This window comes from Paenibacillus sp. FSL K6-1558, from assembly GCF_038002565.1.
GTDB lineage: Bacteria > Bacillota > Bacilli > Paenibacillales > Paenibacillaceae > Paenibacillus > Paenibacillus polysaccharolyticus.
Genome location: NZ_JBBOCV010000001.1, coordinates 1 through 115,343, shown reverse-complemented (window position 1 = coordinate 115,343; position 115,343 = coordinate 1). Strand labels below are relative to the sequence as shown.

Below are 115,343 nucleotides of genomic sequence, written 5' to 3'. Positions count from 1 at the left end.
CTGTACAATCAACCTCTCTCCATCATGTTGGGTATAGACAGGCTCGGTTGTCCAGCTTCCTCGTTCAAGGTTTGTAAAGTTGACGGACATCTTCATTCCCATCCTTTCTGCTTCGTCTATACATGTAGGAATTCGACGTATCCTGTACATTTACCTTGTAAACTACCTCATAATCTACCTTATATGCTTCACTTATGCTCTTACCTCTTGTAATAATAGATTATGCAATGATCTGATACTCACCAAGATTTTCTCATGAAATTTCTCCACTATGCTACTCCATCATCTGTTTTGAAAACAAGCGCTCAATGGATCGTGGTTGATTACCCGTTACGCGAATAACAGTATCCGTTACCTGATCTTCTCTTCCTTCCTCTCTAATATGAGTGTCCAAACCTGCAAGCATTATCGCATAATTCTCAGGCATCCCTACTTGAATCATCTGGTTTCTTAAAGTCTCTTCCGATAACGATTCATGCTGGATTGGCTGATTTAATATTTCACTGGCTTTCTGCGCCACCTCTGCATAGGATAACGATTCCGGTCCCGTTATGATGTGCTCTCTATTATGAGGCACAGTATCGGTTAGGGCATGAAAGGCAACAGCTGCTATATCGTCCGCACTTACAAAACCGATTCTCCCCTCACCCGTTGCACTATATATTTTGCGAAACTGGGCAATCGACTGTCGATGAGGACCCTCCGTGAAATTTTCCATAAAATAAGAAGGACGTAACACAGCCCACTCTGGCGCAAGCTTTTTCAAGGCTTGATGTACTTTGCCAAAAACGGGCCCTTCTTCATCGACAGATGCACTTCCCAGCAACACAAAACGCTTCACTCCACTCCATATCGCTTCCTGAATGAAAGGAAACATCACTTTCTCTGGATTCATATCCATCTGTGGCACAACAAGATAAATTTGATTAATACCCTTTAGTGCTGCGCCATATGTCGCAGGATCATACCAGTCAAAGTAGACATGATTCCCACGAGAATCTGTGGACGACGGAAGCTTTCTTCCAGCCAAACGTACCGGATAACCTTGTTTCTGTAGCTGTGCAGCCACTCGACTTCCTGTCTTGCCACTCGCTCCGGTAATGAGTGTAAGAGGTTTCTCATTGCTCATCTACAACACCTCCCATTTCCGATTCCATTACGACAAGAGGATTCCAATAGTCTCTGTAATGCGTAATTTTGTCACCATCATAGCTGACGACAGAAATATATGTTTGATTGTATGGCTTCCCTGTACTCAGAAATACGCCTTCACAAGTGAATTCTGCTACAAATCGTTGTTGGTCTGAATCGATTAAAATGGTCGGTTCGCTAAATTGATGAATTTTGAGAAATTTAAACAACGCATTCACATGATTGAAAATGGCTGATTTCCCTTCCAGCCGCTGCGGATAACCCGGAGGTGAATAAGGAAATTCAAAAATGGCATCCGTGGTAAACAGCTCTGCCCACTCATCAAGTTTCCCCTCAAGCAAAAGCCCTGTGAAGTGTTGCATGATTTGCTTGGGCACATTTTGCTCATTGTCCACCTCTTGTTGTTCTTTCATTTTAAACCCTCTCCTTTTCGGACTAATCAGTCTAGAATAGTTAAAAAAATAAACGCTTAAGGCGTTCATTTATTAATCGTTTAATCCAAAACCTTCAAAGTCGTTTGCACAAGTTCCCGCATTTCTTCCTCACTAGCACCACTCTTCGCCGTATATGTGAACGAAAGCCTTGAATAGTTAAGAAACCGTGCGATACGATGCAGTTCTTCTTCTTGTAACTGTAACTCTCCCGTATTGCACCCTCGTAAAAGTGCTGTGTAAAATACGTTCTCCATCCAGCGATTATTCGCCTGTATAAACGCAGCGATCTCATGTTGCTGAGGTGCCTGTTCTATCGCGCTGTTAATGATAAAACATTCGTTGCGCCGATCCGGATCGGCTAACACGTTCACCACCTCTTCAAACAATTGTTGCATACCCTCACGTACACTGCCGCTTTGTTCTAACAGTTGTGTCGATGCTTCTGTTTTCTGCTGCACATAAAATTTCAGAGCAGAGACAAACAAATCATGTTTTGTTCCGTAGGTGTCATAGAGGCTTTGCCGGGCAATGCCGAGTTCATTAAGTAATACCGTTAACGAGGTCCCTTCATAACCATAAGCGCCAAAAACAGAAGTCGCTTTTCGTAATACTTGTTCTGTGTCAAACTCTTTCGCTCTTCCCAACTGGTGTCCCCACCTCCTCTTCGTTAAACACATCTTACACTTTCCAGACTGATCAGTCAAGAAAATGAATGATTTAATTTTCGACAAAGTGGTATAATGGCATTACAGGCTGAATGTTCCTTAACCATTTATGACGAGGTCAATATATAGAGGAGTGAAGCGATATGCATATGCAAATTACTGATCTGGCGGCACAACGTTTAACAACAAGTTTGAATGATCAACCGGGTTATTTCAAAGTATTTTACGATATGGAAGGCTGTGGATGTAACGGTGTTGTCGTACTGCTGATTGTTGATGAACTGGCTGCGCTGGATGAGCAGATTGAAACCAACTTTGTTCCATTCTACGTGGACCCCAAACACCAGCTTAACCTGGAATCAAACATGAAGCTGGATGCACAAGAAAACTTTCCTGCCTTTACTTTGAGCAGTGATTCGGGTGTAATCAGCAGTAATCTCAGACTCCGGGATACACGTGCTGCCGCAGTAGGTACACCTAGTGCGGAAAATGCATGTACACTATCCTAAACAGCAGGTAAGCAGAGTATTGTCACCCTTGTAGGAAAGCCTGCAAAGATGATTTTTCCAGCTTTCTCAAGCACCAGATGCTTGGAGCAACTTCTAATGATCATGAGGAACCTTATTTAGCTCCAAAATAGTAAATTGAAAATCTAACGATCACCAGTAACGTTATTTAACCTGAAAGCAGTATTTGATTATAAAAATGGGCTTTTTTCGTAGAATAAGCACTGTGGTGATCGTTAGATTTTTTACAGTTTACTGGGTAAAAGCCTCGAGTTACTCGCTTAAATTGTTTTACTTGCTTGTGCCTTGAATTTGCTGATGAATAACTTGGCCCTCCCTGTTTATTCCCTTTATACTCTATATTTTGTGCTCTTTATGTCTTTACTCACTTTCATCTTTTTCCTTTCTCCCCCACCGTTTACATTTCTCCTTCCAGCATCTTTTGCCCGGTAGCAACCGATTTTCTAGGACCTTCATCCTGAAATATGCGATATTCGAACTTTCATCTAATTTCCCAATAAAATAGATTCTAGCAAACTTTGTTTACAAGTCGGAAACATTTGGAGAACCTATGGACATAATCCTCCAGTATACTTGGTTTATAGATTAATATATTCCAAGGAGGAATTCCCATCATGTCATCACTTACTCGCAAATCCATCATATCGACACTTCTGGTTGGCTCAGTGCTTGCAAGCACAGCGTTTACTACACTTCCAATCAACCAAATCTTTAACCCGGTTGCCTCTGCGGCAAGCTCAAGCTTCTCTCAATTTCTGAGAGATAACGCACCAAGCCGTACCGTTACGACCTCTAGCAAAGGCGTTGCTACCGTGACGAACCTATCCAGCACTGTTGTGCTTGTGAATAAAAAAAGAAACCTACCATCCACTTACGAGCCGAAAGATCTGGTCGTTCCTAACATCCCATTCAGCTTCTCCGGCTCAAGTCCCAAGAAACAGATGCGTAAAGTCGCAGCAACAGCAATGGAGAAATTGTTTGCCGCCGCGAAAAAGGATGGTATCGATATCAAAGCTGTATCCGGCTACCGTTCATATGCTACGCAGAAAGCAATCTTTGACCGTAATGCCAGCATCAAAGGCGAAGCTGTTGCTAACAAAACAAGTGCTCGTCCAGGACAGAGCGAACATCAAACCGGACTCGCCATGGACATTTCCAGCGCTTCGGCAGGTTATGATCTTCAGCAAAGTTTTGGCAACACCAAAGAAGGCAAATGGCTGAAAGCCAATGCCCACAAATACGGTTTTATTATCCGTTATGGCAAAGATCAAGAGAAGTTAACCGGATATTCATATGAGCCTTGGCATGTCCGTTATGTTGGTGTCTACATTGCTGGCGAGATTACTAGCCAAAAATTAACTTTGGAGCAATATTTGGAACGTGCAAAATAAGCTCTCGGTCGGCAAGCAGCTTAGTAACTCAACCTCTTCATTTGCAGATCGATACCTGGAGAACGGGGCACACTCGCCCCTTCTCCATATAAATTACAAGATAGCTATAGTTCCAGGAAAGCATCTGTGCACCAATGTATTCTGAGAAAGTGTTCTTGATTGCAGTCACGTATCCCACACGGTTACAGATCAACTATTCAACATTTTTTAGACTCCAGCAATACGCCGAATCAAAACAGGCAACCGTTTTACACCTTCGGTACCCGCCCAGGAACTTGCCCCTGCCAGTAAATCGTTGTGGCTCAGATAAAAGGCTGTTTTGTATACAATGTAACCCAGTATGATCTCCACCACCACAAACTTTTTAAGGGCAGAGGATTCAAAGACATAAACCTGGAACTCACGATGCCGCCAAGCTGATTTTAATCTGAGGATGAATGATCTCATGACTCACCTCTGCTGTTTTCTACTAGCGTATGGCGAGCATATCTTGTCTTATTCAAAAATAATACTTACATAAAGTAATTAAATATGTTATATTCACTTTATAAGCAAGCAAACTATACATAAGTGAGGTAAACAACATGAGCGAACTGGACCAATTGATTAAAAACCGAAGATCTGCTGTTATTTTTGAAGAGGGAATTGAAATTTCAGAGTCCGAACTGGAAGAAATGTTTGCTTTGAACAAATTTGCGCCATCCGCGTTTAACCTGCAACACACTCATTATCTTGTATTGACCGATGAAGCTCAGAAAGAGAAAGTATATCAGGCTTCTCAGCAGTACAAGGTGAAAACAGCTTCTGCGGTCATTATCGTGTTAGGGGATGTCAATGCACATCATCATATTCGCACGATTAACGAAGGACTGCTTAACTTAGGCGCACTCACGCCTTTTCAATACGAGCAGGAATCACAAAGTGTTATCGAATTCTACGAAACTCGCGGCAGATTTTTCCAACGTGAGGATGCCATCCGTAACGCCAGCTTATCAGCGATGCAATTCATGTTGATCGCTCAAGATCGTGGCTGGGACACTTGTCCGATGATTGGATTTAACGCTGAGGAACTGCAGCAAAGTCTTAACATTCCGGATCATTATGTAACTGCGATGATGATTACCATTGGCAAAAAATCAGAATCCAAACAGCGTCCACGCGGGTATCGCAAACCGATTCATGAATATGTTAGCTTTAATAAAATGAATGCCGAATAACTGTTATCCGATCTTTTTCCTAAAATAAAAGTGCTTTAAAAGCCACGACTTCGACTTCGTGGCTTTTTCGTGTGTAGAACTTAATCAAGTTACTGACTGCCTTAATAGCCTTCTTAACATTCCGTTGTTTCAATACGTTTCATATATTAACTCATCCGAGATCTGGAGATCGCTATCGAATTCCGCATAGATATAGAGCTGCCCGGCTGGCGTATCGCCAGCATCAAATCCCAACTTTAAAATGCCATCTGCTTGAAATTCTACATCTGCCAGCGCCAAAGTATTTACATCCTCGTCTGGATGAGCGTTACCAATCATATGAAGCGCCCGTTCTCGCAGGACATGCCATTGTTCCCAAGCAGCTTCGAAAGAAGCGGACAATGCATCCATACCGGCCTTCGTTGAAATTTGTGCCGTAACTCGCAGTTCTCTTCCTTCCTCCTGCAAATTCATATGATATATCGTCGTTTCGTTATCATATTGAAATGTACCCATGCCTGGGACTTCATGATCCGGTTCAATGATGAGATTATCACCGTACTGCATGCGCTCCATCTTGGAATTACAGCTCACGTCAAGTGATTTTAACTTATTTTCAGAACAATATAGTTCCGCAAGTTCGGTATTATTACGTAAATCCAGTTCACGAATATGATTATTGAAACAACGCACACTTTCCAGACGGTGATTGGAACGGAGATCCAGACTTTTAAGTTGATTGTGGTGACAGCGAAGCTCTAGTAAAGCGGGACAGCCAGTGACATCAAGCTCAATAAGATCATTGCTCGAACAATCCAAATAAGTTAGATGCTCATTACTTACCATATCCAGTGAGAAAAGTGTGTTGTAGCTGCATGCAAGTCTTTGCAATTGCTTTAGATGCCCTACTTTCAGTTCAGAGAGCAAATTCCAGTTACATTCAATCGCTATAAGCTTATGATTCTGCGAAAGTTCCAGTTTACGCAAACAATTAAAGCTACAATCTAATGTTTCAAGCTCTGTATTGGAGTTCAACTTCAGCTCAACAATTTGATTTTCTCTGCATAATAACGTTTTCAACTTCAGATTATGTTCAACATTCAGACTGATCAACGCATTATACGTGCAATCGAGCACCTTAAGTTCGGTGAAATATTCATTGCCTTGAAGATTTTTCATACCAACTTTGGGAAGCTCCAGGGTCTCCACTTCACTCACATCTTGTGCCCGAATATAACCCCGTTGATCACAATAATTTGCTAATATGTATTGCTTGAAAAGTTCATCTGTAAAGGCGTTTGTAATATCCATTCCATCCATATTCATCATCTATTCTCCTCCCTAACCACTTTTACGTACGGCTCACTGTACATATCATATTATGCCTATTTTATGAGTTCTTCGAGTGGTTTACAATGCTACCAGACTATCATTTTCACGATTCCTCATACGGCTGAGGGTATTCAGAAAACCTGGAATGAGATGATTCCACAGTTGCTTACACTTCACATGTTTTATCCCAGACTTAGTCTTATATGCTCCCTAATGACTGAATATAAACAGAAAAGTGACTTCCATTGAAGTCACTTTTCTACGTTGCATCTGTTATTGATTTGACTACACTAGAATTGCACTTATACTTTCATCGTAAACAGACTATGCATTTCATATTAAAATGCCCAGTTTCCTTTGCGGAATACCGGCTCAATCGTACCGTCCTGTAACTCCCCGTCGATGTCCAGTTCCGCAGAACCAATCATGAAATCGACATGTGTCAGGCTTACATTGCATTCATGTTTCAACAGTTCTTCATTCGACATCGATGTGCCACCCTTCATGTTGAACGGATACGCACTTCCGACAGCCAGATGACAGGATGCATTCTCATCAATGCCCGTATTATAGAAAATACGATTCAGATTCGAGATTGGCGAATCATGCGGCACGAGCGCCACTTCTCCCAAGTAACGAGCCCCCTCGTCTGTCGCAAACAGGTTCTTCAGATGCTCTTCGCCAGAAGCCGCTGTATACGCAACAACCTGACCATCTTTAAATGTAATTCGCATCTGATCTACCAGCTGTCCGTTCAGATTCAGCGGCATCGTACTACTAACATAACCGTTCACACCGCTACGCTTCGGCATCGTAAATACCTCTTCTGTCGGCATATTCGCGACGGTGTAGACCCCTTGTTTGTTTTCACTGCCGCCACCGCCCCAGATGTGGTTGTCTACCAGTTCAATTTTCAGATCCGTACCTGGTGCACGATAGTGCAAACTCTTATAATTTTTCTGATTGAGTAACTCACTCATTTTGTTCAACGTCTCAATATGCTCTTTCCAGTTCTGTACAGCATCTCCGCCGTCCACACGATTCATCTTGAAGATGGTATCCCACATCACGTTGATGCGATCTTCCTCAGGAATGTCGGCAAACACTTTATTGGCCCAAGCTTTGGTTGGCGCTTTGATCAGACACCAGCTGATGTCATGGTTACGTGTATATTTGGAATATCCTTTGCGTGCCTCTGCTGCCGCTTTGGTTGCACGGGATACTTTGGTCGCTTCGATTCCGTTGTACAAGTCTGGGTCAGGAACTTTAATTGTCAGTGTTGCTCCTCCAGCTTCGGCGAAACGTTCCATCATGTCGCCTTTCCACTTCGGATAATAGTCAAAGCTATCATCCGAACCATGCTCAAACCGGCTACGTGTAATATTATCGTCCTCGAAATCGACTTGTACATAGTTAGCTCCGGCCGCGTAAGCTTTTTGGGCGATTAGACGTGTAAACTCCAATGTTTCAATCGGTGCTGTTACCAGTAGGTCTTGTCCCTTCTGGATATTCACACCAACCTTGACGACCAGTTCAGCGTATTGTTCCAATGATGTTGCAAAAGATTGTTCAAACGAGCTCATGTTAGGTTCACTCCTGCTTCGGTAAGATTTCAAATTGCTGTATTCTCAAACTTCATCAATCAAAAATGTTATTTCATCTTTAGCCTCTATATCACTCTATACACAGTCCGCAAACTAACCGTTGCGTTTTTCCTGTTCACGGAGTTCAATGCGGCGAATTTTACCTGAGTTGGTCTTGGGTAGATCCGTTACAAATTCAATTTTGCGTGGATATTTGTAAGGTGCTGTCCATTCCTTCACATGTCTTTGCAGTTCATGCGCGAGTTCCGATGAAGCCTGGGAAGGGTCTCGGAGCACAACAAAAGCTTTGACAATGTTGCCCCGAATTTCATCCGGACTTGCAACGACAGCACACTCTTTCACACTCGCATGTTTCATGAGCGCTTCTTCCACCTCAAACGGCCCAATGGTATATCCCGAACTGATGATAATATCATCACTGCGGCCTTCAAACCAGAAGTACCCTTCTTCGTCTTTGCTTGCCCGGTCACCTGTGACAAAATACTCCCCGCGCTGGTTCGCTTCCTTGCGACCCTCGTCCTGATAATAAGCACGGAACAGCGCTGGCATGTCTTGATGCACAGCAATATCTCCAACCTCCCCAGCAGGTAGAGGTTGTCCATCTTCACCGATAATCTCGATCAATCCCGGGGTAATGGACTGACCCATCGAACCTATGCGCACAGGCGCATCCTTCAAACTGCCAATTAACAGCGTGCTTTCCGTCTGTCCGTAACCATCACGGATGGTGAGATCGAAATGGCGCTGGAAGATTTCAATCACTTCCTGATTCAGCGGTTCTCCCGCCGATACAGCGCTACGAAGATGGGATAAATCATAATGTCCGAGATCATCCGTTTTTGCCATCAGGCGGTATTCCGTCGGTGTACAGCAGAGCACGTTAATCTGATGCGCCTGCATCAACTCCAGGTAACGCTTCGGCTGGAATGAGCCGTTGTATACCAAACCTGTTGCCCCTCTTCCGAGTACCGACAGGAACGGGCTCCAGATCCATTTTTGCCATCCAGGTGCTGCTGTTGCCCACACCGTATCTGTCGGCTGAATATCCAGCCATAACGTGGATGCTATCCGCAGATGTGCATAACCCCAGCCGTGGCTATGTACGACGCCCTTTGGATTGCCCGTCGTGCCAGAGGTATACGCCAGAATAGCCATATCATCACGGTGCGTCTGAACAGCAGCCATTTCATCCGGCTGATTCTGCATCAATTGATGTACGTTAACCCAGCCTTCTCCAGGAACACCATGGTCTTCGTTAGGTGATGCAACGATACGATGGGCAAGTGCTGGCAGGTCGGAATCCATTTTCTCCACTTCTGATGTGGTCTCAGACCATACAATGACTGCCTTCGCCGATGAATGCCGCAGACGGTATTCCAAATCTTTCGCACGTAGCATCTCCGAAGATGGAATCACAGCAATGCCAAGTTTCAGACATGCAATATATATCACATAAGCGATAATCCGGCGTGGTACCATGACCAGCACCCGATCTCCTTTCGCCAAACCAAGTTCACGCAGTCCTCCAGCCAGACGGTTCGCCTGTTTTAACAAATCACCGTACGTAATCTCTTCTACTTCTTTCTGATCGCTGAGCCATCTAAGTGCAATCCGGTCTGACGGGTGATTCTCCATCTCGGATGTCAGGTTATAGTTTTCAGGCGCAATCCACTGTTCAAAATTCAAATGGAGCCTCTCCTTTATCATTCAAATATATATAAATTGAATAGGTTTACACATCCACTACGATGACAGAATAACCTTCCCATCGCTGTTATCCCCAGATTTTTTTGATTCCCTTTTCTAAAGGGAAAATCCGGTGATAAAGGCGAATCTTATGCTTACGATGTAGCTTTCTTACAGAAAGCTTTTAACTTCGCTTCTCCAGGTTTTTTCTGTCCTCTCCGTTTACGTGTAAAAAAGTTCATTTATATAGCTTCTTTATATTATACATCAAATCCTATGACCAGGTACTATGAACAACAACCTTTTTATCATAAGAACGCGACTTTCTCATTCTATTCGTGATATCTAGAGGTCACTTTCTTTGGGAGTCATGTATGCTGAGGGGTTCAATGCTTCACTCTCGATGACAATAGCTGTTAGACCGATCTCTGATATGGTTTCATGCCATTCTCCGTTTTCCCAAAAAACAGCTTCTCCCGCTTTTATTTCGATAAAATCATCGTTCCCGCTTCGGACCCGTCCTGCTCCTGTCATAATGAGCATTAGTTGCGGTGAATTCGCCTGGTGGTATCCGACCACACCATTAGCGGGGATATGCATACAGCCTATATGCGCGTTCCCACTCGTTTGAATGATTCGCGACATCACAAAGTCGGAATCAAATTTCGTGATCTGTTTGCCGCTCTCTTGATCAAATCGATAAAACTCCATGATGCATCTCCCTTTCTTGCTCATCTGATAACCTAATAACGAATCATTCCAGTATAAACCTTATGCTACTCGATACGCCAGTTCTTCCCTTCTGAACATAAAAAGTACCCCTTCTCTATAAAGAGAAAAGGTACTCAATATAAACATTACCTATATAAGACGTTTACCAAGGAATATTTCCGATGCCGTCCAAAATCGTATCGATCTCACTCAGGTCTGCGGCTGTTAATTCAGGAGCCTTGAGTGCAGCAACATTTTCTTCAATCTGCGATACTCGGCTGGCTCCGATCAATGCGGACGTTACACGGTTACCACGTAATACCCAGTTGAGTGCAAGTTGTGAAATCGTCTGTCCTCGTCGTTCTGCCACGGCTTGTAGCGCTTCGAATTTCGCGATACGTTCGTCTGTATAAGATTCTTTCTTTAGATTACCTGTAGGATTGGCCCGTTCCGCTTTGATTTTGTCCACGTATTTGTTCGTCAACTGACCTCGACCGAGTGGGCAAAACGCAATAGAACCTACACCTTGCTCGTCCAACACATCTTGCAAACCCTCTTCAATCCAGCGATTCAGCATGGAATAATTCGGCTGGTGAACAAGACAAGGTGTTCCGAGCCCGCGCAGAATCGTCACCGCTTCCTGCGTCTGTTGTGCATTGTAGTTGGACAAGCCCACATATAACGCCTTACCTTGCCTTACGATGTGATCCAGCGCTGTCATCGTTTCTTCCAGTGGCGTGTCTGGATCTGGACGATGATGATAGAAAATGTCTACATAGTCCAGTCCCATTCGGCTCAAGCTCTGGTCGAGACTGGCAATCAAATTTTTACGGGAACCCCACTCGCCGTAAGGGCCGCTCCACATATGGTACCCTGCCTTAGAAGAGATCAGTAGCTCATCCCGGTAAGGACGCAGATGTTTGTGGTAGATCACGCCAAAGTTCTCTTCTGCTGACCCTGGAGGTGGCCCATAGTTATTCGCCAGATCAAAATGATTAATACCGAGATCGAACGCGCGTAAAATCATTTGTTCCTGAATATCCAGCGTGCGATTGCCGCCAAAATTCTGCCATAATCCCAGCGCAATCTGTGGAAGCTTAATTCCCGATTTGCCTGAGCGAGAATAGCTCATATCATCATAACGTTGTTCATTTGCAATATAAGGCATCGTGAATTCACTCTTTTCTGTAAAGTAGGTTAAGCCCAGCCGTTAATACTCTTTTATCTTAGTCATTTTTCTGCATAAACGATATGGTTTATCACTACATTGATATGTAAAAATGATCGTTATAGCTAAACTTATACTTCAATTTAAGTACCAATTACAATTATATATATGTTAAAATGCAAGAATCAATTGATTCTCACAGGAGTGGACGTAATGATTACGTATATGTTCAAAAACACGCATTTTCAGGAGTTGCAGCTCCTTCATTATGGTACTGAAGCCTGCACGCCCGGGCACCACTTCGGCCCAGCAATGAGGGATTACTATAAAATCCATTATGTCCTGAACGGCAAAGGCACGTTTGAAGTTGCAGGGAAGACTTATCAACTACGTAAGGGGCAAGGCTTCCTGATCGTGCCACATTTCGTGGTACATTATAAAGCTGATCAAGATGATCCATGGGAGTATAGCTGGGTTGCATTTCAGGGCACGCATAGTGCTTCCTTTTTACAACAAGCCTCTTTATCGGAACAACAACCCATCTTTGATCTCGGTGACGAAGACGATGAGATGCGCTCATGTCTGCACCGCATCATCCATTCTCGCACGGCTTATAAAGGCTGGGAGATTAGTATGACCGGATGGCTCTATCAGTTTTTTGCCATTCTGATTGATCATTCGCATGACGAGAACGTTCAGCCCACTGCAGAATACGGCAAAGAAACATATGTAACCCAAGTGATTGATTTTATCGAGATGAACTATGCCAACGCCATTACAGTGCAGTCCATCGCCTCTCACATCGGCTTGCAGCGAAGTTATCTGTGTTCACTCTTCAAAGATCAGATCGGAAGCAGCATTCAATCTTATCTCGTCCATTATCGTATGCGCAGAGCAGCCGAGCTGACGCTCGATCTTAGCCTGAGTATCGGGGATATTGCCCGTTCCGTCGGATATACAGACCAACTTCTTTTCTCCAAAATGTTTAAAAAAGTGCTGGGTGAAGCTCCCACCTACTATCGAAAACACAAAACAGCACCTTCCCCATGAACCCATGTTAGGAAGGTGCTTACCTATTATAAGATTATAAGATCTAGACGTTTTCAGGCATGGCAATGCCGACAACCTGCACTTTAACTTCTTTCACGATTACGCCTGCCATCTGCTCCACCGCTTGCTGTACGTTATGTTGCAGTTCCTGGCAGACCTCGTGCATCTTGCGGCCATATTGCACATTAATGCGCAATTGAATGGACGCTTCATCATTTTGAATATGAACGTCAATTCCTTTTTGCAGACTTTTACCGCTGATGCTCTTGGCGAGACCTTCCGTCAGCCCAACAGACATGGAAGACACTCCTGGAGTGGTTTGCGCGGCCATGCCCACAATTTTGGACACGACATCGTTAGAAATATGAATGGTTCCAAGCTGAATCGCTGGAGGTGCAATATATTCCGCTTCGGTTACAGTTTTTTCAATGATTTCAGACATAAGTTCCTCTCCTTATGATCTTTTTTTGTTGTTCTAAGTATGGATGTTATCCCTTCTATTCTACCACGGTTTACGCACAGTTACATTTCTGCCCTCTAGGCGTGCTCACACAGGATAATAAATAGATATTAACCAAAATCAGGGCCAGTGCAATGCTGAACCGGACAAATGCATTACCTTTAAACAATAGATTTATCGCCGTTCTTCAGCTTTGAATTATTCTTTTCTCTATATATTAATATTTACTATATATCAAATCCCTTCATTCCTGCTAATTCCTCTATCTTAAATCTTTCTTAACTAAAAAAGAAAACCCTGACCTACAGGCCAAGGCTGATAAAACGCAGTGAAATGTATAAGGTGCACTGCTAATTTACACGAGCTTCGAATACATATGACGCAGATAGCGCCAGCGTACTATGGCAAAGAAGATAAGTTGCATCGTGACAAACACCATAAATACGCCAAGGCTATGATCTAGAATCGAAAACTGAACCATCTGATACAGCGCCGTAAATGCAACTGTACTGTGAATCAAAGCCACGAGAAGCGGCAGGAAAAACATCAGCACGAGCTGTCTTGTTACAATTTTGCGTAGCTCCGGGTGGCTAAGCCCCATTTTACCAATCATGCGATACTGTGCCTCATCTCGCTCCAGATCTGCATACAGCCTGAAATAGGTGAAGCTCGCCGCGAAGGTGAAAAACACAATACCGATCAATCCACTTACGATGAGAATGATGCCATTGGTTTGTTTGTTATTCAGCCAGTCTACGACAAGAGAAGTGAACTGAACATATCCCTTCTCCGGACGGTCTTTTTCAATAGTATCCAGCAATTCCGAAGCAAAACTGCGTGTCGACATCCAGTCTTTTACCACAAAAAATGTCGTCTGATCGGAGTAAAAATCAACATCCATCTTAATCTCTGCAATGTATGCTTCTCGAATCTTGGAATACAGGTCATCAGAAACAACGTAGACGCCCGCCTCACCCTCCATCGGAATCACGATATCGGTTGCCGGTGGCAACATCTGCATTTGTAAATGCTGCTGTTCACCAACATACAAGTCAGCGGAGTATGGGTAACTGTCCTTTTTCGTATCTAACAGTTTATTGCGTGCAGTAATATTGGGTGCTGTATTAAACGCCAGATCATTGCGATCCAGCACCCGTTCTTCATAACCAAGTGCTTTGGCAAGACGGTTATATGAACTCAGTTTGATGATGTAGTTGTTATTGTTCTCATAGAGAGGCTGGTAACTACCTTTTACATATGGAACTTCGCGATTAACCAGCGTCTCTTCAATTTTTTGGATCTGACGATCAACGACTGCAGAATCCGTAAAGCCTGAATTTGTATACGTAAAAGCATATGGATTCGTCATGGAAGACAGCCTTGGGTCACCTATAGTCAGCATGCTGCCAATGCCCGTAAACGCAGAAGCCGAGATAACACTGACCATAAAAAACATCACGGCGTTATCTTTCATGCGATAGGTAAGCTCGGACAGAAAGAGCAGATTGGTCTTGCGGTAAAACAATCCTTCTTTCTTTTTCAATGCCCGAATGACATATACACTCAGCTGCGTGAACAGAAGATACGTACCTGCAATTACGCTGAGCACACTGCCAAACAATAAAGGGAAAATATATGATCCCCACGCGAAAATAAATACACCTGTATACCCTCCACCAATCAGCACAACCGAGAGCAGCGAGAGCAGCGGGGATGCCTTAGGTTCAGGTTTTGGTTTTTCCTCTGACTTCACGAGGTCAATTAACGTTCCCTTACGAATCAGCAATGAGGATGACAGAGCAATGACTACAAAAAGCACCAGAAACGCTCCGGCTGTCAGCAGAATTCCTTTGAGTGGAAAGTAAAATCTCAGACTGTTCTCCACCGCAAGCATGGAACCACAAATAAGCAAAACCAATTTACCAAATATGAGTCCAAGTCCGATACCTGCCACGATGGAGGCTAAGCCGATACACATATTTTCCATAAATAAAAGTCGGTTCATCTGTTTTCGAGTCATGCCGATGATCAGGAAGATACCAAACTCCTTCTTCCGAGTCTTCAGAAATGAACCGACCGAATACAGCAGAAACAGGAAAGAGAATATGAAAATGATGATTTCAGCAATCATCAGGCCTTGGTTCGCAAGCACCGTCACCGTCTGGGAAGAACCTTTCAAACCATCTTGTAAATCCGGGTGGAACAGCAGCAACGCATAGATAAAAAAGATCATAACCGAGAACGTACTGCTTAGAAAATGAGCTAAATAAATTCGTTTGTTTCGAACAACGTTATTAATGGCGAACTGGCGAAAATTCATGTCCAGAGCCTCCCATCAGGGATAATACGTTTATAATCTTTTGATAGAAGGCCGCGCGGTTATCACCGTAATGAATTTCGTTATATAATTGACCATCCTTAATGAAGACCACTCGGCTACAGTAACTAGCTGCCACAGCATCGTGGGTTACGAGCAACATCGTCGCCTGATCCTCTCGATTGCGCTGTTCAAGAATCTCCATCACATCCTTGGCAGCCTTGGAATCCAGATTTCCCGTCGGCTCATCCGCCAGAATCAGCTTGGGAGAATGGATTAACGCTCGAGCGATCGCTGTCCGCTGTGCCTGTCCGCCCGATATTTCATACGTGCGTTTGTTTAAAATTCCTTCAATCCCCAATTTGTTAGCAAGCTCCACTACTCGCGCATTCATCTCCCGAACGGAAATACCGTCTAATGTTAATGGGAGCACGATATTTTCCTTCACCGTCAGTGTGTTAAGCAGGTTGAAGGATTGAAAGACAAAGCCTAGTTCTCTGCGCCGGAACAAAGCCAGCTGATCCGACCCCAGATCAAATGGATTCTGACCCGCAATTCGCAATTCCCCTGACGTCGGATGATCAATGGTTGAAATCATGTTCAGTAATGTTGTTTTGCCACTACCGGACGGCCCCATAATGCCCACAAACTCTCCCTCTTGGATACTAAGATCAATCCCTGACAAGGCTTCATAGGATACAATCCCTTTATAAATTTTGCTGATCTGTTTGACGGAACATATCTCCATACGTACAACTCCTTTAACGATTAACGTCTAATTTTAATTTCTAAGTACTTATCTTCTTCGCTAACCTTCTGACTACAGTCTACCCGAAACTTCACTCATTCTCCTATGGGTTAACCTTTCACCAACATGACAATATTGTAAGATTCCGTACCCGTCCCCCTCAGAAATCGCAAGAAAAAGACGCCTTCCTCCCAGCACGGCAAAAGGCGTCGTTATTTCACTTGTAATTCATATTCAACTTCATATATAAAATCAGGTCTAATTATTCATTATCTTGCGTTCAAACCGAAAAGGTAATTCGGACTGTCGTTCCTTCCCCATATACCGATTCAAGCTCAATCTGATGATTCATACGTGTCAGCACTTCTTTTGCGATGTACAGCCCCATACCAGTAGATTCCTTAAAATGCCTTCCGTTCTCCCCAGTGAAAAAGGGTCTAAACACCCGGTTTAGGTCTGATTTGGGTATGCCAATCCCATGATCCTGAACTTCCAGTATGACGTTCTGCTCCGCTTCGTAGGCGCGAAGATGCACTTTCTGTCCACTGCCTGCAGCATACTTGATGGCATTGGATAACAGCTGTACTAGCACAAATCGAACCCACTTTGCATCAGATTGCACCACCAGCGAAGCATCAATCTGCATCTCGGGATACACATGGTTACGAATGAAAAATCGTTTCAACTCATGAATCGCTTCTTCACCTACCACTCGCAGTTCAACCGGTTCCACGCTGAAGTCCTGCTCGAAGGTATCCAGCCTTGCGACATATAGGACCGTTTCCAATCCACGTCGCATCTGATCTGCTTCCTCACGAATACTGCGAAAACGAGCATCATCGTCCTCTTCTTCTTCCACGGTCAGCTCAATGACCGATAACGGTGTTTTCATCTGATGTACCCATTGGTTCATAAACGTAAGATATTCCTGTTGCTTTTGTTCGAGCCGGCTCAGATGTGCGTGATATTGGCCGTACTGGGAATCCAGCAGTTTTTCCAAAGAGGCTGATAACGGCGCCGTTTCATGTAATGCTACCAATTCATTCAGCGAATTCACGGGCTGTGTCATACGGGTGTAAAAGGCTCGATGTGACATGTAACGATACACCAGATAACCGACATACAAAAACAAGCCCAGCCCTACGGCATATAGCGCCGTCTTCCAATGATCGTATCCATCGTACCAAAATACAGCAACCACGGTGAACATCATCGCAAACACCCAGCACGTCAGAGCGATATGTTCTCGAATAAACAACTTCATAACGATGATGTCGCTTTCCAGTTATTAATCAGCCTGTATCCGGAGCCTCTCACCGTTTCCAGCGCATCGGTAATGCCTAGTTCGGCAAGACGTTTCCGTACCCGGGTAATATTAACGCTAAGGGTATTATCATCCACAAACGAGTCATCCCATAACTTCTCCAAAATGGTTTCCCGACTGACCAGCTTTGGACTGCGACGCATCAGCGTTTCCAGTAGAATCGTTTCCTTTTTGGTGAGTTGCACTTTCTGATCGCCGAGTTCAATCTCAAGCCTTTCCAAGTACACCACGAGTCCGTTCAGTTCGACCTTACGTTCTTCATCTCGGGCAGCATAATCTCCATACACCCGGCGCAACTGACTACGTATTTTAGCCATAACAATCTCATGTTCAAACGGCTTGGTAATATAATCATCAGCCCCGTTCTCCAGCGCCATAACCTGATCCATCTTGCCACTTCTCGCGGAAATAAACAGGATCGGACATGTCGATATCGTTCGGATCTGCCTGCACCAGTAAAACCCGTCATAGCTCGGCAAGTTGATATCCAGTAATACAACATGAGGCTGAAGCTGTTTGAATTGTTCCGTCACATTCTCAAAATCCTCAACGGATACAGCTCGGTCCCCATAACGCTCGATATGTGATTTCAGCAGTCCCGCAATCTTGGGATCATCTTCAATAATCATAATGGTATACATGAAAAGCTCTCTCCTCTAACCTGTTATGATGGCAAACGTCTCTTTATTTATAGCCAAATCATAACACAGGATAGATCAGCGGGCATCGACTTGCTTGCGCCAGCTTCGAATATCTGCGTTTAACTGCTTCACATCTCCAGTAGCCTTTTGGTCGTCAGACAACTTGAAATGCTGTTTCAATGCCAGAATACGATACACACTCTCGTCAATACGAGACTCCTTGATTTTGCCTGACTTCACTGCGCTAATTAAAGTATCAAAGATCGTTTTCGCACTTTCATAACTATGAGCCACCAGCAAAATATCACTTCCGGCCTGAACCGTTGCGATTGCAGCCTTGTTCAATGGGTAGTTTTTCGAGATCGCCCCCATGCTCAGATCATCAGTGATCACTACACCGTCATACTTGAACTTTCCGCGCAGATGATTCCCTATGATCACTTTTGATAGGGATGCCGGGTAATTCGGGTCCAGCTTGGGAAACAAAATATGGGCAACCATTACCGCCTCGGCCTGTTGTTTCACCGCCGCCTGAAACGGAATCCACTCCAGCTCTGCAAGCTGTTTCTCCGATTTGTTCACCACAGGCAAGTCCAGATGAGAATCGACGGAAGTATCACCGTGGCCTGGAAAATGTTTCACCACCGGGATGACCCCTTCACTACGAAGTCCTTTCATCTCGGCGATCCCCATACGTGTAACCAGGTCAGCAGTAGTGCCGAAGGAACGATCTCCAATGACTGGATTTTTGGGATTACTGTTAATATCCAGCACGGGTGCAAAATCAACATTAAAACCGGCAAGCTTGATCTGTCTCGCCAGCAATGCGCCCATCTTCTCAGCAAGCTTGGTATCATTGGTTTTGCCTACTTTTCGATTGGACGGGATCGACTCAACCGCCTCTGGCATGCGGCTTACCTTACCGCCCTCTTGATCCACACTCATTAGAATGGGAACCGGGTTTTGCTGATTCGCCTCTTTAATCGATTGCACAAATGCGGCCGTTCCCTGAAGCGTTGTTACGTTGTTGGCATAAAAAATAATGCCGCCGATCTTCTGGTCAGCAATCATTCGTTTCGCCTGTTCATCCAACGCTGTTCCTTGCACACCAGCAAGAATCATCTGGCCTACTTTTTCCTCCAGCGTTAGTTGCTGAAGCTGTTCCTTTACCGGATCAATCTCTTCCTGTGTTTCATCCTGAGGTTCTTCATGTACTTCATCTTGAGGTGCAGCGGCGTTATTCCCAGACGGTGATTGATTTTGGCTCGCTGCTGTTCCATTATTGTTACCTGTTGCAGTTGAAGGCTTTGGAGCTTGTCCGCATGCGGCCAGTACAAGGCTCAGAGTTGCAATCACAGACAGCACCAGCACAAATCTGAAATTCCGCTTCAAACGCAGGTTTCTATTCATGTTCAAGGATGTTCTTCCTCCTTATGTCTTATCGGTTCTGAAAATTTTGGAATTCGTTCAGGCTAACCTTACCATAAGGTAAATGATTTTCAAAATAGGTCTTAGATGTGAAAAGTATTCTTGCTTCTTGTACTTGGATATGGCATGAATAGCTGCTTTAACATTGGGCGGGAGTATACGTTGTGGATGTGTTCTGGGTATATGCGGATTTCCGCTTTCTATTGTGAATTTTTCATATGATGAAATATTTATTTTTTGAGAATGGTGGGTATTAAGTTCTTTGTTTAAGAGGATGGTTATTGGAAAAATAAAATCGGGAATAAAAAAACCGCCTTGCGGCGGCTCTGCTGTTGATTTTAAACACCTTTTTATCCCGTTGTTATGGATGTAATCACATGTTAAGTATTACTATTTTGAATTTTTCATATAATGAAATTCTCAGTGCAATTTGGATAATACTTCACTTGTAAAAGGAATGATATCGGCATTATGTCCCTCTTGCACTTTAAGCGGCCATTCGGGATCACTTAGTAGCACACGTCCAAGTGCAATTAGATCGAATTCCCCATTCTTCATCTTATCATCCAGCAAGTCAAGATGAGCATCTCCCGTTTCTTGCTTTTCACTGCCACGTTCAACAAACTCTGCCTCTAGACCTACTGAACCAACCGAAATCGCGGGTTTACCCGTTATTTTCTGGGTCCAGCCGGCAAGATTGAGATCAGAACCTTCAAACTCCGGAAGCCAGAAACGACGTGTGGAACAATGGAAAATATCTACCCCCGCTGCACTGAGCGGTTCCAAAAACTGTTTCAGCTCCTCTGGCGATTCGACCAGTTTTGCCTCGTAACTGCCCATTTTCCATTGCGAGAAGCGAAGAACAATTGGAAAATCAGGTCCTACTGCAGCACGGCAAGCTTCGATCACTTCGACTGCAAACTGTGTCCGGCGTACTAAATCTCCGCCATACTTGTCAGATCTGCGATTCGTCTGCGCCCAGAAAAATTGATCAATTAAATATCCATGCGCACCATGTAACTCAATTCCATCAAAACCGATACGTTTCGCATCAGCCGCTGCTTCTGCATAGGCTTGTATAAGCTCTTGGATCTCCTCTTCCGTTAATGGTTCGTAAGCCGCTTCACCAGCCATGCTTATTCCGGACGGACTAACCGGGTGAGCCTCTGCATTAGGTAAATCTCCAGAGCGCCGTGCAGTGCCAACATGCCAGAGCTGAGGCATTATTTTCCCGCCGGCATCGTGAACAGCCTTGACCACATTCGCCCATCCTTGCAGCGCTTCTTCTCCATAAAAAAGTGGAATGTTCTCACCACTTACTGAGGATGGATGGTTGATCCCTGTGCCTTCTGTAATAATAAGTCCCACGCCGCCAGCCGCTCTAAGGCGGTAATAGTCAGCCACATCGGGCCCTGGCACACCGCTCGGTGAAAATCCCCGCGTCATCGGTGCCATAACAATTCGATTGGGCAAGGTAAGTTTGTCAGATGTGAACGGTTTAAACAATGATGAAGGTACGTTCATGATTTAGTCTCCTTTGCAATGGAAAGTTTACATTTCGCACTTACCTTGAGATGTGACATGCTTTGGATACATCAAGCAGTGGTCATACGCCTGTGGACTGTCATGAATATTTCTCTTTATCCATTTTATAGATTCTTATTTTTATTTTCAAACAAATTTCTCACACGAAACTGAACCACAAAAAAAAGAACAGCTTCGGAAGAGCCGCTGTCCGTTGACTCGGGTGCTGCAGATTGTTCTGCACGATGAATATCATCAGCACATCGCCGGGTCACCAACAATGTGGATGCAGCATAGTATATAATCCATAATCTTCCTTATATTTTAATTTGAATTCACAGGAATATCCACTCGATTCACTCGTAATATTTTTCCAGATGAGGGCGATAGGACGTCCGGGTCTGTACCCAATCCAAAATAAAAATCACCATCAAGCTCCTCAAATGACTTGGCATAAGTGTCCTGTGTAAAGCGCAAAATTTCATTCCATGTTGTCAGATCATTGGTTTGATAGACCCTGCTCACGTAGACATTGGCCTGCTTGCGCGTATACGTTAACACATAAACTTTATCATCACGCACAAGCAAGTCTGTTGGTAACGCATTCGCATCTGCCAGACTGACACGTCTCGCCTGATTGATATCCGTCATCACATTCAATGACTTAGGCAACAGTTGACTATCATTGAAGACACCACCAGCAATATACACCAGCTTATTGTTAAAATTAATATTTTTACCGATTTTATTGTACGGAACTGTACCTTGTTGATAGGTCAACCCGGGTAACATTTTGTTACCGTAGATAGCTACGTCTCTCTTTTCCAAACGTTCATTAATCTCCAGTATATTCGTTTTGTCATTCCATATTTTATTGGCGGGGTACATCATTCCGGAGGCATACAATTTCCCCTGGATTTCGAATAGCGTATATGCTCTAAAGCCAAATGTGTTGATTGTTGCAAACTGCTGCCAACTTTGCCCATCATTATGTGAGATTAAGACGGTTGGTTTGGTTTCTGTGCCAAGTGCAGCAAACAGCTTGCCTTGATAATATGCGAGATCATAGACATGAACGCCCTTGGGCAGATTGCGATATTTGGTCCACGTCCCTTCGTCCAAGCGGTAAAAGTTTCCAAAGTCCCAGCTTTCACCATCGGAATCATGACCAGGGATATACAGTTTTCCATTTAACACCTTATAGAGATCAATCTGCTCTTCATCCACGTACATTTTTGTTGAGGGTATAATGCTCGGATTACTGTTTGTCACCGCCTGTGTCTGAAACTCGGCATTCGTTGCATCATAGTACACGACAGGGATCGGCCCCGCATTTTGTGCAGGCCCCGTATTGCTGCTATTTCCATGACCCAGATAGATTTTACCGTTGTATTGTTGCATGTCCCATACGTTGTTGGCATAAGGCGATTTGTTAAAAGCCCTCCCTAACAATTCCAGTTTGCTTGTCACATCAACGGATTGAATCGGGGCATTTGACACTTGCACACCCCCACGCTCTGTAGCCACAGGTCTTATGGCCGGAGTGTTCGTCTTGGGTTTGGCGTTTCCCATCAGCATCCAGCCTGCTCCGGCGACAAGAGCCAGCCCAATTGCTGCCCAGGTTACTTTCCTTTGCATATCCGCATCCTCCTTCAACATAATCACTTTTCATACGTTCAAAAAAGATACAAATTGTATCTTTTTATAGTATGTAAAAGGTGCGTACACTGCAACAAATTTCGCCCTTTTCAGCAAAAAAAGTAGACGCTCGTATCCGTGGATAAGAGGTCTACTATAAGAATTCAAGAACTATTCTGCTTTAACCAAAATTTTCACCTGATTTTTTTCTTTAAGCAACGCTTCAAAACCGTGTTCTACAACCTCATCCAGCACAATTCGTTTGGTCACCAGCTTGTCGGCCGGGAAAAATCCTTTCTCCATCAAACGGATGACAGCCGGGAACACATCGCGATAACCGATGATTCCGTTTACTGTGCGCTCTTTCATCACAATGGAGTTCGGCTGCATTGGCGCTTCTTGTTCAAAAATGCTTACAATCATCAGTTCGCCACCAATACGCGTTGAGTCAATCGCTTGTTGCAGCACACGAGGCACACCTGTTACTTCGTAGGCTACATCGACTCCCCCTTGCGTACGCTGGTGAATCTCTTCAACCACTTGAACCTCGGTCGGATCAATCACAATTGCACCCAGTTCTTTCGCTTTTGCTTTACGCTCCGGCGACAGTTCCACAACATAAATATCCGATGCTCCGGATGCCTTGAGCGCTTCAATCACCAGTAGTCCAATCGGCCCTGCACCAAATACCGCTGCCGTATCCCCGACGTTCAGTTTACTCTGGCGTACAGCGTGCAGAGCTACTGCAGAAGGTTCAACCAGAGCACCTTGCTCATAGGAGATGGAATCAGGAATGGCATGAACCATCTTCTCATCTGCTGTTACATACTCGGAGAATCCCCCTCCGCCCCCGGCCAGACCTAGAAATCCCATCTTGTCACATAAATTGTATCTGCCCTGTTTACAAGCTTCGCAATGACCGCATGCATAAATGGGCTCTACAACCACACGATCACCTGCCTGAAAACGAGTCACCCCTTCGCCCACTTCAACCACTTGTCCAGAAAACTCATGTCCCATAACCACAGGTGCTTTTTCCCCTGTTAGCGGATGTGGAGCCTGAGCTGGTATAAAAATCGGTCCAGCTGTGTATTCATGTAGATCGCTACCACAAATCCCGCACCATTCCACTTTTATTTTCACTTTACCCTGTTCAATCTGAGGTTCAGAAATATGTTCCAGACGAAGATCTTTGACACCATGCCAACGCAATGCTTTCATTTCATTCATCTCCCAAATGATTAATTCATATAATATCGGAAACGTTTCCGTAAATTAAATATGTCACATTAGAGATAACCTGTCAAACCTCTTTCTCCATAAATATGTCGATCTCGTGAGTAAATTCGTCGATTAATCTGTAATTTTATGCTGATAAAGAAAATAAACGCGATGATCAGTCTAAGATTTCGTTTGTTTTTAATCATAAATTAGAAAATTAAACATAAAGATGCATAAATTTACATCCATTTCTGTTTGTTTACGGGATACTATAATGTTGCAATGGTATAATCAAGTTATATGCATACTTTGCAATACATACATAAGCCTAAAATACGGAATCGTTTCCGATGAAGTGAGGTCAATGATAAAGTGAGTAAAGAGCAGAAAATCACGATTAAGGATGTCGCTGAGCGCGCTGGTGTAGGGATTGCTACCGTATCGCGGGCTATTAACAATTCGGATGGAATCAGTAGTGCAACACGAGAAAAGGTTATGCGTGCCATAGAAGATTTAGGATTTGTGCCCAACACTTCTGCACAGAGTCTCAAAATCAGGCAAACGCATCAGATTGCACTTGTTGTTCCGGATATCCGCAACGCCATCATTCCCGAAATCTCCTGGTCCGTTGAGCAGACCGCGAAGCAGCACGGGTACCATGTTGTGCAGATTAACACAGCTGGCAATGCCAGAACAGAACTTGAAACGATACGTAATGTGAAGAAATTACACGTTGATGGTCTTATTTTCATGCCACTTGCCTATCCAAAAACACTGCCCGGACTCATTGACAAAGCGCCTCTTCCCATCTCGATTATTAACTACGGAAAAAAATTGGAACCTGGCATTCAAGCAGACATCGTCTCCTTATCGCAACCTGAGGGAAAACTGGTTATGGAGCATCTGTTTAAGATCGGAAGAACCCGGATTGCTTATGCCGGAGCCCCCAAAGATATTATCGAGGAGCGTTATCGTGCTTACGAGCAGGCTGTCGGACATGTGGATATTTCCCTCGTTTACTTCGGTGAGGACTTCTCACTTGCTACGGGAGCAAGTGCAGCGGATTACTTCTATGGTTTGACCCATATGCCGGATGCAGTCTATGCAATCAATGATATGGTTGCCATCGGACTTGTGAACCGCTTTAAAGAGCTCGGCGTACGGGTACCCGAGGATGTTGCTGTGGTGGGCGTGGATAATAATCAATGGACAACGGTGTCGTCGCCCCAGATCAGTTCCGTCTCCATCATGGGTGAGGAGGTCGCTCGGCTCGCAACGGAGTTGTTGCTTAAACGGATACGTGAGATGAGTACTTCGGATTACGAACATATCCAGTTCGAACCGCGGTTGATTGTCCGCGAGTCCAGTGTAGCTATGATTCGCTCGTCAAACCCGATAAACAATGCCCATTCCTAAAAATGAGGATAAACGGATCTGTACACAATTATCGCCGTATCCATTCAAAAAACGAGCTTCTTATTTTAAAATAAGAGGCTCGTTTCTATGATCGCTGTTATTCAATACAGATAGCGTTGCCTCAATGCTTTGCTCGATGAACGAACGATCCGGTGCCGCCTTCATTAGCACAGTTAACCCAATCATCGAAACAACTAAACTTTGTGCCACAAGTCCGGCGTTTAACTCCTCTGGTAACTCTCCATTCTGTTGACCTTTTTCGAGTGTTTCTCTGAAAATAACCGCCAGATACATCTGATGCTCACGTGTTAACACAGCAAATTTGGGATCATGGGGAGCCAGTTCAACCATGGTGTTGATACAAAAACAACCGTGACTGGCATTAACTTTCTTCTTCCCAGATGTAATCCAGTCAAAAACAGCGCGAAAAGCTTCTCTGACGGACTCCCCATGCCCTAGCATAGCTCTGATCTGCGCGGCATGTGAATTGGTGTATCTACGAAGCACATGTTCAAACAGCTCCATTTTATCTCCGAAAGCTGCATACAAACTGGGACGCTGAATCCCCATTGCCGTTGTTAAATCCGTTAGTGAGGTTGCCTCGAACCCTTTAAGCCAAAATACATGCATAGCAGCATCCAGTGCTTCTTCTGTGTTAAACTCTCGTTTTCTAACCACAATACCCCTCCATTATTTATCGAACAGTATAGTTATATACTAACGCAGTGATTCGAAATGTCAAAATGTATTTAAATCATCAATCCTCCCTCCCCCACAATAAACATAGCATCTCAGTCAATTAATAACCATTTCCTCTTTTTCTAATCAGGAGCCCTATTGACATTCAGAAAGATAAAATATATGGTTAATCCCATCAATAATATACCAAACAGTACAAAATAGAAAACAAGAAAGGAATGCGACACAAATGCAACATTCTATTCAAAAAGTAAACAAGGAATCTTCTACAAAACAGAGCATGACAGGAGCATTAGCATGGGTATTTGCTGTGTGTAGCGGTCTATCCGTAGCGAATATTTACTATGCGCAACCCTTATTGGATTCCATCGCACTCGAATTTCATCTATCTACTGCAACCATTGGTCTCGTGATTACCATTACTCAGATTTGTTACGCGCTTGGCCTCTTACTGCTTGTTCCACTGGGAGACCTCGTCAACCGCCGAAAACTGATCCTGATCCAGATGATTTTATCCGCATCCGCTCTAATCGTTGTAGGAACTTCTGCTTCATCATCCATTTTATTCTCAGCTATTGCAATGGTTGGGTTATTAGCCGTTATCACACAAACCTTTGTTGCTTATGCGGCTCATTTGTCAGCCGACTCCCAGCGAGGGAGCATCGTAGGCCGGGTAACCAGCGGAATTGTCATCGGCATCTTGCTTGCGCGATCTGTGGCCGGTTTGATGAACGACTGGTTGGGCTGGAGATCTGTATATTTATTTTCAGCCAGTCTCACTCTGATTAGTGTATTTGTGCTGGGGCGTATGCTCCCTCAAGGATCGTTCAAACAATCCAAGCTTGGCTACTTGCAACTGCTTGCTTCCACCCTGCGACTATATAAAGAGTTACATGTACTTCGTATCCGAGGGTTACTAGCCATGTTGATTTTTATGGCCTTCAGCATATTGTGGACTGCCATTGTGTTACCACTCAGTGCATCCCCAATATCGTTATCCCACGCTGCTATAGGCGCTTTTGGCTTTGCAGGCCTTGCTGGAGCACTTGCTGCCGCCAAAGCAGGCAAACTGGCCGATCATGGTTCTGGACAGAAAACAACCGGCATTTCTCTCATCATTTTAGTGTTGTCCTGGATTCCTACCAGCCTGTTACATACTTCATTATGGTTTCTGGTTGTGGGTGTGATCCTGCTTGATCTTGCCGTGCAAGCTGTACATGTGACCAATCAAAGTCTGATTTATCAAGTCCGTCCGGAAGCTCAGAGCCGATTAACTGCATCGTATATGATCTTCTATTCTATCGGCAGCGCTGTTGGTTCCATTATTTCTACACAAGTGTACGCCTGGTCAGGCTGGAGGGGAGTATGTTTGTTAGGTGCGGGCGTCAGTATCACGGCTTTGGTGGTATGGATCGTGGATCGTCTTTCGGAACGGTTCGTTTCAGCGAGGCGTGATTGATAGCAATGGTTGAGATTGTTTCATTAATAAAACGAGCTTCTCATCCAATGATAAGAAGCTCGTTTTGCCTGTTTTCTTTTTTACCGCTTAAATCAGCAATTCGTTAATGGAAAGAGTGCGCTCTTTGGACAGATCACGATACTGTTCGGATTCCACTTTAATCAGCGGTTTGAAAATATCGGACGCATTGTTCATAACAATAACACCTTTCTCACCATTGCTGAGAAGTACTTGTTTACCGATAAAGTTAGGCAGCAAATGCTGCATTAGCGCTTGAACCGCCTTTTCATTCAATTTACCGAATCCCATGCCATAGATATCCCTGAGATTGTTGATCAGGTTCGGATTACTTGCTCCATGTTTACCGGTCCGCATACCAATGTAAATATCAGCTACGGACACAATTTGGGTATACGGATGTATCTCACCTTTTCCGAGTTGCATTGGATAGCCGGAGCCGTCTTCTCGTTCATGATGCTGCAAAGCTACAAGGGCCGTAACTTCGTCTGTCATCGAGTTTTTAATAATTTCGTGTCCGTAGATGGTATGGCGCTGTAATTCAAGCTGCTCGTCCGCCGTCAATGGCTCTGTTTTATTCCGGATTCGAAGTGGGACTTTACATTTGCCGATATCGTGCAAATATCCTCCGCGACTGATCTTGTAACATTCTTCCTGAGAATATCCAAGCCAGCTAGCAATATAGAAGGATAATAGACCTACCTGAATCGAATGGGTGTAGTTGTTAACGTCATCACGTTCCAGCATCATCAGGAGATGTACAACGTCCTTTTGCTCATCAAGTCCCTCCACCATCGGTTGCAGAGCATCATCCACCATCGTTGCATTAAACTTGCCTACCGTCAGCGCTTCCAGAAACGCATTCTGATAATTATGTACAGTTTGAAGGAATTGAGACTTCATCTCTTCCTCAGGAGGTTGTTCACCCGTGCTTGTGCTGCTTGTTGTACTGTTACTTTTTGATTCCGCTGCATGTTTCATAGAAGCTGCAAAAAACTCCGCTTCGGTAATTCCTTCATCACGCAATTCAATGTCTACGTAATCCACACGATGCTGCATGAGCAAGGTAATATCCTCACTTCGAATGACAGTCCCCTTTCCGAGAATGTGCAATCCTGCATCACTAAACGTATCCGCTGTCAGACGGTCCCCGTCTTGCAGGTTCATAATATGGATTCTCAATCGGAACTCCCCCTGAACAAATGATTATAGTTAACAACCCCGAATGATCGGGGCCGAGACATACTTATACATCTTATATCGTTTGAATCCAACATTTTCAACATAGTCCAAACGACCTTAATCATATGGACAAAAATGAACGTCTAAGACTTTATCCTCATAGGCAATAAGGTATTATCCCGGTTTTTAATTTCGTGTATGCGAGATTTAATAACTTTTTCAAGTGTTTCCAAGCGAATGAAACGAAACCAACGTAATGAAAAAGAGCCCTAACACATGGTTTGGACTCCTGATTCATGAGCAATTCATTACAATGCGACTTAAAGTTTAATGGATTCCAGACTTGCACCTTTTACGAAAAAACGTTCAATGCTCTTCTCCACCGATGCATCAGGAATAAGCGGCGGCGCCTGATGTGGTTTCACCCGCGCATCAATAATCAGCTGGTCACAGCCCCAGTGCTTGTGATTATAACTGCTGTTCACTCCGTACATGTCATGTGAAGGGTTGCTGCGCGTAAACGTAGCCCATAAGAAGTTACTGAGGTTTGCACTCGTGAACGAGCTGTCATCACACACGATAATCAACGGGCATGATTCCAGTCCCCCACGCTCTTGCAGCAGATCCGTAAACTCTCTCATCTCCCGCGCAGTATCTTCATACGTAGTGAAGGCAGATGTCTGGATGGAAACCATGCCCGGCATGATCAGTTGCGGATTGTCGTAACCGTGAATGTTCTTCAACGATTCCGGCACTTCTTTGCACAATTCACGAATCTTGTCGCCGTATGCCGCCATAACCACCTTGCTACCGCTGTTGAGCCCCGTACCTGAGTAGTCGAGTGTATCAATCGTAGTATGCGTATGAAAATGAATATCCCTTTGCAGATCCATCCGTTCCAGAATATAGGTGAGGAACTCAACTTCTTGATGCGTATCCAGCCGTTGCTGATCCTCCGCCGTAATAAACAGATACTTCGCCAAGCTGAGTTGGCCTGTTCCTAAAATTCGATTGGCAATCGTCAACAATTCGGTTGGTTGCTTCACATCCGTATAAGGCGTATAACGCTCACTACCGATGGCAAATAACAAAGGATGGACTCCAGCAGCATCCACAGCATGCACTTCTTTCACACCCGGAATTTCCTGTTTGATGGCATCTCCCGTAATTTCATGAATAAGATCGCCAAATGCCGTATCTTCTTGCGGCGGACGCCCTACAACCGTAAATGGCCAGATCGCGTTTGGTTTAGCATATACTTTATGAACACGCATAAGCGGGAATTCGTGAGTCAGGCTATAGTAACCCAAATGGTCCCCAAAAGGACCTTCCGGCTTGGTCTCGCCAGGATAAATCTCCCCCGTAATGACAAAATCTGCGTCATTGCTAATGCAGTACCCATCCTTGTAGCTATATCTGAAGCGACGTCCGGCAAGCAGGCCCGCAAAGGTCATCTCACTTAATCCTTCTGGCAGCGGCATGACTGCTGATAACGTATGTGCTGGCGGGCCGCCGATGAAAATGCTAACTTTCAGCGGTTCGCCTTTTTTCACCGCTTTGGATTGATGGATTCCGATTCCACGGTGAATTTGATAATGTAATCCAATCTCTTTATTCATCTCATAGTCGTTGCCACTCAGCTGCACACGATACATGCCCAGATTGGAATTCATAATGCCCGGTTTGTCCGGGTCTTCCGAATACACTTGAGGCAATGTGACAAACGCGCCTCCATCCATCGGCCAGTGTTTGATGAGCGGCAGATCGGAAATCTGAATCTCCTGCGCCGATACCGGAAGGCTGATGGATTTTTGCTTCGGCAATGCCTGCCAGGCAGCAAGTCCTGTGCGAACATGTTTGAGTGGTGTCTTGAGTGCCTTCATAGGGTCGTCCCGCACATCCATAACGCGCTGTACACCTTCCAGTGTCTCGCGAAACATGAACTTACTGCGTTCAACGGTGCCGAACAGATTCGACACGGCTTTGAACTTGGAACCTTTTACATTTTCAAATAACAGCGCCGGGCCCTTAGCCTCATGCACCTTCATGTGAATCGCAGCCATCTCCAGATTCGGATCAACCTCTTCCTTAACCCTGATCAGATGACCATGCTGTTCCAGATCGTTAATACAATCTTCCATATTGCGATATTTCATCGGATGGCTCCATTCTGTGTATAATAAAATCGCTAGATTATGTTCATATATTCACATAGACGCACGACAAGGCTCACAGTAAAGGATCTAAAAATGTGCCAATATACTTTTTCTATTAAAAGTGTGCTGAGGCGTCCCTTCTATTTTATCAAATGATCCGCCGCTAAACAAAGCTTTCGTTTGAAATAAAAAACACCTGTCTTTCATTCAACGATAACGTTAAACGAGAGGCAGGTGTTCTATTGTTGTTAGGATTACATTTTAATGAACAATCATTTGAAAATAAATTAGATCAATCCGGCTTTTGCCAGCAAACGTTTCACAATAGCTGCTGTCTGAGCACGGCTAATGTCTGCGTCTGCCATCAATTTCCCGTCAGCCCCTTGGACCAGACCTTGCTTAATTGCTGAAGCTACAGGCTCTGCGGCCCATGCTTGGACTTGGCTACCGTCACTATATCCACCAAGTAGATTCGCCGTCTCGGAAGCATCCGCTTTAGCCAAGTCTACGAGTTTCATCGCACGTGCAACGATGGTCATCGCTTCGGCACGGGATATTTCGTCGTTCGGACGGAAGCTGTTATCCGTGTAACCGGAGATCAATCCGTAGGAAATGGCGGTTTGCACTTCATTTTCATACCAGCTGTCTGACTTCACATCTGTAAATGTTGTCGTAACTGCACTTTCAGGAGTATGCAGACCAAGACCTCTGAGTAATACGGCTGTGAACTCTGCACGCGTAATGCTGCGATCCGGTGCAAATGTGTTATCTCCTGCACCTTCTACAACGAGACGAGAAGCCAAATCCTCAACATCCGTACGACTCCAGTGATTGGAAATATCCGTGAATGTTTCCGGGTGGTAGATAAGCGCATACGTGCTGTTCGTCAAGCTGTTAATTACCGCGGAATCATTTGTTGTTCCTTTGATCACTTTCGTTGGCACATGCAACATCGTACCATCCGCTTGAAGCACAACACCTGTGGTGATTTTGGAGCCGTCGGTGTCTTTAGGCAAGGTGATCGTGCGCTCTACATAAGCATTGAAGCGATTCACATCCACCTGCTGACCTTTGTAAACAGCTTTCACTTCAAAATCAACCGGAGCCGCGATCACCGTTGTATTATTCATTTTGCTTGCTGCCGCTGCAATCGCTGCTTTCTTTGCATCATTACTTGGTGTAATCGCAATCTGGAACTTAACATCTTCCAAAGGTGCTGAACCGCCAAGCTGTTTAACCACCTGATCTATCTTGATTTGACTGGCTGGAAGGGTATACGTTCCTGTATCCGTTTGAATAACAACTTGTGCATTACTGCCTTCCATCGTCTTCACGAGTCTGCCGTTCAGTTCACCGACAACCGAATTAGTACCCGTGCCTGTAACCGGAAGTAACAGTGTACGAAGTCCGTTCCCCACCTGATTGATCACTTTGTTGTTATCCACTTGAATCGTTGTAGTCACTTTATTATCAATCGTTGAGGTTGATGCCGTTGCAGACTGCTCCTGCTTCTGTCCATTCACGTAAATGTCTACACCTTTAGTTGGCGCTGGAGTGGAAGATGTGGTAGGCACAGATGGTGCAGGAGATGTTGCCGCTGAGCCACCACCACCTGATGAACCCGTTGAAGGAGAACTGGAGTTACCACCTGAACTAGCTGCTGTAATGGTAATGGTTCCACCTGACAATTGGGCATTAGTACCATAGTCTACATTTTCGAAGTGGAAGTGTTCTGAGTCATCCTGATTCACTTTGAGCTGTTTTTGTCCTGGAGTAGCAGTGGATTTAGCTTTAAATTCGATATCGAACATTTGGTCACCTGTATCAATCCAATGCTCAACTTCACTAAGATCCATCCAGATAATCCGCACCCATCCTTCCTCGTTATTAATAACGTACTGGAAATCGGATGGAGTATTTAGTTCTGGGGATGAAGTGATTGTATTGATCGTTCTTGGAGTGATTCGTACAATCTCCAACGCTGTTGTATCATAATCAACTTGCATATTATAAGCTCTGATCGGAAGTTCCGTCGCTTTCATAACAACAGGCACATGAACGGTTTGACCTGCCTGTACACTCACATTCGCCAATTCGACTTGTGATGATTGAGGAGGTGTAGCTCCTGCGGAGCCCGGCAAAACAAGTGACGAAAATAATGTCAACATAATCAGACCTGACATTGTTTTTCTCATTTTAATACGTTTCTTTTTCAGTTGAAGCATGGTATAACCTCCATGTCTGAATCAATAATGGGTAGATATCATTTTTGAGCAAGCTAGAATTTTAAATTATTGTGGTATCCGTGTTGTAAATGTCCATTGAACACCATTTTGTTCTACGACAGTCCCTTGCATATATGCATTATCATCCGGATCCGCAGCTTTGAAAGCATCATTTGAGATTTCAACAGAATAATTAGCACCGTATTTCAAACCCGGGTTGTTAATATAGATCTTATTCCCATCTATTAAGAAATCATTTCCCATTAAAACCATATAAGAAGCTTCAACTTGATTAGATGTCAGGTTCCTAATGATAATGCTGGAGTAACTGTTCATATTTATTTTTACAGGCCGATTATACGTAATTACTAATGGCGCATTAGTCTTAACTTCCGTAGAACCATTGGATGGAGAAAGACTTACGATATCCTCCTGTTTTACCGCAACAGTTGACTCACTACGAAGGACTACCGGTTTTCCTTGAGGACGATCAGATGAATAAGATTCAGGTGTAATCTGTAAAAAGAGATATTTCTCTTGCTCGGCATCAGTAATCTTATATACTGCATCAGTAGCTCCTATGATTTCTGTTTTACCTTCTCCACTCGCTTCGGAGCCCCGATACCATTGATAGTGCATCGTTCTAAGTGTATCGCCGTCAGGGTCAAAGAATTCGGTGTTACTTGTTAACGTAGCGCCCACTTTCAAATCCCCATTTAACTTGCCATTCAACACATATGGAGCGTCATCGACTTGCTTGAAAGTTAATACATAGCTATTATCTTTAGCCCCAAGAGATTGGTTAGCGTAACCACTTAGCAAAGCATTCATATCTGCCAATTCAGGTTCACCGTTTCGATCTACATCTGCTTGGTTCATCTCTACAAAAGAGAAGCCACGACGGGTTACCATGTTACGAAGGTAATTGTATAGCTGAACTGCATCCGCAGAATCAACTTTGTCGTCACCGTTTAGATCTCCTTTTTTGCTGATGTAGAGCTCTATATTGTCTCTAATCATTTCCCCTTCTGGAGATAGTGCATTTTTAGCCTGCAATTGAATGTTGATCTTGCCGCTACGATAAGGAACAACAATAAGTTTATTGTCGTTAGTTACATAAGTGCGAGCTACATTCGTATTCTCTGAAATCGCACCGAGTTGAATGAACTTCTCAGAAGGAAAATGAGTACTCAAATCAATAATGATTGTATTATTATCAACTCCGATTGGGGTAGAAGGCATAATAGGTAGTGCATCCACTTGCTCGGACGAATGGCTTAGCCAATAAATATCATCATTAAGTACTGGGCGTGAAATGTTAATGTTGGTCGGCTCAAGTGCTCCCGCCAGAGCGTGAGGAAGTGAACCGGCTACAGGCAAGGCAATACCAAGACTAAGTGCGGCCAACATGCTTTTTTTCATGATCGGCTTTAATTTATTGTGTTTATTTTTCCCCTTCAATTCATGTTCCTCCTCGTGTTTATCTGATTTTTAATATAGATACATAGCAAGTATAACGACCTATTCTGAACGGATTCTGAACAGGTCAATAGAACTATTACCAGTTAATATTCGACAAAAAACGCCATGGGGTAAGCTCCCATAGCGTTTTAATCATCAAAAAATTTCCATTTCCGATTGAATTTTCGAAAAAAATATTTTCAAATATCCGCAAGTTTCTATTTTGAGTTTATCATAAACGCGAATAACCCCACTTATATATACTGATAAATGATTTATTTTCCAGTATATTACATGTTATAATTTGTATCAGCATACCAAATTACAGTGCCCACAGTTATTTTTATTTTGGATATTTCAATGACTATGAACATGTAAACAGATTTGTTCTTAGGATAGGTCATCTACGTTACTCACTCATAGAAAGGCGGTCATATTATCAAGAAATTAATTGCTGTAATTGTTGGTGTTGTCAGTCTTTTTTTTATATTGCTATTAATCTATAAATTACCTTATGACATTGAGCAAAAATACACTGCTAGTACATTAGATGGAGAAACAATCGAGATTCAAATAACTACGAACGGTTATCGGGATTTTTTCAGACCTACTACCTTTAAAGGAAAAATGCTTATTGATGACAAAGTATATGATGTTTTTGAACCTGAAAGGTCAGATCGTTTCATAGCTAGAATGAAGAAAAAAATGAATGGTGATCGATTTTTCCCCATTATTGCAAATGAAAACCGAACTGATCTCGACGATTATTATACGATTCAGTGGGCTGACGATAAATTCAATACATTATATTTCATTCATGCAAAAAATAACTCCCGGTATGTCGCACCAGCACAAAACGCTGTGGAAGCCCATAAAATATGGGGAGAAATACAGCACTTTCTAAGATGAAATTAGAGATTGCCTTTTGAATTAATCGATTAAACGAAAACATAATATTTTTAAACGCCTTCCACAATTCGCTTCGCGCGAGTGTTTACTTCCCGATATAACTCATCCTCATCTATGGTAAGCAACTTTCTGTCCTGCATCAGGATCTGCCCATCTACAATGGTGGTGTGCACATCCGCCCCATTCACGCTATAGGCCAACAGCGACTCTACATTATGAATGGGCTGCAGGTGAGGTTTGGCAAGGTCAATCAGAATGAGATCCGCTTTGTATCCAGGTGCAAGCATCCCCACTTCATTTTGCAATGATAACAATTTTGCACTCCCACGGGTTGCCATATCAAGTACTTGACGTGCTGGAAGCCGGGTTGGATCACCGTAGTCCAGCTTTTGCAGCCAGCATGCAGCCTTGATTTCTTCGAACATATCCAGTGTTGTTGCGCTCCCTGCTCCATCTGTCCCGATTCCTACCGTGATCCCCTCGAATATCATCGCCTCTACTGGAGCAATGCCACAACCGAGTTTCAGGTTGCTCACCGGATTATGGGCGACACCGCCGCGCATGCCCTTCAGCCTGCTGATGTCTTGAGGGTTCAGATGTACTCCGTGAGCCAGTAGCACATGCGCCCGCTCGAACATACCTGATTTCTCCAAATATTCCGTGGGTGTCATATCATAGCGGCTACGAATCTTCTCTACTTCTTCCTTCGTTTCCGCCAGATGAATGTGCAGTGGAATCTCGTCCTGAACAGCCATTGCAACGACTTCACGTAACGGTTCCATCGGACAAGTATAAGGAGAATGCGGTCCATACATCGTTGTGATTCGACCATTTGCTTTCCCTGACCAGCGTTGCACCAGATCGATCGCTTCCTGCAGCCTGCGTCCTCCATCATCCTCCATAAAAACCATACCACGAGTCAGCGATGCACGTATGCCTGTTTCCGTGACTGCTTCAGCGATCTCATTCATATGAATGTACATATCGGCAAAAGCCGTTGTTCCTGAACGAATCATCTCTGCAATGCCCAATTTAGCTCCCCAATAAATATCTTCAGGTGTCATTCGTGCTTCGGCAGGCAACATCTTGCGCTCCAGCCAGTCCATCAACTTCAGATCGTCGGAAAAACCTCGAAGCAGACTCATTGGCGAATGCTGGTGGGCATTCACAAGACCGGGCATCGCCAGTTTATTTCGACCATCAATCACCTCATCCTCAGGTTGAGGCATGATATGACTCGCGATCTGCACAATCTGATTTCCTTCAATCCGTATATCCCCCGTGAAAGGTGCTTCGGCTTCTTGCATCGTTAGAATAGTTACTTGTTGAATCAAAATACTCATGAGATACACTCCTCTGGATTGGATATAATTACTACCCATCCATCGTAAGGCTTCACGTGGCGGCAAGGTCAATCATTTGATTCGAGCAATCGCCACTTGGTGGAATGTCTGGATAAACGGCCTAGGATCTATCTCTACCATATAGGGATATACTCCTGTGCTCGTATGCAGATAGAAAAAACCACCTGCGTCCCCCATCCGGCGAAAAGACATATCAAATACTTCCGTAATCCTGAACTCCCTGTACTTGGTCACGATTCGATCCGAATAAAGGGTCATGGTACGGGCATTCCTCTCAATCTCCTGCGAAAGGCCAGTCATCTCTCGTTGTACTCTGTAATAAGGCAGTATGGCAATATAGTCCATGTTCTCCCTCCAATCGTGCTTGATCCGTAGTTTTATCATAGCAGATTGGCGCTTTCAGACAAAACAACCTTTAAGTTGTTTTAAGCCATGAGTCCAACGCGTCGCGTCACTTGGATACGGTTCAGATTATGTGATTTTGGTTACCACATTTAACGAGTATTTAAGTTCCTCTTCAATGTCCTTTATGGAGAAACATTGTTCCACATGATACACGCCTGGCTGTTGACCGTTCATATAGACCCTTTTCGCTACAGCTGCAGCTACCTCTGCTGTGAGAACAGCCTCCTTCTCGCCAACAACGAGCTGCTCTATTCCCACCCGCTCTCCATTTTTCCATCCTGTCGCATCTATCTTCACAGCAAACATCGGCTTACCACCTGGAATCGCAGCAAATGCTTTTACTACCAGATCACGAACCCAAGCAAAACGCAGCAGCTTCACTAATCCTGCTTGTCTGGATATCGACAATGCTCTGGTAATCCAACGGGAATCCAAGCACAGTCGGGTTGAAACGGTAGGGATGTGCAACGTTTGGGCTACAGCCTGTTGGTCTGAAAACGGAAATCGATATGCGATCCGTCTTCCCAGTTGCTCGCCGAAATCAATCCATTTTCCATCGCTCAAACTCTGAACTTTGGTAAACTTTCCATGCTTCTTGACCTCATAAGCCGTATTCATCTGGTCTACCGTCCATTCGATTGCCGCCTTGCCGTGCTTCTCCCCGAGACCAAGCATCACCGTGATGTTCGCCTCCTGCACTTGATCCAAATGCATCGACGCTTCACGAACAAGCAGATTGGTTATGCCGGGCGACAAACCAACGCTAAGAATAGCGGTTGATCCAGAAACTTTCATCACTGAATGCAATCCTTCCACTTGTTTTAAGAAATCACCTTTGGCAGAAATATCGATGTAATCGGCTCCGGCTTTGGCACAACTTTCAACAAACCGGGTGTCATTCTGATCTACACACATGACGACAAGTTTAACGTGTCGCAACATGGCAGGGTCCACCGTTTTCATAATATTCAGTTGCAGTGGTTTAACTACTCCACCCGTCTGGCGACTGAATTGTTCGGCACGTTCCAATCGTGTACCCGCAGCCCACACTTTGCCGGGAAATGCTTGCGCAAGCTGAGTACAGACCATCTGCCCCACTTGGCCATAACCACCAACAACCCAGATCTGATCCTTCATGATGTTGTCTTGTTGTATATTAGTCTCGGATTGCATAATACCCCTCCACCCAGAATGCTGCAAAATAACGGGTTATCCTTGAAAAACCGCACTCCGCAAGCAATCTCACTAAAATTTCAGCAGATACGGGATCGGATGTCTGACCGAGCGATGCGGCGAACCGTTCCCATTCCTCCGTAAGCACTCCCGCCTGCATCATATGTTCCCGCCACGCCTGCATCATGATTGGATAAGCCGGAGAATCCAGATCTGCATTAACAGACGCAAGGATTAGAGGTGCGCCGGGTTTGAGCTTACTGGCGAGATGCATCAGGAAAGACTTTTTTGCTTCCAGTCCCTGAATAAAATGCAGCATCAGCATACTCGTGGCACCATCGTACAATCCATCCTCAGGTAATTGTTTAATGGTCTCGGAAAAAAGCTTGACCCGATGCGAGATGCGAGCTTCATCTGCTCTTTTTTTCGCTAAATCCAACATCGGCTTAGAAGTATCCATGCCTGTCAACGACCAGTCAGGATGCTTTGTACCCAACAAAGTGATTTCCTTGCCCCCTCCAGCCCCAGTAACTAATATTCTAATATGGTTGTTATCTGCTATTGTTGCTGTGAGAAGTTTATCCATCAGATCATGCATGTGGGCATATCCCGGAATTTTGAGAGCAATCGATTGTTCATAACGAACGATGTCCGCGCTATCCCAACTCATGGGTGAAGGATTATCCGAGCATGTATGATCCGTTCCTTTATTTCGTTTTTCATCCCGTGTACCATTTATATGATCTTTCATCGCAGTTACACTCCTCTGAATTTGAAGTTAGACTTGACTCTGAAATCGTCTAATTTCATTATAAAAGGATACATACAGACGACCATCCCATAAGTATGGGATATTAACGTACTCGGGAAGGAGCTTATCCAATTGACCAGCCTAATTACTGCACAGAATGTACACAGGATTACTTCCCTTGAAAAAGGAAACTGGACCTCTCGCACCTATCGGGAAGCTGTTCTCAAACAAATTCATACGGTTATCACATATGATGCTTATTGCTTCACCACCGTAGATCCTTCCACCCTTCTTTCTACAGGCGCGGTGACGGAAGATGGCATTGAAGTCATTCATGATCGATTATTTATTAATGAATACATGGAAGAGGATATCCATAAATATAGCGACTTGATTAAGTCCGGTCAGTATGCTGCTATTTTGCATGCTTCCATCCAATCACGGCCTGGAGCAAGTTCACGTTACACGAATATTTTACAGCCTGCCGGATTCGGGGATGAGCTTCGAACGGTATTTGTGAATAACGATGCCTGCTGGGGTTATCTCACGTTGTACCGCAAACAGAACAAGCTTACATTCTCTGAAGAAGAGCGGGAGCTCATGCAACACTGGGCATCCTCAATTGCATTTATGCTACGGACAACGCATCTATTATTGATGGAAGAGCTTCAAGGTGGCAGTCCGCGGGAGCCAGGCATTGTTATTTTACGCGCTCCGCTCGAACCTGTAATGCAAAATCCGGCCGCACAATACTGGTTATCCCAATTACGCCGATTGGAGCAGATTGAATCCGATGTGCTTCCGAGACCCGTTCGTGCCGTGAGTTCTCATCTACTGCAATCCATTCAAAAGAATGCCTCGTCAGCTTCACCAACATCGGACGGTTCACTGTCTAAAGTATGTGTCCAGTTGGCGGACGGTCGTTACGTTATGCTTCAGGCTAGTATGATGCAGTCTTTCGAATCGGCAGAACATGCAGAGAAATGGGATCAGATCGCCGTTTGGCTGGAGCAGGCTATGCCTCAGGACATACTCCCCCTGCTGTCCGAGAGTTATGCCTTATCCGCTCGGGAGCGTGAATTGCTCGCCTATGTGCTACGCAGCTTTTCCTCGAAGGAAATTGCAAAGGCTATGCATATTTCAGCCTACACCGTTCAAGATCATCTGAAGTCCATCTTCGCCAAAACAAAGGTTTCCTCCCGTCGGGAGTTAATCTGGCATTTTGTTTCCCGTTTTCAATTATCCGGAGATCTGGATATACCTAGAATATAAGTTAAGCAAATCAAAGAAGCGTGTCCCTATGGACGCGCTTCTTTGATTGCATTATTTAATATTTTTATAACTCAACTACGATTTGGCAGGTTTAGCAGAACGTTTGGAATTACCCGCATTTTGTGTATTCTTTGCACTATTGGTATTCTTTGCGCTCTTCGTGCTTTTAGCACCTTTGATGTGATCAGGCTTCTGCGTGCTTAATTCCGTCACTTCGGCTACCTGCGGATGCTCGACTGGGTACAATTTGCGGAACAGCAACGTCTGTAGCACTAAGAACGAACCCCCAACCGTCCAGTACAGTGGCATAGCTGCTGGTGCGGAAAACGAGAAAAACGCCATCATTAGCGGGGAGATATACCCCATTATCGCAAACTGTTTGCGCTGTTCAGGAGCCATATTTGCCTGTGATACCTTCGCCTGAATAAGATAAATAACAGCTACAACTACAGCCAGTACATAGTCAGGTGCGCCAAGCTTGAACCACAAAAACGAATGGGACGACAGCTCTGGCGTTAGCCGAATTGCCGTGTAAATCCCCGATAAAATCGGGAGTTGAATTAACAATGGCAAACAGCCGATATTCAGCGGGTTGAATTTATGCTTTTTGTATAACGCCATTGTCTCTTCAGACAACTTCTGCCGGTTAGCCGTATCGTTCTTGCCCTCGTACTTTTTCTTAATGGCATCCAGTTCAGGTTTCATCGCATTCATAATCACCCGTGTTCCCTGCTGGGACTTGGCTTGACGCATCATGAGCGGTAATAATGCGAGCCGAATGACAAGTGTAATGACGATAATCGCAACACCATAACTTCCACTAAATATACTGGCGATATGCTGAATCAGATACGACAGCGGAAATACGATGTAATGATTAAAGAACCCTGGAGTGGAAGAATTAATCTCTGATACATTATTACTGCATCCGGCAAGCAGCATAACTGCGAATAAAATCACAATCAGGCCATAGATCCGTCCCTTGCCAGATGTGAGTGTGAACCTCTTGTTTGTATGTTGTTCCATATATATCCTCCTTGTTGATTGGTTGATTCCAGTCTCAACAAGGAAATACAGTCTGGTTCATCTTCATCCGGTGCTTCTTTTCGTCTGACCATGCGGCTCCAGTTTTCCGGCCTGCACTGTAAGTTCAAGCCAAGTGCCGGAAAGACAGGTTCAATTCCGTCTCCAGCTCCACCTTCCATCCAGTACTCCGTCATACCACAGTGTAGATGGGCAATATAGGCGTAACTGACGGTAAAAATCAGACCAATGGAGAATATATACGGCAATAGCTCATGTAATTCAAACAAGAGATTCACCCCCTTCATACGTTTATTTTTACATTATAGCACTTACATATCACGTTTGCATAAATGAACTGCTGGCAAATCCAAACTCCGCTCTATTCCGTTCTTAATTTGGACAATTCTACCCGGGCTACAAGATAACAAAGATGGGATGAAGAGATTATATCAATCATAGGAAAAACCTCCATTCATCTATCTACGTTTTATTCTAAATGATAAAATAAGAACACAAACAGAAATCTTGACCGATATAACTTCTTATTTTAGATTGCTAAGGAACGTCATACACCTTGTCATCAAGGAGGAACCCCGATGAAGCTACATCAGCAATACTTGCTACTCCACAGCCAGCTCGGCGAAACATCAGAACACACCATAACTCTAGCAGATCTCTCTTTGATCCTTGACTGTACCCATCGCAACACATTAACGATTGTGAAAAAAATGGCTTCTTTGGGCTGGATCCATTGGCATGCCCGGCGGGGACGAGGACGGCGTTCGACACTCTCTCTGTTGGCTCCGGCAGATCAAATTGCTGCAGAGTACATGATGCAAGCAATGAATCGCCTGGAGTTACAAGAGGCTGCGGATCAAGTTCGGGACTTCTCCAGTTCAATCTCTATGCAACATGTTCTCAATCAGTGGTTGCTTGGTTATTCAGGGCACCACACGGAAGCTGGAACGAATAATGAACCCATTGATACGTTTCGTTTACCTATTCGTCAGCAACTTCATGCGCTCGATCCGTTATATATTAATCTGCTTGCCGAGTCTTTTGTAACAAGCCACGTATACGATGGACTTGTACAACGAGATGAACGAGGAAAGATTCTGCCCTGTCTAGCGCATACATGGGATGTATCCGATGATAGACGGACATGGATTTTCCATTTGCGGAAAGGGGTTTATTTTCACAACGGCAGTCCCTTTACAGCACCCGATGTCGTCTATTCGTTCGAGCGGCTGTTATCTACAGAGCGCCGTACATTGTACCGTGAAATTATGAACCAGATCCATTCAGTTGAAGCGTTAAACCCCTTAACTGTGCGCTTCTGTTTAAAACAACCGCAGGAATTGTTTTTATCTTTTCTGACGACAAGCCGGGCCGTCATTGTTACTCGAAACCCAGATACAGATCAGATAAACATGCCTACCGAGAAGATACAATCCATGCTGAAACCTGTTGGAACGGGGCCTTTTAAAGTCACCGCATGGGATAACCACCTGTGCAGACTTGAAGCTTATGCAACTTATTTTCAGGGTAGAGCTCTTATTGACCGGGTGGATATTCTGCAAATTCCGTGGAGTACTCCACAGGAGGGACTTGATCCAAATCAGGAGCCTGGACCAATTGAACATGTGGAATCTCCCTTCTTCCACCTTGTTCATAATCCGGCTAAAAATGCGGGTACATCTTGGACACAGACAAGCTCTGGTGTGACCGTGACCAAGTTGCTTACGTGTAACACACAAAAAACCGGACCGTTAAACGATCCGGCTATACGAGCCTATTTGCAACAGTCTATTGATCTGGCACAACAGAAGGGGACACAAAATCGGCCTCAACATCATGAATATAAATATGAGAATAGTCCCACTTCGCAGGAGAGCCCTCCTTATGCTGAGCCCATTGCCTTGCACCTTGCTACCATTTCGCAATATCGGCCCGATGCTGAGCGGCTTGCACTGGTTTTGGAAAAATCCGGTTTTCATTGCACCATACACACAGGTAGCATGGAACAATTCAAAGGCGATTGGCGGCTTGAATCCGATCTGATTCTCTTCTCCCTGATTCAAGATCGTGACGTGGAGCTTCGCAGATATGATCTGTTCTCCACATTATCCGAGCATCTGGAATCCCCGTCTCAGGAGTGGGTTCAGCATAGATTACAATCCGTTGCTACATCTCCACATACCAGCGAGCGTGAGCAGGCACTATTCGATATCGAAGAAATTCTAATTCGTGAACACCTAATGTTCATTTTGTCCCAAAAACCTGTAGAAACCGCTTATCTTCCTTCCGTTCGCGGAATGTCATTCAACAGTCAGGGCTGGGTTAATCTGCGGCACATCTGGTTTCCCTCTGATAAGTTGTGAACCTTGGCATAGTCCATCATCTTTCTGATAAAGTCATACTCTTTCCCGTGTGGGTTCGGGTGTAGTTACGGCTCAAGGAAACCGTATCCTTTCGACGATAAACACCAAGAAGCAAACCGATCATAGCGTATTCAAGTATCACATGAGATCCATATCCGATAAGGGGAAATTCAATACTCATGATTGGGACCATTCCCGTGACGATCGCAACTGAATAACTCAGTTGAAGTGCAAGTGTAACCGTTACAGACAGTACAATCATCGAACCAAACTTGTCTTGTATACGCGGCAGTATTTTAAATAATGTATTTACAAACCACACTATGCCAACAATAAACAGCGCACAGGCAGACCACCCAAACACGTCTATAAGCATAACCCCTGGATAACTCAGATAAAGATATTTTAAAGTTGATCCTATCGGGATATTCGTACCATTTCCCCACCATCCCGCTGTTTTGACGATATGAATAATAGCGTTATTCATAAATTCCATACCCTTAGAGTCTTGATCCAGATTAAATACCACAGACAACCTTTCGAATCGACTATATTGATCTGTTACAAGTAATAGAAAGGCTGCAGCCGCTCCGCAAAAACACGCAGTAATCAGCGTATACAGCCACTTTCTTGTAATCCATCCGAACAGTAGCAAAGATATGCACCCAAATAACGACAATCGGACCCAATCCGAGATTTGATAGATGAGTACCATAGGCAAAGCTACTAACGCAACATAGGTAAAGATCATTTGCACGTTCAGACCCGAACGAAAATGGGAAATGACAATCCCGCCGATCGCGAGTGGCAATATCCAAAGCGCGGACGTGGTAACATCGATTGAGAAGCCAAATGGCAATATGAGCATTCTATTCAAGCTACCATACGAGTCTGCTATCACCGGGGTAATCCATAAGAGAACATTCATTAGAATGTATACCCACCAAGCAGATTTAATCCATTTCCTATAGTCGAAAAAGAGGCAGAACAACATGGCTAACATCCCCATACTTGTATACAGTAGATGGCCGGATGAGTATTCATTTCCCAAGTCTAATAGACTATTCGTATATATCCAGGTCAAAACCATGCCAATAAGAGCCATCCCCACGACTCCCGCCAATAATCCCCAGTGCATTCGGTGACGATGAATTTTGTGCATTCTTTTGCCTAGATCAGCCGGATCACCCATTTGTTCAATAGCGTATGTGGCAGCTGCCTCCGGTGTAAATCCTTCATGCTCCTTGTCATAGGTCATCTCTTCAAGATGATTCCCGAGTTCCTCACGAAGATCTTTATGTACTTCCCTCGCCCTGACCTGACCACAGATTTGATCCAGATAACTCTGAATCTGTTCCTTTTTTTCTTTCTGCTTCCCCTGCTCTTTCACTTGCTTCAGATTCATCAGGCTAAACCTCCTTCACCGATCACGCGATCTACAGCACGACGAAATAGAGACCATTCCGCTTTTTTCTGTTGTAATGCCTGTATGCCTTGCTCTCGAATGGAGTAATACTTCCGTTTTCTGCCCTCCACTTCTGCCCAATAAGCCTCCACCCATCCTTCGATTTCCATCGCGTGTAGAATCGGATACAATGTTCCTTCTTTGAGATTAAACACTCCCTCTGATTGACGATGCAGTTCCTTAATCAGCTCATAGCCATACATGGGTTGTGCATGAAGTAAAGTTAAAATTAATGTTTCTGTACTTCCTTTAATCATTTGTTTATTAATCTGCAAACAAAACGCTCCCTCCTAAGTACTGGTCTAATACATCGGAAATCTATGCATAGTTAATCTAGGTGTCATGATACCTTATAATTCCTTCTATGTCCAGCACCCCATTTATCTTTTTATGTTAAACTACCTCTATCCAGCCTTAAATTGTGTATAGAAATTTTTTCGAACTTTACAGATTTAGATATACCGATATTACGAATTAAAGGAGACATTCTCTCATGCGCAAAAGTAAACTTATTTTCTTTCTCGGCGGAGCCGGAAGTGGCAAAACTACACTCGCCAAAGCGCTCTCGCGTAAATATAAAGCTGCATTTTTGGACATGGACATCCTGCTTCGTCCCGCAGCTGAGGCCATCATGACGTTACAAGGGCTTGATCCATCAGACCGGGATTCACCAGAATACAAACGGCTGTGCCGTGATCTAGGTTATCGAATCACGATGGACGCCGCTTTGGATAACGTACAACTTGGTGTAGACACTCTCGTGGTTGGGCCTTTTACCCAAGAGACCGGGACACCGGATTGGATTGAGCAGGAACTCGCACGCATTGGCCGTTCCCTCGATAACACAGACGTTCGAGTGGCTTATGTTTACTTGCAGAACGAAGCGTTATACCGTCAACGAATCACAGCGAGACATTCCCCATTAGACGAATGGAAACTAGCTAACTGGGATGCGTTCCGTTCTTCTCTTGATCGAAAAAGCGTGGCCTGGCCACTTCCAACGGAATCTATCGCATACATCGACAATTCTAGTGATGATCCTGCTATTGCTTTTGCTGAATTGGAACGACGGATGTATGAGTGAAAGGAAAAGGTATGTGGGGTGAACTGGAACGGGTTCGGGTATTATAGGATGCAATTTTGAGCGCGCGGGTGTAGGTATGAAGGCAATCAAACTCTAACGATCCTGAGAGAGCTTATTTGGACCTTTTTGGCGGTTTTAAAATTTTAACGATCTCAGATGACGCTATTTTCCAAAAAAAGGCCTAAATACACGCAAAAAGTTACTGAAACAACGAAATAAGCTCTCTGGTGATCGTTAGAATTTTATATCAGTCTAGATGGAGGAAATAAGGTTCCTGCTGATCGTTAGAACTTTAAGGGTCGGGATTAGAACTCATTTTGCTATTCTTATCTGATACGTTAACGTGTTCCGATCACCGCTCCGTTCAATTGCTCTCTCCATTCCGTTCCTCCCCTTAACCTGCTTGACGCACTCAGCTTCGATGCAGTAAACAAAAAACACGAGAGAGTGTTATGCTCTCCTCGTGTTTCTGTGTTTCTGTGCATTTTGTGTTTTCTGTGCTTTCTCTGTTTTCTGCAATTTCTGTGTTTGCTCTATTTACTCACGCTTGTTGTACTTTGGACTTCCCCAATTCCACTACTGCATCACAATTCGTTCGCCTGCTTCATTTTCTCCCGCGTTCAGCAATACGAGCTGTAATGAGTTTATGACTTTCGTCAATCTCCTCGGGTGTGCAGGCCGCTTTCAGTTCATACACTTTCACAGGAGATCGATCGATGATATCTAGAAATGAATCAAAATAGCTCATGTCCTGACTATGAATATACGGACACCAGTGATCGGACAATCCTACCGTTTCATGGATGTGAACCCCCACGACATGATCGATCAGCGCATTCGCTTCGCGCACATTGTCATACAATCCCATGCGATCCATCATCATGCCGTGGCCGATATCATACCATAACCCAAGCGGTGCACCCTTCATCTGACCAATGATCGTTCCTGCTTCCTGCAACGTAGGCATCTGATAACAGCGCGAACGGGTTTCAATTCCGAAATTCACACCATATCCACGCTGCTCTGACAGATTACATACCTCTTCTAGACTTTCCTGTATGCGTCTCAAGTAGTGCTCACTACTAGCCCGTCTCTTCTCCAGCATCTCATGCCACAACGCTTGATAAGCCGGTGAATCCTTGCCTTGCTTGTGATAGATCTTTTTCAGAGCTTCATCAATGTTATACTCAAACGGCACTTCCCCCGGGTGCACAACAACAGCCTTCGCACCGTAGCGATGAGCATATTCGGCAGAACGAAGCAGCAGTTCAATCGCCTTTTTACGCCGCGCCTCATCGTCGAATCCAAGCAGCACCGAATCCGTTCCATAATCCGGATCGGCTACATGCGGAAACGTGTTATGCACACTCGATACACCCACTTGCCCACGTTCAATCATCGGTTCAATCGTCTTTAATAGCTCATCCGTCACATTATAATTCAACTCCACCTGCCTGAATCCAAGCGACAGAATCTCGTCGATCATACCTTCACCCGTCGTATGGCGCTTGATATTCCAACATGTCGAGAATGAGTATTCTTTTTTGTCTGTATACATTTACTCTGCCCTGCCTCCTTCCGCACATTAGCCCTATCCCAGTCCTTCTAATAGCCTTCTATAGAAGTCCACTCTTAGTCCTCTACCTAACCCTGTGATACCGTCTTACGTCATTTATCTACTCACTGATCCCAAGTTCGAACCTCATCCGGTTTTCCGTCACCCCTGGAACATAGCGATAGATGATTTCAGCATAGTCGGTATACATTAACACTGTCGGCGCTGGGGCTTCCGCTTTTACTGAGCAGGTTAATCCCGGAAGCGTCCAGCGTGTGGGTTGTAAATCTTGAGGACGCAAGTTCGGCCCTTTAATTTCAAAATAAACCTCAATCTCTTCCGCCGTATCCAGCTGCACCTCAATATTCAATGATTCCGCTGTGACTTCCGCTTCAAAGGTAATACCGCGCAAATGGCTGTTCCAGCCCCCTCCTGTTTCACGCCGAATAAGGCGCAAGTAATACCGCTCCCCTGTCCCGGTCTGCCAATGAATCGTTGCAGGATGCATCTGGCCGTTGGTATTGCGACTCCCGGACATCGCGCCTATCATTCGTTTCTCACCAATCCAGGCCGAAGCGGTGCACAGATTCCGGTTTGCTTTTGGATCGTTGCGTTCACAGAGCTCCATGAACTGTTTTTGCACGAGTCGATCTCCTTGATGGGCTTTGAAATACGGTACAGCCTCTTCAGGGACATCAACACCCAACAACGCTATCATCGGATCATGCCCCGATTCACAATTCATGCCTGTCAAATACTCGTAGCCTTCTCCCAGCAATAGATAGAGAAAGACACCGATCGAGCTATGCTCCCGCATCTCCATATCATATGCCCGCGCAAATGGCCCGGAGAGATTCTCCAGATTGGCATTGTAATACAGCGCGATATTGTTCCATAATCCATGCTCAATCGAGTGAGCAATTTCAGTCATGCGCTCAGTTACAGCATACTTTCGGAACATGCCAAGTACGGCGAGATCCACTCCGTAATAGGTCGTGGTATTGAACTCGGCAAACGTGCCTCCGAACTGCTCAAACTCCTGTAACAGACTTTCGGCCTGCGCATCCGCATGCTGAATCCAATCCGTTCGCTGGAACCGATGTCCATAATAATGGGTAATAAAAATATGCATCAGTTCAATGTTGGTGTTCATTGGAATCACATCTGACAATCTGCGCTCCACAGAGCCCTGAACAGCTCGTTCCATCGCTTCATCCATCCGGTGAATAAGCTTATCCGGCAGCAGTTCCGCAAACTCGGCTGTCGCTATAGCACACACACATGCGATAAATTCCCGCCAATTTGGATCATAACTGATCCAGACCGGGGGCAAAACAGCGTTCACGGACGCATAGAACAGCTCTTTCCATTGTTTAGCGTCTGTGCCTTCCTTCATCAAATCATTCTCTTGCTGCAGATTATGAATAAACTGCGCAGACACCTTCTCAAAGGTGCGTTCCAGGAAATAGGCTGTGCCTGGCGCAAATGATTTCCATGCATAATGACCCGCGGGTGGGTGCTCTTCATTTGTCTGGGTCGCAAAGGTGCCGTGATAGATTTCTTCCGGTGCATCATATTGATAATCGAGCACTTTGTTTAGTACACGAACAGCCCGCCCCACATCGCCGGGCTCCTGACGAATCAGCAAGCCCAGCGCATAATGTGCACTGCCTCGTGTACCGTGCTCTGAGGCATCGTCTTCAAAGCTGCGAAGCAATGCGAAATCATCGTCATAAAAACGATCCATCATGACCATGGACTGGTGTACTAGATGCTGCTGTTCCTTGGACATCTTCTTAACCATCGGTTGTGTCATGCCTATGACCTCCTGGGACGTTAACCTTTTACAGCACCTACCATTACACCGCTGATGAAAAATCGCTGCAACCACGGGTATACGAGCAAGATTGGCAACGTCGAAAATATTACGCTGGCGGCTTTCAAGCTTTCCGGTAACACATGAACTGCACCAATACCTTCATTTTGCATCAGTTCGGTGATTTGGTTTTGCTGAATCATCTGATATAACTTCAATTGTAACGGATACAACTCCGGTTTGGTAATATACATTAACGCATCCTGGAATCCATTCCAGCGTCCTACAGCGTAAAACAGGCTGAGTGTTGCCATTACCGGAAGAGACAACGGCAAAATGATGCGAATTAACGTTCCAATCTGGGTACTGCCATCAATATCTGCAGCCTCTTCCAGACTCTCCGGAATGCCGCGGAAAAAGGTGATCAGAATAATCATATAAAACGGACTGATCAGGCCAGGAAGAATTAGTCCCCAAGTGCTGTCAAGCAAATGCAAATTTTTGATCAAAATATACTCCGGGATTATTCCCCCGCTAAAAAACATCGTCACAACAATGACCAGCATGAACCATTTGCGGCCTCTCAGACTGCTTTTGGCAAGGGGATATGCTGCCATAATCGTCATAAGCATACTAAGCACCGTACTCAGAACCGTCAGCCAGATCGTGTAGATCAGGGAACGAATCATGGAGCCATCACCGAACACCTTGCCATAGGCTTCCCAGGACAGCTCTTTGGGGAAAAAGGAAACCTCTCCCGAACCGATCGCCCGGTTCGAGCTAAGCGAGATCGCAATGATATGGATAAATGGTGCAAGGCACAGTACCATCGCAATGACAATCAGAATTACATTTACTGTGTTGAATATTCGATTCGCCGTGTTTTCCGACATCTCACTCACTCCTTACAGATCATAGATGGATACCGTGTTGCCGCAGAAGCATTCATTCCGTTACATAATGCTCTCATCTGTCAATTTTTTAGATGCGTAGTTTGCACCGAGGATGAAAATCAGTCCAACGACAGCCTGGAACAGTCCCACTGCGGTCGCCAGAGTTACCTGGCCGGATTGCAGACCCAGACGGTACACAAACGTACTAAGCACATCCGAATATTCGCGTACTGCCACATTTCCGATGATGAACGGCCTGTCAAAACTGATAGAAATCATGTTACCAACGTTAATGATTAGCAAGGTAACAATCGTCGTTTTGAGGCCTGGCAGGGAGATATGCCAAATTCTGCGCAAACGGCTGGCTCCGTCTACCTCGGCTGCTTCATAGAGTTCACGGTTAATGCCTGTAAGGGATGCCAGATACAAAATCGTTCCCCAGCCTGCGCTCTGCCACACGCCCACGGCGAGATACGTAAAGATCCAATAGTTTTTATCCGATAGAAATGGAAGCGGATCAAGCCCCATGCTCATTAACATGTTGTTAACGAATCCAGATTGTGTGCCAAACACCTGGAGTACGATACCACCAATGATAACCCAGGAAATAAAGTGCGGAATGTAAAGCAACGTCTGTGCCATCTTTTTGAACCAGGCGACTCGTAATTCAAAAAGCAGAATAGCCAGAATCAGCGGTGCTGGAAAGGAGACAAGCAAGTCGAGCAAGTTAAGCACAATAGTATTGCGCAAGGCGGTATAGAACCCCTGATTCTGAAACACTTCCTTAAACCCATCGAATCCAATCCACTCACTGCCACTGATCCCTTGGAAGAAGTTAAAATCCTTGAATGCGATCTGTACCCCATACATTGGACCGTATTTGAAAATGATGAAGTATAACATGGGCAACACAAGTAATGCGTACATTTGCCAGTTTCTGCGGAAATAAGTGCCTGTCTTCATAATGTTCCCTCCAAGTCGTGAAGGATGTCTCATGGAAGGCGATCCTTACATCGCCCCCATGAAAAGTCCTGTTTAATACGGCCAGACCTGTCTAACCTGCGCTATATGATGAATAATTACTTCATCGCTTTGTAAGCCTCCGTACGCTCATCAAGAACAGCTTGGCCTCCACTTGCCATATAATCACTCATCATACTGTTATACACAGCTTCAAAATCAGCCGGTTTGGAGATGGTTGTTTTCACAATAAACTCAGAGAATTTGTCTTTTAAGCCGTTACCATAACGAGATTCCGCTTCAATTGGTTTGGAGAAACGCACGGGTTGAATCGTATCCGTATTGGAGATGGCTACCGATTTACGCATGTCATCCCGATATTTGGGATCTACCTGAACGACATAAGCCTCTTCGTTTTTCTTTTCATCTCCGACATATTTTCCGTTTACAATGATGGCAATATCACCAGAGTTGTAGATCCGACCAGCAATTTCAGGAGAAGCATCTTCTTTAATCTGCGGTACTCCGTCCACCAGTTCATAGTTCTCGTCTTTCACGCCGTATTGTAGATCAAACAAATTGTTGCCAGAAGCCATCCAATCCAGATATTTCATAGCCGCTTCTGCATTCTGACTTGTTTTAGGAATCATGACATACATCGCATTGGGTGCATATGCCGGCTTGGCAAATTTGCCTTCCGAATTTTTGAATGCATCAATCGGTGTCATCACCGCATCAGGTTTATTCGTTTGCAGGTTTTTATACGTACCTGAGATGTAAATTTCTCCGGCATCTTCACTGTAGAAACCTACTTTCCCGTTGGATACATCTTCCCATAGTTTCTTCTTGTCTTTATCCAGCCCGAAGTCTGCACTTATTAATCCCTCGTTATACAACGTGTTCATATATTTAAGTGCATCTTTGAAGCCAGGGAGCAACGTTGGATAATCATTAGAGCCTAGCTGTTGAGTCAGTGTATATCTCTGTTCTTCAGTAAGAGGTTGAATGAAAGACCAGATCAATGGCTCATATTGCGCCGAAGCGATTGACATCCCCATGGGAATGAGTGCCGAGCCCACCTTGCCCGGATCTTTCTCCTTGATTGCTTTCAAGGCTGTGTGCAGTTCTTCAGCCGTTTGAGGCGTTGGCAGTCCAAGTGCATCCAGCCAGTCCTGGCGAACATAAGAAGCGTACTTTCCTAACACCAGACGTTTACCCGGAACTGCGAATTGTTGTCCATCATACTGACCGTATGCCAGCGTGTCATCACCCAAAAATGTTTTCAGATTGCTTCCCTCTTTGTTCAGCAGATCAGTCAACTCTGTCAAACCGCCTTGTGAGGCATAACGATTAAAGGTACCGGAATCATAAGTGAATACAACATCGGGCACTTCAGAACCACTTGCCATGAGCACGTTAAGCTTCTGCACTTCTTCTGAGCGGGGAACCGGAACAAATTGAACATCAATGTTGTTCGGGTCACCAAATTCCTTTTGAATGAAGCGTGTCAGATAACTATCGGAGATGGTGTAACCAGCCGGTGTATTTCCCCGGTCAAAAATTTCTACTTTCAACGTGGTTCTGTTCCCCGCACCCGCTTCCCCGGATGATGAAGATGATGATTCACTGCCTGACGAACACGCGGATAATAATAGAGTGAATGCTGTTACCGCTGCGAGAATCGAACTTGCCTTTCCTGCCTTGCGTCTTTGAAATAATTTCATTTGACCTTTCCCCTTTCGCACTCATTCTGTAATGATTCACATGATCGCCACTCCGTTATTGTTGTACAACTCGTTGCACCTGTGAATGTCATTAATTATTACATTGTTTTCTGAAAATCGACAATAAACAATTTTCAAAACAGGATAAAGCTGTTTTAATGTCAAATAACCTATCTTTATAAACAATTTTCCTGACAATAAACTATTTTCACACTAATTATGTTATATAAACTAACACAAATATAAGTTATTCTCACTCTTTTTCAGGTGGTAATTCCCTCTAATTCGACAATCAACGACAAATACTAATCCATTTTCCTGATCTGCGCGCAAATAAAAAAGACCGCCTTATCAGCGGTCATTTCTAAACAATCTATGATGATGCTACCCGGCTAATTTCTTGGAGCAAGATTAAAACGCACTTCTCCAAAAATCGTATCTACTGCGCTTCCTCCGAATTCATCCAGCACATACTCTTTACTCTTGTCGAGATGTTCCAGAATTAATACGTTCAGCTTCTGATCATCATGAATCCCGCCCAGCTTGAACTGTACAGGCAAGCTCAGATGCTCAGCTGTCTCAGTCATGATCTGAACAAGCTCTGACTCATGTCTGTTCCTACTGGTCATGTAGCTTCCCGCTGGAATGTCCAAAGAATATTGCAAACCGTCTACGCTAAAACCGAAGGTACTGTTATCCGTTGTAATGTTAACCTCGCTACCCAGTTCCACGGAGCCCCAAACTTGCTGTCCATACTGATGCATTTTGTCCCCTCCTTTTGATATATGTATATATAGTTTAGAACATATTGTTTATTTTCTACTGTGTTCTTACGTCATTTTTCGAGTAGCCTCAAAAAAACTCCCCTACGACGCAACAAAAAAATGTACGTTGCTCAAGTAGAGGAGTTTTCAAAAATAATGCTTCGCTTCATTGTTCTTCTTGTTTGCCATATTGCTTGCGATAATCCCCAGGAGTCACGCCAATCACACGTTTGAACACTCTTCCAAACGAGATCGCATTAGCATACCCCACTTGCTGGGCGATATCCTGAATAGCTGTATCCGTTGATGTTAGCATTCGGCATGCTTTTTCTACTCTCAATTTCACAAGAAAATCAACAAACTTCATACCGAATTCTTCTTTGAACAAATAACTCGCATATTTACCCGAGATTTGAAAACGGTCACTCAGGTGTTTCAGCGACAGATCCGGATCATCGAAATGCTCCTCAATGTATACGCGCAGCTCGTTTATCATCGCACGGTGACTTTTCGTTTCGTTAACGGCAACATAATTGCGATAGACCTCTTTGAGCCAATCCAGCAAAATCCCCCGAATGCCTTCGAGCGTATCGTGCTCCTGAATTTGCGAGCGAAGCCGCGCCAAAAGCAGCTCATCAAATTGGTGTTGCAAACGTTCAGATAACTCCCCGAACTCACGCGCCAACATCTGAATCAACGATTGCAAGAGCATACGAATATCTTTATCGTTCATTTGGTCTTCATTGAACGCAATAAACATCTGGTCAAGCTGTGCTCGCCAGCCATCCCCCGTAAGCCTGAACTCCCGAACGATGTCTGCGAGCATTTGCAAATATTTATACGAATGCAGTTCCATGTGGCCTGGCAGTTGTTCACTGAGTACAATCGCATTCTGACCAAGGGTGAGCCGGTGCTGCAGAGCTGTGTCTGCACTGCTATAGGATCGAGTGATTTCTTCCCAGCCATTAACCGTCTGCCCGATTCCGAACGTAAACCGAATCCGGAAATGCTCAGCAATCCACATATGCAACTGTTTAGCCAAATCCATCAGAAGTTCACGACTCAGTCTTTCTTTTTCATTGCAGGCTACCACAACGATTAAACGCCGATTGCCAAACCATTCTGCCCACGCACCAAAATTGCTCTCTTTCTGCACCAGTTCCTTGAACACATTCATCAGTGCCATTTTTAGCGTATTGGAAGGAGCGGGCAGGTCTGCCCCATTCATCTCCGCTACCAATACAGCGGCGCACTGCGGTTCAAGAAACCTTTCCTCAAGCGGTTGCAAGTGACGAAGACGCTGACGGAAAGAATCTATACGTTCACCCTCCATCAAATCCACAAGCAACTGCCTGCGATGAATCAGCAGATTCTCATGATGCTGTTTCTCGTAATCTACGGTTTGAGCAATGAGATGTTCCAGCGCCCGGTCGATCAGTGCAAGCTCGTTTTTGACAGAAGGTGCGGCATCCTCTTCATGCACACGGGGCTGTAACGCCTGAATGCGATTCATCATCAGCTGCATGGGTTTTACGTTTCTACGTGTAATATAGATCAGACCTGCGACCGCACCAGCAATGGTGAGAATACCAATTCCAATCCACACATAGGACACCAGCGATACCCATGAATATAACTGACCTGTCTGAATGCCACTCTCAAAGGTAAGTCCAAGCTTCTCAGCCTTGACCTGATTAAGGACATTCCCCTCTGCCGAGTCAATCTGATGAGCCGAATATACGAGATCCCCATAGTTATTCTTCACCTGTAGAAAAGAGAGATTCGCATCCGTCATATTGTCAATTTGCCTCTCCAAGGCATACATCCGTATGGTAATAACAAGCAGACCTTCACCACCCCAAGGCAGTGGTAGCCATTTATTCATGCTGATGACCTGTGAAGGGACATCAAATGAACGTTCTTTGTAGGATCTGGGCTGATTCCAACCCAGATTCAATTTATTTTTCAACGCCTGTTCGATATACGATTTATCCTCAAATTCCTCAAAACTTACCATTCCTCTAGGTGTAATAATGCTTGAATCCGACATTCGGTAGAGGTAAATCGACTGCACCATACCCTGTTGATCCACCATACGGTTCAGATCACTGGCTGCATCATAAATAAACTGACTGGACAATTGTCCTTTTTCGGCTTCCAAAAAACGACTGTACATTGTGTTCGTTACAATTTCATCCAGCAGTCTCATCTCGATATCGCCTAACGAACGCTCCAATGTGCTGACAATGTAATGTGTGGAGATCATATCCGCTTTTTTGGTTTCTTTTCGTGACAATTCGTTAACAACCAGGAAGGAGAGAAAGATCAGAATGGAAATCGTGAGCAGAAATAGGGGGAAATATGAATAAATCAACCTGGTGTGCCATGTCCGCTTCAGATTTACCTTCATAGGCCTCAGTTCCTTCCGTTTCTACTTTAAGTTTCTAACTCCATTTCTACTCTAACGGGTATGCCCTTCTCTGCTCTTTGGCCTGTCTGCTGACGATATACAGAATAATTGCCCCCATTGCCGCACTGATGGTACAAGCCAGATACATCATTGACGGACCGCCAGTATCCAACAAATAGCCGTTAAGCATATTTCCCACAATGCCTCCGAGTCCTGCAAACACCATGTTAAACAAGCTTTGACCTGTCGCCTGCATCTCACGTCCAGTAACAGACGCCACATATTCCACTGCCGCGATATAGAAAAATCCAAATGACAATCCGTGCAACACCTGAACACCAATCATCACTTCGGGACTTGGCCATAACCATTGAATTCCCCAGCGTAACATGTAGGCTCCCGCTGCCAGCAACATGGTTCGTTCATGTCCCCACCTGCGTAACACATAAGCGGCTACCAGCATAGAGGGTACATTGGTAATGGAAGCGATCAAAAGAGCTGTACCCGTCAAGGCAACCGAGCCACCAGCCATCTGAAATGAAATAACAAAAAAGGAGTTAAATGCTGTAAGGGTCTGATTCACCAGAAAACAACCCGTGAGAAAGAGAAGGAACGTGCGATTTCGAAGTAATCTTGCCAAACCTACGGAGAAAGTTACCGAGGACGAGGAGATGCTCGTCTGCTTGGGGAGTGTGCCCGCCAGTATTGCGCTCAAGATGTTGAAAAACAGAAAGGGCAACCATAACATATGAATGGAAAACTGGGAGAGATACATCCCTGCAGCGAATCCGCCAACCCCTGTCCCCAGGCTTCCGAACAGCCGAATCATACCGTAAGAGGTATTCGCCGCTCTTGCTGCCGTTACCGCGTAGGAGTCAGCTACAGGTATCTGTGTCACTTGAAATATAGTGCACAAAGTATAAATCAAAATTAATATAATGTACACCTGAATATTATAAAAATACGCTAACGCTGCTGGAACAAGCAGGCTGACCACCAATACAAGGCGTGTCTTTTTGAATTTATCCACCAAAATCCCCCAGACTGGCTGGAGAATGATGGATATTAATGTTCCGAAGGCCATGATGAATCCGGTATCCTTACTCGAAAAACCCTGAGCAACCAATATCGGATTGATGTAAGGGTTAAATATGCCTCCAGCAAGTCCCATAAACAGATATAAACCCTGCAATTTAATTAATACAGCTTTTGCTTCATTGAATTCGGCTTTTGTTTTTTTTGTAGTAGCCGTCATATGTCTATCGCTCATCCGGATCTCCATCCTTTGATTTCTGTAGTCTCTGTGTATGGTTTACTCCTATGACTAGCCGCTACATACGTTCAAGGTGACGTCTAATGGAAGCTAGCGCCCCGATTGCCCCTGCTTTATTGCCAAGCTCGGCAATAACCACTTGGACCGGGAGCACAACATAACGTTTGAGTCTGGCCTGAACTTCATTCAGATAATAGGCTGGATTGGATGCAGCTACTCCGCCGCCGAGTACGATAATCGACGGGTTCAGCAGCGCCGTAATATTTGCGAGTCCTCTTGCCATATAACGCATAGGCAGTTCCAGAATTTCAAGTGCAGCTACATCGCCTGACTCCGCCGCCTTGAACACATGTCTTGCTTCAATCTGTTGCACTTCGCCTCCGGCCAGACTCCAGATCAGGGATAGTTCACTTCCCTTACCCGAATTAAAATAATGCCTTGCCCGCTCCGTAATGCCGGTCCCCGACGTCACTTGTTCAAATACACCGAAGGCATCACCATCTGCTACATATTCGGAACTCAGTCCCTCATCACCTGTGATAAAATGTCCTATCTCACCGGCCGCACCGTGCTGCCCACTGTGCAATTCTCCATTGAACACGAGCGCAGCGCCAATGCCTGTACCTACGGTTACCATTACACTATGACGATGTCCTTTGGCTGCCCCCTGATCCACTTCTCCCATGGCCGCCATGTTCACATCGTTATCCAGAACGATCTTTCCGCTGTAGTATTTGGCGATAATCGGGCGAATATCTTCTTCGGGCCATTGAAATGCGGGAGCGTTCCGAAGCACAGCTTCATCTTGCAAAATAACACCTGGAAAACCTAGCCCCACACCCGCGAGCCGATCCCAATCACATCCAATGTCTGCACAGAATGTTTTTAATTCCGCGAATAACCACTGGAAAAATAGTTCCGGTTGCTCCGCGGATTGTGTTGGCAATCTGCGCTCATGCACTTCTCCACCGCATTTCTGATTGGATAACAACATCAGTATTTTGGTTCCTCCGATGTCAATACCGGCGACCCATGAGCCTTTCGCTTCGAACCCTTCAAGCTGTGCTTCTGTCATTACACTTCCTCCTTGGCAGATCTGTTCTTTATTATTCGTAGTACAACGGTTCAAAACTTATTTTCTTCGATTTCTACTCTTCAGTCGTCCCTTGTTTAAGCTTCATCAATGTATGTTGCAAAGCTACTTGCACAGCCCCTGTAACGACCGCTCGCTCTCCAAGATCCGAACATATCAGCTGTGGTTGCACCGGAAATTGTTCGGCAACAGCTTTCCTTAGCAGAGGTAACAATACATCACCATTCCCGCCAATGCCGCCTCCAAGCACGATTAATTCAGGGGCAAGCAACGTGCTAATCTGACGCAACGCCGAAGCGATCATCTGACTGTACTCCTTCATCATGCTTATAGCCCATCCCTCTCCGCTACGAGTCGCCGCAAAGATATCCTCAGGTTGCATGTCTGAACTTAAAAGGCCTTTTAAGTAATGTCGCTTCGCCAGTCTTATCAGCCCATCAGCCGACAACACATCTTCCAGACGGCGGCCATCCTGCATCCGCATCTCAGCTACTTCACCAGTTAGTCCCCCCAAGCCATGTAGTAAATGACCCTGAACCATAATCCCTGCACCCGTTCCCGCCCCAATGGAGAAAAATATGAACAAAGGCGAATTCATCGCAGCTCCCTTTCTATATTCCCCGAGCGCAGCGAGATTCACATCATTGTCCAGCATAATATCACATGGAAAAGCACGAGCTAAGGCATCACGGGAGAAGTCCTGCTCCATGCCTGCAAGCGGGTCAACAATCCGGCTAATCTTGCCTGAGACAGGCAAGACAACACCTGGAATTCCAAACCCAATGCAGCGAAGATCACTCCACTGAAGGCGGTTCTTCTGAAGCAGCTGATCCACATAGCTGTGTAACAAGCGAAGTACAGGCACCTCAGAGACAACAGATGTCTCATACCCACCCTCGACCTCGACCTTTCCAGAGGACTGTACGATTGCTGAGTTGAACTGCACGTACTGGTCTGGATCAATTGGCGGATAGGTATCATACGCAATGATTTGCCCATTCAGGTCAGACAGGGCAATTCGAATTCGTGTAGCCCCGATATCAATACCGCAGACATAATAAGCTGTTTCATTAAATTGAATTAACGTGGCCTTACGCCCTTGGGCATTGTCTGCCCGACCTGTCTCCTTCACCAGATTACGCTCAATCAGGTGCTCTACCGCTGATGATACTGTCGGTTTACTAAGTCCTGTTTGACGGCTGATATCCGCTCTCGACATGGAGCCTTGCGTAATCAAGGCATCCATAATCAAGTTTTCATTCAGATTACGGATATATTGCGGTGTGCCAGCCATTTTATCACCTCCGCTCCATAGTTAGTTAAGTTTCTTAACGAATTAAATTCAATATATCATCCTCATTGAAGTGTGTACAGCACATTTTCCGTAAATCCACAACGCAAAAAGGACCAAATGAGAATGGTTTCCCCACTTCGTCCTTATCCACGCTTGAACCTGTACAATATCATATATTATGACTTCGAAAGCTCGATAAAACCTTCCCCGAATACGTCGCGCACGTCATGAATGGTGATAAACGCAATCTCATCCTCTGCACGTACAATTTTCTTCAGCATTGGAACTTCTTGCTTGCTGATCACAATATACAAAATCTCTTTCGGATTCTTCGTATAATAACCGTGGCCGGACAGAACCGTAACCCCACGATCCATCTTCTCAATGACCTGCTTCGCGATCTGATCCTGCTTCGATGAGATAATCATAACTGCTTTTTTCGGATTCAATCCTTCAATAATAAATTCCATCATTTTCGTTCCAACGAACAGCAATACAATCGTACACATCAAACCCTGTGGCCCAATGATAAAGTAAGAAGAGAATGCCACGATCAGATCAAAGAAAAGCAATCCGTAGCTGATATTCCAATCCAGGTATTTGTTCGCAAGCCGTGCCAGAATGACCGTGCCTGCCGTTGTTCCTCCTACTTTGACAATTAAACCGATCCCGAGACCTGCAAATACTCCTGCAAAAATGGTATTAACCCACAGCTCATCTGATGCAATGCTCCAGCTTTCTGTCAGGTGCAGGAACAGCGAGTTAAAGATAACCGCAATAATCGTATACACTGTCGTGGTTCGATCCAAAAACTTATAACCTACGAGTAGTAATATACCGTTGAGAATCAGGTTCATCAGTCCGGGAGACCAGTGAAAGAGATAGTACAAAATGATCGTGATCCCTGTTACGCCCCCCTCTGCCAGATCATTGGGGATGACAAACAAGTTTACCGCCAGCGCAAACAGAAACGCACCAGCCATAATAAATAAAATATCCGTAATTCTTCTTTTCATTCAGCGCTCCATCCAATCCATCCAAAAATAATAGCTTATCTAAATCTTCTAAATTAATCGCCTTACCTTAACTAATACATCTAAAATAACTCTCTACCTAGATAATCTGTCATATACACTCCAGGATAGATTCTACCATGCTCTTCGCAAAATTTGTATACATAATACAAATTGTTGCGTCATTTGTGCAAAGGAAATGTGAAAACGTCATCTTTTCGCGCTCTGTATCATGTAAAACGGAAACTGACCATGACAAATGTCATGGTCGATACTTGATATTTGTCATTACAGCAGGCTGACGTTTGTGACTTACCGTCATGCACGCATTCTTTTACAATGATAAAAACGCTTCCCAAAAGAGCATTATCGGGAATCGGCAGGGTACAGACCGCTATGGTTTGTACGCATAAGGAGGAACATGTATGAGTAGAAGCAAAGAAATGGCGCTAAAAAAAGAAGTTACACCTTTTGAAAAAAATGATCTCAAACTTAGCATTCGTCAATTAATCAATACATTAGTCCCGCTCTTTGTATTATGGGCAGCTGCATATTACAGCTTATCGATCTCGTACTGGCTTACGTTCCCTATTGCATTAGTGGCATCGGGATTCGTGCTTCGAACGTTTATTATTTTTCATGACTGCTGTCACGGCTCATTCTTTAAAAGCAAGCGGGCTAACGATATTCTCGGCACCATCACGGGCGTATTAACCCTGACCCCCTACCAGCAATGGAAAGCAGAGCACTCGATCCACCATGCAACAAGCGGCAATCTGGATAAACGCGGTGTAGGTGACATCTGGGTTATGACCGTCGATGAATATAAGTCTGCAACACCTTGGATGCGTCTCTTCTATCGTGTGTATCGTAACCCGTTGATCATGTTTGGCATTGGACCGATCTATGTGTTTCTGTTTGCCTATCGTTTTAACCGCAAAGCGGCAAGACGCAAGGAAAGAATTAATACCCATTTAACAACAATTCTAATCATTGCTCTATATAGCTTTATGTGCTGGCTGATTGGATGGCAAGCTTTTGTTATGGTGCAAGCACCCGTATTTTTCTTCTCCGGTTTCTTCGGCATCTGGCTGTTCTATGTACAGCACCAGTTTGAAGAAACATATTTCGAACACGAAGATGAATGGAGTTATGTCAAAGCAGCAGTAGAGGGAAGCTCATATTACAAGCTGCCGAAGTTGCTACAATGGATCAGCGGAAATATTGGATTCCACCATGTGCATCACTTGAGCCCACGTGTGCCGAACTACTATCTGGAAGAAGCACATAACTCAACACCGCCTTTGCAGAAGGCCACAACGATCACACTACGTTCCAGTCTGGTTGCACTCCGCTTCCGTCTGTGGGATGAAGAACACAAACAATTCATCAGTTTCAGAGAGCTGAAACAAGCATCACGCAAAAAGTATATTCCGAATCCTATTCGGGTAACTAATCAAGCGGGTCTGACAGAGAAGCCTTAGGCTCTGTCGGATTCGTTTTCTTGTATTCGGACAGCAGTCATGCTACAGTCAGGCTAAAGTCCAGTAACACCTTTTTCAAGGAGGAGAATGATATTCAGAAGTGGTCGCAACTATTTTATAAAAATACAGGGTTGAATCCATATGTATGGCTTGTTTTTTTCATTCTGCCCTTCTACTACATCTCTCAATATTCGCAATTATGGACACTGGTGACCGGCATTATCATTATTCTTGTATTTTTCGTGTGTTATCTACTGGCCTTCATTACCAAGGGCTGGCAGGTCTACATGTGGATCGGACTACTGATTGCCATATCCATTACGATGACGATTGCATATGATTATGCTTATTTCTCATTATTTCTCGCTTTTTTTATTGGCAATATTAAAAATAAAGCTGGATTTTTCACCCTTTACTCGGTAAATCTCGGCGCAAGCTTCCTTACGGTCAATTATGGTTTTATCAATCAAAACTCAATGCTGCTCAGCCAGTTTCCATTTGTCTTTATCAGCCTGATGGCCTCTATTCTCCTACCGATTAGCACGTACAATAAAAACAAGCGAGAGCAACTAGAAGGCCAGCTGGAAAGTGCGAACAAACGGCTGGACGATCTGGTGAAAATGGAAGAGCGTCAACGGATTGCACGAGACTTACACGATACACTGGGGCAAAAGCTCTCGCTGATCGGTCTCAAAACCGATCTGGCCAAGCGCTTGCTTCGCAAAAATCCGGATCAAGCCATCATTGAACTGAATGAACTTAGACAGACAGCAAGCACAGCTTTGAAGGAAGTTCGCGAGATGGTTACCACGATGCGCGGAACGCAACTGGTGGATGAGATGTTCCGGGCGGAGCAGATTCTGAAAGCCGCTTCCATTGAATTTATTTTACAAGGCAACCCCAAGCTACAGGACACCTCTCAATTAAATGAAAATGTGCTCGGAATGTGTTTAAAGGAAGCGGTGACTAATGTAGTCAAACACAGTCAGGCTACGAGGTGTATTATTGGAATTGAAGAAACCCCTTCCCACAATGTCTTAACCGTAGACGATAATGGGATTGGCATGGAGCGCACGCGCAAGCAAGATCGACGCGGAACGGGCATTCTCGGCATGAAAGAACGACTGGAATTTGTGAACGGCTGCATGGACATTCGGTCAGGTACAGGAATCGAAGGTACATCGCTGATCATCCATGTGCCCAAGCTGGTACGCAAACCGATAAAGGAGGCAGAAGAATGATCAGAATCGTCATTGCTGAAGATCAGCGCATGATGCTAGGCGCATTATCTTCGCTACTTAATCTGGAGGAAGACATGGAGGTTGTTGGACAAGCTAGCAATGGCCAGGAAGCTCTTGCGCTCGTACAACAACATGCACCTGATATCTGTTTAATGGATATCGAAATGCCTGTTAAGAGTGGGTTAGAAGCTGCCGAGGAACTCAAAGGCATGAACTGCAAAGTCATTATTCTTACCACGTTTGCCAGAACCGGATATTTCGAACGTGCGCTTAAAGGCGGTGTTCGCGGCTATCTGCTTAAGGACAGCCCTATAGAAGAGCTCGCCGAAGCGATTCGTCAAGTTATGAATGGCAGACGCATCTTCGCTCCTGATCTGGTCGATGAAGCTTATGTAGAGGAAAATCCATTAACCGAACGTGAACACGCTGTGCTTGGCCTTATGGCTGACGGAAAAAACACAAAGGAAATTGCCGGACACTTGTTCATCACAACGGGCACTGTTCGGAATTACATCTCGATTATTCTTAACAAATTGAATGCAAGTAACCGCATTGAAGCGATCACCCGTTCCAAAGAAAAAGGGTGGTTTAAGTGAAGGAGCCGGTAATGGACGCAAACGATAAACGGTCCCCATTACCTTGCATCAGAAACGCAATAACCAAAAAGGCTCGGCTCAAGAAAGTTCCTCTTGTGCCAAGCTTTTTTTGGTTATTTGCCTTTGGTTTGACTGTTCGCGATCATCATTAAGATACGTCCATGCAATAAGCCATCATTTTACCGACACAACCATGCCAAGCGCATCCAGTGGAACTTGGTCTGTTTTCAACTGATGAATTCGTTTGCCGTCTTGCCATGAAATTGCAACACGCACGCTTTTTCCGCCACTAGCATATTGCACGTTCACAAATCCTTTGTCTTTGGGGGCAGGAAGCGTATGTGACTCCAGATACTCAACCATTTTCTTCGCAATCCCTGGGTTGTTAATCTGATCCTCAGACACAGATCGAATCTGTAATGTCCACCGGCCCTCTTGCCATGTCAGATACTGACTCCCTGCGGCACCTTCCACCATACCTTTAATTCCGTGTCCCAGATCCACACTCATATCCTTCGGTATGTTTTGCACATCCGTTTCAGGGAATAAGTCCGTTTGATCGGAATTCTCATAGGTTTTCACTTCATAACTGGCTAACCAAGGCGTTTTACTGTTTGACTTCGTAAATGAGGGATCATTTAAAGTTGTTGGTTTGTCTCCTGTATAGAAGTTTACATGTGAAGCATCTATCGTATTTGTTGTAATGGCTGCGCCCAAATACTGACCCTTAGCTAATGGGAAGGTTGTCGGAAGTGACACATCCTGATTCTTCAACTCATTACGAACAGCCTTTACCACTTCGTCAACATCGGATAACTCTGAATGAGTTGTACTTTCATTCGTGCTTGAATTGGCTGTGCTGTCTTTGCCCGTTGAAGCAGAAGAATCATCGGAAGAAGCGGAGTTCCCGCTGCCAGACTGCGTTTGCTCACTACCGGTTGTTGTAGATGGTTGCCCACTTGTTGATGGCTGATTGGAGTCTGGCCCTCCGCATCCAGCCAGCGCGAGCACAACGGCTGTCGTCACCGGAATGGTCATCCATATCGATTGTTTTTTCATGATGTATACCTCCTAATGATTGCACCGGCCCAGTTTCTAGTTTTTCGTTTCAAGTAACCTGTTCTCAGCGCTTGTCATTCCAGAAATTCACCGGTTGCACATTTTTGGTTAAAATTTCGAATTGATATCCTTCCGCCTTCAATGTTTTCAATACTTGAGGCAGTACTTTCAACGTAGCCTCCTGATCATGCATAAGTACTACTGGCGTGGTACCATTTTTGTGGACGTTGTGAACTTGCTGCATGACGTTGTTGTAAACTTTCTGATGATCCTTTTTGTATTTCCAGTCGAGTGAGTCAACATTCCAATCCCACAGATGAAATCCTCCCTGCGCAAGAAGCACGTTACGGTAAGCAGGTTTCAAATAAGGTTTACTGCCATAGGGCGTGCGGACAAGACTCGTTTTAACACCGGCAACCTTATTCAAGCTTTCATTGGCTTGTTGCATTTCTTTCAATCCGCTGTAAGCATTTTTATAAAATTTGCTTGGCACATGCGTTACACCATGCAATCCAAGTCCATGTCCTTCTTTGACAATACGCTTCGTTGCTTTCTGATATTGCTCCATATGAGGCCCAAGCATGAAAAAGGTAGCTTTAACTTTATATTGATCCAAAATATCGAGTAGTTGATCGGTATGTGCTGTAGGGCCATCATCAAAAGTCAGATATAAAGTTTTCGTACTGGCCTTAGAGTTTGATTTATCGGCGGATGACGCTGTGGCCGATGCAGACTGTGGCAACAATAACAACGGAAACAGAAGTAAAATAGCAAGTGTAGCAACGAATGATTTACGAAGTTGTAGCATAATAATAGTCTCCCTTGTGTGTGTTTTTACCCGGGTGTGTGTATCCTCTTAACTCGTATCCCTTGGCGATTAATTTTAATAGTATCAGAGACACCTTTCATTCTTCTCGCTTCAAAGGCTACGGATGAGTTACACTTTTGTCAGATAAACTTAAAAATTAAAACGATTTTGATAGATTTGATCTCCAACCTAGCATCTGTATCCATAGATCAATGTTGACATATTATTTATTACCCTATTTTTATATTCTGATAGACTTATAATGAATTTAGGAGGATTGAACACAGCAAAAAAGCTTGCACGAATGCAAGCTTTCTTCCGTATACGCCGCAACCTGAGTGGAGCACTGACCATTTTATAAAATGACTTGGCACTCCTTCTAGGGATGCAGTAGTAGGCTATACGGTATGTAATGTTACGAATATACGCTTTGATGTTTAGCTCTGCTTACTCCGCAGGAGCCGTAAATGAACGTTTGCTGAACTCTGCATCCAGCATGTAGAAGGCGTTGCTGTCATTCTCAATGCGGCGCAGCTTCTGAATGATGTTATCAAACAAAGCTTCCTCTTCAACCTGTTCATCGATGAACCATTTCAAGAAATACATGGTTGCGTGTTCACGCTCATTCAGAGCGATATCCGCCAGCGCATAAAATTTCTTCGTGTTTTGCTGTTCGTGTGCATAACCGTGTTCAAACACATCCAGCATGGAGTTGTATTCGTTTTTCGGTTCAGGCATCGCAGCCAGTGTAGCACGATGTCCGCGGTCATTCAGAAATTTATAAATTTTCATGCCATGGAAACGTTCTTCTTCCGCTTGTACAAGGAAAAAATTAGCGAATCCATCCAGGCTTTTGCTGGAACAATACGCAGCCATCGCCATGTATACATGAGCAGAGTAAAACTCGAAGTTCATCTGCTCGTTTAAAGACGCAGTCAGTTCTTGACTCATGAAAAAACACCTCTTTCTGTGGGAATGTTTTCATTTTAACACAACACGAAAGTAGCTTGCATCCGATTTTCTACATTATTCGTCAAAGGACGAATTCACGGAACATAATAATAAAAAAGCTCTGCCATGACGGCAGAGCTTTCTTTTATCATTTTTATAAAAATGATTATACCAAGAACGCTTTGGAGATGATTACCAACAGGATGAACAGAACGAGAATCGCGCCTACAGAAGTGAAACCACCATAGCCGTAACCTCTTGTTTCTCCACCTAAAACTTCGCTCATTGATTGTACCTCCTCTGCAACAGGTATGGGTTATCTTATGCAGAGAACAAAACTTTGACAGGGCGAATGCCCCATTGTTAAAATTCGTTTGAATTCATTTTGAATCAGTACCGTGGCGACTGTACCTGCATGATATCCATAAAAGGCACCTTCGCCGTGAATTCTTCTTCCGTATGCTCAACATGTACAAGGCGTGTACGCGAATCCATTTTTACAATAATGCCCTGCACCTGCTCCTCCTTACCCCAGACGGTCAATAACACTTCTGAGCGCTCATGAAAAGCCTCCACAAGTTGATTCCCTAATTCCTCCAGTTCGAACTCATCCCGTGTGGGTCTTTTTGCGACTTTTGCTTTGGCCAAAACAGCTACCTCCTCTACTACGACGTCCCGATTCCACGGTTGCTTGCCGAGTGCATATTCAATTAGTATACCATTCATTTACGTTTGTGTAATGTCATGACACCTTTTTTTCGGTAAGTTCCTTCGTATATATTCAACTTGTATTCACTTCCCATCATCTCTTACTCATCCTGAGCTTCAACCAGTATGGTATATTCGTTCGATCTAGTCTCTCCTGAGCGTCGTTGTGCATTCCACTCATACGTGTAGAGGGCCGTCAAGGTCCCTTGCAGAATACCCGTTTGCTCAGGAGCAAGTTGAACAAGATAAGCAAATTTTTTTACCGATCCTGCGCCGAGCTCACCAATGTGAAGATACCTTGGAGTCGAATATTCGGGGACATTTAACTGCATCGGACCACTCTCCTGCCCCACCCATTTAGCTCCCTGAGGCAGAATATTGCCCAACTGCACGCGTGCAGGCAACGAACCCGTATTACTGACACTTACGTTGAAAGTGACCGTGCCTCCCTGCTCAACAATAGGGGGAAATACCTCCACATGAACCTGAATGACAGGCAATCTGACCTCCAGAACAGCTTCATTTGAGATAAGTCTGCGTTGAACTGTGCGAGAATCCGGCAAGCGGAATGTGTATAGTAATACGGCGCGATTCACATAACTGTGTTGCGTGGAAGTCACTGCCCCAGCCACTTCGTTTCCCACCTGAGCCTCAAATTGAATATGTAGCTCGGAGCGGGCAGTTAATGTGCCCAGGTTTATCCCTGTATTGGGGTTCGAACCTGGACGTTTGACTCCGTTCCAGCTGAGACTACCTTCAACAAAGACTAGCGCCGCAGGCAAAACATCCTGTAGTTTGGCATCCACCGCATAATTGCTTTGGTTGGACACGGTGATATGATATTGCGCCGTATCTCCTGGTGTCGTTATTACAGGTGAGACCGTTTTGACAACAGAAATTTGAGGTTCAACAATAATCAGTGTGACCACATTGGAATATACAACTTCTTGTTTCCCCGCAGTAATGTATTTTAGGACAGCTTCACTTGATAATTGATCCGGCGCTTGCGAACCTGTCACCTGGGTTACAGTTACCTGTACCCGATACTGCACCCGAACCACACTTCCTGGCCCAATATCACCAAGATCAATTCCGGCATCCGGTGTGACTTGTGGTGCGAACATATCGTTAATCGTCACACTTGCCGGGATAAAGATGGCACCTTGGGGTAACCTCACTGTTAATACGGCATCTGTCGCCGCGGCAAACCCCGGATTGCTCACCAGCACCGTATACATCAAGATATCTCCAGCAAACGTGTTACTTCGGTCCACTTGCAAACTTACTTCGAGCCGCGATGTTTCGATACGAACTTCAACAACGTTGGACTTTTCCGTCCCGTTAACCGTTCTCCTGTCTGTTGTGACAAACTCATATTTCACTTCCGCCTGGTTCAATAGCGTGAGATTCTCAGGCACTCGCACAATAACGACTTGAAAATGATAGGTCAGCACTGCACCAGGTGCTATTTCTGCCGGAGGTAATCCCTGCGCGGGAGAGACTCCCGGCAACGGGATGCCATTCCTCAGCACGCTGTTCGGCAGAAGCGAAGTTTCCTGAGAGAGCGGGTCTACCACACGGACAATTGCCGTGCGGTTTCCCGTGTTTACAATCTCAATCTGATAAGTCAGAGATTGGCCCAAGGCTGCTGTCGTTACATTGCATTGTTTGCTTACCTTGAGCCTGGGGCCGATCCATGGTGTCACAACGGTGTTGGAATAAGCCACCTGTTCCAGTTCAGTCGTACCCGAGCTGAATCGAACCAGGGACTGATTCTTTAACCAGTGGGACAACGTACCTGGAATTTCGCTCATATCACCACAACCTCTACATTGAATGTAACTGTAGTAGAAGCTCCAGCAGCAATGGAACCTAAAGTTATACCCGTATTCGGATTACCCGTCGGTCTCGCCACACCGTTCACGACAACGCTCCCCGGCACAAATACAGTACCGACAGGTACCGGGTCGACCATGACCACGTTGTTCACCGTTTCGATGCCACTATTGGTCACAACTACCGTATACGTGATTACATCACCAACGACAGCATCAATCGCACTAGTGCTCTTGGCAACAACTACATTTGGAGCTGATACAGGAATGATAAGTACATTGGATGATACCGTTCCCGATAGGACGCGACCGTCTGGCGGACTAAACGTATAGTTTGCGACTGCTTGGTTGCGGAGTTGCTGATTTTGAGGCAACGAATCGACTGTTACGCCCAGGGTGACCGTAACATTTACAGAGCCACCAGGAGGAATATTGCCTACGACGATACCCGTTTCGGGATTAGCCCCCGGCTGCGGAACACCATCGATCAGAACGCTGTTCGGGAGAAGCACCGCACCGGTTGGAATGTTATCTGTTAATGTAAGATCGGCAACAAGGTTACCGCTGTTGTTAATTGTAAATGAATACACGATGTCGTCACCAACCGTAGCGTTGGATGTGCTTGCTGTTTTGGAAACGGCAATAATGGGCTGATAGATTGGAGTAACAATCGTATTGGAATACGCTGCTCCGGAGAACACACCTGATGTAAAACTTACTGAAGACTGGCTGCTGACTTGCGGCGGTGTCGGAAGTGAGTTAACACGGACCGCGTAGGATACCGCAACCGACTCTCCAGGAGCCAGCGTACCGAGTGCAATGCCAAGTGCCGGGTTTGCCAAAGCCCGAGGTATGCCGTCAACCAGTACACTTCCCGTAACAAAAGTGGTCGCCGGATCGATCGGGTCTGTCAGGACGATATTATTGACTGGGTCTATACCACTGTTGGTCACAACCATCTCATAAACAATGGTGTCGCCTACGACGGCATCTGTAGAAGTTGTTGTTTTCACTACAGTGACATTCGGTGCAGAGACCTGAATAATCAGAGCGTTCGAAGTAATGCTTCCCCCAAGTGTTCTGCCATCCGGTAACGTGTACGTAAAGGTTGCTGACGCCTGATTTGTAATGGACTGACTTACGGGTAGCGTTGTGATGACGATTGAAAAAGTAACGATGGTCGTGGTGGATACCACACCAAGTGAAATTCCAGAAGCAGGGTCAGCGCCAGGCGCCGATGCCCCATTAATTACGACACTGTTCGGCACAAACTCTGTACCGGCAGGAATCGAATCCGTCAGTGTCACAGAAGCACCATAGTTTCCGGTATTTGTGACAGCAATGCTATAGATTACCGTATCCCCCACCGTGGCAATAGCTTGATCCCCTGTTTTGACTGCAGCCAAAATAGGCTGGTATACCTGGGTCGATACTGTATTGGAGAACGTAGTCGCAGAGAATGCTCCTGAGGTAAAACTTACCGTTGATTGATTGTTCAATACTGCTGGTGAAGGCAGACTCGTCACACTTACACTAAATACAACGGTTACGGTAGCTCCAGGTGCAATGGAACCCAAAGTAATGCCTGTGGAAGGATTTGCATTAGGACGAAGCACCCCATCCACAAAGACACCGCTAGGCGCGAGTACTGTACTTGCAGGCAAAGCATCGGTAAATATGACATTGCTGACATTGGCGATTCCATTGTTGGTCACTGCAATGCTGTAGGTTACGATATCACCCACAGAAGCGGCTGTGGAAGTGGTAGATTTAACAACATTTACGTCAGGAGCCGACACCGGGATTGTCAGTACATTAGAGAGCACGGATCTGTTGATAGTTCTCCCATCTGGCAAGGTGAACGATAAAGCAACCGAAGCCTGATTCACAAGTTGTTGCGGGCTTGGAAGTGTGTCTATGACAACCGAAAAAGTAATCGTCGTTGTAGCTCCGGCTGCAACCGTCCCGGCAGGAATACCCGTTGTCGGACTGGCAGCTGGCAGTGGCTGACCATTTACGATAACACTGTTCGGCACAAGCACTGTGCCTGCTGGCAAATTATCGGTCAGGTTAATCTGCGCTCCATAATTCCCCTGATTATTCACACTAATCGTATAACTGACCGTATCACCTACGGTGGCATTCTGAGTACTGGCTGTTTTCTGAGCGACTAATACGGGCTGGAATACCGGAGTTAAGACGGTATTCGAGAACGTTGTACCCGAGAATGTTCCGGAAGTGAACGTAACCGTTGACCGATTACTCAACTGATTATTCGTAGGAATTCCGTTAACAATGACGCTAAATGTAACGGTTGCCGTTCCGCCTGGTGCAAGGGTACCTAGCGGTATTCCTCCTGACGGACTTGCTGCGGGTTGTGCCACACCATTTATCGTTACAGTGCCTGGAACAAATGAAGCCCCTGACGGAATCGGGTCTGAGAACTGCACACTGTTCACAGGCGCAATACCGCTATTAGTCACCAATACGGAATAAACAATAGTGTCACCCACGGTTGCAGCTGTAGATACCGTGCTTTTAGCTACACTTACGTTAGGCGATGAAACCGGAAAGGTAAGTGTGTTGGACGTTGCTGTTCCTGTCAACGTTCGCCCGTCAGGCGGCGTAAATGTAAACGTCGATGAAGCAAAATTGCTAAGTTGTTGCGGAGATGGCAAAGAATCCACAACAACCGCAAACGTTACAATGGCTGTTGCCCCTGCCGCTACAATGCCTACCGGAATACCAGCACCTGGCGTAACTCCCGGCTGTGGTACACCCGAGACAACAACACTATTAGGCACAAGGGTTGTCGCTGTAGGGATCGTATCCGTTACGGTAACATTGGCTTGCAGATTTCCGGTATTGCTCACCGTTATCGTATAAACAACAGTATCTCCCACGGTTGCATTGATGGTGTTTGCCGTTTTGACTAGTGCAATTTGCGGCTGTATGACAGGGGTCTGTGTTGTATTGGAAGATGATGAACCCGAGAAAGAGCCGGAAGTAAAGCTGACCGTCGACTGATTGTTAATCTGGGAAGGGATCGGCATAGTTATCCTCACCTCAAAAGTTACGGTAACTTCAGCTCCCGGGGCCAAAGTACCGATTGGGATGCCGGCGGTCGGATTGGAGAGCGGTGAAGCAACGCCGTTCACCAGGACACTTCCGGATATAAATGGGGTGTTCGAAGGCAGCGGATCGATAAAAATGACGTTATTCACAGCGGTGGTTCCATTATTTCGAATCACAGAAGTATAACGGATCACATCTCCAGACACCGCATAATCAGCATTATCCGTTTTAACAATGCTGACGTTCGGCAAGGACACCGGGATCGTAACCGTGTTGGATGGAACAAAGCCTGCAATAACTCTTCCGCTCGGCAGTGTATAGTTGTATGAGGCAACTGCCTGGTTAATTAACTGTCTTGGATCAGGCAGACTTGTGACGGTTGACAGAAAAGACAGCGTCACGGACGCTCCGGCAGCCAGTGTTCCCAGACTGATTCCTGTATTCGGACTCACACCTGGAGCCGGGTTTCCATTAATCAAAACACTGTTTGTCACAAATATGGCCCCAGCAGGAACAGGATCGGTCAGGTTAACGACTGCAGGAATATTGCCGGTATTGGTAATTTGAACATTGTAGTTGAATGTGTCTCCCACCGTCAGACTTGACGTACTTGCTGACTTCAGCACTTGAATGACCGGTTGATACACGGGGGTGTTCACGGTTACTGATGAAGACACACCATTAAAGCTGCCTGAAGTAAAGGCGGCACTTGCCCTATTGCTCACGACACCTGATGAAGGAACAGCGGTAATTCTAGTCTGATACGTCACTGTGATACTAGCGGAATTACTCAAAGTCCCCAAGGGAATACCTGCGACAGGACTGGCATTACTTTGCACCACCCCGTTCACTGTAACCGTTCCCGCTATGAATTCGGAGCCGGCTGAAGGTATGTCGGAGAGCACCAGATTTTGTACAGCACCCCCACCAGCGTTTGTGATAACAACCCTGTATGTGAGAGCATCTCCAACTGTGCCATCTGTGGTGTTTACTGTTTTCGACAAGCTAATATTAGGTGCTGAAGCAGGGATACGGACGATATTGGAACTGGAGCTGCCAGATAGATTTCGGCCACTTGGAAGCTGATAGGTGTAAGTGGAGAACCCCTGATTTTCTAATACAGGTGGAGAAGGAATAGTAGTTAATGTGGCTCGGAATATTACAGTTGCGCTTCCTCCAGGCAAAATACTTCCCAGTGTAATCCCCGTCAGTGGACTTGTTCCTGGTCTAGCTGTGCCGTTAACCGTTACTGAATCCGGCACAAATGTAAGGCCCGCCGGAATCGTATCTGTCACATTGACTTGAGCCGCAATATTCCCTGTATTGCTGACAACGAGTGTATAAGCAAGCTGATCTCCCTGTGTTGCATTGGACTGACTTGCCGATTTCACAATGTTAATCACAGGCTGATACACGGGTGTGGTTATTGAGTTGGAATTTGAAATGCCTGTAAATGCTCCTGAACTGTAAGACACAGAGGCCCGGTTAAGAAGTGATCCTCCTGTTGGTACAGACTGCACACTTACTTGAAAAGTCACCGTTGCGGAGGTCGCTGCATTTAATGTTCCCAGAGCGATTCCGCTGGCGGGGTTAGCTGACGGCACACTTGTACCCCGAACCGTGACACTTCCAGGGACAAAGTTCAGCCCTGTTGGAAGACTATCTGACAATATTGCATTCGTGATCGGCTGTATGCCCCCGTTGGTCGTGACCACTGAATACGAGAAGGTCTCTCCGACAGCAACATCCGTAACCGTTGCTGTTTTGAGAACCGTCACATTCGGCAGAGTTACCGGGATGGTTAGTGTGTTTGATGTCGCTGAACCCGTGATGGTTCTTCCGTCTGGTGAGTTAAACGAATACGAAGCAGTCGCCTGATCAACCAATGTAGGTGGTGTTGGCAGGTTGGTTACCAGGACTTGAAACGTAATGGTTGTCACACTCCCTGCTGCCAGTGTACCCAAATTGACACCCGCAGCAGGATTGGCTCCTGCCACCACCGTTCCATTGACACGGAAACTACCAGCTACATAGGAACTGCCAGCTGGAATATTGTCAGCAATCGTCACACTTGCTCCTACATTTCCTCCATTCGTCACCTGAAGCGTATAGGTCACCTGATCGCCTACCGTTGCATTCGTGGTATTCGCTGATTTTACGATAGAAAGGTTCGGTGAATATACAGGAAGTGTTGAATTATTGGAAGGAACAACCCCACTAATGACCGGTCCGCCAGCAACACTTTGAAAAGTAAATGCGGCATTTGCGGAATTGACGAGTTGTAAAGTGCTTGTATCGTTTGTAATCTGAGCTCGGTAAGTGACGACAACACTGCTATTGAGCGCCAAAGAGCCTAAAGGTATACCTGATGTCACATCCAGTGTTGGCCTGGACACCCCTCCTACCGTAATGCTTCCAGGTACAAATGTTAAACCGGCAGGTAGCGTATCCGACAGAACCACACTGGCTGCACTAGCCGAGCCACCATTCGTAATGGTCGCTGTATACGTGACTGTATCTCCGGCAACTGCGCCCGTTGCTGTAAATGACTTCGCGACCGTAATCCGTGGTGCGTTAATATCGACCTGAATGGCGTTACCATTCACGATGTACGCATCGCCAGATGTGGTAAGTGTCAATACGGCTGAAGACTGATTGTTAATCAGCCTTGCTGACACATCCACATTGGTAATATCCCAGCCCTGACGTCCCCCGACAATATTGGTTCCGGGTGCTCCATTGATCTGGTTGCGAGTTCCAAAGGTACCTGTCGTATTCAGGGCACCCGTATCTCCATTAATCTGTGACGCAAAAAAATTGGCCGCTAGATTGTTGGGCCCGGACAAGGCAACTGAAGTTGCGGATGTCGCTCCAAATAACGCCTGATCTCCTGTGCGGTTCGCATCCCCCTCCTGCGCACTGAACAGCGCTCTGCCCCCCAAAGCTCCTGAGATGGGTGTTGCAAAGCCTGTAAGCGTCGTAACAACCGGCGCCGAAGTTGATTGAACCAGTACTCCTCCCGCACGTAAAGACATGTTACGAAAAGGTAGATTTCCATTTTGATAAATAACGCCCAGCGTCCAGCCTGCATGATTCGCTGTAGCATCATTGGTAATCACAATCGTTCCTACGACTCCCCCGGTGACATATGTACCTGCTCCCCCATTTTGTACAAGGGTGGTAACGTTAGCCGATCGGACATACCCCGCTGCGTTGTTGCCAAGGTCAAACTGATTATATGTGGCCGGATCAGGCGTAACACTGGATGTGCCCGCAGGGGTGGTAAACGTAACCGGGTTATTGATTGCCGAACTGAGGTTAACCGTCCCGTTAATATAACTTCCGCCCCAGATCAACTCCGCATAAAGAACAGTACTTCCCGCAGGCAGAACCAGAATCGCTGCTGAACTGTTGCTTTGGTACAGACTGGTTGTACCTGCCGGGTACGTTCCATAAGTGGAAGCCGTATTAATCGTTGTAAATCCTCCGATACTGTCTTGCGTCCCTGGCACTCCTGCCGTGTCAGAACGGCTTAGTCCAAGTGTATTGCCCGTGAACGTAATTGCACCTGTAGCGTTGACAGTTGAACGAACGACAAGAGGAATGGATTTCACCTCCCCTTCAGCGGAAAATGGGAATTCTGCAACAGAGCCTGTTATCAGTCTATGATGCAAAGTCAGGGAATTTGTATGTCCACTTCCGAAAGTTTGGATATTCATTGGATTATTATGTAAGGTTTATTATCATGTTTAAAATTTTATCCCTTGCGTTTTGCCGATTCTATCTTATAATCTACTTATACGAGAGCAATCTGTCGTATCATTTTGATGCAGTCAGCGGTGATTTATGAACAGTTCAGCAGAACATAGCAGACATATTCCAAGAGAGTATGAGATCAAGCATTCCAAATGGTTACGTAAAATGCTTCATGCTTATTGGGTCGTTGTTATTGTACATTTTTTAGTTCAGATTGGTTGTTATCTTTTTTTGAAATATGATCGCGCCCCCCTGGATTTCATCGTAAACGTTTTATTTTGGCCCACAGTTTTAGCTGTTTTTTGTATTTTGCTCACCAGTTATATGGATCGAAAATTTCCTTCCTGTTCGTTCACTACAATGTCCATAACCAGTACAGTAATTGCCTGGACCATTATTCATGTTAATTACGACATTCGAATTATGCCAGCCATATGTCTTTTACCGATCTTTGCCTCTGTGTTGTTTTATGACAGCAAACGCGTTTGGTTCATTTTTTCATTACAAGTGGCAGGATATGGTCTTCTACTACTTGACCCGGTGTATCGTGCATATCTCAGCTCCTTTGACATGGTTTCCATTCCGATATTTCTGATCCTGGCCACCTATGTGGCACAAATCATTGTGACTACCGGCATCGAAGTACTGGACGATTTGCAGACAAGCATGAACGCCAAGGAAGACCTTATCGTCAGAAATGCCATCATTGCAAAACAGTCTAAAACAGACGGGTTAACGAATCTTTATAATCAGAGCTCGTTCAAAGATTATTATGAGAAGGCATTTGAGTACGCCAATCTCGGGATGAGTCTGCATTTGGCGCTGATCGATATTGATGATTTTAAAGTGATCAATGATACGTATGGTCATCGTGTGGGCGACATCATTTTGGAAAAGGTGTCCTTGATCATTCAGGAGAGCATCACGGCTAGTGACATTGCTGCGCGGTATGGCGGTGAAGAATTCGCTTTGTTAATGTTCGAACAATCCTTTGAACAAGCTTATGATCTGGTTGAGCTTATCCGGCAAAAAATTTCATTAATGGGCCATCTGGAACTTGGGGGTGCTTCCATCACCGTAAGTATTGGCCTCAAAGGATACAACCTTGATTTGAGTAAAGATAAGTTGTTTGAAGATGTGGATGCTTGCCTGTATGCTGCCAAACGTACTGGTAAAAATAAAACCGTAACCTCACTCGTTCCAGCCTGATGATTAATGAGAAAGTAAATTGAAAAAAGTTGTGTGGTGTACACCCGGTCAAACGGATCACCACACAACTTTTTTTGTTTTCATATGAATCTGCCTGTTTTTTTGAACTGTGGTTCTTTCTTTAATCTGTTGCCCACTCCCAGCGATGGCGATATTGCTCCAGCCTTGGATGGACCTCGTCAGACTGACCGTCAATAATGAGGCGAAGTTCCTTGATCCAATCGGTAAAGGAGTCAAAGGATGCCCATTGATTAGCCATTTCTAAAGTCATATACAGAAAAAGAGGTGACGGGTATTCCGCTTGAATATGCCTTAAGGCTGTATCAATTGGGGTATACTTTTTGCGCTTCCCCTCTAGTCCTTCTACCCGGATTGGTGCAGATGCGTGATCACGCCGCCATTCGTGAAGACGATCCTCTCTCTTGTAAAAGGATTGTACCGCGTCTCGGCTCATTCGTTTTACCGTGCTTTCATGTAATGGGTAAAGCACTAGCTGCTTGAAAGCTCTTGCATTCATAATCGTTGCTGCACGCTCAAGCTGTTCGTTCGTTACGTTCTCGAACGAGTCGTAGAAGATCAACGTGCCCTTGCGACTAGGCTGAACAGGCTCATAGCCAAAGGGTACGTTTGCATATTTTCCAGACAAGCGCACACCTCCCTTCTCAATTACCTCACTGTCCATGCACACCTGCCTTAATGCTCAAGTGACTCCCACTTCATAGTACTATTATATGCTAACCCTCGTTTTCCAACTCGGAATAAAATGTGACTCTGTTCTTGCCGGCACGTTTGGATCTGTAAAGTGCCTCGTCTGCCATTCGAATAATCTCACTCGGATTGTTGCTATTTGTCGGGTACTCCGCTCCTCCAATACTGCATCCAATATGAACTCGCTCATACTCAATAATGAATGGTTTGTTCAGAGTTTGAATAATATCTTGCGCATACTCCATCGCTTCCTGCCGCGGATCATCCGAGGCTGAGCGAAGTACAATCAGGAATTCGTCACCGCCAAGCCGAACCGTTATACCATCCTCATGACTTAGGGCTGTAAGTCGCTGAGCAACTTTTTGCAGTAAAACATCCCCCGTCTGATGTCCCAGCGAATCGTTCACACTTTTGAAACCGTCCAGATCCAGATAGAGAAACGTCAATGTATGGTCCTCGCTCTCTGTCTGCAGAGATTCCTCAAGATACGTCTCCAGGGCTGTGCGATTCTTCAATCCGGTCAGCTGATCATAATGTGCAAGATTCTGCATCACAACCAGTTCTGAGTCTTTATTCATGATCGAAGAAACCATGTTTCGTAGTGACCGTGACAATGCCTCAATTTCCTTCAGCCCTTTGGTCTCGGGGATGTCAATATTCTCTCCTGCACCAAGACGATCTGCAACACGGGTTAGTCGAACGAGTGGAGCCGAGATGAGTCTGGAGAGAAGCCACCCAATCGGCGCAAACAACAGCATCACAACGATGCCCGCACCGATGTTAAACCACATCAGATCAACAACGGAGGAAAAAGCTGCCGATTTACCCTGACGGATGATAATGGTCCAACCCAGTCCCGGATAATCTTTATATCCCTGGCTATAGGCTAAACCGGTAACATATTCCTTGCCATCCGGCCACTTTTCAGTGGACCAGCTACTTTTACTGTTCTGATGATTTTCAATCTCTTCTAGTGCAAGTGGTTTACCTACCCACTCTTTGGGGCCGAGAAGCACAGTGTGCTCTTTTTTGCTAACGATAAAGAATTCAATATCTTTCTCCTCACGTTGTAAGGGAACGAGTACGGAAGCCTCGACTTCTTTGGCCCACGCCCAACTGAGATGTGCTGCTAATACACCACGAATCTGTCCATCACTATCCTTAAGCGGGAAGCTGATATCTACAAATTGCAATGGCTCTCCCGATGGATTAGGCAATAGTTTGGCGAGCAGCACCGCATTATGTACGTCTCCAATAAATTTACCCTTGATTCCTTCCTGGTACACAGGCCGCTCCGATAAATCTTCGCCTAAAAGTATTCCGTCTGTAGCGGCTAGCACTTTTCCTTTTGGATCCATGAATCCAACCCATGAAAAAGAGGGGAAGCTATTTTGCAGCTGATCCAACAGCATTTGAATATCCTTGTGATTAAATTCATCATTCATAGATGCCATGTTGCCCAGAAGATTCATTTCACCAGAACGAGAGTACATGAAACGATCCAGCTTGTCCACGGTCTGTAGAGCCGTGCTTTCCAGAGAGTGCCCAATTTCGGTTTCCACCGCATCAAATGATTTTTGGCTGAAAACATATCCAATGGTTAAGATAACAAACAGAGATAACACAGCGAAAATGACGGTGAGCACCGTTCTAAGTTTAAATGACATAATTCCTCCTGCACATACGGTGAACCGCTCTTACAATCTCAATCATCCACAGCTCTCCGCTGCAAAATGATAAGAAATAGCTCTCACTTATTTTGAATTATATCGGTATTTTAGTTTGCATTTTTAATATATGCACCCATACAAAATTTACCCGAAATCACAACCGAGTTTCTTCCATTCAAAGAATAGTCACGATTCTGTATATACAAACTTGGGTTATGAATAGAGAGAGCAAGCATATCCTTAAAGGATTACGCCTGTATGTCACAGAGAGAATGACGAGAAAAAAACATTGGGGGTGTAATTATTTGAGCCTGCTTCACATTGCTGTTATTTTGCCTTTTGTAGCTGGCATCGTACTCGCACTGATGCACAGACTATTCAGTAAAATTCATCTGGGATGGCTGGTACTCGTCGTACCGGCATCGTTATTTGTCTATTTTGCAAGCCAGATTTCTGCCGTGTCCCAGCGTCACCCGGTATCCGGACAGATTCCCTGGATTCCGTCCCTGGACATCGGATTTAATCTATATTTGGACGGACTGAGTCTACTGTTAACGTTGCTGATCAGCGGGATAGGCGTGCTTGTTGTCTTTTATTCCATCTTTTATTTGAGCAAAACAGAGGCTTTAAACCGTTTCTATCTCTACTTGTTAATGTTTATGGGCGCTATGCTTGGCGTCGTATTATCAGATAATATGATCGTGCTGTATGGATTTTGGGAACTCACCAGCATTACGTCATTTCTGTTAATCGCCTTTCACTACAAGCGTAAAGCTTCTACATCCGGTGCACAAAAATCGTTCCTGATTACGGTTTTTGGCGGATTCGCCATGCTTGCCGGATTCATGTTGATGTACCTGATGACAGGTACATTCAGTATCCGTGCAACCATCACCGAGTGGGGACATATTCAGGACAGCAATCTCTTCTTACCAGCTCTCGTTCTTATTCTGATTGGAGCATTCACCAAATCGGCACAATTCCCGTTTCACATCTGGCTGCCTGATGCCATGGAAGCTCCCACTCCAGTCAGTGCGTATCTGCACTCCGCCACCATGGTCAAAGCCGGGCTGTATGTTGTTGCCCGCTTCACACCCATCTTCGGCGGGCAGGGACTCTGGTTCTGGCTTGTAACTGGCGTCGGACTGCTCACACTGGGGTACGGATCATTTTTAGCCGTGAAAAAAAACGATCTCAAGGCCATTCTTGCGTATTCCACCATTTCACAACTCGGTCTGATCATGTCCCTCTTCGGGATCGGATCCGCTGCTCTCTATTTCGGATATGGCGAGTCCTCTGCCATGTACACCGTAGCGATCACTGCTGCACTGCTCCATTTATTCAACCACGGTACCTTTAAAGCTGCTTTGTTTATGGTCGCCGGCATTGTCGATCATGAGACAGGTACACGAGATATTCGCAAGCTTGGCGGACTGGCAGCATTCATGCCTGTCACATTCAGCCTGGCGCTGATCGGTTCACTAGCTATGGCAGGTATTCCGCCCTTTAACGGATTCCTTAGTAAGGAATTGTTCTTTCAAGCGATGGTACAGATTACAGATCTTCGTATTTTTGGAATGGGCTCCTGGAGTATTCTCCTACCTGTCATCGCGTGGCTTGCCAGCGTTTTCACATTGATCTATGCCCTGATTTTTGTGTTCAAAACATTCCTCGGTCGTAGCCGAAGTGAGCTACCTGCCGAGAAATTACATGAAGCGCCTATCGGCTTGCTCATCCCACCGATCGTTCTAGGCGCGCTGGTCATCGGTTTTGGACTCTTTCCGGATCTACTGTCCGGGTCATTGATCGAACCGGCAATGGCTGCCGTTCTCCCTTCCCTTCTGAATGGGGATGAACGCTTTGATGTACATTTCTCCTTATGGCATGGCTGGACTCCCGAATTGTTCATGACTATCGGCGTTATTGTGCTAGGGGTCATGTTATACAAGTTACTGCCACGATGGAGGAATATTTATGAGCATTATCCACAGGGATTAACGATTAACAATATGTATCATGTTGTTTTAGACAATGTACAGCACTACGCACAGAAGTGGACAGAAGCTTATATGAACGGCTCCGTCCGCAATTATCTGGTTTATATATTCTCATTTACCGTTGCGCTACTCGTTTACGCCTTCTTCCGGTCTGGTGAAAACATTACCTGGCATGTGCAGGATAATGCACCCTACTCATTCTATGAAGTCGTGTTGCTGGTCACGCTGATTGCAGCCGCCATCTCCATTCCTTTTGCGAAAAACCGATTATCTGCTGTCATTATGACCGGAGCTGTCGGCTACCTGGTTACACTGCTGTTTGTCTTGTTCCGGGCACCCGATCTTGCGCTGACGCAGATGATTGTAGAGACGGTCTCCGTCGCATTGTTCCTGCTCTGCTTCTACCATTTGCCCGAGTTACAACGCGGCAAGTCCAGCTCCCGCTATCTCACGGTGAATGCCATTGTAGCTGTTTCCGTTGGCGTTGTGATGACATTCGTCGCACTCGCTGCAAGCGGCACAGTATCCTTGGATAGCATCTCGGCTTTCTTTCTTCAGGAAGCTTACAGTTCCGCGGGTGGTAAAAATGTCGTAAACGTATTGCTGGTGGATTTCCGCGGTTATGATACATTACTTGAAATTATGGTTCTTGGCGTAGCCTCATTGTCCATCTACTCCATGATCAACCTGAATCTCGAAGCGAAGGATCTTGGAGCCCGATTGAAATTCCGTAAAAATGAGGAGAAAAAGGACGAAGAACCCGAGCTTGACGATGAAGCGGACAACACCAAAAAATACGGAAACCGCGAGCGTAGTACATTGTCCTGGGACACGGTTCCTTTGCAAAGTAATGATGTTTTGTTGCAAACCACAACGAAAGTGGTTGTGTTTATCATTTTAACCTTCTCCATGCATCTGTTCTTTGCCGGGCATCATAATCCTGGCGGTGGTTTCATCGGTGGACTCGTCACAGCTGCAGCCCTCGTACTGATCGCTCTGGCCTTCAGTACGGATACGATACGCCAAGCGCTGCCCATCGATTTTCGAAGTTTGACAGCCATTGGTTTAGCCATAGCTTTGCTTACTGGTGCAGGTTCATTCCTGTTCGGTGTCCCATTTCTCAGCCAGACATTCGGATATTTCGAACTGCCCCTGCTGGGCGAAACAGAGCTTGCTACAGCCATGCTGTTTGACCTAGGCGTATACCTCGCTGTGCTCGGCGTCACCATGACTATCATTTTACAGATCGGGGAGGATCGTTGATATGGAAATTTTGATGTGTGTGGCCGTAGGCATTTTGTTTGCGGTTGCCGTCTTTCTAATCTTGTCACGGAGCCTGCTCCGTATCGTACTAGGCATGTCGATTCTGACACATGGAGTGCACCTGTTGTTAATTACGATGTCACGTCTCAAGACGGGGGCTCCTCCACTACTGGGAGAAATGGCGGAGAAATACGTTGATCCGCTCCCTCAGGCGTTGATTTTAACGTCCATTGTCATCAATTTTGGTCTGACAGCCTTCTTTTTTGTCCTTTCTTACCGTTCTTATCTGAAGCTGAGAACGGATGACATGGAAGAAGTAAGGGGGCGTCCATATGAATAATCTTGTGGTTCTGCCTATCCTGCTTCCACTGGTCACGGGCGTGATCACTCTGTTGTTCTTCCGTAAAATCAATATACAACGTTTCTTTAGCGTGATGGGTCTGTTAGCCACTGCAACGGTCTCAACCATACTCATCACACGTGTTGCCCAATCTGGCGTATTGACACTCAATATGGGTGGCTGGAAAGCACCTTATGGAATCGTACTTGTTGCCGATATGGTCGCAGCCTTGCTGGTTGTTGCTGCTTCCATCATTGCGCTGGCTTGCCTGCTCTATGCTTTTCGAAGCATCAACAAGGAGCGGGAGCAACATCACTTCTATCCGTTCTTTCATTTTTTGATTGCGGGCGTGAACGCATCGTTTCTAACCGGGGATCTGTTCAATTTGTTTGTCAGCTTTGAATTGATGCTGATCTCTTCTTACGCTCTCATTGTACTCGGAGGCACGGAAAGACAGCTGCGTGAAACGATTAAATATGTACTGATCAATATCGTGTCTTCTGCCTTATTTGTCGCTTCGATCGGCTTTCTGTATTCCATCACGGGTACGCTGAATATGGCTGATTTGTCGGTACGCATTGCTGAAGTGGGACAGAGCGGAGTAGTCACACTGATTGCAGTTCTTTTCTTGATCGTATTCAGCATTAAGGCGGGCTTGTTCCTGTTCTTCTGGTTGTCCGGCTCTTATGCGGCTCCGCCCGCCGTCGTTACCGCGTTATTCGCCGGGTTGCTGACCAAGGTTGGCCTGTATGCCATTGTGCGGACATTTACGTTGATCTTCTATCATGATCCAGACTTCTTTAATGCTTTGATCGGCTGGATGGCGGGTGCCACAATGATTTTGGGTGTGATTGGAGCGATCTCCTACCGTGATGTGAACAAAATTTTGATCTATAATGTCGTCGCTGGCGTAGGTTTCGTCGCGTTTGGTATGGCTGCGGCCAGCCGTAGTGCTCTGGAAGGATTACTGTTTTATATGCTGCATGACATGTTGATCAAAACACTGCTTTTCCTGCTCGGCGGTGCGCTCATTGCTGTTGCGGGAACTTCCAGGCTCGATAACATGGGTGGACTAATCCAACGTTATCCCGTGCTGGGATGGATGTTTTTCATCAGTGCGCTTGCGCTTGCGGGTCTGCCTCCGTTCAGTGGATTCCCGGGAAAATTGATGCTGTTTGAGGGCGGCTTCGAAGCCGGATTATACGGTTTAACTGGTGTTGCCGTTCTCTCTAGTCTACTCATGCTGTATTCGGTACTCCGCATTTTCATTCAGGCGTTCTGGGGTGAGCCTCCTGCAGGCATGGCAAGACGTCCCTATGCAGTGAACGGACTGCTGATTCCTGCCGGAATTCTGTTTGCTTTTATCATCGTCATGGGTCTGGGGGCTGAAGGTATGTTTCAGCTCACGTCTCGCGCAGGTGATATTCTGCTACATCCCAACATTTATATTGATGCCGTATTGAAGGAGTAGATGTCTATGGCCTTTCAAATTGTACTCAATCTTATCATTGCCTTTGTCTGGATGTTTTTGAATAATGCCTGGAATGGTGTTGGTTTTCTTGTTGGTTTTCTGCTTGGATTGCTCCTCATCGGAGGCATGCGACGTTTCTTCCCGCAGCGCTTCTACATCGTTCGAGTGTGGGCTATCTTCAAATTGATCGGATTGCTGTTCAAAGAACTCGTTCGAGCAAGCATTGAGGTCATTCGAGAGATTATCAAACCACGGCTAGACATTCGACCAGGCATTTTCACCTATCGCACACAGTTATCTTCGGATTGGGAAGTGACACTGCTGTGTCTGCTGATCTCATTGACGCCAGGTTCACTGCCGCTTGAAATTTCGGGGAATCAGCGTAAGCTTTTCATCCATGCACTGGATATCAAAGATGAAGAGAAACTGCGAAACGATATTCAGAATACGTTTGAAAAAGCAATCATGGAGGTGACACGTTAATGTTATCCTCACTACTGTTTATCTCACTGCTCATTCTATCTCTAGCGATTCTGGCCTGCTTGTATCGTGTTCTTCGCGGTCCCTCCATGGCTGACCGGATTACGGCTCTTGATACGATCGGTATCAATGTCATTGCCATCGTAGCTGTACTCTCCATGATGCTGAAGACACAGGCTTATCTGGACATCATTTTGCTGATCGGCATTCTGGCTTTTCTAAGCACAGTCGCATTTGCACGTTATATTGAACGAGGGGCGGTGTTTAAAAATGAAGGAGATCGTTAGTAGCACCGCTGAAACGGGAATTGGGCTACTGGTGTTACTTGGGGCCCTCCTTAGTGCACTTAGTGCCTTCGGACTCCTTCGTCTGCCTGATGTATATTTGAGAGCCCACGCTGCCACCAAAAGCATGACACTAGGGGTGTTTTGTGTGCTGAGCGGTGCATTTTTCTTCTTTTGGTATTTTGACAACTATATCAGTGCTCGCTTGCTACTCGGTATTTTGTTTGTTTTCATCACTGCGCCTGTTGCGGGGCACCTGAACGGCCGTGCGGCCTACCGCACCGATGTACCTCTCTGGGAGCAAAGTGTACAAGACGAACTTGAACCGTTGTTAAAAGGGAAAAAGATGAACCACGAAGCAAAGGATATGATGGAGTAGCTTATATAGAGGCTAAATTAAGAGGTTTACACTGGACACTCCGATGACAGAATAACCTTCCGATCGCTGTTATCCCCGGATTTTTTTTATTCCCTTTTCCAAAGGGGAAAATCCGGTGATAAAGGCGAGCGCTTCGCTTCTTCAGGTTTTTTCTGTCCTCTCCGTTAAAGTGTAAAAAATAATTTAACTTATATAGGTGGCGAAAATAAGTAAAAAATCCCCTGGAGATATCGCGCATAAGCGGCTTTCCTCCAGGGGATTTCTTATATAACCTGAATATCGTTTGTGTACTTCAAATACAGATAGAACTTACCCAACACACTACTTTCTTATCAGAAACCGTTTAAGCCTTGGCGTTTCAGATCCGCAGCCACGATTCGAGCAAGCTGTGATGCCCCTTGCCGATTCGGATGCAAGCTATCGCCATTCATGTACAGAGCAAGCGTAGCTGCCGGCCCAATCGAAGTGAAGTATGCCGAGCTGAGCTTGTTCAGATCCACGAGTGTTACTCCCTCTTCCTGTGCCAGTGCACGCGTAGATGCGTTATACCAACGGTTCTCGGCTTGATGTACATTGGCCGAATTAAAGTCTGTTGCCCGCCCTTGAGGTGTCGAGAGAATAACGGTTGCGCCTTTGTTTTTCGCCTGACGAACCATATCACGCATGATTTCTTTGAACTGGGCCTCAGTTGTATTGTTCTTGGCGTTTGTATCATTAATTCCGAGCTGTAGAATAAAATAGTCACCCGGTTTGATATACTTCAGAATCGCTTCCATCTGACCATCATCACGGAACCCTCTGGCAATCTGCCCGCTTGTCGCCATGTTACGAACCTGGAAAGTTGTATTGTTTACATAGGTAGGAAGCAACTGCCCCCAGCCCCCCTGTACACTGCTACCAAGCGGATAATAGTTGCACACCGTTGAATCTCCACCAATATAGATCGTGCGATTCGTCACAGGCTGGTTGGACAGTTTCCGAATTTCAAGGGCACTTAACGTAAAAGCAGTACCCGCCTTCCCTTCCGTTACCAGCAGATTCAACTGTCCGTCTGTCACTGGAATCTGGAATTGATCGGTTGCACCATTGCCCGTCATATTCATGATCTGATAGACCCCTTCGGCTGCCACACTAGCTCTGGCGGTGTTACCCAGAGTCACTTTGACCTCATACAGACCATTCGGCAGGTCAACATTGAACGTATTATCACTTTTCGTACCAAATTTCAGAAATTGAACGGCATCACTTGCAACACCACTACCGGATGCGGAAACATTTTTCATATTACCCGGAGTGTTGAAACCATACCCCCTTGCAGCTGTATAGGCCGTTGAGGCAGACACTCCAGTATATCCGTTCGCTACTGCTCCTGCGCCAAAATCGAATTTGTAATGATCCGATGCCGCCTCGGCTACATCTACTCTGTCACTTCCAAACTCAACCGCGATCATACTCGCAGCAAGTACAGTACATAACATCATTCGTAAAGAAGTTGACCATTTCATCATACAGTGCTCCTCTCGAATTCAAATGATAAGGTTTTGTACCCATCACATTCCAGATCATGATGGAAAATTACGGTTACCACTACGGTTACAATACCTGTTCAAGCCAATCATAAGCTTTTGCACCGCTTATCTCATGTCCACCGTCGAAATAATCGGCATCCAGTGCTTGTCCTGCACCAGCATGCTCATAAATCATTTTCAACCGTTCGTGAGCCTCTCGTGCCGAATGTAGCGGAAATACAAGATCTTCACTTCCGATCTCCAGAAATAGAGGCCGCGGAGCAATCAGACCGATGATATCCGGCAGCTCTGCTTCCTGTAGAATCCCCGGAATGTAGTTGTCGAGGCAATGATTGCGGTCCAGAATGCTGCCATGAAAGGTACTTGCGTAACCACTTACTACGGCCGCTTTGCATCGCTCGTCCAATGCGGCTGTAAAGGCTGTAACCAATCCCCCACCGGAGATACCCATGCTTCCGATCCGTTCAGAATTAACTTCAGGTCGAGTGGATAAATAATCCAACACACGCGTTGTTTCATAGACCCGATGTCCTGCGAGCGTTTTACCCACCATAAGCAGATGTGCGGCGATCTTCGTACAGGAACTTGCGCCTGGCGGCGCCTCTCGATCCTCATCCAGTCTTCTGTCTCCAAACCCAAGCAGTTCTGGAGCAGCCACAACGTACCCACGCTTCACGAGCGCAACGGCAAAATCTTTGTGTAATCCAGGCTCCCCTGCCCGTGGCGAACCATCCGGCTCCATTCCGCAAATCTCCCGGCTCCCATAGCCGTGTCCATGACAAGCAACAATAGCAGGCCTCTTCATATCGGTAGCGCTTACATTATTGGGGATTAAAAGATAAATGGGCATCCGTAATCCCTCATACGTTGTGATCTCAATCCGCTCCCGGATGTAGCCATCGCATGGAACACGTTCCAGTACGACAGGGTTCAAAGCAGCGGGCATCATCGGAAAATCGCCCAGCCTTTCTTGGACACGTGTACGCAATTGATGTTGCCATAACTCCAAGGGTTGATCTGCATCATACGCAGAACGACCTCGAATTGTGGTTTGTTGCTGCAGATAAGCTTCGATTTCGGACATGTTTCAGTGTACCTCCTATAGGTGCTGGAATGATGCTAGTGGTGAATTGAAAAATTTGGTAACCCTTATCTATTATAGTACTAGAAGTAACATCGTCGCCACCTTTAGTTTACGGCTTTAGACCACAAATCGCTTTCATTCTAATAAGTTAAAATAAAAAAGAGTATTCCGTAGCCCGAATTCAGGTTACATACAGAATACCCTTTTTCTTTCTACAGATAACAGAAGTCTGGTGCTTCCATATCCCCTTCTTGTTTACACTACGTCAGCCAGGTAGCCACCAGTTCCATCTCCCCATCAGTTTCATCAAGGATGGAACAAGCACAAGACGGATTAGCGTTACATCGATAAATACAGCTGTTGTGATCCCAATGCCTAACTGTCTTACCCCTTCAATCTCGGCAAAAGCAAAAGGAACCGTTACCGCCAGTAAAATACCTGCTGCAGACGTAATTAAACGACCTGTTGAAGCCAAGCCTTGTTGAACCGCTGTGTCACTATCTCCTGTTTGTCTGTATACTTCCTGAATACGGCTTAACATGAAGACGCCATAGTCCATCGATATACCGAATACAAGGCCAGCAATGAAGACCGGAATCATAATCGCAATTGAAGATACTTCCATACCCAGATGACCTTCGTTAAAGACCCATACAAGTATGCCAAAGGATGCGGCCAGACTAAGCAGGTTCATCAGAATCGCTTTTAGTGGTATTAGTAGTGAACGGAATGCGAGTAGCAACACCAGATAATTGCTTACCACGACAAATACAAGTACTTTGGGTAACTGTTGCGTAATTTCATGCATTATTTCATCTTCATAAACTGCTTCGCCGCCATAACGAATCGGAATGCCTTCCGGCCCAGCTGTTACATCCTCTGCTCTTGTCTGTCGCAGCCATTCTTTCATCTCATCTGAACCCGCTTCGCCGTATACACCGACCGTTAAGCGAATAAAAGAATCCGAAATACCCCCTTGAGAGTGAATACTCACCACTCTTTCATCCTGTTGAAACCTGGTTACTTTGTGTTTGGCCACCCTCCAGTGAGAGTCTGTTAACGGCTCATCCTTTTTCCCGATGATCATATCGACCAGAGTAATATGCTTCTGACCGAAATTTTGCTCGATCTGCTCCGATGCTTGACGGGACTCCATTCTGGCAGGTAAGGAGGAAGCATCGGGAACGGACAAATCCATCCGTGTAAAGGGAAACACACAACATAGCAGCAGCGTAGTACCTGCAAGCCCCATCCATACAGGACGTTTCATGACCATCGCTGACCAGCGGTGCCAGAAGTTTCGTTCAAGCGTTTCATCTTTTATTCGTTCTCCAGAAATGCTGGCTGTGGGTTTTATCTGAGCAAATACTCTGTTTGCACTTATTGAAAGAATGGCTGGCAACAACGTTACATTTAACAATAAGGACAGCACCAGAACAATGGTAGCCCCAAGCGATACACTGAGAAACATAGGTAGCCTGATCCAGAGAAGACCCAGCAAACCCAGGAACACACATGCCGCTGAGAACAGAACCGCTCGACCAGCTGTGCACAATGTCCGTTCCAAAATTTCACGTTGGTTGATGCTGTTGCGCTCACTATTGAACTTGTCTCTGCTTGCGTAACGCTGCTTTAATTCCTCCCTGTATCTGCTCAAAATAATAAGTGCAAAATCAATACTGAGCGCCATACCCACCATTGGAATAACGTTAATAATAAAATTGGACAGCTCCAGGTATTGACCCAGTAGAGACGTTATGCCCATTGCCATAATCACTGCACTGATTCCCATCATGACAGCAATACATGCCGCATACAGTCCTCTGAATGCAAAGCAAAGAACGATTAATGCAATCGGTATCCCGACGATCTCTGCTCGTTCTAAATCCTGAAAGCTCAGTCGATTTACATCCTGTTGCACAACTGTTTTCCCTGTAAGTTGTACGGTTCCAGGCAGATGGACTTGCTTGTCCTCTTCAAGAAGCTCGCGTAATTGAGCTAGTGGATGCTTCATTCGGTGAGGTGCGATGTCCATGTGTACCAGAGCATAAGCCTGATTATCACGCAACATTCTACCCTGTGTGTTTACATCAAAAGGGGAAATCACTGAGGATATCGCTGGCAAGGTGCGGACTGCGGCAAGCTGTTCTTGAATCCACGTCTTGAAGGATATCTCAGAAGTATTGGGATGTTTATTAAAAAGTAACACGACCGGATCGGGCGGGGAGCCAAATTCCTGGTCCAATATCTGTTCTACGGCTTGGGCTTGTCCCCCAGCCAGCTTCAACCCGTGATCCTGAACCATGTCAGGTAACTTCCATGCCCAAGCGACTGACATCCCGATGATAAACACCCAGCAGATGATAATAAACCACGGATATCGACTAATGAGAGCAGCCAAGCTTCGATATCCCATCCCCAAGCTCCTCTGCATTTAAATTGGATTCTAATTATGGTTAGCACCATAAGATATGCTTTGTTTAGTACAAGTCTATTCATGAACAAACATGATTATGTTCCTAATGAAACAAAGACAAATAGCCTCATGTATATGCTACATGTGGCTGTCCGTCCTCACTGTTTTAATTTACATCCAATTATTCTGGCCGAATGACGGTGAATCGATCACCCAGTTTGGCATAATCATTCCCTGCCAGACGGCTGACTGGTTTTAATTGATCCATTAAGATATAACCTTTATCCGCAAGATAGACCTTTTCGCTAAAATGATAATGTACAATGCGCACGAGAAGCAGGTCACTTACAGGCACGCCTGCATCATTCGAGATCGGAATATGTTGATACAGCTTGCACTCCATCCGGATCAGCGCTTCCTGAATTCCGGGTACAGCGACCACGGAACTGGGTACAGTCGTCAGATGAGTTCGTTCTAATTCACTTTCATGTGGCTCCAGTAAAGCCGCAGTTTCATTGACGTCTTCAATTATGTCTTCGTCACAAATGTGCACAACCAGTTCATTATGGGCGAGCACATTGCGTGCCGTATCCTTCATTACACCATTTTTACGTCCAACCGAGATGGATAACAATGGTGGATCAGAGCTCACGATATTGAAAAAGCTAAATGGCGCTGCATTAATGATTCCATCATGATCTGAGAGCGTAGTTACAAAGGCAATCGGACGCGGTACGATTGAACCGCTCATTAATTTATAATTATCTTTAGCCGTGAGTTCTTCCGGATTTAGTGAATACATATGTAAGTCCCCTTTCCTAATCGCATGCATGAGCCTGATCCTCAGCATCTTAACCTTCTACTTTCTTCATCGTTATTATATATGCATACCGTCCATAAAAACAAAAAAATACTTGTATAGACCTAATGGCCATCATGAGTGTCCCATTTTCATTGCTCATGTTTAGAAATACACACTTGTTAACAATCACATCTAGGCGAATACCATCATAGACTGTTTTCAGAATAAGATGACAGGAAGGATGTTCTTGAACATGAACCATGTTTATTCCCCTTATGCAGGTTATTATGATGGTCGTTATACAAGTTACGGCGAAGATCGTTCCATTCAATTCCCTCCACTCTTCCCAGGTGGAGGCAGTCTCCCTGGAGGGCAAACTCCGCCAGGCATTCCCGGAAGCCCGGGCTCGTTTCCTCCTTTCATTCCTGGTGCAGGAACCCCTCCGGGTCCCTATTTCCCTGGCGGCATGCCGGGTCCTGTTCCTGGTCCGGGCCCAGCTCCAGGTGTGCCAGCACAGCTAGCTCAGGGGAATCTTCCTTCCTTGCTAAGTGCCTATCCTCGCCCGGTTGGTCAGCCGCCTGCCGAGATGTTATTTTTGTATAACCTTATCAAAAGCAGTCCTGGACTACTGCCACTCTTCCTGCAGCAGCAACCGCAAAGCTTGACACAAGCCGTTCAATTTGCCCAAACAGGTGCGGCCGCCCCACGGGATCAGGAGCAGCGTGTACTCCCTAACTTCTGTTATAACCGCTGGTCGCTCGTGTTTACGTATAATGATGTGTATTTAATGTGGCCTGCTATTAATCTGTTTGGTTTTGTTATTGGCTATTTCTATCCATACCAGACACCAGGAATTCTGCTCAACACCCAAATTCTGTTCGCCCTTTGTTAGTGGCAGACAGACTAAAAGGCCCGCATTGGAAGACTATGCTTCCCTGCGGGCCGTTCCTGGTTATACTTAAGCACTATGATGTTGTAGAAACGGTCTGTTTCGATTTACTCCTACCGATCATGACAACATACAAGAGCAATGCCCCCAGATCAGCACATGCGATCACAATTCCCATGGGCACTGCTGTATGTTCTCCTCCAAGACCCACGAGTGGAGCAACGAGTCCGCCAAACAGAAAGGTCATAACACCAATCAACGCTGATGCACTTCCAGCCGATTTCGCCTGATCAGCCATAGCCAGCGCGAACGACGCTGTATTAATCAACCCCACGCTGGACACAACCAAGAATAAGGGGATTAGAACTGAAATCAGCCCGCCTCCAGCAAGAATCGCGACAAGTAAGGAAGTTCCTCCGACAGCCGCTATAAGTAATCCGGCGATTAACAGCCGTGTCTCTGATACCTTACCGGCTAGCCGTCCGGCGATCTGGCTGGCAAGAATAATGCCCAGTCCATTGATGGCAAAACATATACTGAACATTTGAGGGGACACCCCGTATATTTTCTGAAGCACAAATGGTGATCCCGATATGTAAGCGAACATGCCTGCCGCTGCGAAACCTTGCGTTAGAGCATAACCCATAAAACGGCGATTCCTCGCTATGCTACCAAACGTCAGCAGCGTCTGCTTAAGCCCCCCGCTCGATCTTTTATGCGCCGGAAGTGTCTCGCCCAAACCAAAGATGACCGCGAGAAGCGCGAGCACGCCGATAAGACTTAGCAAAATAAATACGCCTCGCCATGAAGTATACGTTAGAATTTGTCCACCTATAATCGGTGCCGCGATAGGTGCCACTCCATTAATAAGCATTAACAAAGAAAAGAACCGAGTCAGTTCTGGACCCTCGTATACGTCCCTGACCACTGCACGTGCGATGACAATCCCCGCCGCTCCGGCCAGCCCTTGAATAAAACGTAACACAACGAATGACCCCATCGTTGGGCTAACCAGGCATAATATAGACGCAATCGTATACAGCACAAGTCCGGCAATCAGCGGTATGCGACGACCTCTCACATCGCTTAATGGCCCCGCAAGCAGCTGGCCCAGCGCAAGCCCGATCATACAAGCTGTCAGGCTGAGCTGGGCGTACGAAGTGGACGAGCCAAATTCATCCGCCAGCGTTGGCAGGGCTGGCAGATACATATCCAGAGACAGCGGTCCGAATGCGGAGAGCGTCCCGAGAATTAGCGCCATTCTCACTCTTGGCGTAGCCGTGGTGTGTAATGAAGCTGTTGCTTTACTTTTCATCCCCAATATATCCCTTTCTTCCCGATCGTGTTGCCATATTCATGTTTAGTCCTCTCCGCCTCCAAGCAATCTTAGCAAGTTGTTAGGCAAGGTAAACTGCTGATTATTAATAATAATACGGCGCAGCTCCTCCTCATCCCGCTCGTTCTCCGCGTCCTTGATCTCCTGGATCTCACGGTGCAAGCGTTCCATTTGGTGATCCAATGCATTGGCAGAATCCGCCGCACTTTTCAATTCTCTTGTTAAATGTTCCGGAACATCTTTGTTGTATTTATAAAAGATTTTATGTTCCAGACTCGCCCAGAAATCCATCGCGATTGTACGAATCTGAATTTCAACACAGGCACGTTCCTCGCCATTGGACATGTATACCGGCACTTCAACAAGCAGATGCAAACTTTGATACCCGTTCGGTTTCGGATTTTGGATGTAATCTTTCACTTCGAGGACACGTAAGTCGCTTTGGTTGCACAGCATATCCTTAATTCGATAAATATCAGAAATGAACGAACATGTGATACGTACACCAGCAATATCCTTAATATTTTGCTTGATGCTTTCAAATGTCAGCTCATGATTTTTACGGAACATTTTGTTCATAATGCTCTCGGGAGACTTCAATCTCGACTTGGTATGCTCAATCGGACTATAGTCATGAAGGGACTGGAACTCTTCCTTCAGCACTTCAATTTTGGTTTCCATCTGATCCAGCGCAAATTTATAGATCATCATAAATCGTGTAATTTCGTATTTGAATTTCTTGAACTGGTCAATCGGATGCGGAGCATTCATCATCAGTTTCTTCCTTTCTTTTGACACCTCTATGATTTGATAACCAACTTGTATACGTTCATATGAACGCTGGTCTTATGACATGTCTTCTATATCATTATAAAACATCTGACATGAATAAACGAATTTTAGAAATGTACATGTGCCGCTTTGGTTCAGATTTCGTTTTGATGAAGGCGGTACATTAGCTGTATACTGGAGGAGTTATGTTTGCTTGAAAGGACGGGAAAATATGAATCACAATCACCTCCAGAAATACGCCATGTTACTGCTCTGCATGTCAGCCGGTATGGTCGATGTCATCGGATATCTTGGGCTTGGGCATGTGCTTACAGCTAATATGACAGGAAACATTGTGCTACTGGGTATCGCTATTGCCCGCGCTCAGGAATTTGTTGTACTGAGAGCTTTGCTTGCCCTCATCGGTTTTATTGCGGGGAATGCAATAGCGGCACACATGCTAGGAAAGGTCAAAACCAAAAATGGTTGGTCACCGCGGGTAACTGCCGTATTTACCGTTGAAAGCATACTACTTCTGCTCTTTGCAATCCTTATGATCACTCCCTTTTCTGAGCAATTATCCTATCTGTTAATTGTACTGCTTGCGATCGCCATGGGGATGCAAACAACGGCTGCCCGAAGGATTGGTATTGCGGGAATCTCTACAACGGTGCTGACCAATAATCTGGCAGCGGTGATTGAAGATGCTGTAAGCATTCTTCATCGGTTAAAACATGCCAATATTCGCTCCTTGGTCAAAGCGCTGTCCACTGACGCCTACCTGAGAGCAGGCGCAGTTGTGATCTATCTCGGCGGGGTCATCATCGCAGCATTGCTTTTCCATCATGTGCCCCTGGTAGCGGTGTGGGTTCCTGTACTGGTCATTGCCGGCGTAACGCTTCAGGCAAAATTCGCGTCTTGGGGCAAAGAATTAGAGCTACATCGTAATCCGGAGTGAGGAACATCTTGCGAATATGTGCTACTGAAACAATTTCACAACGCTCAATGATTTATTGCAGAGTGCATCGCAAGGGCTTCTTTCCTGATCCATTGAACCAATTGTCTTGCCGCTGGCGACAACTGTTCTCCCGACCGTGTACAGATGGCAATCGTGTTTTGTAACTGTACGTTTTGTACATATACACGGGCAAGTTTGCCTTGATTAACGTCCTCTCTTACAACAAGGGATGAGATGAAATTAGCACCATATCCTGCCTTTACTGCGCTAATCGTTTCGTTCAATCCGTTGAACTGAAGTGTGATCCGTGGGGAGGGCAGGTTATTGGTCGTACACAAGGCAGCCAGTCGTTCTCGTGTTGCACTGCCTTTCTCACGCATGATGAATGGCTCAGCCATCATCTCGTGCAATGTAATGTTCTGACCTGCATACGGATGATCTGGATGCACCACAAACCACATTTCGTCCTCGAATAAATTATCCCAATGCACACCCGGATGACTGACTCCACTTCCTCCGTATATCGCAATCTCGGCTTCATAACGAAACAACTGGTCAAAAGCCATCTGTGTATTGCTTGTGCTTACGACAAGCTCGACATCCTCATGTGTCTGCTTGAACGTGGCAATCCAACGTGGCAGCAAAAAATTGGCCGGCAAGTAAGTCGCCGTAAGACGAATCAGTCCTTTTTTCCCCTCCCTCATGTCCTCCACAAATTGCTCCACTTCCAGTTCCAGCATGAATAATCGCTCGGCATATTCCATTAAATGTTTCCCTGCATCGGTAAGTACAAGTTTTCGTCCTTCGGAACCAAACAGCACTATGCCTAGTTCACGCTCAAACCGTTTGACCTGAGAAGATACCGCAGGTTGACTGATATTCAATTCTTCCGCAGCCCGGGTAACTCCGCCGTACTTCACAATGGCGTGAAACAATCGTAATCCATGCAAATTCATACATCTTCTCCTCTTCCTTGCTTACTTACGTACTGGTCCAACATTTTTATCCATCATAATATATAACTTTAATATATATTAACATACAAAATATATATTTTATTTATATGTCAATCTCCTCTATAGTTGAATTATAAGAAATACGAATTCAGCTAAACAGAAAGGAAGATGTGTAATGAGTAAACATGATTTGAATAATAGCCAGGTTAACCAGCCCGCCCGTTGGAATGAGGTCGATCATTATATAAACAGCCTTCTTCTTCCAAACGACAAAGACTTGCAAGCTGCACTTGAAGCCAATGCAGAAGCAGGGCTACCGTCACATGATGTCACACCGAATCAGGGAAAGTTCCTTCAGCTATTGCTGAAAATACAGGGGGCCTCGCGCGTACTGGAGATCGGAACTCTAGGTGCTTACAGCACCATCTGGATGGCCAGAGCCCTGCCAGATCATGGACGAATTGTCTCGCTGGAGTCAGAACCTAAACATGCGGCAATCGCACAAGCCAATCTGACCCGGGCCGGACTAATGCACAAAGTAGATCTTCGAGTAGGCCCGGCACTAACCTCCCTTCCTGATATTAAGGAAGAGTACCCTGAACCCTTTGATCTGATTTTCATCGATGCTGATAAACCGAGTAATCCGGATTACCTGAGATGGGCTTTACGTCTGACACGACCAGGAAGCTTGATCATCGGAGATAATATTATAAGGGACGGGGAAGTCATTCACTCTGACAGTGAAGACCCAAGAGTTCAAGGGGTTCGAACCTTTCTCGAATGCATCGGAGATCACCCTCATCTTGAAGCCACGGCACTGCAAACCGTAGGTAGTAAAGGATACGACGGATTTGTGATTGCTCGTGTCACAGATTCCCCTGTAACAAAATAAACAGTGGTCAATTCTTCCGAAAATCTGCCTTTCCTGTTACACTGGTATCACTGCACAGGCAGACTGGAGGGAGTCACTTGAGAGCTTTACGACAGATTCAGGTTGAAATTGGCGGGTGGTCTCGCAATATTCAACTGTTCTTTCTGGCAAGTCTGCTGTATCAGATCGGAAACGGCATGTTCTCGGTTCTTTATAATCTGTACATTCAAGGCTTAGGTTACGATGACACCATGAATGGTCAAATTGTCAGTATCCAATCTCTTGCTACAGCAATCATGTTCATTCCTATTGGATTTAGCGGTGACAAGTTCAGCCGCAAAAAATTGTTGATTATCGGGGCACTATTCAGCGGTGCTTTTCTGATCGGACGATCCTTCGATTATGCCGCAAGCGGGTTGATCTGGTTTGCTGTATTTTCTGGGCTGTTTGCTGGTGTTTTTCAGGTACTCGCTATTCCTTATCTCGCAGAGAACGTCAAAAAAAGTCAGCGTCTCAAAATGTTTAGCTATTATTCCTCTTTGGTGCTTGCATCTCAGGTTCTTGGCAGTCTGGGCGGAGGCGTGCTTGCAGACGTGCTTCACTCTGCCGGCATGGCCAAAGTCACCGGATTGCAGACGGTCCTATTTATGGGCGGAGCTGCGACACTAGCCGCATTTATTCCGCTACTTTTTGTAACCGAGAATCAGAAATCTAGTACAGATCTAAATACGAAACAACTTCAGCCTAGCCAACAATCTGTTCAGGGGGCTGAAGCGGAGCTTACTCGTGCTGTGATAACACCATTACCCGTTGATGATGACACACGTATCAAAAAAAGAGATACCAAGCTGATTGGTCAGTTCATTGTGACACAGTTGCTGATCGGATTAGGATCAGGGCTCGTTGTGCCTTATCTGAATTTGTATTTTACGAATCGCTTCGCCGTATCGTTAAGCGGCATGAGCATTCTGATTGCACTCGGTCAGATTATGACCATTGTGTCCATGCTGATTGGCCCAACGTTAGCTGCCAAAGTTGGCAGTGTACGGGCTGTAGTTATTTTCCAAGTATTATCGCTACCCTTCCTGTTATTCACAGGTTTTACGAACCTGCTTTTCATTGCATCCGTCAGCTTTTTGTTCAGGCAAGCGCTGATGAATGCAGCTAATCCAATTCATTCCGCCATATTAGTGGACCGGATCTCGGATAAACGCCGCGGGATCGCCAACTCCATGATGCAAACTTCGTTTATGATTGGTTGGGCCACGATGGGGCCCGTGCAGTCATATCTGGTTACTACCTATGGAACCTATTGGGGATACGCGATTACGTTCAGCATTACAGGCTGTCTTTACGTCATCTCTTCCCTGATGTACTTCTTCATGTTTAGAGAGCCTAAGCCCTCTGTTACTGTTCTTGCAGACAGACCATAATTATAAACAACTAAAAAAGAGTATCCTCATGCTGTAGCATTCACAGGATACTCTTTTTTTGATTATTTCCTCTTGATTAACTACCAATATTTTGGATTATACATAAGAACGACTATACCCACCGTGACTACCGTTGCTAGAACTACAAAAGTGTAGTATCTCGGTTTATTTTTTGGACTTGGAGCTTGCTCATCATAATGATCGGAGTTGCGGCGATATGAACCCATCCACAGATCGCTCATCATATGGCCAACCACTTTCACTAGACGTTTGATCCAATCCATTATTAATCCCCCTTCCACAATCAATATTATTCCATATTAAGTATAATTAACCTTCTATAATCAAACAAGTCTTTCATCTTAGGCCTGGTGCTGTTTGCTGTTCCAACTGTGTCAAAATATGAAAGGCTTCCTGATTGTTGCTGCCGCACATCGCTTCCTCAGCCTGCAATCCACTACATACTGCCGGGCGGCTGGCCTGACCGAATATACCGCAGCGATTATCGTCCGTCAGTTGGATACATCGCACTCCAGCAGGTTTGCCTTCAGGCATGCCGGGAATCGGTGATGATATGGATATGGCAATACAACATGCTGCACATCCCGTCCTGCATTCCATGATGTTTCCTCCTTCATTTGCCTCATATAGCATTCTGTTACCTTGAGCGATTTACCCATGTCCATGTTCGCGCTAACCCTTGGGCGATTCTGCGGTTCATGTGCTCACTGGTAAAATATCCTCCGTGGCTCAGTGGATTCCAGCTTGTAGCTGGTCCACCGACACGCACCTCAATATCCTCCTTCACAGCGGCCGCATATGCCGGGTCAATGGGACGTAATGGATAACCTAATATATCGTTGCTTTCATAAAAATTAACCCACTCCCCTTCCAGATGTGGAAAGTAATGCGTGGCCTGCGGCGCAGGCACCCGAATGGGACGGCTGAAATTATCGTAGCGCAAACTCCATAGCGGCAATGTTGTGCCAAAAGAGTAAAAATTGGTCAGCGTATCTCCCCGCTCCAAAGCCGAATTCACATCCACTATTTCCGGTATTCGGTTGGATGACGGATACTGCAGATCATAGAAAAAGTTGCTTGCAATGACAGCTCCGAGACTATGAGCGACGACACAAAGCGGAGCTTCCGGCCCATTGCGCTGTGCGAGAACGTGCATGGCCTGATTCAGCGTCCGGTGCACGGCATCATAATGATGTCCTTGGTTCTCTACAGGTTGATAAGCCACCGCATCGGCGAGATAATGAATGACAAAACGGCGCAATGCCTGATAGTGCAGTCCTGGTGAACGAACCAACTGTTGAAACAAAGCCTCTTCCCGCTCCTCGAACACGTCCGCCCAGAAGACAGGTTCAATATCCAGCATCTGTTTCGCGGCGCCTGGCAGCACCATGACACGTTCCATTTCTTTGCTCAAGCAAGCGATCAGCTTGTCAGCATAATCCTCTTTTTGCATACCCAGTCCATGAATGACCATCACCGCTACCCGAGTCATGGCTCTCCTCCTTATCATTTGACTAGGAACACGCCTTGTACACCCACTGTATGAACTGCTTTTTCTCCGTATGACTGACATTCAACTGAAGCGCCAAACGAGTGCACTTCGACTCATTATCAAAAATTGTAATTACTTGATGGCATAACTATTTTATCATGATGACTATAGAAAATCACACCTGTAAACGCCAAAAGAAGCTGCAGGTTTCACAGCTCCTTTTGACTACTACCAGATATGAATTTATCCTTTCAGATGAATCCTGAGAACGCCGCTCTGACTTGAAGTGACATCTCCTGTCACCGTTTCAACCCGTTCAACCATATCCTGACCATCCGGGATAATAATAGGCGTAATGAGTGGATAACCGGCATTTTCGATAACGTTACGGTCAAATTCAAGCAGCTTCTCTCCGGCTCTCACGCGATCACCCGTGTCTACATACATAGAGAAACCTTCTCCTTTAAGGGATACCGTATTAATGCCGACATGAATCAACACTTGAAGTCCGCTCGCGTGTTCCAATATAACCGCATGTTTGCTTTTAATGACATGTGCCACTTTTGCGTCAAATGGGGCAACCACTTGATTCCCCGAAGGTTCAATTGCGATACCTTCACCCATTTGTTTCTCGGCAAACGCCGGGTCAGGAACTTGCTCCAGCGGCACCGCTTTACCCGTCAATGGCGCCATGACTTCGAGTGTTTTTGCAGATGCATTTCCAGGCTTCGCTGTACTACGATTGCGCTCAGCCATCTCTGTTCCTGCTGCTGTCTCGGCAGATGTGATCCCTGAAGCGGACCCTCCGTTCGCCGTAAGTTGATCTTCTTTTCTCAACTTCGCCCGTCCAAACACAACGGTCAACAGGAACGGCACCACCAGAACGATGGCCATACCGATAAAGAAGACACCCCATTTATCCGGGAAAATGGACAGGAATCCAGGCACACCGCCTACACCGATGGACGTGGCCTGAACATTATTCATCGTAAGCAGTACACCACCGATAGCGGAACCGACCATACCGAAGATAAACGGATAACGGTAACGGATATTCACCCCAAAGATGGCCGGTTCGGTCACTCCGAGGAAAGCAGATACGGATGAGGTAGCCGCAAGCCCTCTCATTTTCTTTTCACGTAACACAAGCATCATCGCAAGTGCTGCCGAACCCTGCGCAATATTGGACAAAGCCAGCATCGGCCACAAGAAGGTGCCACCTTGGCTACCAATTAGCTGTACGTCTACGGCAAGGAACGTATGGTGCATACCGGTAATAACGAGTAACGCATACAGACCACCGTAGATCAGACCACCCAGCGCTGCATACGAATCATAGATGTAAATCAAACCGGATGTGATGGCGTTTGCAATTGCAAATGTAACCGGTCCAATAATCGTAAATGCCAGAAATCCGGTAACCAGCAATGTCACAGGAGCTACGACCAGCAATTTGATGGAATCATGCACCCTTTTATTCAGGAAAATTTCCATCTTGGCAAGTAGATACGCCGATACCAATACGGGCAATACCTGACCCTGATAACCGATCTTCTCAATCTCCCAGCCAAACAAATTCCAGGTCGGAACCGTGCCTTTGTTTACCGCATCAGCGTAACCATATGCACTCAGCAGATCGGGATGTACCAGAATCAGACCCAGCACAATCCCGAGCAACGGACTGCCGCCGAATCGGGTCACCGCTGACCAACCGATCAAAGCGGGCAGGAATGTAAAAGCAGTGCTTGCTATGGTGTTAATGATGGAGGCAAGGTCTTTCCATGCCGGGTACACATCCACTAATGATTTTCCATCAAAGAAAATACCAGGACCTGTCAAAATGTTGTTAATCCCGAGTAGTAGACCTGCTGTAATAATTGCTGGCAAGATCGGAATGAAAATGTCCGAGAGCATTTTGATGGCACGTTGCAACGGATTTTGCTTTTTACCCGCGGCCGCCTTAACATCATCTTTCGAAGAGCGTTCGCCTCCGGTAATCTGAATCATCTCTTCATAAACTTTATCCACCAGACCTGGACCGATGACGACCTGGAATTGACCTTGGGAGGAGAACTGCCCTTTGACCAGATCATTCTGATCGAGAAGCTCTGTATCCACTTTGTCCTCATCATATAGAGCAAACCGTAGCCGTGTCACACAGTGTGTCGCCGCTTCAATGTTGTCTTTGCCGCCGACCGCCCGGACGATCTCTTCGACCTGTTTTTTATCGATTGCCATAGTGTCACTTCCTATTTATAAAATGGACTTCATTCTGTTACTGCTGGATTAACCACATATAAGAAGCATACGGACTGAGCGTGATTTGCTGCTTCAGCTCAGGTTTTGAATCGGTATTACTGACAAGTAGTTCAGGTGATTTACCTGCAATATGATTGTTCCAGACCGCTTCAGGAACTTGAAATGCTGTATTCTGTTTGCGGAAGTTGGACACTACGATTAATGTCTCATTGCCGTTGGTACGTGCGTATGCAAATACTTCAGGGTGGGCATCATCCAACCGTTCATACAAACCGTCAGTCAGTACATTCACCTCTTTACGCAGAGCGATTAGCTTCCGGTAATGATGATAGATGGAATCCGGGTCAGCCATCTGCTCTTCCACATGAATGGACGGATATCTCTCATCCACCTTGATCCAAGGTGTTCCGGTTGTAAATCCAGCATTAGCTGTACCGTCCCACTGCATCGGTGTTCGGGAATTATCCCGGGACCGCTCCTTCACAATCCGGAAAGCCTCTTCGGCCGTTTTGCCCCGCTCTTCCTGCAACAAACGATACATATTCGTGGACTCAATGTCGCGGAACTCGCTGATGTCATTCCAAACAGGGTTAGGCATACCAATCTCTTCGCCCTGATAGACATAAGGCGTTCCTTGTAATCCATGTAAAGTCGTCGCCAGCATTTTGGCACTCTCCACGCGATAATCCCCATCATCCGCAAAACGGGATAACGCACGCGGTTGATCATGGTTGTTCAGGAACAGTGCATTCCATCCGCCACCAGCCTGCATTCCGGCCTGCCACTCACTGAATAGTTGCTTCAAGGATTCAAAGTCGTATGGCATGAGCTCCCATTTCTGCCCATCCGGATAATCCACTTTCAAGTGATGGAAGTTAAAGGTCATCGAGAATTCTCTGGAAGCCGGATTGGAATAACGAATACAGTGCTCAAGCGTAGTCGAGGACATCTCCCCTACCGTCACCATGTTATAGGGTCCAAATACCTCATCGTACATTTCTGTAATATATTCGTGCACACGCGGCCCATCCGTGTAATACTTGCGTCCATCGCCCGGTGACACGCTACCATCGTCGTCCGGGAAACGCTGGTCTTTGGAGATGAGGTTAATGACGTCCATCCGGAATCCATCGACTCCTTTTTCAGCCCAGAACTTGATCATATCGCGTACAGCCTTGCGCACTTCTTCATTTTCCCAGTTCAAGTCTGCCTGCGTTCGATCAAACAACGTTAGATAATATTGTCCGGTCTGCTCATCATACTGCCAGGCTGGCCCGCCAAATTTGGATTGCCAGTTGTTGGGTACACCACCGTCCGGCGCGGGGTCTCTCCAAATGTAATAATCCCGATAAGGATTGTCCTTCGATGAGCGAGACTGTTTGAACCATTCATGATCGGTTGAGGAGTGATTCACTACAATGTCAATCATCAGCTTCATGTCACGCGCTTTCAACTCGGCAAGCAATTCATCGAAATCTTCCATTGTTCCAAAGTCGGGGTTAATGCGGTAATAGTCTGCTACGTCATACCCGTTATCCCGCTGCGGGGATACGTATACGGGTTGCAACCAAACAATGTCGATCCCCAAGTGCCGCAAATAATCCAGCTTCTCGGTTAACCCCCGAATGTCGCCCGTTCCCGATCCAGTTGTATCATTGAAACTCTTCGGATATACCTGATATACCGTTGATTTCTTCCACCACGTGGACGGCTCCTTATTTTTTGAACTCATGTTAACGCCTCCAATATGTTGTATTGCCCTCATCTAACCCACCTGTTAGCTTCTTCATCTATATTACATAAGTAAACATGTATATACAAGTTGAAACGAAAATTTGGTTGATGTACCTCTTCTACAACTTCCCCATAAATAGTTACTCTGTAACAACTAATTTTGAACTCACGTTTCGTAAATCCACTGATAGCAGTCTTTATTCACGAGAATGAGAACGCAAAAAAAGACGATACGGATCAACTCCGCTTCGTCTTTTTGTTTGAATATGTGAACATCGTTACAGTGAAATGGACTCACCAGGGGCCAGCACACGACCCTCTAATCCTTTGGAAGCCAGTTGCTCTACAAAATGCTCCGCATCCTGACGAATCGCAGGGAAGGTATCGTAATGAACGGGAATCGTCAATTTGGCGTTAAACCATTCCGCTGCCTGCAATGCATCTTCAGGCCCCATCGTATAATGTCCACCAATAGGCAGGAATGCAACATCGATTTGATGCCGATCCCCAATCATCTTCATATCGCCGAACAGGCTTGTGTCGCCAGCATGTAGAACCGTTTTACCACCGATATCAATGATAAATCCCGCAGGCAAACCTGCATACATAATGCGCTGTTCCTCTTCCAGCACAATACCGGACGTATGGAATGCCTGAATCATTTTCGCTTTGGCAAATTCCAGATCCACCGTACCGCCCATATTCATGCCAAGGGTATCCAGCCCCTTCCACGACATATATGTAGCCAATTCCACAATCGCCACCACTTTGGCATTATTGGCTTTGGCAATCGGTTCCGCATCCAGAATGTGATCCATGTGCGCATGTGTCAACAGGACAACATCCGTCTTGATGTCCTCTGGTTTAGTTACCGCTAACTCATTGCCACGCAAAAACGGATCAATCATGAGTGATTTATTTTCTGTGCCCAGTTGTACACTGGAGTGTCCGTGGTACGTAATATTCAACAATTCATATTCCTCCTGACATTAATATAAGTTGTCCTCTCCGTTGCTGTGTGAACAAAAAACTCGACTTATATTTTTAGATTATTATAATTCAGAAAGCTTTGCGAGCGCAAAACTGTCATCCTTGTTACGTTCGTCAGCTAGCTATGCATATTAATCACTTCCATACGCTGCTTGCGCATTGCTTACTCGCCGCTTGTACGCTTTTTGCAATACACCCTTGCTTCATAAGGCTGGAGCAAGATAGCTCCTTCATCCGTAGAATAACGTCTGCTCACGTTGCCGATCATTAATTTGCAGTCTTCTGCATTCCAGCCTTCCGGCCATGCCATCTCTGGTTCATTTGCACTGAAATTCATCAGAATCAACCATTGTTCATCATCACGTGTACGTGTGTACGCATAAATCTCCGGGTCACCCGGCAAAAGCAGTTCATACGAGCCATAGATTAACACATGATTTTGCTTGCGCAATGTGATTAATTTTCGGTAATAATGCAGAATGGAATGTGGGTCCGTCTCCGCATCCGCCACATTGATGTCCTTATAATTGCTGTTCACTTCAATCCAAGGATTACCTGCCGTAAAACCGGCATGCTCGGATTCATCCCATTGCATCGGTGTACGTGCATTATCGCGGCTTTTCAGCCAGATCGCCTCCATCACCTCATGCTTGGATTTCCCTTGCCCGATATAGTGATTGTAATAATTTTTAGTTTCGATGTCCCGGTATCGGTCAATGTCAGGGAACGCTACGTTGGTCATGCCAATCTCTTCTCCCTGATAGATGTACGGCGTGCCTTCCAGCGTTAACATCCAGGTTGCCAGCATCTGTGCAGAACGCACACGGTATTTTCCGTCATCTCCAAAACGGGACACAGGTCGCGGCTGATCATGATTGCCCATATAGTTGGCGTTCCAGCCCCGCCCGTGCAGCACCGTCTGCCAGCGGCTCATGATTTCTTTTAGCTCTGTCAGCTTCCACGGTTTGTAATTCCATTTCCCTATACCAGAGGATTCAGCATCCACAAACATGTGCTCAAACTGAAACACCATATTCAATTCATCCCGATCCGTACCTACATAAGCTAGAGCCTGCTCAGGCCCAAGCCCGGAGGTTTCACCCACCGTCATCGGGCCGTATGGCTTCAGTATCATCTGATTCAACTTGCGGAGGATGGAATGTACCTGCTCCAGATTGGAAAACAGCTCATATGCCTGCACCACAGGCAGGTTGTTCGGGTTATGTGCATTTGGCAAGCCATCGGCTTTGGCAATATGGGCAACTGCGTCAAAGCGGAAGCCATCCACCCCTTTTTCCAGCCACCAATGCACCATTTCGTACATTTCTTCAGCCATCTCCGGATTATTCCAGTTCAGATCGGGTTGATGCTCAGAGTATAGATGCATGTAATATTCGTTCGTTTCCGGATCATGCTTCCATACCGAACCCCCGAAATAAGACTCCCAGTTGTTCGGCACCTGCCCGTTTTTACCGGAACGCCAGATGTAGTAGTCACGCCTTGCATTGGTTTTGGAGGAACGGGACTCCGCAAACCAGGCATGTTCATCCGAAGTATGATTCAGCACAAGATCCATCATGATCTTGAGCCCACGCTTATGCGCTTCGGCAAGTAGCCGGTCAAAGTCCTCCATCGTCCCGTATTTTCGTAAAATCGCGTAGTAATCTCGGATATCATATCCGTTATCATGACCTGGGGAATCATAGATGGGACACAGCCAGATGACATCCACGCCGAGTTTTTGCAAATAATCAAGCTTTTCATAAATCCCCTGCAAATCGCCATATCCGTCTCCGTCGCTGTCCTTGAAGCTACTTGGATAAATCTGATATACTACGCTTTCCTTCCACCAAACGATAACACCCACCTCGCTTTCTTCTCTTGTGAAGCAATTCACCCGTTAATATGTTTTATCCGAAAAGAAACCCTTATAAACACCTGAACTCAGGTTTTATACAAAAAGACAAAAGACCCGAAACCGCAATCGCAGCACGCGATCAGCTTCGAGTCTTTCTTGACCTTGTTTTCCCGCCAAATAACCAGTAAGGTCTATTTTATCGGGATGTAGATCTTCATGTCTAACCGCTCAGGTGTTGATTTCCACACATCGGTCACTTCAAAGTCCGGCCCCTCCCGGCGCTCATACTTGGAAGCTGGCAGCCAGCTTCCGTAGATCATTTTGCGCACATCCTGCTCTGAGCCTTCGGTTGTAAACTCGGCATACAGCCCGCCTGGAATCTCTAGATAGGTATATCCGGGTTCTAAGGAATCACCGCTTCCTGAGCTCTCTTCGCCAACGATAAATGAAAATGCCCCATCCTCCTGAAAATGAGCCGCAACACCATACGCCATATCAGGGCGAATTCGCTCTGGAATGTTCATAAACTTCTGCTCACGCCCAAATTCATGATAGAATCCGGGAATCTCTGTATAATGTTGCTCTGAATTCAGGTTGGTCTTATATTCATATCCAATGATCCGGATCGGCTCCAGCGTCACCATGCGTGGCGGATTCATATGGAACGCGGTGCCAAGCTTTAAACGATATTCATTAAAATCAATACGTTGTTGCATGAATTCCTCTGTTAAAGCCTCCTGCTCCAGCTTGCGAAACCGCGCCGGTGTGATACCAAAGTGCGTATCGAAAGCGCGGGTAAAGGCTTCCTGCGAATGATAACCATAGCTAAGCGCAATCTCAAGTACACCCTGCGCCGTGTTTCTCAAAGTCGAAGCAGCCTCCGTTAGTCTTCGTCTGCGCAAGTATTCCAGAACAGTAAAACCTGTAATCGCCTGAAACAAACGTTGAAAATGAAATGCCGAAAAACTGGCCGCCGCCGATACATCCTTCATGTTGAAAGGCTCCTGCAGATGCTTCTCCAGATGCTCGATGGCAAGCTGAATACGTGCATAGTGATCCATATGTCCCGTCTCCTATTCATTTGCGTGATATGTAGTCTACTTTGTCTTCCGTGCTGGTTTGTTGCTTCCCTAAGTATGACTGAAATGCCCCAGCATTTTTTGATGCTGAATGCGAACTTAGGGCATTCATAACAAAAATCTCTTGTTCCTGTCCGCAGCCCTGCAGCGAACTTCCCACTGCCAGGCGCAGACATCAAACAAGAGAGAGTGAACTTCCCTTTGTAAAGCTAATTTAAAAGCTAATTTATCAGTTCTATTTTTTTAAACATGCTTCTTCTCTACACTAACCATTCCAGTGCCCGGACACAGGATGAATACCCCATATATCGGTTGCATACTCACTGATTGTCCGGTCACTGGAGAATATGCCTGAGTGTGCTGTGTTAAGCACAGCCTTGCGAGTCCAATCCGAAATATCACGATATGCTTGATCAATCGCTACATGTGCGTCAGCATACGCTGCAAAATCCCGTAATACAAAATATTCATCCCCATGTGCGAGCAAAGAGTCATAAATATCCCAGAACTCCCCATCCCGATAACAGAATGCCCCCGGATGCACCAATTGCTCCACGACTTCACGAATACGTTCATCCTGATCCACGATTTCGTTCGGACGGTAGTTACCGTTCCGATAATATTCCAGCACTTCGTCGGCACGCAAGCCATAGATGAACATATTCTCTTCACCGACCTGCTCTGCCATCTCCACGTTTGCCCCATCCATCGTGCCAATCGTCAGTGCGCCATTCATCATAAATTTCATATTACCTGTACCCGAGGCTTCTTTCCCCGCTGTCGAGATCTGTTCACTGACATCTGCCGCAGGGATAATTTTCTCGGCAAGCGAGACAGAATAGTTCTCCAGGAAAAAGACCTTCAACCGGTCATTTACCGCTGCATCGCGATTCACGGTATCTGACACCGTATTGATCAGTTTGATGATCTTCTTGGCAAAATAGTAACTTGGCGCGGCCTTTGCTCCAAAAATAAACGTGCGCGGCACCATATCAAACGACGCATCGCTTTTCAACTTGTTATACAGATGCATTACATGCAGAATGTTCAGGAGCTGTCTTTTGTACCCATGCAGCCTTTTCACCTGCACGTCAAACACGGAATCCGGGTCAACGGGTACACCCGTGTGATCCAGGATGTAGGACGCCAGACGGTTTTTGTTATCTCGTTTGATTGCACGAAATTGCTCCTGGAACGCGGATTGATCGGCGTAATCAGCCAGTTGCTCCAGTTTGCCTGGTTCCGTGATCCATTCATTGCCGATCGTCTCTGTAATAAGATTCGACAGCTTCGGGTTGGCGTGCATTAACCAGCGACGGTGTGTAATACCATTGGTTTTATTGTTAAAACGTTCAGGGTACAGGGCATAAAACGGCGCCATCTCCCGCTCTTTCAATATCTCCGTGTGCAGTGCAGCCACACCATTGACACTATGACTTCCTACGATGGCAAGGTGTGCCATGCGAACTTGATCATTCGCAATAATCGCCATGTGCTCGATACGTTCGCCATCACCCGGATAATGATCCAAGAGCAACCCGCAGAAACGTTTATTAATCTCTTCAATAATCATATAAATACGTGGCAGTAGCTTGCTGACCATGGATACAGGCCATTTTTCCAGCGCTTCGCTTAGTGTCGTGTGATTGGTATAAGATACCGTGCGGGTAGTAATATCCCACGCTTCATCCCAGCCGTAGCCTTTATCATCCATTAGAATTCGCATCAGTTCGGGAATGACCAGCGTAGGATGGGTGTCATTGATATGAAAGGCCACTTTGTCCGGCAGGCGGTCATAAGACAGTCCCAGCTTGCTAAATGTACGTAGCGCACTCTGCACTCCTGCGGAACACATAAAATACTGCTGCTTCAAACGTAGCAACTTGCCTTCGTATTGGGAATCATCCGGGTACAGGAATTCCGAGATCGACTCCACGGAACGGCTGTAATCCAGATATCCGTAATAGTTCGATGGGGTGTCCAATGACGTCTCCCGTTTCGGCTCTGCACTCCATAACCGTAATGTGTTCACATGGGACTGGCCATAACCGATAACGGGCACATCATACGGTACGGCAACAACCGATTCAGCATCCTTTGTCACGAAATGGTAATGTCCATCCTGCTCATAGGCTTCAACCCGGCCCCAGAACTGAACTTCCACCTTTTTGTCTGGACGGCGAACTTCCCATTCATTGCCCTTATCCAGCCAGTTATCAGGTAATTCTACCTGATTACCATTAATAATTTTTTGTTCGAACAGACCGTATTTATAGCGGATACCACATCCATGTCCCGCATAGCCAAGTGAGGCCAAGGAGTCCAGGAAACAGGCAGCAAGCCTTCCGAGTCCTCCATTGCCTAGCCCTGCATCTGCTTCCTGTTCTTCAATACATTCCAGTGAAAAGCCAAGTTCCGCCAGACTGTCACGAACCAGTTCCAGCTCATTTACATTCAGCAGATTGTTACCAAGCAGACGTCCAATCAGAAACTCCAGCGAGAAGTAATACACCTGTTTATCCTGACGCTGCTTGAATCCCTGATTCGAGGCTGCCCAGTCCTGACCCACATATTCCCGAATCATACTGCCGAGCACATGGTACACATCTTCCTTGGTAGCTTCTTCAATTGGTTTGCCCAGTTTGCTGACGAGATTCCGTTGAAAGATTGATTTGAACGTTTCTTTGTTGTCAAACAAAAGTAGGTTCCTCCCGGTGAAATCCTGCGGGTAGGGGCGGTTCGTGACTAGTTCGAAGGCATGCGGTTACACCTTTTAAAGCTGGACGTTGGAGCCGAGCACCCGTTTCAGTCACGAATCATTCTTTCGATCGCTGTTGTCTCTTCCATTTCCTGATCACCTTTTACAAGGTTGAAATGGAGAGACAAAGGCGAACGCTTCGCTTCTCCAGAATTGATTTCGTTCCCTCCACTACGTCTGCACCAACATAGCAACTTTGACGGTGGCACTTCATGCGTTCAAACAGACACGAACCTGAAAACTTACCCGCAGGATTTTATTTTTTTATATATAGTTATGGATGATATCGGATAGATTTCGGTTTTAAATAATAGTGCTTTTGGCTAAAATATACGGGTTCGACGGGGCACCAATTAACGTCTGCCCGCCGGTCAGTTTGACGTCTTTATCCAAAATGACATTCTCCAGTACAGTCCCCTCGCCAATGTAACATTTCTGCATAATGATCGAACCCTTAATCTTCGCACCCTTAGCCACATGCACACCCCGGAACAGGATGCTGTCCTGCACTTCACCGCCTACGATGCAGCCATTGGCAAGCAAGGAATGTTTGACATCCGCCGATTCCAGATATTTGGCGGGGGCTTCGTATTTGATTTTGGTTTGCACGGGATCTTCTTTGAACAACTGTTCATATTGTCCTGTATTCAGCAGATCCATGCTATTTCGGTAATAGCTGTCAATCGAGTTAATTACGGCATGATATCCTTCGTAGGCATAAGCCGCAATCTTCAATCCACTCGGGTTTTTCAGGATGGCGTCACGGAAGAAATGAGTCTCCCCATGTTCAATGCAGCGCTGCACCTGTTTAAGGAAAAGTTCTTTTTCCATGATGAAAATCTCCGTATATATATTCGTATGGTCAGCACATTGGTGAATGTCCACCACATTGCCATCTTCATCATGATCGACTTTGACGCAGGATTCATGCTCAGGCAGCACTTGGTCTACTTTTTTGCAAACCAGCGTGACGTCAGCTCCCTTACGGATATGATACTGGTATACATCCTGAAGATCGGCCTTGGTCACATGGCGGCTGCCTGCGTGCACAACGTATTGCCCGGCGCCTCTGTGGAAGAAATCCAGATTGTTGTGAAAATGTTGCAAATCTCCCTGCGACGTGTCCGTTGGATCGTTCCAATCCGGAGGAAGAATAAACATACCGCCATGTTTGCGGTCCAAATCCCAAGGCTTACCGTCACCCAGATGATCCATCAGCGAACGGTATTTGCGGCGAACAAAGACACCAATGCTCTCAATACCCGCATTCATCATATTAGACAGGACAAAATCAATCAGACGATAACGCCCGGCATAAGGTACCGCGGCTCCGCAGCGAAAGTACGTCAATTCCTTCAATTCTTCCAGTTCATGGTCAAGGTTAATAACTCCAATTAGTGATTTCATGCCGCGCACCGTCCTTTGCCAACATTTTGGTCAATCAATTTGCTATGCCTTGACGCAATTGTCTTTCCAATTCTTCCTGATCTACCAGTAAGATGTCACTCTCGTCTTCAGGCGCGGGGGCAATCTGGGTTCCATCCGGAATGACTAAGCCTTCGGCGATAATAGCGTTGTGAATGGACACATTACGACCAATTTTGACCCGTGGCATAACAACGGAATCGACTACTGCACTGTTCTCTCCCACCTCAGTTCCATAGAACAGGACGGAATGATTCACCTCACCGTGCACGATGCTGCCCTCACTGATGATGCAATTGCGCACCTTGGCGGCAGGCGATATATATTGAGCAGGCTGGTTCGGGTTACGCGTGAAAATGCGCCAGTTGGGATCATTCAGATTCAGGGGTGTCTCCTCGTCCAGCAGATCCATATTGGATTCCCACAGACTGCGGATAGTTCCAACGTCTTTCCAGTATCCTTGGAACGGGTAAGCAACTAAAGATTTGTCATTTTCAAGCAACAACGGAATGATGTCTTTACCAAAATCGTAGGAGGTGGATGCCTGCTGTTCGTCCTGAATCAGGAAACGTTTCAGCACATCCCATTTGAAGAGATAGATGCCCATGGAAGCAAGTGTGCTTCGGGGCTGTGAAGGTTTTTCTTCGAACTCATAAATGCTGTAGTCTTCATTCGTATTCAAAATGCCAAAGCGGCTCGCTTCTTCCAGCGGCACGTCAATCACGGAAATGGTGCAATCGGCATCTTTTTCCTTGTGATACTGGAGCATCTTGTCGTAGTCCATCTTATAGATATGATCACCGGATAGAATCAGCACATGTTCGGGATCAAATTGTTCAATAAAGTTCAGGTTACGGTAAATCGCGTCAGCAGTCCCACGGTACCAGTTACTTCCATCTTCCCGTTCATGGGGAGGAAGCACATAAACCCCGCCATTTTTACGATCCAGGTCCCAGTCACTGCCAATACCGATGTAGGAATGCAGTACAAGTGGTTCATATTGGGTCAACACGCCCACGGTATCAATACCTGAATTCGAGCAATTGCTCAGTGGAAAATCAATAATGCGGTAGGTTCCCCCAAAATAAACAGCGGGTTTTGCCAGTGATTTCGTCAATCCCTTTAATCGTTTCCCCTGCCCTCCGGCGAGCAGCATCGCTACAACCTCTTTTTTTGCCATCATTACAGCCTCCTCCACGTGCATTCATTCTGATTCATTTCAGAGCCCATAATCGATATTCTGTTGTGAAAATACGACTGTCTTGATTAGGAGCATGCTGTACAGATGTGTAACGGAATAAAGACATCATTCATATGTAACCGGACGTCTTTCGTTAGATGATCACTGGAATGTTGATGCGGATCGAATTAATGATCCAGTTTGGTTCGAATTTCTTTTCAAATGCAAATAATGCGACGATGATGGTGTGTTTTAATGCCTGTAGATGGTGTTGGTGTTGCAGAGCATGTTGATTGTGTAGAAAATGACTTGGCTTGCATTGTAGACTGTGCTAATGATGGGTAATGAAAAATGAGCTTATTACCCATTAAACAGGAATTCGATCGGGGAATCTTGCGGTAACAGCAAATTTGAAAAAAAATCAGGGCATCGCTGGTTTGAACCTTACGCGCTCCTGTAACGCCGCTGTTATTTTAATCTATTCGATAGACACGAATTAAAATCCTCTTGGTAATAATATGGTAAACAGCGGGTGATCTGAACCTTTTATCCTATGGTACTAATAAAGAGGGTCTTATGAATCAGAAATGGGCGATTTTTTTGTAAATTTTTAGAGGAATATAATAGAAATGTGTCGAATGAATAAGAGTAGTATGAAAGGAGAAGCAAGTTTCATTTTCAGTAATGAACTGAGAATTACATACTAATAACTATAAATTATTTGGAGGTT

The 115,343-nt window shown here is 45.5% G+C and carries 94 protein-coding genes (1 of these 94 running past the window's edge); 24 read left to right on the top strand and 70 right to left on the bottom strand.

Going from position 1 to position 115,343, the window contains the following annotated elements; genetic code table 11:
• The 4 genes from MHI38_RS00470 to MHI38_RS00455 all read right to left on the bottom strand — a co-directional run.
• Positions 1-90, bottom strand: the start of a protein-coding gene (locus MHI38_RS00470) for a DUF1349 domain-containing protein (RefSeq protein ID WP_341180796.1). 519 nt of this gene lie to the left of the window's left edge; 90 of the gene's 609 nt are visible here — the first part of the coding sequence; it begins with the start codon at positions 88-90; its stop codon lies off the left edge, out of view.
• A 184-nt stretch (positions 91-274) separates the two neighbouring features.
• Positions 275-1,129, bottom strand: a complete 855-nt coding sequence (locus tag MHI38_RS00465; RefSeq protein ID WP_154958732.1) for an NmrA family NAD(P)-binding protein — start codon at positions 1,127-1,129, stop codon at positions 275-277.
• On the bottom strand, positions 1,119-1,565 hold the full coding sequence (locus MHI38_RS00460) for a nuclear transport factor 2 family protein (RefSeq protein WP_154958733.1): 447 nt from the start codon (positions 1,563-1,565) through the stop codon (positions 1,119-1,121). The genes MHI38_RS00465 and MHI38_RS00460 overlap by 11 nt, the downstream gene beginning before the upstream one ends.
• An 80-nt stretch (positions 1,566-1,645) precedes the next feature.
• Positions 1,646-2,230, bottom strand: coding sequence for a TetR/AcrR family transcriptional regulator (locus MHI38_RS00455; protein WP_154958734.1), 585 nt, complete (start codon positions 2,228-2,230; stop codon positions 1,646-1,648).
• Between the two features lie 164 nt (positions 2,231-2,394).
• Here MHI38_RS00455 and MHI38_RS00450 point away from each other — a divergent pair, with 164 nt between their 5' ends.
• Both MHI38_RS00450 and MHI38_RS00445 read left to right on the top strand, forming a co-directional pair.
• Positions 2,395-2,760, top strand: a complete 366-nt coding sequence (locus tag MHI38_RS00450) for an iron-sulfur cluster biosynthesis family protein (protein WP_308721880.1) — start codon at positions 2,395-2,397, stop codon at positions 2,758-2,760.
• Between the two features lie 632 nt (positions 2,761-3,392).
• Positions 3,393-4,169: a M15 family metallopeptidase gene (locus MHI38_RS00445; RefSeq protein WP_341180795.1), complete on the top strand. Its 777-nt coding sequence runs from the start codon at positions 3,393-3,395 to the stop codon at positions 4,167-4,169.
• Between the two features lie 207 nt (positions 4,170-4,376).
• Here MHI38_RS00445 and MHI38_RS00440 read toward each other — a convergent pair whose 3' ends face one another.
• Positions 4,377-4,616: a hypothetical protein gene (locus MHI38_RS00440; RefSeq protein ID WP_154889456.1), complete on the bottom strand. Its 240-nt coding sequence runs from the start codon at positions 4,614-4,616 to the stop codon at positions 4,377-4,379.
• 137 nt (positions 4,617-4,753) lie between these two features.
• On the opposite strand from MHI38_RS00440, the gene MHI38_RS00435 reads away from it, so the two are divergent.
• Positions 4,754-5,386 carry a nitroreductase family protein gene (locus MHI38_RS00435; protein ID WP_339838571.1) on the top strand — a complete coding sequence of 211 codons (633 nt, stop codon included), beginning with the start codon at positions 4,754-4,756 and terminating at the stop codon, positions 5,384-5,386.
• A 129-nt stretch (positions 5,387-5,515) separates the two neighbouring features.
• Here the strand turns inward: MHI38_RS00435 and MHI38_RS00430 are convergent, their stop codons facing one another.
• From MHI38_RS00430 to MHI38_RS00410, 5 genes are all read right to left on the bottom strand, one after another.
• A complete protein-coding gene (locus MHI38_RS00430; protein WP_341180794.1) occupies positions 5,516-6,694 on the bottom strand; it encodes a leucine-rich repeat domain-containing protein in 1,179 nt (392 codons plus the stop codon).
• Positions 6,695-7,035: 341 nt separating this feature from the next.
• Positions 7,036-8,280 (bottom strand): aminopeptidase, encoded by a 1,245-nt coding sequence (locus tag MHI38_RS00425; protein ID WP_341180793.1) that lies wholly within the window; start codon positions 8,278-8,280, stop codon positions 7,036-7,038.
• A 114-nt stretch (positions 8,281-8,394) separates the two neighbouring features.
• Positions 8,395-10,008 (bottom strand): acyl-CoA synthetase MbcS, encoded by a 1,614-nt coding sequence (mbcS, locus tag MHI38_RS00420; protein ID WP_339838562.1) that lies wholly within the window; start codon positions 10,006-10,008, stop codon positions 8,395-8,397.
• 324 nt (positions 10,009-10,332) lie between these two features.
• Complete coding sequence (locus MHI38_RS00415; protein ID WP_308721885.1) at positions 10,333-10,698, bottom strand: cupin; 366 nt, start codon at positions 10,696-10,698, stop codon at positions 10,333-10,335.
• A 163-nt stretch (positions 10,699-10,861) separates the two neighbouring features.
• Entirely contained in the window at positions 10,862-11,866 is a 1,005-nt protein-coding gene (locus tag MHI38_RS00410; protein WP_308721886.1) for an aldo/keto reductase, read from the bottom strand.
• A 213-nt stretch (positions 11,867-12,079) separates the two neighbouring features.
• Here MHI38_RS00410 and MHI38_RS00405 point away from each other — a divergent pair, with 213 nt between their 5' ends.
• Positions 12,080-12,916 carry an AraC family transcriptional regulator gene (locus MHI38_RS00405; RefSeq protein ID WP_308721887.1) on the top strand — a complete coding sequence of 279 codons (837 nt, stop codon included), beginning with the start codon at positions 12,080-12,082 and terminating at the stop codon, positions 12,914-12,916.
• Positions 12,917-12,959: 43 nt separating this feature from the next.
• Here the strand turns inward: MHI38_RS00405 and MHI38_RS00400 are convergent, their stop codons facing one another.
• The 9 genes from MHI38_RS00400 to MHI38_RS00360 form a co-directional block, all read right to left on the bottom strand.
• Positions 12,960-13,358 (bottom strand): Asp23/Gls24 family envelope stress response protein, encoded by a 399-nt coding sequence (locus MHI38_RS00400; RefSeq protein WP_090923986.1) that lies wholly within the window; start codon positions 13,356-13,358, stop codon positions 12,960-12,962.
• Positions 13,359-13,731: 373 nt separating this feature from the next.
• A complete protein-coding gene (locus MHI38_RS00395) occupies positions 13,732-15,696 on the bottom strand; it encodes an ABC transporter permease (protein ID WP_341180792.1) in 1,965 nt (654 codons plus the stop codon).
• The gene (locus MHI38_RS00390) at positions 15,671-16,441 is read right to left on the bottom strand and encodes an ABC transporter ATP-binding protein (protein WP_253494904.1); all 771 of its coding nucleotides are present in this window, start codon (positions 16,439-16,441) and stop codon (positions 15,671-15,673) included. Before MHI38_RS00390 ends, MHI38_RS00395 begins: the two co-directional genes overlap by 26 nt.
• Before the next feature lie 280 nt (positions 16,442-16,721).
• Positions 16,722-17,705 carry a sensor histidine kinase gene (locus MHI38_RS00385; protein ID WP_253494906.1) on the bottom strand — a complete coding sequence of 328 codons (984 nt, stop codon included), beginning with the start codon at positions 17,703-17,705 and terminating at the stop codon, positions 16,722-16,724.
• Positions 17,702-18,406 (bottom strand): response regulator transcription factor, encoded by a 705-nt coding sequence (locus MHI38_RS00380; RefSeq protein ID WP_090923982.1) that lies wholly within the window; start codon positions 18,404-18,406, stop codon positions 17,702-17,704. The genes MHI38_RS00385 and MHI38_RS00380 overlap by 4 nt, the downstream gene beginning before the upstream one ends.
• A gap of 75 nt (positions 18,407-18,481) precedes the next feature.
• On the bottom strand, positions 18,482-19,816 hold the full coding sequence (nagZ, locus tag MHI38_RS00375) for a beta-N-acetylhexosaminidase (RefSeq protein WP_339839403.1): 1,335 nt from the start codon (positions 19,814-19,816) through the stop codon (positions 18,482-18,484).
• A gap of 438 nt (positions 19,817-20,254) precedes the next feature.
• Complete coding sequence (locus MHI38_RS00370; protein WP_221791176.1) at positions 20,255-21,358, bottom strand: NADH:flavin oxidoreductase; 1,104 nt, start codon at positions 21,356-21,358, stop codon at positions 20,255-20,257.
• Between the two features lie 324 nt (positions 21,359-21,682).
• Entirely contained in the window at positions 21,683-22,996 is a 1,314-nt protein-coding gene (locus MHI38_RS00365) for a hypothetical protein (protein ID WP_090923980.1), read from the bottom strand.
• A gap of 171 nt (positions 22,997-23,167) precedes the next feature.
• Complete coding sequence (locus MHI38_RS00360) at positions 23,168-24,217, bottom strand: 2,3-butanediol dehydrogenase (RefSeq protein WP_154889481.1); 1,050 nt, start codon at positions 24,215-24,217, stop codon at positions 23,168-23,170.
• 372 nt (positions 24,218-24,589) lie between these two features.
• Between MHI38_RS00360 and MHI38_RS00355 the strand changes: the two genes are divergently transcribed.
• The gene (locus tag MHI38_RS00355; RefSeq protein WP_090923978.1) at positions 24,590-25,633 is read left to right on the top strand and encodes a LacI family DNA-binding transcriptional regulator; all 1,044 of its coding nucleotides are present in this window, start codon (positions 24,590-24,592) and stop codon (positions 25,631-25,633) included.
• Positions 25,634-25,693: 60 nt separating this feature from the next.
• Here the strand turns inward: MHI38_RS00355 and MHI38_RS00350 are convergent, their stop codons facing one another.
• On the bottom strand, positions 25,694-26,311 hold the full coding sequence (locus tag MHI38_RS00350; protein WP_154889483.1) for a TetR/AcrR family transcriptional regulator: 618 nt from the start codon (positions 26,309-26,311) through the stop codon (positions 25,694-25,696).
• A gap of 250 nt (positions 26,312-26,561) precedes the next feature.
• Here MHI38_RS00350 and MHI38_RS00345 point away from each other — a divergent pair, with 250 nt between their 5' ends.
• Positions 26,562-27,791, top strand: a complete 1,230-nt coding sequence (locus MHI38_RS00345; protein ID WP_339838550.1) for an MFS transporter — start codon at positions 26,562-26,564, stop codon at positions 27,789-27,791.
• Positions 27,792-27,878: 87 nt separating this feature from the next.
• Here MHI38_RS00345 and MHI38_RS00340 read toward each other — a convergent pair whose 3' ends face one another.
• The 4 genes from MHI38_RS00340 to MHI38_RS00325 all read right to left on the bottom strand — a co-directional run bounded on the left by MHI38_RS00340 (position 27,879) and on the right by MHI38_RS00325 (position 34,833).
• Positions 27,879-28,991 carry an HD-GYP domain-containing protein gene (locus tag MHI38_RS00340; protein ID WP_341180791.1) on the bottom strand — a complete coding sequence of 371 codons (1,113 nt, stop codon included), beginning with the start codon at positions 28,989-28,991 and terminating at the stop codon, positions 27,879-27,881.
• A gap of 320 nt (positions 28,992-29,311) precedes the next feature.
• A complete protein-coding gene (locus tag MHI38_RS00335) occupies positions 29,312-31,147 on the bottom strand; it encodes a UbiD family decarboxylase (protein WP_341180790.1) in 1,836 nt (611 codons plus the stop codon).
• Between the two features lie 287 nt (positions 31,148-31,434).
• Entirely contained in the window at positions 31,435-33,372 is a 1,938-nt protein-coding gene (locus MHI38_RS00330; RefSeq protein WP_341180789.1) for an S-layer homology domain-containing protein, read from the bottom strand.
• Positions 33,373-33,438: 66 nt separating this feature from the next.
• Positions 33,439-34,833, bottom strand: a complete 1,395-nt coding sequence (locus MHI38_RS00325; RefSeq protein ID WP_341180788.1) for an Ig-like domain-containing protein — start codon at positions 34,831-34,833, stop codon at positions 33,439-33,441.
• A gap of 489 nt (positions 34,834-35,322) precedes the next feature.
• On the opposite strand from MHI38_RS00325, the gene MHI38_RS00320 reads away from it, so the two are divergent.
• On the top strand, positions 35,323-35,742 hold the full coding sequence (locus tag MHI38_RS00320; protein WP_341180787.1) for a hypothetical protein: 420 nt from the start codon (positions 35,323-35,325) through the stop codon (positions 35,740-35,742).
• Between the two features lie 50 nt (positions 35,743-35,792).
• Here the strand turns inward: MHI38_RS00320 and MHI38_RS00315 are convergent, their stop codons facing one another.
• From MHI38_RS00315 to MHI38_RS00300, 4 genes are all read right to left on the bottom strand, one after another.
• Positions 35,793-37,085, bottom strand: a complete 1,293-nt coding sequence (locus MHI38_RS00315; RefSeq protein ID WP_341180786.1) for an amidohydrolase — start codon at positions 37,083-37,085, stop codon at positions 35,793-35,795.
• A gap of 72 nt (positions 37,086-37,157) precedes the next feature.
• Positions 37,158-37,451: a hypothetical protein gene (locus MHI38_RS00310; RefSeq protein ID WP_090923969.1), complete on the bottom strand. Its 294-nt coding sequence runs from the start codon at positions 37,449-37,451 to the stop codon at positions 37,158-37,160.
• A gap of 126 nt (positions 37,452-37,577) precedes the next feature.
• Positions 37,578-38,684, bottom strand: coding sequence for a saccharopine dehydrogenase NADP-binding domain-containing protein (locus tag MHI38_RS00305; RefSeq protein WP_154889498.1), 1,107 nt, complete (start codon positions 38,682-38,684; stop codon positions 37,578-37,580).
• Positions 38,668-39,435, bottom strand: a complete 768-nt coding sequence (locus tag MHI38_RS00300) for a methyltransferase domain-containing protein (protein ID WP_154889500.1) — start codon at positions 39,433-39,435, stop codon at positions 38,668-38,670. Before MHI38_RS00300 ends, MHI38_RS00305 begins: the two co-directional genes overlap by 17 nt.
• A 132-nt stretch (positions 39,436-39,567) precedes the next feature.
• Here MHI38_RS00300 and MHI38_RS00295 point away from each other — a divergent pair, with 132 nt between their 5' ends.
• The gene (locus MHI38_RS00295) at positions 39,568-40,707 is read left to right on the top strand and encodes a LuxR C-terminal-related transcriptional regulator (protein WP_154889502.1); all 1,140 of its coding nucleotides are present in this window, start codon (positions 39,568-39,570) and stop codon (positions 40,705-40,707) included.
• 75 nt (positions 40,708-40,782) lie between these two features.
• Here the strand turns inward: MHI38_RS00295 and yidC are convergent, their stop codons facing one another.
• On the bottom strand, positions 40,783-41,733 hold the full coding sequence (yidC, locus tag MHI38_RS00290; protein WP_253494927.1) for a membrane protein insertase YidC: 951 nt from the start codon (positions 41,731-41,733) through the stop codon (positions 40,783-40,785).
• A complete protein-coding gene (locus tag MHI38_RS00285; protein ID WP_090923965.1) occupies positions 41,670-42,020 on the bottom strand; it encodes a hypothetical protein in 351 nt (116 codons plus the stop codon). Before MHI38_RS00285 ends, yidC begins: the two co-directional genes overlap by 64 nt.
• Positions 42,021-42,329: 309 nt before the next feature.
• On the opposite strand from MHI38_RS00285, the gene MHI38_RS00280 reads away from it, so the two are divergent.
• Complete coding sequence (locus tag MHI38_RS00280; RefSeq protein WP_154889504.1) at positions 42,330-44,114, top strand: ABC transporter substrate-binding protein; 1,785 nt, start codon at positions 42,330-42,332, stop codon at positions 44,112-44,114.
• 16 nt (positions 44,115-44,130) lie between these two features.
• Here MHI38_RS00280 and MHI38_RS00275 read toward each other — a convergent pair whose 3' ends face one another.
• On the bottom strand, positions 44,131-45,519 hold the full coding sequence (locus MHI38_RS00275; RefSeq protein ID WP_341180785.1) for an FtsW/RodA/SpoVE family cell cycle protein: 1,389 nt from the start codon (positions 45,517-45,519) through the stop codon (positions 44,131-44,133).
• A complete protein-coding gene (locus MHI38_RS00270) occupies positions 45,519-45,854 on the bottom strand; it encodes a PadR family transcriptional regulator (protein WP_186809674.1) in 336 nt (111 codons plus the stop codon). The genes MHI38_RS00275 and MHI38_RS00270 overlap by 1 nt, the downstream gene beginning before the upstream one ends.
• 218 nt (positions 45,855-46,072) lie before the next feature.
• Here MHI38_RS00270 and MHI38_RS00265 point away from each other — a divergent pair, with 218 nt between their 5' ends.
• Positions 46,073-46,663, top strand: coding sequence for an AAA family ATPase (locus MHI38_RS00265; RefSeq protein ID WP_154889508.1), 591 nt, complete (start codon positions 46,073-46,075; stop codon positions 46,661-46,663).
• Positions 46,664-47,267: 604 nt separating this feature from the next.
• On the opposite strand, the gene MHI38_RS00260 is transcribed toward MHI38_RS00265, so the two are convergent.
• The 11 genes from MHI38_RS00260 to MHI38_RS00210 all read right to left on the bottom strand — a co-directional run bounded on the left by MHI38_RS00260 (position 47,268) and on the right by MHI38_RS00210 (position 61,461).
• Complete coding sequence (locus tag MHI38_RS00260; RefSeq protein WP_154886158.1) at positions 47,268-48,221, bottom strand: sugar phosphate isomerase/epimerase family protein; 954 nt, start codon at positions 48,219-48,221, stop codon at positions 47,268-47,270.
• A 118-nt stretch (positions 48,222-48,339) separates the two neighbouring features.
• Entirely contained in the window at positions 48,340-50,034 is a 1,695-nt protein-coding gene (locus MHI38_RS00255) for a hypothetical protein (RefSeq protein ID WP_341180784.1), read from the bottom strand.
• Positions 50,035-50,054: 20 nt separating this feature from the next.
• The gene (locus MHI38_RS00250; protein ID WP_341180783.1) at positions 50,055-50,927 is read right to left on the bottom strand and encodes a carbohydrate ABC transporter permease; all 873 of its coding nucleotides are present in this window, start codon (positions 50,925-50,927) and stop codon (positions 50,055-50,057) included.
• A 60-nt stretch (positions 50,928-50,987) separates the two neighbouring features.
• Positions 50,988-51,890 carry an ABC transporter permease gene (locus MHI38_RS00245; RefSeq protein ID WP_341180782.1) on the bottom strand — a complete coding sequence of 301 codons (903 nt, stop codon included), beginning with the start codon at positions 51,888-51,890 and terminating at the stop codon, positions 50,988-50,990.
• Between the two features lie 116 nt (positions 51,891-52,006).
• The gene (locus MHI38_RS00240; RefSeq protein ID WP_341180781.1) at positions 52,007-53,611 is read right to left on the bottom strand and encodes an extracellular solute-binding protein; all 1,605 of its coding nucleotides are present in this window, start codon (positions 53,609-53,611) and stop codon (positions 52,007-52,009) included.
• A gap of 392 nt (positions 53,612-54,003) precedes the next feature.
• Positions 54,004-54,375, bottom strand: coding sequence for a hypothetical protein (locus MHI38_RS00235; protein WP_154886162.1), 372 nt, complete (start codon positions 54,373-54,375; stop codon positions 54,004-54,006).
• A 166-nt stretch (positions 54,376-54,541) separates the two neighbouring features.
• Positions 54,542-56,785 carry a helix-turn-helix domain-containing protein gene (locus tag MHI38_RS00230; protein WP_154886163.1) on the bottom strand — a complete coding sequence of 748 codons (2,244 nt, stop codon included), beginning with the start codon at positions 56,783-56,785 and terminating at the stop codon, positions 54,542-54,544.
• Positions 56,786-56,831: 46 nt separating this feature from the next.
• Positions 56,832-58,055, bottom strand: coding sequence for an MFS transporter (locus MHI38_RS00225; RefSeq protein WP_244159311.1), 1,224 nt, complete (start codon positions 58,053-58,055; stop codon positions 56,832-56,834).
• Between the two features lie 61 nt (positions 58,056-58,116).
• Positions 58,117-59,133 (bottom strand): ROK family protein, encoded by a 1,017-nt coding sequence (locus MHI38_RS00220; RefSeq protein ID WP_341180780.1) that lies wholly within the window; start codon positions 59,131-59,133, stop codon positions 58,117-58,119.
• Positions 59,134-59,206: 73 nt separating this feature from the next.
• Positions 59,207-60,445, bottom strand: a complete 1,239-nt coding sequence (locus MHI38_RS00215) for an ROK family transcriptional regulator (protein WP_341180779.1) — start codon at positions 60,443-60,445, stop codon at positions 59,207-59,209.
• 176 nt (positions 60,446-60,621) lie between these two features.
• Entirely contained in the window at positions 60,622-61,461 is an 840-nt protein-coding gene (locus MHI38_RS00210) for a YitT family protein (RefSeq protein WP_341180778.1), read from the bottom strand.
• 422 nt (positions 61,462-61,883) lie between these two features.
• On the opposite strand from MHI38_RS00210, the gene MHI38_RS00205 reads away from it, so the two are divergent.
• The 3 genes from MHI38_RS00205 to MHI38_RS00195 all read left to right on the top strand — a co-directional run bounded on the left by MHI38_RS00205 (position 61,884) and on the right by MHI38_RS00195 (position 64,779).
• The gene (locus MHI38_RS00205) at positions 61,884-62,942 is read left to right on the top strand and encodes a fatty acid desaturase (RefSeq protein WP_154958766.1); all 1,059 of its coding nucleotides are present in this window, start codon (positions 61,884-61,886) and stop codon (positions 62,940-62,942) included.
• 92 nt (positions 62,943-63,034) lie between these two features.
• The gene (locus tag MHI38_RS00200) at positions 63,035-64,183 is read left to right on the top strand and encodes a sensor histidine kinase (RefSeq protein ID WP_090921108.1); all 1,149 of its coding nucleotides are present in this window, start codon (positions 63,035-63,037) and stop codon (positions 64,181-64,183) included.
• Positions 64,180-64,779: a response regulator transcription factor gene (locus MHI38_RS00195; protein ID WP_154984201.1), complete on the top strand. Its 600-nt coding sequence runs from the start codon at positions 64,180-64,182 to the stop codon at positions 64,777-64,779. The genes MHI38_RS00200 and MHI38_RS00195 overlap by 4 nt, the downstream gene beginning before the upstream one ends.
• A gap of 174 nt (positions 64,780-64,953) precedes the next feature.
• Here MHI38_RS00195 and MHI38_RS00190 read toward each other — a convergent pair whose 3' ends face one another.
• From MHI38_RS00190 to MHI38_RS00160, 7 genes are all read right to left on the bottom strand, one after another.
• Entirely contained in the window at positions 64,954-65,838 is an 885-nt protein-coding gene (locus tag MHI38_RS00190) for a hypothetical protein (protein ID WP_341180777.1), read from the bottom strand.
• Between the two features lie 64 nt (positions 65,839-65,902).
• Positions 65,903-66,646: a polysaccharide deacetylase family protein gene (locus MHI38_RS00185; RefSeq protein WP_253494957.1), complete on the bottom strand. Its 744-nt coding sequence runs from the start codon at positions 66,644-66,646 to the stop codon at positions 65,903-65,905.
• A gap of 447 nt (positions 66,647-67,093) precedes the next feature.
• A complete protein-coding gene (locus MHI38_RS00180; protein WP_090920581.1) occupies positions 67,094-67,597 on the bottom strand; it encodes a ferritin in 504 nt (167 codons plus the stop codon).
• A 166-nt stretch (positions 67,598-67,763) separates the two neighbouring features.
• Positions 67,764-67,883, bottom strand: a complete 120-nt coding sequence (locus MHI38_RS00175) for a hypothetical protein (protein ID WP_017688846.1) — start codon at positions 67,881-67,883, stop codon at positions 67,764-67,766.
• A 104-nt stretch (positions 67,884-67,987) separates the two neighbouring features.
• The gene (locus MHI38_RS00170) at positions 67,988-68,245 is read right to left on the bottom strand and encodes a YolD-like family protein (protein WP_090920584.1); all 258 of its coding nucleotides are present in this window, start codon (positions 68,243-68,245) and stop codon (positions 67,988-67,990) included.
• Between the two features lie 161 nt (positions 68,246-68,406).
• Entirely contained in the window at positions 68,407-70,119 is a 1,713-nt protein-coding gene (locus MHI38_RS00165; RefSeq protein WP_341180776.1) for a DUF11 domain-containing protein, read from the bottom strand.
• On the bottom strand, positions 70,116-76,829 hold the full coding sequence (locus tag MHI38_RS00160) for a DUF7507 domain-containing protein (RefSeq protein ID WP_341180775.1): 6,714 nt from the start codon (positions 76,827-76,829) through the stop codon (positions 70,116-70,118). Before MHI38_RS00160 ends, MHI38_RS00165 begins: the two co-directional genes overlap by 4 nt.
• Positions 76,830-77,331: 502 nt before the next feature.
• Here MHI38_RS00160 and MHI38_RS00155 point away from each other — a divergent pair.
• Complete coding sequence (locus MHI38_RS00155; protein ID WP_338119248.1) at positions 77,332-78,180, top strand: GGDEF domain-containing protein; 849 nt, start codon at positions 77,332-77,334, stop codon at positions 78,178-78,180.
• A 121-nt stretch (positions 78,181-78,301) separates the two neighbouring features.
• Here MHI38_RS00155 and MHI38_RS00150 read toward each other — a convergent pair whose 3' ends face one another.
• Positions 78,302-78,862, bottom strand: a complete 561-nt coding sequence (locus MHI38_RS00150) for a hypothetical protein (RefSeq protein WP_341180774.1) — start codon at positions 78,860-78,862, stop codon at positions 78,302-78,304.
• 52 nt (positions 78,863-78,914) lie between these two features.
• Complete coding sequence (locus tag MHI38_RS00145; RefSeq protein ID WP_341180773.1) at positions 78,915-80,555, bottom strand: diguanylate cyclase domain-containing protein; 1,641 nt, start codon at positions 80,553-80,555, stop codon at positions 78,915-78,917.
• 275 nt (positions 80,556-80,830) lie between these two features.
• On the opposite strand from MHI38_RS00145, the gene MHI38_RS00140 reads away from it, so the two are divergent.
• From MHI38_RS00140 to mnhG, 6 genes are read left to right on the top strand one after another with little or no spacing between them, the layout of a single operon-like run.
• Positions 80,831-83,818, top strand: a complete 2,988-nt coding sequence (locus MHI38_RS00140; RefSeq protein WP_276539718.1) for a Na+/H+ antiporter subunit A — start codon at positions 80,831-80,833, stop codon at positions 83,816-83,818.
• Between the two features lies 1 nt (position 83,819).
• Positions 83,820-84,158, top strand: a complete 339-nt coding sequence (locus tag MHI38_RS00135) for a Na(+)/H(+) antiporter subunit C (protein ID WP_090920602.1) — start codon at positions 83,820-83,822, stop codon at positions 84,156-84,158.
• The gene (locus MHI38_RS00130; RefSeq protein ID WP_154886174.1) at positions 84,151-85,629 is read left to right on the top strand and encodes a Na+/H+ antiporter subunit D; all 1,479 of its coding nucleotides are present in this window, start codon (positions 84,151-84,153) and stop codon (positions 85,627-85,629) included. Before MHI38_RS00135 ends, MHI38_RS00130 begins: the two co-directional genes overlap by 8 nt.
• Positions 85,630-85,635: 6 nt before the next feature.
• On the top strand, positions 85,636-86,112 hold the full coding sequence (locus MHI38_RS00125) for a Na+/H+ antiporter subunit E (protein WP_154886175.1): 477 nt from the start codon (positions 85,636-85,638) through the stop codon (positions 86,110-86,112).
• Entirely contained in the window at positions 86,112-86,396 is a 285-nt protein-coding gene (locus tag MHI38_RS00120; RefSeq protein WP_090920611.1) for a Na(+)/H(+) antiporter subunit F1, read from the top strand. The genes MHI38_RS00125 and MHI38_RS00120 overlap by 1 nt, the downstream gene beginning before the upstream one ends.
• Complete coding sequence (gene mnhG, locus MHI38_RS00115) at positions 86,380-86,772, top strand: monovalent cation/H(+) antiporter subunit G (RefSeq protein ID WP_090920613.1); 393 nt, start codon at positions 86,380-86,382, stop codon at positions 86,770-86,772. Before MHI38_RS00120 ends, mnhG begins: the two co-directional genes overlap by 17 nt.
• 332 nt (positions 86,773-87,104) lie before the next feature.
• Here the strand turns inward: mnhG and MHI38_RS00110 are convergent, their stop codons facing one another.
• The 4 genes from MHI38_RS00110 to MHI38_RS00095 all read right to left on the bottom strand — a co-directional run bounded on the left by MHI38_RS00110 (position 87,105) and on the right by MHI38_RS00095 (position 92,603).
• Entirely contained in the window at positions 87,105-88,277 is a 1,173-nt protein-coding gene (locus tag MHI38_RS00110; protein WP_445667195.1) for a rhamnogalacturonan acetylesterase, read from the bottom strand.
• 88 nt (positions 88,278-88,365) lie between these two features.
• Complete coding sequence (locus MHI38_RS00105; RefSeq protein ID WP_341180772.1) at positions 88,366-89,385, bottom strand: alpha/beta hydrolase family protein; 1,020 nt, start codon at positions 89,383-89,385, stop codon at positions 88,366-88,368.
• Positions 89,386-89,650: 265 nt separating this feature from the next.
• A complete protein-coding gene (locus MHI38_RS00100) occupies positions 89,651-91,801 on the bottom strand; it encodes an MMPL family transporter (RefSeq protein WP_341180771.1) in 2,151 nt (716 codons plus the stop codon).
• A gap of 181 nt (positions 91,802-91,982) precedes the next feature.
• On the bottom strand, positions 91,983-92,603 hold the full coding sequence (locus MHI38_RS00095) for a flavin reductase family protein (RefSeq protein ID WP_154886178.1): 621 nt from the start codon (positions 92,601-92,603) through the stop codon (positions 91,983-91,985).
• 253 nt (positions 92,604-92,856) lie between these two features.
• Between MHI38_RS00095 and MHI38_RS00090 the strand changes: the two genes are divergently transcribed.
• The gene (locus tag MHI38_RS00090) at positions 92,857-93,495 is read left to right on the top strand and encodes a hypothetical protein (protein ID WP_341180770.1); all 639 of its coding nucleotides are present in this window, start codon (positions 92,857-92,859) and stop codon (positions 93,493-93,495) included.
• A 73-nt stretch (positions 93,496-93,568) separates the two neighbouring features.
• On the opposite strand, the gene MHI38_RS00085 is transcribed toward MHI38_RS00090, so the two are convergent.
• Positions 93,569-94,807, bottom strand: a complete 1,239-nt coding sequence (locus MHI38_RS00085; RefSeq protein WP_341180769.1) for a multidrug effflux MFS transporter — start codon at positions 94,805-94,807, stop codon at positions 93,569-93,571.
• 45 nt (positions 94,808-94,852) lie between these two features.
• Complete coding sequence (locus MHI38_RS00080) at positions 94,853-95,599, bottom strand: GTP pyrophosphokinase (RefSeq protein ID WP_154984253.1); 747 nt, start codon at positions 95,597-95,599, stop codon at positions 94,853-94,855.
• A 232-nt stretch (positions 95,600-95,831) separates the two neighbouring features.
• Here MHI38_RS00080 and MHI38_RS00075 point away from each other — a divergent pair, with 232 nt between their 5' ends.
• The gene (locus tag MHI38_RS00075; protein WP_341180768.1) at positions 95,832-96,557 is read left to right on the top strand and encodes a YoaK family protein; all 726 of its coding nucleotides are present in this window, start codon (positions 95,832-95,834) and stop codon (positions 96,555-96,557) included.
• A gap of 44 nt (positions 96,558-96,601) precedes the next feature.
• Here the strand turns inward: MHI38_RS00075 and MHI38_RS00070 are convergent, their stop codons facing one another.
• Positions 96,602-97,513, bottom strand: a complete 912-nt coding sequence (locus tag MHI38_RS00070; protein ID WP_341180767.1) for a LysR family transcriptional regulator — start codon at positions 97,511-97,513, stop codon at positions 96,602-96,604.
• Between the two features lie 175 nt (positions 97,514-97,688).
• Between MHI38_RS00070 and MHI38_RS00065 the strand changes: the two genes are divergently transcribed.
• A complete protein-coding gene (locus tag MHI38_RS00065) occupies positions 97,689-98,405 on the top strand; it encodes an O-methyltransferase (protein WP_154886183.1) in 717 nt (238 codons plus the stop codon).
• A 77-nt stretch (positions 98,406-98,482) separates the two neighbouring features.
• Positions 98,483-99,817 (top strand): MFS transporter, encoded by a 1,335-nt coding sequence (locus MHI38_RS00060; RefSeq protein WP_221789744.1) that lies wholly within the window; start codon positions 98,483-98,485, stop codon positions 99,815-99,817.
• 80 nt (positions 99,818-99,897) lie between these two features.
• Here MHI38_RS00060 and MHI38_RS00055 read toward each other — a convergent pair whose 3' ends face one another.
• The 11 genes from MHI38_RS00055 to MHI38_RS00005 form a co-directional block, all read right to left on the bottom strand.
• Positions 99,898-100,101, bottom strand: coding sequence for a hypothetical protein (locus tag MHI38_RS00055; RefSeq protein ID WP_090920643.1), 204 nt, complete (start codon positions 100,099-100,101; stop codon positions 99,898-99,900).
• Between the two features lie 73 nt (positions 100,102-100,174).
• A complete protein-coding gene (locus tag MHI38_RS00050) occupies positions 100,175-100,438 on the bottom strand; it encodes a YkgJ family cysteine cluster protein (protein WP_154886185.1) in 264 nt (87 codons plus the stop codon).
• A 37-nt stretch (positions 100,439-100,475) separates the two neighbouring features.
• Entirely contained in the window at positions 100,476-101,330 is an 855-nt protein-coding gene (locus tag MHI38_RS00045; RefSeq protein WP_154886186.1) for a chemotaxis protein, read from the bottom strand.
• A 243-nt stretch (positions 101,331-101,573) separates the two neighbouring features.
• Positions 101,574-103,568, bottom strand: coding sequence for a PTS system trehalose-specific EIIBC component (gene treP, locus MHI38_RS00040; protein ID WP_341180766.1), 1,995 nt, complete (start codon positions 103,566-103,568; stop codon positions 101,574-101,576).
• A gap of 37 nt (positions 103,569-103,605) precedes the next feature.
• A complete protein-coding gene (treC, locus tag MHI38_RS00035; protein WP_154886187.1) occupies positions 103,606-105,321 on the bottom strand; it encodes an alpha,alpha-phosphotrehalase in 1,716 nt (571 codons plus the stop codon).
• A 280-nt stretch (positions 105,322-105,601) separates the two neighbouring features.
• Positions 105,602-106,294 (bottom strand): metal-dependent hydrolase, encoded by a 693-nt coding sequence (locus MHI38_RS00030; protein ID WP_154886188.1) that lies wholly within the window; start codon positions 106,292-106,294, stop codon positions 105,602-105,604.
• Between the two features lie 182 nt (positions 106,295-106,476).
• The gene (locus MHI38_RS00025) at positions 106,477-108,180 is read right to left on the bottom strand and encodes a glycoside hydrolase family 13 protein (protein WP_154886189.1); all 1,704 of its coding nucleotides are present in this window, start codon (positions 108,178-108,180) and stop codon (positions 106,477-106,479) included.
• A 182-nt stretch (positions 108,181-108,362) separates the two neighbouring features.
• Entirely contained in the window at positions 108,363-109,232 is an 870-nt protein-coding gene (locus MHI38_RS00020; protein WP_154958798.1) for an effector binding domain-containing protein, read from the bottom strand.
• Positions 109,233-109,515: 283 nt separating this feature from the next.
• Positions 109,516-111,948: a glycogen/starch/alpha-glucan family phosphorylase gene (locus MHI38_RS00015; protein WP_154984221.1), complete on the bottom strand. Its 2,433-nt coding sequence runs from the start codon at positions 111,946-111,948 to the stop codon at positions 109,516-109,518.
• A gap of 363 nt (positions 111,949-112,311) precedes the next feature.
• Positions 112,312-113,415, bottom strand: coding sequence for a glucose-1-phosphate adenylyltransferase subunit GlgD (gene glgD, locus MHI38_RS00010; RefSeq protein WP_154984222.1), 1,104 nt, complete (start codon positions 113,413-113,415; stop codon positions 112,312-112,314).
• Between the two features lie 34 nt (positions 113,416-113,449).
• Positions 113,450-114,613, bottom strand: a complete 1,164-nt coding sequence (locus tag MHI38_RS00005; RefSeq protein WP_154984223.1) for a glucose-1-phosphate adenylyltransferase — start codon at positions 114,611-114,613, stop codon at positions 113,450-113,452.
• Positions 114,614-115,343: the final 730 nt, after the last annotated feature.

What these genes read in the sequence shown, in the direction of transcription:
- MHI38_RS00215 (WP_341180779.1), bottom strand. Translation starts at nt 60,445, where the DNA reads ATGGCTGGCACACCGCAATATATCCGTAATCTGAATGAAAACTTGATT.
- mbcS (WP_339838562.1), bottom strand. Translation starts at nt 10,008, where the DNA reads ATGATAAAGGAGAGGCTCCATTTGAATTTTGAACAGTGGATTGCGCCT.
- MHI38_RS00395 (WP_341180792.1), bottom strand. Translation starts at nt 15,696, where the DNA reads ATGAATTTTCGCCAGTTCGCCATTAATAACGTTGTTCGAAACAAACGA.
- MHI38_RS00045 (WP_154886186.1), bottom strand. Translation starts at nt 101,330, where the DNA reads ATGACTCGGGTAGCGGTGATGGTCATTCATGGACTGGGTATGCAAAAA.
- MHI38_RS00385 (WP_253494906.1), bottom strand. Translation starts at nt 17,705, where the DNA reads ATGAAGTTGTTTATTCGAGAACATATCGCTCTGACGTGCTGGGTGTTT.
- MHI38_RS00225 (WP_244159311.1), bottom strand. Translation starts at nt 58,055, where the DNA reads ATGAGCGATAGACATATGACGGCTACTACAAAAAAAACAAAAGCCGAA.
- MHI38_RS00315 (WP_341180786.1), bottom strand. Translation starts at nt 37,085, where the DNA reads ATGAGTATTTTGATTCAACAAGTAACTATTCTAACGATGCAAGAAGCC.
- MHI38_RS00130 (WP_154886174.1), top strand. Translation starts at nt 84,151, where the DNA reads ATGAATAATCTTGTGGTTCTGCCTATCCTGCTTCCACTGGTCACGGGC.
- MHI38_RS00110 (WP_445667195.1), bottom strand. Translation starts at nt 88,277, where the DNA reads ATGAAATGGTCAACTTCTTTACGAATGATGTTATGTACTGTACTTGCT.
- MHI38_RS00245 (WP_341180782.1), bottom strand. Translation starts at nt 51,890, where the DNA reads ATGAAGACAGGCACTTATTTCCGCAGAAACTGGCAAATGTACGCATTA.
- MHI38_RS00180 (WP_090920581.1), bottom strand. Translation starts at nt 67,597, where the DNA reads ATGAGTCAAGAACTGACTGCGTCTTTAAACGAGCAGATGAACTTCGAG.
- MHI38_RS00090 (WP_341180770.1), top strand. Translation starts at nt 92,857, where the DNA reads ATGAACCATGTTTATTCCCCTTATGCAGGTTATTATGATGGTCGTTAT.
- MHI38_RS00435 (WP_339838571.1), top strand. Translation starts at nt 4,754, where the DNA reads ATGAGCGAACTGGACCAATTGATTAAAAACCGAAGATCTGCTGTTATT.
- glgD (WP_154984222.1), bottom strand. Translation starts at nt 113,415, where the DNA reads ATGAAATCACTAATTGGAGTTATTAACCTTGACCATGAACTGGAAGAA.
- MHI38_RS00155 (WP_338119248.1), top strand. Translation starts at nt 77,332, where the DNA reads ATGTCCATAACCAGTACAGTAATTGCCTGGACCATTATTCATGTTAAT.
- MHI38_RS00185 (WP_253494957.1), bottom strand. Translation starts at nt 66,646, where the DNA reads ATGCTACAACTTCGTAAATCATTCGTTGCTACACTTGCTATTTTACTT.
- MHI38_RS00105 (WP_341180772.1), bottom strand. Translation starts at nt 89,385, where the DNA reads ATGTCCGAAATCGAAGCTTATCTGCAGCAACAAACCACAATTCGAGGT.
- MHI38_RS00075 (WP_341180768.1), top strand. Translation starts at nt 95,832, where the DNA reads ATGAATCACAATCACCTCCAGAAATACGCCATGTTACTGCTCTGCATG.
- MHI38_RS00125 (WP_154886175.1), top strand. Translation starts at nt 85,636, where the DNA reads ATGGCCTTTCAAATTGTACTCAATCTTATCATTGCCTTTGTCTGGATG.
- yidC (WP_253494927.1), bottom strand. Translation starts at nt 41,733, where the DNA reads ATGGAACAACATACAAACAAGAGGTTCACACTCACATCTGGCAAGGGA.
- MHI38_RS00230 (WP_154886163.1), bottom strand. Translation starts at nt 56,785, where the DNA reads ATGAAGGTAAATCTGAAGCGGACATGGCACACCAGGTTGATTTATTCA.
- MHI38_RS00400 (WP_090923986.1), bottom strand. Translation starts at nt 13,358, where the DNA reads ATGTCTGAAATCATTGAAAAAACTGTAACCGAAGCGGAATATATTGCA.
- MHI38_RS00080 (WP_154984253.1), bottom strand. Translation starts at nt 95,599, where the DNA reads ATGAATGCTCCGCATCCGATTGACCAGTTCAAGAAATTCAAATACGAA.
- MHI38_RS00410 (WP_308721886.1), bottom strand. Translation starts at nt 11,866, where the DNA reads ATGCCTTATATTGCAAATGAACAACGTTATGATGATATGAGCTATTCT.
- MHI38_RS00275 (WP_341180785.1), bottom strand. Translation starts at nt 45,519, where the DNA reads ATGAATCTGAAGCAAGTGAAAGAGCAGGGGAAGCAGAAAGAAAAAAAG.
- MHI38_RS00165 (WP_341180776.1), bottom strand. Translation starts at nt 70,119, where the DNA reads ATGAGCGAAATTCCAGGTACGTTGTCCCACTGGTTAAAGAATCAGTCC.
- MHI38_RS00050 (WP_154886185.1), bottom strand. Translation starts at nt 100,438, where the DNA reads ATGGAATGCAGGACGGGATGTGCAGCATGTTGTATTGCCATATCCATA.
- MHI38_RS00210 (WP_341180778.1), bottom strand. Translation starts at nt 61,461, where the DNA reads ATGAAAAGAAGAATTACGGATATTTTATTTATTATGGCTGGTGCGTTT.
- MHI38_RS00365 (WP_090923980.1), bottom strand. Translation starts at nt 22,996, where the DNA reads ATGCAAAGGAAAGTAACCTGGGCAGCAATTGGGCTGGCTCTTGTCGCC.
- MHI38_RS00250 (WP_341180783.1), bottom strand. Translation starts at nt 50,927, where the DNA reads ATGTCGGAAAACACGGCGAATCGAATATTCAACACAGTAAATGTAATT.
- MHI38_RS00465 (WP_154958732.1), bottom strand. Translation starts at nt 1,129, where the DNA reads ATGAGCAATGAGAAACCTCTTACACTCATTACCGGAGCGAGTGGCAAG.
- MHI38_RS00450 (WP_308721880.1), top strand. Translation starts at nt 2,395, where the DNA reads ATGCATATGCAAATTACTGATCTGGCGGCACAACGTTTAACAACAAGT.
- MHI38_RS00265 (WP_154889508.1), top strand. Translation starts at nt 46,073, where the DNA reads ATGCGCAAAAGTAAACTTATTTTCTTTCTCGGCGGAGCCGGAAGTGGC.
- MHI38_RS00390 (WP_253494904.1), bottom strand. Translation starts at nt 16,441, where the DNA reads ATGGAGATATGTTCCGTCAAACAGATCAGCAAAATTTATAAAGGGATT.
- MHI38_RS00260 (WP_154886158.1), bottom strand. Translation starts at nt 48,221, where the DNA reads ATGTATACAGACAAAAAAGAATACTCATTCTCGACATGTTGGAATATC.
- MHI38_RS00415 (WP_308721885.1), bottom strand. Translation starts at nt 10,698, where the DNA reads ATGGAGTTTTATCGATTTGATCAAGAGAGCGGCAAACAGATCACGAAA.
- MHI38_RS00020 (WP_154958798.1), bottom strand. Translation starts at nt 109,232, where the DNA reads ATGGATCACTATGCACGTATTCAGCTTGCCATCGAGCATCTGGAGAAG.
- MHI38_RS00085 (WP_341180769.1), bottom strand. Translation starts at nt 94,807, where the DNA reads ATGAAAAGTAAAGCAACAGCTTCATTACACACCACGGCTACGCCAAGA.
- MHI38_RS00280 (WP_154889504.1), top strand. Translation starts at nt 42,330, where the DNA reads ATGAAGCTACATCAGCAATACTTGCTACTCCACAGCCAGCTCGGCGAA.
- MHI38_RS00345 (WP_339838550.1), top strand. Translation starts at nt 26,562, where the DNA reads ATGCAACATTCTATTCAAAAAGTAAACAAGGAATCTTCTACAAAACAG.
- MHI38_RS00220 (WP_341180780.1), bottom strand. Translation starts at nt 59,133, where the DNA reads ATGACAGAAGCACAGCTTGAAGGGTTCGAAGCGAAAGGCTCATGGGTC.
- mnhG (WP_090920613.1), top strand. Translation starts at nt 86,380, where the DNA reads ATGAAGGAGATCGTTAGTAGCACCGCTGAAACGGGAATTGGGCTACTG.
- MHI38_RS00095 (WP_154886178.1), bottom strand. Translation starts at nt 92,603, where the DNA reads ATGTATTCACTAAATCCGGAAGAACTCACGGCTAAAGATAATTATAAA.
- MHI38_RS00120 (WP_090920611.1), top strand. Translation starts at nt 86,112, where the DNA reads ATGTTATCCTCACTACTGTTTATCTCACTGCTCATTCTATCTCTAGCG.
- MHI38_RS00405 (WP_308721887.1), top strand. Translation starts at nt 12,080, where the DNA reads ATGATTACGTATATGTTCAAAAACACGCATTTTCAGGAGTTGCAGCTC.
- MHI38_RS00360 (WP_154889481.1), bottom strand. Translation starts at nt 24,217, where the DNA reads ATGAAAGCATTGCGTTGGCATGGTGTCAAAGATCTTCGTCTGGAACAT.
- MHI38_RS00235 (WP_154886162.1), bottom strand. Translation starts at nt 54,375, where the DNA reads ATGCATCAGTATGGACAGCAAGTTTGGGGCTCCGTGGAACTGGGTAGC.
- MHI38_RS00240 (WP_341180781.1), bottom strand. Translation starts at nt 53,611, where the DNA reads ATGAAATTATTTCAAAGACGCAAGGCAGGAAAGGCAAGTTCGATTCTC.
- MHI38_RS00430 (WP_341180794.1), bottom strand. Translation starts at nt 6,694, where the DNA reads ATGATGAATATGGATGGAATGGATATTACAAACGCCTTTACAGATGAA.
- MHI38_RS00190 (WP_341180777.1), bottom strand. Translation starts at nt 65,838, where the DNA reads ATGAAAAAACAATCGATATGGATGACCATTCCGGTGACGACAGCCGTT.
- MHI38_RS00005 (WP_154984223.1), bottom strand. Translation starts at nt 114,613, where the DNA reads ATGGCAAAAAAAGAGGTTGTAGCGATGCTGCTCGCCGGAGGGCAGGGG.
- MHI38_RS00370 (WP_221791176.1), bottom strand. Translation starts at nt 21,358, where the DNA reads ATGAACGTACCTTCATCATTGTTTAAACCGTTCACATCTGACAAACTT.
- MHI38_RS00425 (WP_341180793.1), bottom strand. Translation starts at nt 8,280, where the DNA reads ATGAGCTCGTTTGAACAATCTTTTGCAACATCATTGGAACAATACGCT.
- MHI38_RS00335 (WP_341180790.1), bottom strand. Translation starts at nt 31,147, where the DNA reads ATGAAATATCGCAATATGGAAGATTGTATTAACGATCTGGAACAGCAT.
- treP (WP_341180766.1), bottom strand. Translation starts at nt 103,568, where the DNA reads ATGGCAATCGATAAAAAACAGGTCGAAGAGATCGTCCGGGCGGTCGGC.
- MHI38_RS00135 (WP_090920602.1), top strand. Translation starts at nt 83,820, where the DNA reads ATGGAAATTTTGATGTGTGTGGCCGTAGGCATTTTGTTTGCGGTTGCC.
- MHI38_RS00145 (WP_341180773.1), bottom strand. Translation starts at nt 80,555, where the DNA reads ATGTCATTTAAACTTAGAACGGTGCTCACCGTCATTTTCGCTGTGTTA.
- MHI38_RS00175 (WP_017688846.1), bottom strand. Translation starts at nt 67,883, where the DNA reads ATGAGCGAAGTTTTAGGTGGAGAAACAAGAGGTTACGGCTATGGTGGT.
- MHI38_RS00140 (WP_276539718.1), top strand. Translation starts at nt 80,831, where the DNA reads ATGACGAGAAAAAAACATTGGGGGTGTAATTATTTGAGCCTGCTTCAC.
- MHI38_RS00445 (WP_341180795.1), top strand. Translation starts at nt 3,393, where the DNA reads ATGTCATCACTTACTCGCAAATCCATCATATCGACACTTCTGGTTGGC.
- MHI38_RS00460 (WP_154958733.1), bottom strand. Translation starts at nt 1,565, where the DNA reads ATGAAAGAACAACAAGAGGTGGACAATGAGCAAAATGTGCCCAAGCAA.
- MHI38_RS00065 (WP_154886183.1), top strand. Translation starts at nt 97,689, where the DNA reads ATGAGTAAACATGATTTGAATAATAGCCAGGTTAACCAGCCCGCCCGT.
- MHI38_RS00440 (WP_154889456.1), bottom strand. Translation starts at nt 4,616, where the DNA reads ATGAGATCATTCATCCTCAGATTAAAATCAGCTTGGCGGCATCGTGAG.
- MHI38_RS00150 (WP_341180774.1), bottom strand. Translation starts at nt 78,862, where the DNA reads ATGGACAGTGAGGTAATTGAGAAGGGAGGTGTGCGCTTGTCTGGAAAA.
- MHI38_RS00055 (WP_090920643.1), bottom strand. Translation starts at nt 100,101, where the DNA reads ATGGATTGGATCAAACGTCTAGTGAAAGTGGTTGGCCATATGATGAGC.
- MHI38_RS00300 (WP_154889500.1), bottom strand. Translation starts at nt 39,435, where the DNA reads ATGAAAGATCATATAAATGGTACACGGGATGAAAAACGAAATAAAGGA.
- MHI38_RS00205 (WP_154958766.1), top strand. Translation starts at nt 61,884, where the DNA reads ATGAGTAGAAGCAAAGAAATGGCGCTAAAAAAAGAAGTTACACCTTTT.
- MHI38_RS00330 (WP_341180789.1), bottom strand. Translation starts at nt 33,372, where the DNA reads ATGCTTCAACTGAAAAAGAAACGTATTAAAATGAGAAAAACAATGTCA.
- nagZ (WP_339839403.1), bottom strand. Translation starts at nt 19,816, where the DNA reads ATGAATAGAAACCTGCGTTTGAAGCGGAATTTCAGATTTGTGCTGGTG.
- MHI38_RS00380 (WP_090923982.1), bottom strand. Translation starts at nt 18,406, where the DNA reads ATGTATACCATTATGATTATTGAAGATGATCCCAAGATTGCGGGACTG.
- treC (WP_154886187.1), bottom strand. Translation starts at nt 105,321, where the DNA reads ATGAGTTCAAAAAATAAGGAGCCGTCCACGTGGTGGAAGAAATCAACG.
- MHI38_RS00100 (WP_341180771.1), bottom strand. Translation starts at nt 91,801, where the DNA reads ATGGGATATCGAAGCTTGGCTGCTCTCATTAGTCGATATCCGTGGTTT.
- MHI38_RS00310 (WP_090923969.1), bottom strand. Translation starts at nt 37,451, where the DNA reads ATGGACTATATTGCCATACTGCCTTATTACAGAGTACAACGAGAGATG.
- MHI38_RS00255 (WP_341180784.1), bottom strand. Translation starts at nt 50,034, where the DNA reads ATGACACAACCGATGGTTAAGAAGATGTCCAAGGAACAGCAGCATCTA.
- MHI38_RS00070 (WP_341180767.1), bottom strand. Translation starts at nt 97,513, where the DNA reads ATGAATTTGCATGGATTACGATTGTTTCACGCCATTGTGAAGTACGGC.
- MHI38_RS00195 (WP_154984201.1), top strand. Translation starts at nt 64,180, where the DNA reads ATGATCAGAATCGTCATTGCTGAAGATCAGCGCATGATGCTAGGCGCA.
- MHI38_RS00305 (WP_154889498.1), bottom strand. Translation starts at nt 38,684, where the DNA reads ATGCAATCCGAGACTAATATACAACAAGACAACATCATGAAGGATCAG.